Below are 112,096 nucleotides of genomic sequence, written 5' to 3' on the forward strand. Positions count from 1 at the left end.
AAATCAAGTTCAAATGGAAAAGAGTCTTAATAACTTACTTTTTAGCCTAAAAACACAGATCCCTAATATTCCTGAAACTAAATTTATTTATGAAAAAATAGATGAGATAAAGAGTTATAAGATCGTTGAAGACCAGATTGCAGCTCTTATATCATTGATTCCTTTGATTCTACAGATGTCCATAGAATCAAAATTAAATATTATTATAGAGAACCAAAACAAAACTTTTGATAAAGTAACTCAAATCGATAAAACAACAAGTGACACAAATGAAACAGTTACTCGAACCGAAAGTAAGGTTGATTCAATCCTCCAAACTGTTACTGAACTAAAAGAGATTGCATCTAAGTTAAAGGCAGAAGGAAATGAAAAAGGAAGCCAGGACGTCAATGATATAGCTGATAAAATCAAGGTTTTACTGGAAAATAAAGATCCTAAAGAGATGACCCTTTTTATCGAAAAACTCCAAAAAGAAGTACCAGATATCTTTGAGGAAATCGAAAAATCCACTGCTCCTAAAGATGTGAAAGAAAAAGCAAAAATAGGTTTGAAAGACAAAATGATGGAAACTGGAAAGAGTATTACATTTGCTGTTGCTACAAACTGGATTGCTACTTATTTACCTTCTATCATAACTGCTGGTGTCTCTGGACTTTTAGTTCCGGGTATCATACTTGCTGTTTTGGTATCAATTGTGAATTTGAGAAATCAAGATCTAAAATAAGGCGATTGATAATGATTTTTGGACAGCAGTTTTGACTGCTTCTCTATCCCTTTGTCCTAACCAACGCCCTTTAGAAAATATAAATAGGAGTTGTTTATATTTGGCTATGTTCAAAGTGATTAAACTAGTCTATTTACCCACCAGGAAAAGCAAAAAAAGTAGTAAGAAAAGAATACCTGCAATAATTCAGGTTTCTGAGACAAAGATCTCCTTGACAGGCTGCAAGGAATCAAGATCAATATCTATTCCATAGCGTTCTACAAATTCCCGGGTTCCGATACGATCCGGGGTCCAGTCCAAAAACCACATTTTAGATACAATTTTTCGAGTAAGGATTGGCTCATTGCGTTTCACAGCTTCATCTGGAGCTATATCTAAGTTCGAAATCCACCGCAGCTTGTTAATACCAGCTTCCTGCGAGCCACGTATGAAGGCGTAGAACGCACTTTCCATCCGGCTGATAGTTTCAGCTGCAGTCTTTCCAGAGGGCATTGCACGGAACCTGTAAGGGCGGAGTTTATGCTGCAGGCACCACTGCTCAAGTAAGACAGCATGTAAGGAAGGAAGCAGATAAGCATGGAGCTGATGAGGAAAATCAATGTGCAGAAGGGAATCAAGGATCCCGGGATAATAATAGCGGTATTCCTGCAGGCTGGTTCTCCGTACATGTATCCTGCCGTTTAATCCCATATCCTTGGGAGTGTGGGTATGCAGTACCCTGCGGGGAATAGGGGTATCGCTGTTGATTAGTACCATTTCGATGGTGGCTGCATTCCATTTCTTTTGGTTCGTCATATTTACACTATATTTGTTCTAATTTTATATTAGTGTATGGCATTTTGCCTATGTTTTTCTCCGACCAAGTATTCAAAAGTCTATAGGAATATGGCATATCCTACCTGCTACCTCCCCATTGAACCCAAAAAAGATATCAGAAAAACATACCTCTTTGAATCTGGACAGCAAAATGATCAAAATTACCCTTTGTTGATAAAAAAGATGCTTTTTACTACATGGGTGGTAAAAATATACTAATTTATTTTTGGTATTTTTCATACAGAAGAGGATTCTGATTAACCCTCTGTTTTTTATGTCACCATAAATTTGAAGTGGCATTTATTCTCTTTATCTCTGTTTTTGCTTCGTTTCTTTCATTTTTTCCTTGTTTTTAGGATAGCGGAAGCTATCCTAAATAATTCCTTTATGTTTGAGTGTCTTCAACTGATGTAAGTTAAAGCAAAAAGCCGTCATCAACATCTTTACATTTACTCTTTCCACAGTTGTAACAAGAACTTTTCCTGCATTAAATACTTCTTTGACCACAGAATATACTCGTTCTCCTGGAGCTCTCTGACTACTGATCTTTCGTTCCTCAGGAGATCGCTTATTTCTAATGGATGTCCTCTCACAGCTCTCTGCATTGTTGCAGCAAAACCTTTTGCAATTGCTCCGAAATACCCTCTATCTCTGTATACAACTTCATTCAATTCAGAGAGATCTATCTGAGAATCATGAACCGATGCAGTTGTTGTTTTGAATCTTCTGATCAATTCATAATCCTTATCGATGATTGTGTGGAGCTTGTAACCAAAAATGATCTACTACCTTTTTTTGTCCAGGTTCCATCTTTACTTCGTCTTGTTTTTGCTTCTTTTCCTCTAGGTTCATCTGCTTTAACATGTCCCGGATTTGAATGGATGAAAGTAGCATCCTGGATCATTCCTTTTTTGATATTCAATCCTAGAGCATCAAGCTGCTTCTGCATTTCAGTCCATATTTGCTCTTCTTTTCCATTATCGACAATCCTCTTCCGAAATGACCAGACAGTTGTACTGTCTGGTACATATTCAGGGAATGAAAGAAATTTCCGGAAGGAGATTCTATCAATGCATTGTCGCTCAAGTTCAGCATCAGAAAGATCATGCCATTGTTGTAGTACAAGTATTTTGAACATCACAATAACATCAGCTTCAGGCCTACCGCCTGAAGCTGTTGTCGAATAAGAAAGAGCGATTACTCGCTCTCCCTCTTCTAAGAACCGTACGTGCGACTTTCATCGCATACGGCTCAAGCATTCTATAACCCTTTCTGTATCGGGCAGCTGTTAGACATTCTGTGATAGTTACTCTACAACACTTGTTTCTGCTTTCTCAGATAGTTTGTTCTCCATTTGAAGTATTCTTTGTCTATATAGGGGTTCTTATCCATTTTTATACATGGATGTCTTATAATCTTCGTATCCGTGAAAGATTTAAGTTTAAGCCCCTCTGCAGAGAATACCCAGTTCCTTGACCCTATCCCATGCCAATATCGATTTACTATCCATTGGTGAGATTTGTCTGGATGGCGCCTTTTAGCCCACGTCCATAGCATATTCCATAATCTGAAATCAAGCTTACTGAACGTCTCTTTAGCAACTGCTGAGCGATGGTATTCGCTCCATCCAACAATAATAAGGTTAAGTTTCTCAATGAGAGAACTTTGGGACAAAGCCTTCCCTTTCTTAATCACGTTACTTATACTTTTTGTGATTGTCGCAATAGATTTGTTCGAGGGTTTGATTAGGAGTTTACCGTTGTATTTCCGGAAATTCCATCCCAGAAAATCAAATCCATCGTCTATATGGGAGATAAGGGTTTTCTCACGAGATAGTTCCAGTCCTCTATCCTTTAAGAATAGTCTGATAATCTCAGCAATATCTTTAGCTACTTTCTCTGAATCTGCAGTGACGATGAAATCGTCTGCATATCTCACAAAATTGACTTTATGAGGGTTATACCCATTTTTGTTGATAGTTCCCCTCTTGTTTGTATGGTACTTTGTTGCTATTGCCTTTTCCATACCATCCAATGTGATATTCGCCAAGGTTGGAGATATTAGGCCACCTTGCGCAGTGCCTGCTTTGGTAGGATTCAGATGTCTGTTGTAGACATAACCAGCTTTAAGGAATTGCTTTAAGATTGACTTATCCATAAGAATATTGTTCAGGAGCCATTCGTGATTTATATGGTCAAAACATCCTTTAATGTCACCTTCCAGAATCCATTGAGCTGAGTTCCTTTTGCTCAAACATGTGAACAATTGGGCTTTTGCATCCTGTGAACTTCGATGTTTGCGAAATCCAAAAGATGCTCTGTCTGCAGTGGTTTCTGCTATTGGGTTTAGGACAAGAGCATATAATGCCTGCATTGCTCTATCGTACATTGTAGGAATGCTTAGTGGTCGTTTTTTCTTCTTCCCAGTTTTCTCAATATAGATTCGTCTCAATGGTTTGGCTTTGTAGTTCTTACCAGATAATTCCAGAACAGCTTTTATATTGGAGGTAGATGTTGTCCACTTTTCTCCATCAATTCCAGCTGTTCTTTTACCTCTGTTCTGTGTTACCTTCTTTACTGCCAGTAATTTGGCATGAAAAGAGTTGGTAAGCAAATATTGTAGCCGTTTAACTAAATGCCACTTCTTTTGTCTAACCGCTTTTACAATTCGGGTTTGCAGCTTATTAACGTTCTTTCCGACTGTTTTCCAATCGATTTGTTCCCATTTGTTTGGGATTGAATTGTCTGCAAGCCTCTCACCTGACGGTGTCGTTGAGTGTCTTGCATTCATAAGTTTGCCTCCTTTCATGTAATAGAACACCTACGGTAAGTCTGCTCCCTTTCGGAATAAGGCAAATTTTGAACCTCTATGCATTCCATTACAGAATGCCATTCGCTTTTTACCGTTTCCTTTATCCCCTGTGCCATTGTTCATTCTCACAAATTCACTACCTTTTTTTTAGAGGAGCACATGGGACTTACCAAGTTCTACAATACGAATAATCACGGAAACCTTAGAAGCCATCTATAGGCCGGGAATCTATTGTCCATTCGCCATAATGTTAATAAAGCCATTATGACCAGATTCCTTACCTTTTGGTTAAAGCGTGTCATTCCATTTCGCTTATCTGTATTAACGACCCTTAAGATGGTTCGCATTATGCTCTTCATAATTTCCTTAACCTAGCAGTTAGTCAAGGATTGGAATTCCTTGCTTCCTACATTGTCCTATGAGCTTCATACTTTGACGTTACCACCAACGCATGTCATAGTAGGTTTATCCCGAGTGGAAGGGATAGCTATAAAGCAATTCATAATGTAGCTTCTTGTCGCACCTATTATTATACATCGATTCGAGAATAGGACGAAATGGTTTCCAGTCTATTAATGATTCTATTTCAGCAAGCTTGTCACCAACAGACTGAAGGCGTTTATATTTTTCATTAAGTGCAAAACCAATTAAATCATTCATGTTTATTAATTTACTTTGCTATTGGTTATATTTTAGTAGGATGTTATGCTGGGGAGAATAGGTTTATCGAAATTCTCCAATGTTTTGTATTAAAATAATTCCAAAAACAAATAGAAAAAATTAAATATGAACGTCTAATCAGTTTACACATAATTTGAATTCGGAAGGAACACAACAATGGAATCAAAATACGTTAACAAGATAAGGACAACATCAATATTATTATCAATCCTCTTTTTTGTGTTAATGAGTTCCCCTATAGTACATGCTGAAACTTACTCGCTTGTTAAACAATGGGGTTCTACTGGTAATAGTACTGGACAATTCAACAACCCATCAGCTGTTACAGTCGACTCATATGGAAATGTTTATGTTGCAGATGCAAACAATTACCGTATTCAGAAGTTTGATAATAATGGAGCTTTTATAAATAGTTTTGAGACTTGGTATAAATCTCAATTTCATATCCATCCTCGTGGTGTTGCGGTTGATTCTTCGGGCTATATTTATACATCGGGTTGTGGTGGAAATGGTGGTATTGCAGGTGCAGCGTATGGAATTCGTTATGGTACTGTATATCATAAATATGATAATAATGGAAATCTAGTCAGTGAAGTGTATCCAAATGGAGCTATGGGATTTTACTACTCAGTCTACTTACCCTGGGAAACTGCCGTAGATAAATTTGGTAATGTATATGTGAGTGATGTAACTAATGGTTATGTTGATAAATTTAATAATGGTATTTGTATGTCCGCATTTCAGAATCGGTCAATTTCTGGTTCCGATTCAAAGTTTAGTATAGATTCATTGGGCAATTATTATATTATATATGGAGGATTTATTAATAAGTTTGATAGTAATGGTAATTTCATTACTAAAATTGGATCATCTGGATCAGGTGACGGGCAAATAAGAGATCCAGTCGCAGTAGCTGTAGATGATTCTGGGAACATTTATGTCGTTGATTGTCAGCAAAAAGACTATACTCTAAAAGAATACTATCGAATTGAAGTATTCGATACAAATTATAAATTTATTACTCAATGGCAATTATCTTCGAATTTCTCTAATATCTACAATAGCGATATTGCTGTTGATTCTACAGGTAATGTTTTTGTTGTTGAGAGCTACAATAATCGGATTTATAAATATGCTCCAACAAATTCAGTGAATCCTGCAGCAAACTTCACTAGCAATATCACAGAAGGTTATACTCCTCTTTCTGTCAAGTTCACAGATACAAGTACGGGATCACCGACTTCCTGGCTATGGGACTTTGGAGATGGAAATACTTCTACTGAACAGAATCCTACATATACTTACTACAAGTCTGGAAACTACACCGTCACATTGACTGCAAGCAATTCAGAAGGGACAGATAGTACCAGCCAGACTATAAGTGTAAATGATATAGACTTTAAAGTCAATCCACAGAAGATTCGTATTTCTGATAAAGTGGAATTCAACGCATCCCAATATATAAGTTCAACAGGAGGAGGCATTACTTGGGACTTTGGCGATGGTAAAACAGATTTATCAAATAACCCAATCGTTTATCATAATTATTCAGAACCAGGGTCATATACTGCAAAAATAACGATTACAGACTCAAAAGGTAATGTAGCAACGAAATCTCAATTTGTCAATGTTACTATTCCTGTAGTTCTCGTACACGGATTCATGAGTTCATCAGAAACGTGGGTGGATATGTCCAGTGCACTGCAGAAAAATGGATTCGAAGTATGGAATTTTGATTATGGAATTTATAGTACTCAAAATCCGCAAGATATTGCTCCAAAGCTTTCTGACTTTATTGAGGGAAAAAGAAATGATCTAACATATAATGGGCAGAAATATAACGGAAAAATTGACATTGTCTGTCATTCGATGGGATCAATAGTCTCTCGACTGTATATGGAGCATTATCAAGGAGGCATCCATGGAAAAGATGTTCGCCAGTGGATTGGAATTGCTCCAGCTCATGGTGGTTCTGCTGGCGCAGATATATATATACCAGTCGGACAAGTTAAGTCTCAAATTCTGTTAAACTTTATGCAAGCGACTCCTCCTGAATATTATGCGTTTTATCAACAAATCGGCCTAGCTGTAAATGAACTTAAAACGGATAGTAATTCAGTAAAATCACTCGCTTCAGGATCCCTATCTCCAACTACTAAATATCGAGTTCTTGTCGGATGGAATCCAACACACTCTTCACAATTCGGAGGCAATTTATTATCAGCTACACTTGCAAAAAACACATCCCGACCTGATCCCTATTATTGGACTGACTCTGGCGACATGATTGTAGCGACAGCACAAAGTTATGATCAACGTATTAAAAATTTTGAAGCTTTTCCGATTAATGGAAATCTTGGAGATTCCCCTGCAGAAGAGTTTGACCATATACATATAATTAAATCACCAACCGTTATCCAATATGTTATTGATTGTCTGAAAGATATCAATAAACCTTCCTCGAATAAATTACCACCGGATAATGAAGTTTCATTCTTAACAGTCGTGAATAGAGACATTAAAGGTTACATAGGTACTAAAGCGCAACAAGTAACCGGTTATTTGGGTACAAAAGTGCAACAGATAAAATTCTTTGTTTCTGGTTTCTTTTCTATGGGTTCAGATTCGATTTCTAATTTGAGAGTAGAGTCCAATAGTATAACAATTGATCAAGAAACTTCTAGTTCTCAGGAAAAGGTGCTATCCATTTTGCTTGAATGGGATGAAGGTGATATTGCGGTGAATTTGATGTCTCCTAGTGGAATTGAATATTCCGCAGAATCTCATCCATATAATGTATGGTATTTAAAGGAAGGAAAGTTGCTATATTATATTATCACTGATCCAGAAAGTGGAAATTGGACTGTAAATTTGATTCCTGAAGAGTATCCTGGTCATGATATGCACTATAACCTTACCTACTGGGTTGAGGATTCCAATAGTGGTGTGTTGAATGGTTTTCCAGTAGCCAATTTTAGTACCAACATAACTACTGGCTACGTACCGCTTACAGTACAGTTTACCGACTTATCGGAAAATGCAACTTCATGGAAATGGGACTTCGGAGATGGAGCAGCTTCTACCGAACAGGATCCTCTGCATATCTATACCAAAGAAGGGAACTATACAATTGTACTTAATTCAAGCAATTCAATTGGATACAGTACAAAGCAAACAACAATTGCAGTAAAAAGCAATTCTGCGAGCACAAGTACAGCTTCATATGCACCTACATACGACAACAGGCTACGTTCAGCTTCTCCTACCAGTGTGCTTTCTACAACTACTTATCTTGATATCGGAAGAAGTTCAGCTACTGTAAGAGATGTGATGTTATTTGATCTGAGCAGCTATAAGACAACTGATACGATATCAAAAGCCACTCTTTCGTTGTATTGGTATTATCCAGCAGGAGCTACACGTACTTCTGATACTGTAGTCGAAGTTTATAGACCAGTTGAATGGGATCCAAAGTATGTTACATGGAATTCCAGAGCATCTGGTGTATCATGGACAACAGCAGGAGGAAGCTGGTATGATAAGAATGCAGTATCTCAAGGAACTACACCTTATGCATCAATTACATTCCCTGCCAGCACAGTGCCTGATAACAAATACTATGACTTTGATGTCACACAGCTTGTGCAGGAATATGTCAGTGGAAAATACAAGAACACTGGTTTCTTCCTCAAAGCAAAGACTGAAAGTGGAAATTATATTGCATTCTATAGTGCCGAGGCATCGAATACTGCAGTCAGACCAAAGCTAACTGTAACTTCAACTTCAGGATCTACTGCAGTAGATAATCTACCAGTGGCTAATGCAGGAGCTGATAAGACTGCCATGGCCGGATCTACTGTTATTTTCAATGCAAGTGCATCTACAGATGACAAAGGTATAGCATCTTATTCCTGGGACTTTGATTTATCTAATGGAATAACAGCAGAAGCAACAACAATGACAGCTTCTCATATCTACCCTGTAGCTGGTACTTATACTGCAACCTTGACTGTTATCGATACATCAGGGCAGGTATCTACAGATACAGTACAGGTAACTGTGAGTGAAATGTCAGTCGATAATCCACCAATTGCAAATGCAGGTATTGATAAGACTGTAACTGTTGGATCATCTGTGACCTTCGATGGAAGTGCATCTACTGATGACAAGGGTATTGCATCTTATTCCTGGGACTTTGACTTGTCGAATGGAATAACAACTGAAGCAACTACAATGGCAGCTTCTCATATTTACGCATCTCCAGGAACCTATACTGTAACCTTAACTGTTACTGATACTGCAGGACATGTAGCAACTGATACACTACAGGTAGTTGTCAGCAGTGCTACCAGTACAACTACAGCTTCATATTCACCAACATATGATAACAGACTGCGTTCAGCTTCTCCTACCAGTGTGCTTTCTACAACCACTTATCTTGATATTGGACGTAGTTCAGCCACTGTAAGAGATGTGATGCTGTTTGATCTAAGCAGCTATAAGACCACAGATACGATATCGAAAGCAACTCTGTCTTTGTATTGGTATTATCCAGCAGGGTCAACACGCACTTCTGATACTATAGTTGAAGTTTATAGGCCAGTTGAATGGGATCCAAAGTATGTGACCTGGAACTCAAGGACATCTGGTACCCTTTGGACTACTGTAGGTGGAAACTGGTACGATAAGAATGCAGTATCTCAGGGTACTACACCATATGCATCAGCAACATTCGCTGCTGGTACTATACCTGATAACAAGTACTATGACTTTGATGTAACTCAGCTTGTGCAGGAATATGTCAGTGGCAAATACAAGAACACTGGTTTCTTCCTGAAAGCAAAGACTGAAAGTGGAAACTATATTGCTTTCTATAGTGCTGAGGCATCGAATACTGCTGTAAGACCAAAGCTAACTATAACTTCAGCTTCAGGATCAACTACTGTAGATAATCTGCCGGTTGCAAATGCAGGAGCTGATAAAACAGCTACTGTTGGAACATCTGTGACCTTTGATGCTAGTGCTTCAACTGATGATAAGGGCATAGCTTCTTATTCCTGGGACTTTGATTTATCCAATGGAATTACAGCAGAAGCGGCTACAATGATAGCTTCCAAGACATATACTGCAACAGGTACATACACTGTAACCCTGACTGTCACAGATACAGTAGGTCAAAAGTCTACAGATACAGTGCAGGTAGTTGTCAGCAGTGCTTCCAGTCCAGTTAGTACTGTCTCATATACACCGACATACGATAATAGACTGCGTTCAGCTTCTCCTACCAGTGTGCTTTCTACAACCACTTATCTTGATATAGGAAGGAGTTCAGCTACCGTAAGAGATGTGATGCTATTCGATCTTAGTAGCTACAAGACTACAGATACGATCTCAAAAGCTACTCTGTCGCTCTATTGGTATTATCCGGTAGGAACGACACGTACTTCTGATACCGTAGTCGAAGTATACAGGCCTGTTGAATGGGATCCAAAGTATGTTACATGGAACTCAAGAATGTCCGGTGTATCATGGACTACAGCAGGTGGAAGTTGGTATGATAAGAATGCAGTATCTCAAGGTACTACGCCTTATGCATCGGTGACATTTACAGGCACTAAATTACCTGATAACAAGTATTATGACTTTGATGTCACTCAGCTTGTACAGGAGTATGTAAGCGGTAAGTACAAGAACACTGGATTCTTCCTGAAAGCAAGAACAGAAAGTGGCAATTACATTGCGTTCTACAGCTTAGAGTCTTCAAATGCTGCTGTAAGACCGAAGTTAACTATAACAAGTTAAGATATGAGCGAATGTACATTCGCTCTCCCTTTTTTTTCTTTTCATATCATCAAGTGTAAAAAATGTATGATCGACTAAATACTCATTCCTCTTACCAGGTACATTTATACTTCAGTAGCAATATATAATTATTCATTGCAAGGAGATAAATCATGAAAACTGGAGCAAGTATAGAGGCAAAAGAATATCCTGTAAGTAAAGTATTTAGTAGCGATTATTCGTTTGTTATACCAAATTATCAACGCCCATATTCATGGAAAATTGATCATGTAGAAGCACTTCTTGATGATATATCATACTTTGCTTTTCAAGATGATCAAGTTGAGGAATTGAAACCCTATTTTCTTGGAAGCATAGTTCTAATTAAAAAGACCGAGAGATCTAATTACGAAGTTATTGATGGACAGCAACGACTGACGACTCTTACTATCCTCCTATCGGTAATTAGAGAAATATTAAATGATAGTGAAGCACAGAAGGTATTAACTGATTTAATTTATGACAAAGAGAGTTTTATAACAGGCACTAAGGCTAATTATAGACTACAGCTAAGGAGAAAAGATCAAGATTTCTTTAACCAATATATCCAAAGAGAAAATGGTCTAAAAGAAATACCACAAGAAGTTATCCTTAGCGATAGTCAAACAAACATCAGAGAGAATACAGCATATTTGTTAAAGAGACTACAAGACGAATATACAGAACAAAAAATTAAAACGCTTGCTGCATATATTGTTCAAAAATGCTTTTTTGTTGTTGTATCCACTCCCGATGAAGAATCTGCCTTTAGAATTTTCTCTGTTCTGAACGATCGTGGAATGCAACTTTCAAATGCCGATATCCTGAAAGCTGAAATAATTGGAGAAATACAGGGAGCAAAAGAACAGGATGTATACTCTCAAAAATGGGAGGATCAGGAAGAAGAGATTGGACGTGAAGACTTTAATAATCTGTTTGCCTACATCAGAATGATACATCTAAAAACAAAACCAAAAGAAACGATTCTCAAAGAAATCCGTGATTATGTTAAACCTAAAGACAAACCCAAAGATTTCATTGACAATGAGCTAATTCCATATATCCAAGCATTCCAAGACATAAAGAACTCATCTTTTGAATCCTCTACACATGCTGAAACCGTAAATCAGTATCTAAACTGGTTAAATCAGTTAGATAATAATGACTGGGTTCCTCCTGCTTTAAGTTATATTGCAAAGTGGAGAAAAAAGGATACAAAAAAAATTGTTGATTTCTTAACACTACTTGAAAGATTGGCTTTTGGAATACAGGTTATGAGATTTGATATCAATCGTCGAATTGAGAAGTATGGAAAGATCCTCGATGCAATTGAAAAAGAAGATGAGAATCCTGAGATATTAAAGGTTAGTCTTTCTTTAACACCTGAAGAAAAAATAAAAATAATCAATGGTTTAGATGGCGAAGTTTACAATACTCAATTCTGTAAATATCTCCTATTGCGAATAGATGAAAACCTCTCAGATGGCAGTGCTCATTACAATTATCCTATTCTATCCATTGAACATGTATTGCCACAAAATCCAAAGCCAGATAGTGAGTGGATGAGACTTTTCCCTTCAGAAGAAGAGCGCAAATCTTTAATAAATCGTTTAGGCAATTTAGTATTGCTTTCCCGTCGAAAAAATTCAATTGCACAGAATTATGATTTTGAGAAGAAGAAAACAAGTTATTTTACAAGCGGAGGGGTGGCTCCACTTCCTTTAACAACTACAGTCATTCGTACAGAGAAATGGACCCCCGACGAAATAGTTTCAAGACAAAAGACCTATATTGAGATGTGTATTAAAATTTGGAACTTGAATACGTAAGAAGAACGATAATCTGTGAACTACCACTCAAATAAAGACTGAGTGATAGTTCACGCCATTTCTTCGAAGTATGGAACCATATCCGGGTGAAAATTCTCATCCAAGAAATACCGAGTAAATTTTCCATTTGGTTCTGTAACTAAGTATCCAAACTCTTTTAGTTTTTGAACATGTGTACTAATAGTGCTTCTTGCAAGTCCTAATTCTTCAGATATCTCTTTATTTGTTATACCCGGATTTTCGTATATTAACCAGCATATCTTTTTACAGGTAATTCCCTGTAAGTAAGGTTCGATCTCTCGAGAATAGATGTTGTTCAATACATTATGTTCTTTTGAAAATAGGTTAATGTAGTTCCCGTTTTTTAATAATACGATTTTTCCAGCTTCTTTAAGAACGCTTATATGGTATCGGACAGTTCCTCTTTTAAGTCTTAAGTCCCTTTTAACGGAATTAACAGTAATTCCGGGATTTCTTTCAATGAATTGGAGAATCTTCAGGCGATTATCATTATTTTCATCTTTTATCCTTGCGATTAATATCGCAGACAGCTTCCAACCGAGGGCTAAGACAAGTGAACTAATGGTTATTAATTGTAAAGAGAGTGGCAAATCCCAGAAAGTGATATTGGCATCTGCACCACTGTCATCATTGATCAAATTTGGATCCGGTTGGGTTAGAATTACATAATCTTTACAATAGCAAGGCGATGTGAAAAAAAAGAAAAGAATTATTGTTGCCAGAAGTATTCTTTTCATATTCTATAACCTTTAGATCGAATAGTCTTCAGTTCCACTAACCGAGTAACCGTATACTTTGTATCGCCAAGTTCCTTTTTCTATACCATTACTATTAGTAATGTATATTCTAATCCTTCCATTAATTGTTCCATCTGCAGAATCATAATAAGTTCCTATACAGTAATTACTTGGATTATATATACTAAGTCTTAGAGAATCACTTGTATCTCCCCAGTTCAAGTTAACAGTCATGCTTTGAATATTCGTGCTAACTGTCTTACTATGCCAGTTTGTTTCTCCTTGAGTTATGGTATCATATGTTGATTTGATTCCAATATCATTATCTGCTAGTTCTGCAGGAATTATCTTGTATCCGAGGTCCGATGCAGAAATCAAAGAGAATTCATCTTCTGTATCAGATGTGCTTGCTCCTGCTACCGTAATGAACAGCAAAAATACTACAAATCCCATTATTATCCTATTCAATCTTTATTCTCCTTGTTTATTGATTTTTGCAATAAGTATTGAAGTCAAACAAAGTATATAAGAATTTTAGCCATTGACCGAATTGAGAAAAAAAATAAATAGTGGGTGAATATACTATTAGAAGAGAATCAATATATTAGGAAATGGGTGATGCGCTGATCACCCATTTTTATGGATTCAACCCCCTAATCGAGGGTTTTTACTCATCCTCTACCCCATAGTTGCTGTTTCTTGTTTTAAGGTTCGTTTTTGATATTAATATCTAGGCACCCACAATATAAATAAATTATGGCCTTTACTCGAATTGAGAATCTGGGATATAGTAAGTTATATTGTTCCTGTGTTGTAGCTGGGAGTTATAGTTGTGCCCGCAATTGTATTGTGTGAACTGCCTGGAGATGCAATGTTAAATGGAAGATCAGAAAATACATTGATCTGGACAAGTGGTTTATCTGTAGCATTTGCTATTACTATTCCAACAGATAGTGTCAATACTAAAAGTACTGCAAGTGAGGATAATATTAATTTGTGGTTACTGCTCAGCATAAAAGCACCTTATAATACATCATCATACAAATTTAAATATCTGTCGCAAAGAAAAAATGAGATCAATTTTGAATTGCCTTTTAATATCTTAAGATTAGAAAACGTATCTAAAATTTGGATGAATCTAATATGAACCATGATTTATCGGGGATCCTGCTGAACTTATATTCATTTCCATTAACTCGGTATGTATAAAGTGTTTTTTTATTCTTGATAGCATCAGCAATAAGAAAATAATTAATGTTATAATAGACATTGATTATCATAGCAATTATTCCAGCAAGAGGAGACCAGTACCATAGGAATAATGCAAGAATCGTGAAGATAACCACCTTTAAAGAATGATATGCAAATGTTCTTGGATATATCCACGATATGAGTGATTTTTTCAAGTACTCTTGTTCTTTTGCAGGGGGATATTTGTCAGACAATATGTTTACTGAGAGAATATTCAAGAAATAGTAAGTAAGGTAGAGATCATCATGAGGATACCAGTCACGTTCATTCTTAGCATTCAATCGTCTTTTTTTCATGTAATCTGTTATTTCCTTTATATCAGCAGGACCCATTATTTCAATTAATTGTTCTTTATAAACATCTCTTAACAATGAGAAACCTTCTTTTTTGTCCAAATTATCAAGATCACTTTCATATTGTTCATGAATTGGATCTTTACTGGATACGTCATGAAGATGAACTGCAGTCATTCCGTCAGCTATGTAATGGCTTGCTACACCAAGTTCATAATAGGCATCAGATATCCTATTAATCAAAAACATGCTCCTTGCTTTCTGAATATGGTATCTGATCTTTTTAAGTCCATTTTTATTGAACCTGTGATCATAGTAGTCTTTGGTCACTTTATCAGGTGCAATGCTGCCTTCCCGGGCTTGATATAATAGTTGCTCATCAGAATGAAAACGACTAAGAATCCTTGAAAGTATCCTCTGGTGAGTTGACCATTTCATATAATTTTATGAATGTTTCTTTGGTATAAATATTTATTGTACATCGGAAAAACAATTGAGGATCTGAACTTAAAAAAAATAGTATAAAACCCTGTAGCATTGGCAGGGTTTCTATTCTTCACCATTTGTTGTAGTATTCTGCATGAGTATATATTGACTCATCCATTGCTAGATCTGCTGTGTTCAAGGTAAGGTTTGTAAACCAATATGGATATGGAATATCAGCACAAGTAAGTGCAGATACATCTTCTAAATGGCATTCACTTGCTGTGGTATGATTGAGCCATTGCATGTATACCCAACTATCCGTTTCTCCATAAGTAATTGTGAACTCAAATTCATCAAGTTCGATATCATCATCGTATGTTACTTCAGTTATTGCAGCCGGTTCAAGATGTTCGTTATTACACATCGTTTCTCCGTTCATTTCATATGATGTCGTGCTTAATTCGTCAAGGAGGATGTCACAAGTTCCTCTGATCTCAGCTGCAGTAAATCTTCTGTAACCTACGGTAGAATCATACTCACACCAACAGTATGTGTAAGTTCCAAGTGGAGTGACGATTGTTTCACACTGTACTTCTCCGTCAACTGGATAATATTCTCTGCATTCGTCTACAGTGACTACATATTCTGCATCCCATTCATCTGCTCTAAGAACGAGTAAAAGTCTATAAGCGATTTCATCGAACAAAGGATCTCCTTCATGCAATTCATATTCTTCATCACCGATAGCATCAACAATATACTGTGCAGTTTCTTCAATGATACTTTCTTTCGTTGGTACTTCATTCCCATAGAAATCCGGATCGTAGTTGTGTTCATATTCCAGAGGATATGGTTCATTAATAGTTTCGTATATTCCCCCTGGTTTTTCAATATCCTCAATTACAGTTACTAACTGGTCATTGCGTGCAAGATATGGGTAAGCAAATCTATAATAGCTGTTAAGAGTTTCAACTTCGATTGGGACATTGTATGTTCCATAACTATAATCAAATTCAGAATTATCATCGTCTAAATATGCATTGGTCGTAGGAATTGGCATGAGATCTGAGAGTTTGCCGTTCTGCTCGTAATAATAGGTTATGTTATAGTTTCTTGTAACAGCTAACTGTTGCCATGCTCCATCCATTACTTCAAATGACTCTTCATCTGTAGTACCAATACACAATTGTGCGTTAGGTGTCCAAAAATAGTTATAAAGCCATTCTTGTGTTGTTTCAGCAATGTTTTCAAGATCAAGTGGATTTGCCTCAGAAATTAGTCGATTATGGAATTGTTCATAGGTTATGTAAGATAATGATTCTAATGCATCGTGTTCAGCATGACGTATTGCAAACCATGCTGATTCAAGGATATAGCTTGCTTTTGTTTCCTGCCCTGGTACTACATGAGCATTAGTGAGTATCAATGCTTGTAAGGGCGTGTGAGTGTATTCTGCTGTCGTTGCTGCAAGTATCGGGATAAGGGCGAATAAGGTTAGGACCCCGACAGTTATCACTAACATATATTGACTTCTAGGGCCAAACATAAAAAAAGAAACGCTTTAAAAGTATTTAATGATATGCAAAAGAAAAAAATCAGGCATTGATCCTGATTTCACTATTGTTAAATGTATTCATTTCAATTATTTTATTCATTCCTTCTTTTCCCAGGCCATCAATTATCTCAACGGGCATACCAAGATCTATCTGTTTTATAATTTCCGTATTTTTTCCCCATAAGGTAACTTTGATCTGGCCTGTATTGTCTTTGACAACGATGTTTCCGACAGAATTAAGCTGTCCACTGTCATTTGAGAATTCTCTGATCTCACTGATATCAATTATATTACCTTTTATTGAGTATTTCTTTCCTACAGTGACTTGGTTGATGGGTACAAAGGCCTCCTTGAAGACCACATTATTATTTGTTTTCTCTATTGATGTTGAATCACCAATCTGTAATTCAACTGATTTAGAGAAGTCGTTGTATTTTGCTGTAGCATTTCTGATCAGGAGACTATCACCAACCTTAATATCCGGGGATAAATCTGCTTTATCGTTCCAAAGAGTTGCGTTCACCTTTCCACTATCATCGCCAAGAGAAATATTTCGGAGTTTACCAGTGCCATTCTTCTTATTGAATGTTTTTACATCACCGATCTTCAGAACCTTTACGATAAGATAGATATTAGACTCGTTATTTTTGATCTCGCTTATCTTTTTTTGAGGAATAGTAGCTTGAACAGATTCCTGCGAGATGCATATTGAATCTTTCGTACCTATGTTTATTTGAGTGCCTGTAGCACCATCCTTGGCTTGTCCAGTAATATCAATTGTATCGTTGACTTTTACAAAACCACCTGTTATATTTTCAACCATTTCATCCCACAACGAAGCAATAACACAGCCAGTTTCGTCTGCTATTGTTATAGATATGACTCTTCCTGTACTGTTGTCTTTCCTTGGGAATTCTCTCACTGTTCCAACATTGATGATTTTACCAATAACACGAACAGTGCTTCCATCCGGTTCTATATTTTTGATCTTGATGGGGTCCTGTGTAGGAGTAGACGTTGTCATCCCCAAATCATTGTTAACAAGCAAGGCAGCTGTTTTTGGATCACATAATCCGGCAAGGGTTTCTATCCTGGCCTGCACAAGTTCTATATATTTCTCTGGGGTAATCTGAGAATTTACTTTTTCATATTCATCTTTAATTTCACTAAAACTAACATTTTCCATGGGTACACCTCGATAATAGCATCAGCTAATCCTTTTTATCTTTGAACTTAATATGATGTAAAAGCATAAAAATGCTTCTAATGATAGTATGCGTTTTTTATTTTATTAAAATTCTTTGTTGGTCATGAGTATTAAAAATAGTGGATCTCCACAACATTGAGTGGGTAAGTTAATATGTTATTTCATCTAAACCCTTTTTAATGGAAGACAAAGACCTCATTCAACTTGCTCTGGGAATAATCCCTCCTTGGTTTGTAAAAGAACTAAATCTCGATACTTCTAAGAAAAGGATGGATATTTACCTTGATTTTATAAAAGGGAGCAAATTCCTCTGTCCTGTATGTAATGAATTGTGCCCTATTCATGATACAAAAGAAAGAATATGGAGACACCTGGATTTCTTCCATTACGAAACCTATCTTCATGCAAAGGTTCCCAGAATAAAGTGTAATGGACATGGTGTGAAGTTGATCGATCTTCCATGGACCAGACAGAACACGGGGTTTACCTTGTTCTTTGAAGCATTGATCGTTGCTATGTGCAAAGAAATGTCAGTTGCTTCTGTAGCTGATATTGTACATATTCATGAGGATTCTGTGTGGAGAATACTTAGTCATTATGTAGACAAAGCAAAAGAAGAAAGGGATATATCATATATTAAAACGATCGGAGTAGACGAGATAGCTGTTAAAAAGGGCCATAACTACGTCACTTTGTTCTATGATATGGAAGAAGCAAGAGTCATACACATCGAAAATGGAAAAGGAAAGGATGTGTTCCAAAAATTTAGAACAGAGATCGCTGGCAAGGTAGATCATGAACAGATCCAATACATATCTATGGATATGTATCCTGCATTCAAAAGTGGGGCCAGGGAATATTTCCCAAAAGCTACGATCGTTTTTGATAAGTTCCATGTGATAAAGATGATGAATGATTCAGTTGATAGAGTTAGAAGAACTGAATCAAAAGAAAACCATGTTCTTAAGAATACCAGGTTTATGTGGTTAAAGAACCCTGAGAGATTGTCAGAGAAAGAAAACGTAATCATGGAATCTATCAAGAACCTTGATACAAAAACTGCTAAAGCATACCAGTTTAGATTGGCCCTTCAAAGATTGTGGACAATAAAAGAGGTATCAGTAGCAAGGGAATATCTTGATAAATGGCATTATTGGGGAACCCATAGCAATATCCCAGAGATAATTTCAGTGTCAAAAGCCATCAAAAAACATGCGCAGGGAATTCTTGAAGCAATGAAGAATGGTATAAACAATGGAGTTGCAGAGGGAATAAACAATAAAATTAAAACTGCTTTTAAAAGATCTTATGGTCTAAAGACGGAAAAATACAGGAATAACATGATCTATCTGATGGCGGGAAAATTGACATTACCCACACGATGTTGAAGAGAGCCAAAATAGTTAAGTAAGAAATTCGTGGTTTTTCTCGTTATAATTTCTCTTAAATTCTACTACAAGAATCCCATCGTTATAAGTAACATGTTCAAATTTTGGATGGACTGAAACAGGTAAATGAATATTGTATTCATACTTCCATTGTTGGTAAGATGCAGATACTTTTACATTCCTATTAGTAGAGTCAATAATGATTTGTTGCCGAGGAACTCCAGGCGTAGGTGCATCTATAATTACACTAGTTGGAGTAATATATCTACCATAATCCAGATTTTGTCGTCTGTTTTTGGGTATCTTTGATGTTATAAATCCTACTAATTTGTTAATGGGAATGTTGTTATTCACTTCTATAAAGAAGCGTGGCCATATCCAATTATAGAAAATTCCCTTTTCAACTATTATAGCAGGAGTCCCCTTCCTCGAAGCGTAGCGACAGGTGGGGGAGGAATGCGTCACTCCAACTAACATTAAAGTATTTATAACATAAAAAACATTATACTACTAACGATTTTCTACCAAAAAAGCAAACAATATACTGAAATATTTGAAAGAAGGTTATTGCATGATCCTGACCAAAACTGTTATTCTGAAAATAGTAAATCCAGATAACGATCTGGTAGAGACCATGCAAAAGTATTCAGATGGAATGAACTATGCTTCTTCTGTTGTTTTTCAGAACGGAAAAACTATCGGTTCTTACAAATTGCAGAATATCGTTTACGGATATCTCCGAGAAGTTATTGGACTGAAATCCCAGATGAGTTGTAACATCCCAAGACAAGTATCAGGATGCTACAAAACCTTGAAAGAACAGATCAAGGAAGGAAAAGTAATCTGGAAGGAAATAACATTCAGTACGTATTCGATGACGCTTTCCTACAAAAGAGATTTTAGTATAAGTCAGAATTTAGTTTCTATTACAACCATTAATAATGGGAGGAAACCATACAAAATACAAAGTTATGATAATGCACAGCAATACTTCGATGGAACATGGAAATTCACAGCATCCAAGGTTGTAAGACATAAGGATAGTAATCATTATTTCCATCTTTCTGTTGAAAAGGAAGTTCCAGAAAAAGAACTGGAATACCCATCCAATTACATGGGTATTGACTTGGGAATGAACTACCTTGCTGTTGCATCAACCACTGAAAAGAAATGTAAGTTCTTTGCAGGAGGTCATATCAAATATATCAGAAACCAATACAAGTCAATGCGAGCACGTTTACAATCGAAGGGAACTTTGTCAGCAAAGAGGATGTTGAAACATCTCTCTGGCAAAGAACAACGTCTTATGCGAGATGTAAACCACATAATTTCTAAAGAAATCGTAAAATTCGCTATTGATAACGATGTTTCCGTAATAGGTCTTGAAGATTTGAATGGTATTAAGGAAAGTACTATACATAATGTACCTAAGAAGAAACGACATAACCACAGTAGTTGGGCGTACAGACAACTACACACATTCATTGAATACAAAGCAAGAGAGGCGGGAATAATTACTCATTTTGTAGATCCAGCTTACACTTCTCAAACATGTATACGATGCAATCACATATCTAAAAACAATAGACATCGACTTGAATTTAGATGTGAAATATGTGGTTATGAAAATAATGCAGACCTAAACGGAGCAATGAACATCGAACATCGAACACGGGATTTTAGGTATATCTTAGAATCTCAGGGGTGTGTGTCAGCCACCCATACGAATGCTTAAATGATATTCAAGCTCCTTCCTCGACTTCGTAGAAGGCAGGGAGGAGTAGTTGACACACCAAATATATCATTGCTGTTTCAATTATCTTCTGACTGAGCATCTCTACAGTTTGAACTACCATACCAACTACCTCCACAACACCATATTTTTTGTTTTTCCAGCCTTTCAGGTAAATATCATTGCTTATATTTTTCCTCCATTTTTTTTAATTATTTCTTGCAATCGTTTTTGAACAAAACCTTCTATTGATAATGTACTATATTAACGATATGATATGAACCCACGAAATCTATCTTATCTTCTATAGTGCCAGCAGTCCGAATTCAACCTTTTTCTACATCCTTTTGCATAAGCATAGAGTGTCCTGCACAGCAACTACAGTGAATATGGAGATGGAAGAGTTATATCCATAACCATGGCATATGAAACTGATTATGTTACCGTTTCATTGTGTGATGCAATGATGGAGAATGTGACTGGTAGATTTATCAAAATTAATGATCTGGGCGTACAGCGAAGGGTACAGTTGTTGTTCTTAGAAGAGAGAGGATATTTATAGGTATTAATGATACAGATTCTAAGGAAAATAGACTCTGACTCACAATATCGCCAAAAAATCGGATTGTCCTGAGTCTGTCTATTACATTCTCTTGTTCAGGAATACTCAGTACAAGTAAAAAAGTCTACAGGAGAATTTTACCAGAAAAAAAAGATGAAATCAGAGAGTGGTAAGAATGTATTTTTTAAGAAGAACTATCTTATACCTCAGTTCAAGAACACCATTGTAGTAACGCATTTTTTCAGAAAGGGGATCTATCCTGACCTTTAGGGGAATATTCTTCGTATACAATCTATCTTCGAATGCTGCTATAATACTAACCGATTTTTCTCTGGGGTCAGTATAGATGTTTTTTCGTGGTATACCTGGAATATCTAGAGTTATAATAACACATTCTTTTTCGGTAGTAATCTGGTATTGTGGCTCGTTTTTATTGCGTCCTGGTATTACAGACCTGAGTGTGTCACTAATTTCATGTACTGAGATCTTGATTCCAATATCAAGAAAGCTTGGAATCTTTCCTGAGATTCCAATTGTTAGTAGGGTTGATATAATTGATGTTTCGAGTCCTCCGGCTAATTGCTCCATGCTATGCTACCTCCCATAATACTCCACTTTTTTATCCATGTTTTTGATTCATTCAGCCTTTCAGGTAAATATCATTGCTTATATTTTTCCTCCATTTTTTTAATTCTTTGTTGCAATTGTTTTTGAACAAATACATCTATTGATAAAGTTATTTATTAATATTTACATTATTAAAATATGTGCCGTGTGTCAAAAAACAGTATCTATTGGTACTTTCTACATCTCTGGGTTTTATCGAAATCATGTTCTGCAATTAAAAGAAAGTATCTGAAGGAAGGATTAATGCAACTTGTCATTATATTATAAAAACGAAAACAGCAGAAGTATTAATTGAACACACATGTCCAAGAATATCTTAAAGTTTTCGAGTTGCCGCATGTAGATATGTGATGAGCTATACAAACGGACTTTGCAGAGTAATATATCCAATTGACCAGGAATTTGGAATAAAGGGGGTACTACTGACACTGAATATACAGACGTACCGATCAAAATAATGGACAGAAAAAAAGAAAATAGTTATTGGACTTTAATCGTTTTTTTGTTCGTTATTTGCTTCGGGCAGTTAATCTCCAAGATTCCGTTATTAAATATGTATGATATTTTATCAATGTCAATCTTACATGGTAGAGGGATGTTGTGACAAATGCTTTTTCCATTGAAACTCCCCGTTACGCTGATTGTATCATCTGTAAAATCAAGTATTATCCTATCTTTTGGAATACCGGATATATTTATAAAAATGGTAATCATAGAATCGTTATTATGAATCGAATATCCTCTCTTAATAAATATCAGAGGACAGATAAATTTTAGAATATCAATCAATGGGATTGAAAGCTTTATATCAATTGGGGGTGTACCTTCTCCAGGCATGAGAATTGTTCTTCCTAATGTTATTACAATAGCCCCTAATTTAATTAGAGCTACGGTAATTATACTTAAATGTACTACCTTATGTACCATTTAATTTCACCTACACATAGATTCGTCTATTATAGCATATTGACAAATACCATTATATTCCACCAGCACCAAAATTTGTTACCACAAATTTAATTATTTATATATTATGCGCATTATATTTATTGTGGTTACTAGACCTCCGGTTAATACTATTATCATTTGTATCTACTGCGCGGTTCTTTTTTCTGTAGATTTTTTATGTTCTACAAATCAATGTAAAAGATAGTCATATATAAGCATTTGCTTTCATTTGACAAATGATAATTTGAATATAAATATGCTATAAGGCAGTATATAACAAAACAGTCTTAGAAATTTTTTATATGTTTTTGATATATACAATAAATAATTTTGTAGAGTGTGACACTAGCTTCCGTTAGTATGTGAAAACAAAAAATTGAATTGAGTGCATTTTTGTTTTGTAAAATAATCCATGTCTGTAAATGGGACTCAATTTCATAAAAAACCTATTATATAATAATCTAGTTGCCCATAATAATAACTTTTTATCGGAATGGATAATTATCAACCATTAATTAAGCATAGTTAGGGCAAAAAAAAAGGATTTTTATATATATTGAGCAACGTACTTGACGATATTGTCATTGAAATAATAGGATGTCGTAGAGATACCAAGTATTTTGAGATCAATGGCTAATAATGGTTCATCTACGTTGCAAATATCATTTACAAGGAACATTCCGGATACCTTATTATCAAATATTTTAGCTGCAACAAGTTCTAATTGCTCATCAGTTAATGGAGGTACTTCATCAAAGCAATGTTTACTGCAAATCGTTTTCAAAGCGTTCAATATCCCTGGAGAATCTACTATGTACAGCTTACAGAAGTGTTCATGGCCTTGAAGGATAAAGTAGGATCCTCCATTGCAAAAACCTTCTTTAGAGCTAATTATCTTGTTCCCATAAGATTTCTTTTCAAAATGCAAATAAGGATTTAGTTGAGTAGAACTTGATGAGTTCAATAAATGATCTGGAACTCCGGTATAATAGGCTTTGATCACTTTACCGCATTCGGGACACACATATCCGCTTATCAATGGAAATTCATGAATTTCAGTATCAGAGGTAGCATTCTCTTTTGATGGTTTATCGGACAGATCATGGAATAAAAGAAAGAGATTTCTTTCTTTATCTATGGTTATAGTCATGTGACAACCTCCGTTATCGGTGGAATTGTTTCTGTAATTTCCAGTGGTGTTTCTGCATCATCTACATACAATGTAGCAAGATGGTCTGCGAAATATACAATGAATGCTTCAGGGCATTTATCTTTAATTGCGAATTCGTACATCCTGTATGAAGGATCATAAGGCCCCATGTGCCATCTTATGCACATCATTTCCTGCGTTGTTAAGGTTATGAATTTCTGAAGCAGAATTACGCTTTTCTCACCGTGTCCCATCGGAAAAATATCTTCTTTTTCGTATGGGTTTTGGCTCCGTGCTCCTGCTTTGGTGTACTTTTCCCTGTATAGATTTAGGGCTTTGTCAAAATCATGTAAAATACCAATAATGATGAGAGAATCACAGAATTTGATTTGGCTATACTTTTCTTCAAGATACAGTAGTGCATCGTACACATTGAGAACATGTTGAGCAAGGCCTCCTTTTTTGCACAGGTGGAATTTACTGCTTGCAGGTGCTTCAAAGAAATTGCATTCAGGACTTTGCATGAAAACAATTAGGTTATCGATACCTTCTCTTTCAGTCGATTTCAGAAGTTCTATTATTCTATTCTTGTTTTGGAGAATCGTTTCTTCAGGTAATGAATGGTCTGTAGTCATAGTACATTGTGTGTGGTTTTTTTAGTGATTTTGAATAACTAAACATCAGACACCCATTCATATTCTTCAGGAGACATTTCATTATAGTGCTTGAAAATTGTATCAATTGGAGGCTTAGCACGAAATATTCCATAATATTTCCCAAAAAGAGCATGGTTGAAAATTCCATTAATAGACCGAATTGTTAACCTTTTCTGAGGATGAAATACTGATATTTCCAAACGGTCTCCGTTATGAGCTACCATTCTTTTGAAATATTCGATTTTCGTATAACCTGCATCCAACAGATTGTCCATTTCTTTAACGAATGATTTAGAATCACCTGTCTCTGATGCGAGAATTAATCGTTCCCTGATCTGTTCGATATCAAAATCAAGCATTTTATCAACTTTTTTTAATGGTTCATTTTGAACAACTATATATTAATTATAATCTTATTTGATTAATATGAGTACGAATGAAACTCTTGATCCTGTCTCGATATGGGATGAATACACTTATCTAGAGCAGGAATTTATGAATAGTTTAAGGTATTTGCCTGCTGTCCCTGCGCATTATAATGTATGGTCTGTTCATTTTGCTGATCTTCTAATAAGGATCGGGAGTATTTTTGATTCTTTTTTAAAAAGAACTCTATTTTGCGGTTTTTTAGATAAAAATACTGTTGCAATAGCTTCTAGAGTAAAATATGAGGATAATAAAATCACAATAAAGGATTATTACCATTTGTTTGAACCATGTTACAATCTTTCCTTAAAAACAGTATTTAACTTGATCACATCTGAGCCAATTGTTCCTTTTTCTGAATGGGGAAACAATGAATATACGGCTCTTGGATGGTGGAAGGCTTATACGAAACTAAAACACGATAGATTTGTAAATAAAGAAGTAGCAACGCTTGAATCAACTCAAAATGCGTTGGCATCTCTTTTTTTGATGAACCTGCTCAATCCAGAGATTAATTCATTATTAGTTGATTATGATCTGATAAGAAGTCTGTGGTCAAAGGAATCCCTTAAGAGATTAATATCTAAACCAGAACCTATAGATGGATGTGAGGAAATCTATGCAAAAACCAAACTTTTTGGATATGTATTCGAAACACAAGTCAAATATGATAATCCGAAAAAAATAGAAATATTATCTCCATCTTATCTTCAATTCTAAAAGAACCGGTTGTTGATCGTATCTTTAGGGCAATTCACAGTAGCATGCAATGTATTTTGAATTTGTCATTAACTTCGGTATATTTTCCGTTAATCGTTATTTTACGAAGGATTGTTAAGTATTGTATCAATGTGGAAAATCAATACATGTTCAAGGATCTTATGACTTATATTTTCATCATCTACATTAATACAATCTCCACATAGATCACATACAAACGATGATATTTCTCTGACAGATGATTCCTGAACATCTCCAGCTTCGTATTGTGGAAGTTCTTCTTGTATGAAATCACTTTCACATATCAGTGAGCTGGTAGATTCACACGTTTCAGCAACTTCCTGGTTGATAGTTATATGGGAAGTAATCCAGTCATCTATTTGTTTTCGCTGCTCGCTTGTTAGTGATAGCCATTTTGTATTAATTTCGTTCTGTATATTAGACATTGTATATCTCCAATTTGTTTTTTGTCTGGATTTTTTGTTGCTTTTTATTATACAATCGAATGAACCACTAATCATGTTTTGTTTTGTCTTCTACCATGCTCATTAGATCCAGAGGAATATTTTCTTCTGATACGGGAATAATCAGTACTTTTTTACCAATGAGATATTGTGGTACAACTACAACTGGATAATATCCATTTGGAGAGCCTTCGACCTCTCGGTCTATCCTACCATCTTTCGACATCCGATCTAAATCGATATAATTTTCTTGTACTCTTCTCGTGTATCCAAATTCCATATTAATCACTTCTTACTAACAAAAAAAATCTATAGTGGATTAGTGTTTCTTAAGGAACACGAATCCACCTGCAAATAATCCCATTACCATACATGTACCGACAGCATATATTGGAAGATTTGATTTTTCGGGTTGTGTATCTGTGGTGTTGGAGCTATTTGTAGTGTTTTTATCATTCCTGGTACTTTTTGTTTTTAGTACCATTGTTTGTGCATATACATCATCCGGTTTGGATGTAGCTGTCTGCTCACCAGTGATAGCAAACGATGAGAATCCATCAGTTTGAGCTGTATATGTGTTATTTATAGAACTATTTATTGGAATAGTGGGTAGTTCTTCCCAACCATAGCCATCATATCTTTGCAGTTTAACGTCTGTTGGGCTCAAGCACATCTTTTGCATCCATGATTCATTTACATGGAATTTTACCCAACCATCTTCTATGTTATCATCAGTAGCAAATCCAGATTTACCTACCCATACATTTACATAAGTATATACATTTCCTTGAGGATCGCTGTCTACTAGCTTTGATCTATTATTCAGAATCTCTACCGTAGTAGTTATTTCTCCGGAGTTTTTGAGAGCCTTAAATCCAATTGAAGGGACGACATCAGCAGTTTTGTTGAAGTTGTATATTACATAAGTATCTGCTAATATGAACTTTCTGGCAACGTCTTTAATCAAAATTTTCCTGAAATCTTCTGCAGTAGAAGCTCCTCCTATACTACCGCCACCGCCTCCACTTTTGGATTCAATGGTATTTGATGAATTTGTCCTGACAACAATCTTAATGGTATTTCCATTAAAACCATTATTATAAGGGGTTATGTTGTAAGTATAGATAGTATTGCTCGTAAGTCCTGAGTCTACATATGACTCTTCGCTAATGTTTCCAATAATAAGTCCATTTCTTTGTATTTGGGTATTGGTAGTTTCATTAGAAGCATTCCATACTAATGTGATCGAAGTATTAGTAATTTCAGTACTGGAAACACTAGAAATGACAGGTATCTTTATTGTAGTAGCTGTATTATTGATTCCTGTGTAATCAATATTTCCTGAAGTATCAACAGTATGTATGCTGATTGTGTGAGTTGTTGCTTCACCTAGTCCAGTTGCATTATATGAATCTATAGAGCTATTGAAAATGTTAGTTACAAAGACATTGTCCAGATAAACCATTATGTATCCAAGACTTGTATTCAAGGGATTTGTCCAGGTCCATCTGATCCAACTTGGACCAATATTACTGGCACTGATATTTGATATGGAACAAGATACAGTAAGGTTATTTGATGTAATTCTTGATGTATCAAAAATAGCTTCTGCTGCAGTTAGATCTATGGTAGCCTGATCAACTTGAGATTGAGTTGTATTTTCATTACTTAGAATTGCCTGTGCATTGAGAATCGATATATTAAAAGCATCAATTGCTGATTGGGAATATTGTCCAATTTCTGTTCCTGCTATAGCAAGACTTAGTTTTGTATATGCAGTAGTAATAACAGATGCGAGGGTAGTTTTATTTACAGAAGTTATTTTGGATGCGTCAAATATTGCTTCCGCTGACTTTAGAGTTATAACAGCTTGATTTACTTCTGCCTGAGTTGCATCTGGGTCATTTAATATTGTTTGTACATTAACAATAGTTGTATTGAAAGCATTGATAATCGTTTGAGGATATTGGCCTTGGCCTGTTCCTGCAACAGCACTTCTTAGTTTTAAGGTCGCTGTTGTGATTGATGAAGATAGTGTCGTTTTATTTACTGATGTTATCATTGCCGTATCAAACAAGGCTTCTGCAGCTTCCAGATCATATATTGCCTGATCGATTTCACTTTGAGTTATTGCATTATTAGAAACGGTTTGAGCTATGGAAATCGCTTCTCTGAAAGTAGTTATTGCAGATTGGGGATACTGTCCGGGTTCAATGCCAGCGATTGCATTTCCGGCTTTCAGAGATGCTGTTGTAATGCTGGATGTTAGTTGACTTGTATCTACTGTGGCATTGTCTGCCAAACCTGTATCTATAGTCATGGATACTAAAAGTACCATTGAGATTATGTAAAATATTCCAATTCCAAGATATGTAAGTCTATTCTTAATTTGCAGTTCCATCACCTACTGAAATTTTAGTGAGGCTCTATTACCACTATGACAATAATTTCATTTAGTTGAAGATGATATAGAGTAAACTATTCCTTTCCTGATAATTCAAATACAATCTAATTTTATTTAAAATTTACCTTCTGAATCAGAAAGCCATTCTCTTGGTAGCTAGAAGAAAAAAATGTTTGTAATTTTAATTGTTTTTCATCAGCTTGAAGCAAGGAGACCACCGGTTTTAACCGGTGGTTATTGATTTACTCGGAGAATATAAAATTAAATTTCAAACAATTTTAAAAATTCTTCGGAATATCCCATACCTCCAAACATTAATGTAGCCAACGAAAATGCACCTGCTATGACTGTTGTAGATAATTCAAATATAAGATATGTATTAGGAACAGTTCCAGTTGGATAACTATCTATAATCCAAGAAACTATACAAAGTATCAAACTACTCACTATAGCAGCAAGTAAACAAAATTTAAACCAAGGCTTTGCATCTTCCATAAAATCTACCCTTCTAATCTTGATTGGAATTTTTTGATATATTCACTGTATATTGTCTACATTATAGTCATTTCCATTAATCGTCTTCATTATTTGACAGATCAATTCCTTTGTTTTTTCGGCATCTTTAATAGAAGGATTGACTTTTAGAAAATCCGCAAAGTTTAGAGAAGTATGTTCGCATTCTGGACACATGAAATACAATGTTTTACTTTCACATATTGTTGAATCAGTAAAATCAACCTTATTGTTTTCAATTTCCCAATCGTATCGCCACTTTTCAGCAGTATCTTCAATTACTTTATCAATTTGACGATTACAGTTTGGACAAAAAAATTCTATTGCAGGCATGTTACTACCTCAATCATACAAAGCATCGGGATGACCTGCAAAAGGATTGCTTCCACGTTCTGATAGTTCGATTCCTCTTTCCATTCTATCAAGAGCTCTCTGTTCTCCTCCATCTCTGGAATCTTGACGTTCTTTTTTTATCTTTTCAATGAATTCATCGACAGGAACAAGGCAATTATCACATAAGAATCGTAATTCATGTTCATAAGTAACAAACTCACCTTCAATTACATTACCATAATCAATAGCTGATACGTCATCATCTTCCTCGAATACTTTTCCACATACAATACATTTTGCCATGGTTTCACCTATTATTGATTTTATGAGTATTTGTTTGCTTTTTTTGTTTTTATGAAAACCAGTTCAAGAGCATAATGGAATCTAGTGGTACATTGTATTTTTCTTTGATTACCTTAATGGTTTCTCTGGTCTGAATTTTATTGATGTAGTCTTTGTATTCGAGTAGGTGTTCCATGATAGGAATAGCACTTAAGTCTCCGACTTGTGCAAGGGATATTAATGCAGCAGGTACTTCGAAGACTCCTCTGTGCAATGCATGTATCAAGATCCTTGTAGCTCTGTTATCTCCTAAATGACCAACGGTTTTTATGATCTCTATTCTCACATCATGATAACCCGATATTACAGTTTCATGGTATAGATCAAGCAAAATCGAAAGAAATTCAGGATTTTTTATGGTCCCAATTGCTCTCACTGCTAAGAGTTGTGTTACGTATGATGGACTGGAAAGAGCATATCGAATAGCCTGATAAGTCGCTTTTGTTGAATTTTCAGGAGTTGCTAATTTGCAGATATATACCAGAGCTGTGTCAATCGATGAAGGGAATATTTGTTGTTTGTTGTTTGAGAGTCTTTCTAGGACAAAGGATTCTAGTTTCCTTATATCATTTTCAGCGAAAGCTTTTTTCAAGATACTATTATGATATTCAGCTTCAGTAATTGATAGAGAATTACTATTGTCAGTAGCGAATAATGTCGTTTGCATTACCCTTTTCTCTCCTTGATGATTTATGTTATTTCTTCGATTCTGACTCATTTTTCTAAGATTGCTATCTTTTCATCAAGACTTTTTTCTGTTGTTTATCTGAAACTCATATTTGTTCAGGTCACTTTCTAAAACTTCATCATCGGGGATGTTATTATTGTTGTTTTTTAGTTCAATCTTCATGTATTTTAATAGTTCTTGTCGATGATTATCGATAACATGTAGGTCAAGATCATCCCATATGTAGTCTTCTTCCCAACAATCAACAAATTCATAACAATCTAGGCCTTTCTTAGTAACCAATTGAACTATAATAGAGCCCCAACCATATTTGTGTTCACATATTATACCGAAGTCTCTGGATTTGATTTCCTTTACTTCTTCTTTTGTTAGAGGAATTCCATTAATTTCAATTCCAGAGATATCATTATCGGTGATGTATAAATCGTTGTCATTGGATTCGCATTTCCATACATGCCCTGTTAATTCTTCAATGGTGTTTTTGATAGCATCTTTGAGGTCGAGGCCATCTTGTGCTTGTGTTATTTGTAACGCGAATATGAGTGATACTTCATGATTTCGGCTACCATCATCTATAATTGATGTTATTGTCATACGTTCCTCATTGCTATCTTTTTTTTAAAAAAAAAGTTATAGTAAACCTTCTTCTGTAAGCATCTTATAACTGAAATCCTTATAAGAAAGCCAATTATCCGGATTGAATTCGCTTACTTTTTTTTCATCTATTGCCTGATCGATTCCGTTGGCCTTTAGATCACATAATTGTTTCATGTATTCATCTATTGTTCCTTCTAAAAGGACAAAATGGATATTAGGCTCTTTCTTTTGTTGAGGTCTCAGTATCCTTGAGTATGCTTGTCTTGTTTTTGATGGAGTCCAGTTAACATCGACAACGATTACAGTAGACGCTTCCGGGATGTTAAGTGCAGTTTCTCCACATGTTGTAGTTGCAAGCATTACATTAATATCAGGAGATGTCTGGAATTTTTCCTTGTCTGTTATTCTCTTGTCAATTGATATTTCTCCAGTGAAGAGAATTGAATTTATTTGTTCCTGATTTAATATCCGGTGCATGTAACTAAGGAATTCTGGTCTTTCAGAGAATACGATTATTTTTTCTCCGTTATTAATAGCATTCCTAATCAGTTCAATTGTTTTTATTTGCTTTTGGGTTGAATCATGATTCCATTCAAATCCTGGAATATCAGTTTTACTGCTTTGTGGAATTGTAGATGCAAACTGGAGTTTAGTGAGATGAGAAATTACAATAGCATTGCTAATGTTATGGCTTGAATCATATTTCATTATTTCAAGCTGTTCTCTGAACCATTTTGCATAGTTTTCCAGCCATTTTTTGTAGTATAACAAGTGGTCAGTATCTGGTTTTATCAAGTGGTTATGAAATACAGGTGTTGGACATTTCATGTATGGTTTGACTTCTGGTTCGTTTGTTACCCTGCGGATCATCTTTGGTGCAAGCATTTTATACCATTCATTAATATCTTTGACCATTGGTACTTCCATGGACCTCATGCCTTTGTCGAGTGTTTGAGCAAACTGTTCAGATACCCATGTAGTCTTGATGAACGTTTCATTAAATTTGCGAGTTCCTGAAGTAAATTGATAGCCTTCATCGACAGGGTAACGATATCCGTATGGATTAAGTTCTGTGCCATCGCCCCATGCTGCTACCAGCAACGAGAAAATGTTTCTGGGATAATTATTAATTATCGTTCCAGTGGCTTCTATAATTCTCTTGCATCTTCCGAACATTTGTCTGGCTGCAAGAGAGCGATTTGAATCGGCTGCTTTGAGATTATGTGCTTCGTCAAATGCCACGAATTTGATCTTTTTCTTCAGGACTTTAATATACGGTTTTTTCAGTCCGTCGATTTTTGTCCATAATTTATTATATGAGATAATATTGAATTGTTTTAGGTTATCTAATTCTTTTCTGGAATCGATTACGTTTACGTTTTTAATTCCTAAGTTATTAAATTCGGTGAGGAATTCTTTGATGTTTCTTGATTCTACAACTATCAGAGCATGTTCATGTCCAGATAATATAATTGATGCAATTATACATCGGGTTTTTCCAACACCCATATCACCTGTATACATTACACCGGATTTCATGCACATTCTGATAACATCGTCTTTTTGATATGGCCACAACCAATCGATACCAAGCTTATCGAGTTTCTTGTGAAGCTCTTCATACTTTGCAGCATATTTGGTTCTGATACCATTTTCAGAGTATTTGTTAATCCAGATTCCTTTATCTTCATCATATACCGCTTTTTCAAAAGGAGTCATTTCGAGTTCTTTTCTTTGAGTAATTTTCTTGTACCAGTTGAATACCTGATCATCGAAAACAACATCCAATCCCTTTCTTTCAAGATGTTCTTTCATCTGCATTATGGTATCCAGACCATCGTTAACAATGTTCATTCTCCTGCAGTTCCATTGCCATATCGAGAAATTTGTTTGGTTTCCGCGATTGTATTTCTTTCCGTATGAATCAATGGCTTCCTGCAGTTTTAATGCTGACAGCATGTCTTTTGCAGAGAAAACTAGTCCAGAGCTATTTGCATTGACAGATATACGAATTTTTTTTGCATATTCAAGTGATAAAGTTGGTTTGGAAGGTACAGATATTGACTCTATTTCTGCATGTGGTTGAAGATCGAGATCATATAATGGATATTCATTTGCAGTATCTATTTTTTCCAGTAATTTTTTGTATCCCTCGGAGTTTTTCCATATCTCGATTTTTTCCGGGAGCTGTTCCATTGTTTCTACGGTGAGATGCATTGTTTCTAGTTTGTTGTACCAGTAGTCGTATGGAATATAGACTACAAGAGAACAATTCCATTCTGTTCCGTATTCTTTGAATGCTTCAGAGGGTAGATCGATTCTAAGCAATTTTTTGTGCTGGATAGATGCCCATTTTTCAAATGAATATGTACTTGAATTTGTAAAGAAAGATGTTGGAAGAATTGCTCCAACTACTGTTCTTGATGATTCAAGAGCAATTTCAAGAGCTGCAATATGAGATTCAATTGACGATCTCGGACCAAGTTTCCCCCAATTTGCGTTTATTAATGGGATATTTTTCTTTTCTATTTGTAGTGAGAAAGGGGGATTGATTATGAAAGCATCAACCATTGTTCTTTCTTTTGATGTTAGCAGGTATCTGTCGTTTTCTGGAATTGCTCCATGCTTAAAAGATGTATGATTGATAAGGTTATCATTGATTATTGTATCATTTGGCCAGATGTATTTAGCAATTGAAAATGCGTTATTATCGAGTTCAATTCCATATAATCTATTGTTATTTGGTATGAACTGGAACATGGATCCTATTCCCATGGAATTGTCCATGATAGTAAGATTCTTTGCTCTATCAAGTCCCATAGATTCAGTAAGAGCCTTTACAACAACTGCAGGAGTAAAGAACTGGCCTTTGTTAAGCTCCCTTTTCTTATGCATGTCAGGAAGCCCACGGGAACCTTCCAGTTTAACAGTAAGTCCAAGAGGTTTATACTTATGGAGTGCATATTCCCTGGTAAGTGTACGGGATTCCTGCATCTCGAAGATCCTGTAGTTTGGATCGTCTGGACTAATTGTTCTTAATATTGATTTTATTTCTTCAGTTATTGGTTCTGGAATAAGATCGGACTTTGGGAGAATAGGGTTTGAACTGATCTGATCGAGAAATTCGATTAATGTAGTTTGTAACAAGTATCACACCTCTTAGATACAAAAAATAGTGTGCTTTTTTTGGTGAAAATTTAGTTCCCAAAATTATTTATACTCATTCTGGAGTGTAATTATATATGGTGGTAGATCAGGAAGAAATCCATAGGTTGAGTTTGAGTAAAGATGTAAATGATAGACTTATAGCTTTTAGATTATTTAGGGATCACTTTGAATCATTACCCGACAAGTCATCCGCATGGATTGATTTGTATAGATTGACACAGGATAAGAATTCGATTGTAAAAAATAATGCTCCAAATGCTCTTGGTTATGCTTTCGAACATGTTCCTGACAAGTTTGTTGCATGGACTGATCTACATCATCTAACACGCAATGATGATAAGGATGTTAGAAAGAATGCTGCTTCTACCCTTGGTTATGCTTTTAAACACATTCCTTTGGAGTTCAAATCTGCTGCTTGGAATGACCTGCATAAGCTGACAAAAAATAAGCATTGGATGGTTAGAATGAATGCTGCTTTAGGTCTTGGTTATTCTTTTGAGTACATTCCTGAGGAGTTTAAGTCTGCTGCTTGGTTAGATTTACAAAGATTAACAAATGATAAAGATCTTGATGTTAGACAATATGCTGTTAATGCACTTGGTTATGCCTTTGAATATATTCCTGATAAGTCCATTGCTTGGTCTAATCTCCAGACACTAACAAGTAATGATAATTTGTATCTTAGAAGTCGGGCTACTTCTGCTCTTGGTCATGCATTTAAGTATGTTCCAAATAGGTCTGTTGCATGGTTCGAATTGCATAGGCTAGTATGTGATGATAATTCATATGTTAGAAGCGTTGCTGCTAGTAGCCTTGGTTATGTTTTTAAGTACATTCCTGAAGAATTAAAGTCCGAAGCTTGTTCTGATTTACATAAACTAACATATGATGAAGAATTAAACGTTAGAAGTAATGCCGCTTCGGTTATTGGTTCTGCTTTTTCTTATATTCCTGAAGAATACAAGTCTACAATGTGGTTTGATTTACATAGACTAACAAATGATAAATATTCAGATGCGAAAATGTATGCAAATCATTCCCTGGGTAAGATATGTATTTATAAAGCATCTAAATCAGAAATCGAATATGAGTCACGTACTTTGTTTGAAGAAGCGATTCGATATTTTGAAACTGCTACAAATGAACGTAGTTATTCAAATCCTGCAAAGTTTTGTAATCATTTCTATCGTTCTTTTGATGTAGTTTTGTTTAAAAAAAATAACTCAAAGAACAATATTGAGAAATATATTACAGCTGCAAAAAAGGAAATTGAAGGATCTAAAAGTAAAGAAAATCTCATCAAAGCAATTGAACAGTTAGCTGAGGCTCTTGAAATGGCACACCATGCTCATGAATCTGGTAATGATTGGCAAGAAACACTAAAACATTGCTCAGATATCTGTAATCGTGCTGACCAATTAATGTTAGAGAACAAAGATAATATACCTGCTATATTCGACATATACGAGAAAAACAAACCATCCTTTAGGAAAAACATCAAAGAACTCATAGATGAAGTCAAAGAGAAAGCAGAGATAACCTGCAAGGAAACACAAGGTACTCCTGCTGAAGGTGTTGCTTGTTCTATTAACAAGGAAATACAAAAATGGAAAATTGAAAGTCAGGAAGATATCGAAAAGAGTTTCTATAATCTAATCGATATGATGAAGATTATGATACCTGACATCCCTAAAAATCAGTTACTACTCTCAAAAGTTAATTCTATGGAAAATTATACAAAACCAGAGGATGTGTTTGAAGCTCTAGGTATGATATTTCCATTGATCAAAAACATGAGTCTATCTGAAGATATAAACTATATCAAATCAACAGTAGATGAAATAAAAGTTGATGTAAAACAAGTAGATACGAAAATCGATAATCTGAGTATTAATGTCGAGCAAGTGACGAAACAGATAATGGAACAGCCAAATTCACAAGAATATCTTGATCTGATCCAACAGAGATTAGAAAATATTCAAGATAAAATTCCTGAAATGAAGGATGAGATTAAAGATGTACTTGATGAATTGTATTCTCCTCTTGGAATAGAGAGAAAACTAAAAATTTCCATCCCATTAATTCCATTGTTCATGTCATATGAAGCTCAAGTAACTCCTTCTAAGTTTGTAGTTGATCGGATTTTTGAATTTAAGCAGCTTTACAGTAAATTAATAATATGAGAAATAAATGATATCGTTTTTCAAGCCATATATTTGATATTTGCATCCAATTTTTGCATGAGAAAATGAACTATTTGCTTTTATTAGCACTATTAACCACTTTTATGTTTCTGATATCATTTGGATTTACAAAGATAGGCTTATTACCAATCATCACTCTGATATGGTCACGGAAACTAGGAAGAGCTCCTATAATTTTGTCTCCATTTTTCGTTTCGATCTCAAATGTTGACTTGTGTTCAAATTTTGGATAGTTCTTTTGGGTGACAGAAAATATCATTCCAAGAAAAATCGGTGAAAGTAGTCCTAGTACAAAAACAACGAAGATACCTAATAGAGACATCTGCATATTATTTCCTCTGTATTCTATGTTACTGTATTTGGGAAATTATTCCCAATGTATAAATAACTTGTGTTTTTATTGTTCACCTAAAAAAATATATTATGTCTGTATCTGCAGAGATGGTTTCTTTTCTGGTGATTTCGTATTCTTATTCCTCAGATGTTCAGGATCATACCTTTGCCTGTCTTTAAGTTCCTGTTTCTTTGCAGCATTCCAGCCGCTAACTGCTTGAATATAACCAGTGACTCTGGAAAGGTGTTCTACATTATTGGATCCACAATTCTCGCAAGTATTGTGTAATCCTGGCATTACGTGAGAATCATTTCTGCAGATAGTCAGATCCTTTGTAAATGCAAAGTACCCGACCTGCGTGTTCTTAGCAATGTTCATAGCAAATTCTTTGAGTCCTTTTGCATCCGGAGAGCTTTCTCCAAGCCATATATGGAGAATGTTTCCTCCGTCAACTATTGGGAAGAACGTGTGCTCCGCCTTGATTCTATCTATAATTGATATGTTTGCTCCAGGTGGTACATGTGTTCCGTTTGTGTAGTATACAGGGAGATCTCTTGTCATGTTTCTTTGCCTGAGAGCTGTATCAATATCTCCTTTGATGACACGGATTGCATCTTTTCTATAAGATTCGTTCAGCAGGTCGGATACAGCAAATCTCTGACATGTTGTTTCTGCAGGTGTTCTTGCAAGAGCAATTGTCATACCGTGCTTTACAGACAGTTCTTTTGCATACATTTCCATTTCTGTCATTACCCTTATTGCAAGTTTCATGGCAATGTGTGATTCATGTAGCTGGCACCCACATTGGACCTGAACCATTTCGTTGATTCCTATAACACCGATTGTATAAACCAATGCATTCAGATCGACTGCAATGCTTCCCTTTTTATTTGTATTGGGATCTTTTGGTCTTTGAGTAATGAATGGCATTCTACCTGCAGTTATTACCTGGTTCATCCAGTTTTTCTTGATGTTGAATATTTTGACTGCATCATCCATCTGTTTCTTGAGGATTGCTATCAGGAGATTATCATTACCATTGGCTTTGTAAGCTGCTCTTGGACAATTGAGTGATACTACCTGCCATGATCCCATTGAGAAATGCTTACCCTCCTTGAATAGTACTTTTTCTTCAAATTCGTTATCATCTTCTTCATTTACGGAAAATTGATAAGCACAACATTGATAGCAAGAAATCCCGCCTTTTGAACGTCTGTATTCAGGAAGCTGGTTATCAAAGTAAGGAGTTCCGAACTTTGAAGCAAGTTCAAATGCAGTCGTGTATAATTCTTCATATGTGGGGAGTTCTGGATGGGTTTTGTTGAATAATGTGTCTTCTTGCATAAAATCGGGTTCTATAGAAATCTCAGGCTTTGGAAAACTGAATGGCTTGCCCCAATAATCACCCTGTAGCATGACATTCATTAGAGCTTTGAAGGATAACCTTACTTCTCTTTCAAACTCACCATATGTACGTTTTAATGGGCTATCGAGACCATTCCAGACCTTTCCCATATATACAGCTGGAATATCTTTCCATATACTTGGTATTCCCGGAGAAAGCTGAACTGATGAGAACACCAGCTGTCCTCCACGAGCAACCATCATCTGTGTCATTTCATAGATGAACATTTGCATTAGCTGTTCAATTTCCTTGTATTCTTTGCCTTCCAGGTAAGGAGCAAGGAACGTAAGGAAATTGTAGAATCCCTGCCCTCCGGCAAAGTTTGTCTGTGCGCTTCCAAGTGCTTTTACTGCATGAAGGATTGCAACTTCTGCTTTCATTGCAGGTCCTGCTACACTTGCTTTCGTTCCGTTTCCATCCGGCATCAAGCCATAGTAGAAGAAATATCTCAGATCCCAATCCTGACAGAATGGCCGGGTTCCAAAGTATTCAAGATCGTGGATATGAATGTCACCTTTTAGGTGCATATCAGTGATTTCCTGAGGGAATAGTAAAAGATACTGTTCCTTAGAGATCTTATCGGCTTTTTTCTTGTGAGCTGTTTCAGCATTACACTGTAAATTGGCATTTTCATTTACTTCAAAACCGTTACCTAAATCGATTTCACATGCATCAAATACAGGAGTTCCAACACGAGTAGATATTTTTCTCCATTCAGGATGACCTGACTCAAGGAGCTTAATGTTGACAATTTCTCTAATGAGAGGGCCTGAGAGAACAGAAAGATTCATTTTCAAAATACTTTTCTCAACGTCCTTTGCTATATTTTGTGCTTCTTCTCTTGTGATTGCTGTAATTCCATAGTACTTTTCACAAAGGACTGTTTCTTTGAGGAGCTGGTTCACGATAGCTTCTTTGTTCCATTCTATGAAGTGGCCATCCGTTGTCCGGACTTGAGGCATAGTAACTACAAGTGATCCATCTAATGATTGCTGTTTAGGTTGCATGTGATTACCTTGATTATTTGGTAATGAGTGTTTGTTTTTTTTTAAAAAAAAAGCAGTATTATAAATCAAATACAGGAGACATATTTAAGAGAGGTGTAACGCTGATGTCTCCTGTTTATCTTATGAATCCTGATGCAACTCAGGCATAAGCTGGAATATCTTCAAGTATTGATGTGATTTTTGTCATGCTATCGGGTTTCTCGCTCTTGAGATTAACCATAACAATATCATTTTGATGAGTAATTGTTATTGTTGTTGAAAGCATGGTAAATGAAACATCTGTAGTCAATGATTCCTGAATATTGGTCTTGTTCTTGGTAGTTCCAAGATTTACAAACTCAGGGAATACTTGTTTAGAAAAGACTTCTTTATCGAATTTAAATGTCTTTTCTTTTCTCTCATTATATTTTTTTAGAAGGGTTTCTATGGATTCCCTGTTGGAGAGAATCTTTTCGTAATTTCTCATCGGTACCATTGTCGAAAGTGTATCACATATTACTTGAATATCCGGTTTTTTATCTGTTGGCATGGCAAAGGTTTGAGAGGACTTGATCCTCTGTTCTAATAACTGGAAATCATCGTCTTTTGGTTGTGTTTCCAGTATACTCATAACATCTTCAAGATCTCTTGTACTGGTGTTTGCATATATTCTTAGAATATCGATAAGTGTGTTCAGGTACAGCATGTTTTGTCTTGAGTACTTGAACATTTCTTCGATTATACTTGATGCAGGTTTTGCTATTGCCTGCTGATATTTACTAAGAATATCCAGGCAATGTTGTTTTTGCTGTTCTACTTTGGGTATTGCATATTCTACTATCCATGTGTGTGCATCAACATACTTGGACATTGTTTCTGGTTGCAATGTAATACGATGGTTCAATGCATAAGGCATTATGAACATTATATCGTCTATAGATACTGTATCTCTCTTCTCAAGCCATGCTTTGGTTTTCGAGAATTTGAGGATTGATTCAATGAACCTCTGCCCTATGGGGTATTTGACATGAGCACAAAGTCCATTATCAAAACTGCATGCCTTACAGTTTATATTTTCATTGTAGATTTCATTTGCAATGTCTCTGCGATGTTTACATGCAAAGAACAACTGAGTAATTGCTGACAACAGATAAATGTCCTCGGACTTGATATGTACTTTTCTTATATCTTCATATATCTCTGTCATTTGCACGTATGACAGCAGAGAAGGTAATTCTGCAGCTGTCTTATCAGACGTTTTTATAGTCTGGGTAGCAATTATCGTAAACAATGAAGGAGCACACATTGGGATCTTAACATCTATTCTATCCTCCAGTGCAGGTTCCAGCCTGCGACCATCGTTCTGCATGTGTACAGGATTCTGGTCGAATATAGTGATTGATGGATTTGGAGACCTGAATATTTTACCCTTATATTCGAGCTCTTGCTCTTGGAATAGTCGTAAGAGTGTATCCTGAAGTGATTTACTTGCTCTGTTGGCCTCATTTACGAACTTAATTGGCTGAGTTACGAAATCCATTGCTCTTGGATCAAAATCATATTCCTGCTGTGTATTTGTCAGCTGGCCAGATTTATCGTAATTATAATGTGTATTTGATGTTACTGCAGTTTCATACAGGGATTCTTCCTGTCTTTTGTCAGGATCGCATTGAAGCAATCCTATTTTCTGGTCCTTGAAGAAAACCTTTTGGATTGCTCTTGTTGATACTCCTTTTCCTATACCCATTATTCCTTCGAGTAAAGTAATACCGTTTTCTGTTAATGGAATCAGGCACAGCATTGTTTTGATGGATGGATCAAATATCGTAACGCTTTCCTTTGTTTTTCCATTAAATATTTCCTTGAGACCTGCAAGGACAGTTTCATGATGAATAAATGAAGGTTCCATTATTTTACCTCAGATAAATTATTGGGAAATCATAGACAATCTAATATTGCATCTCCCAGAGATAAGTCTTCTTTCTTTTCTTGAGTTTTTATGTCCATTTTATCAGTTGTTTTTGGAGATGATCTCTTTGATGGTATGGATTTCTTACTCTTTGTTGTCCTTACTGTCTGTTTCGGCTGTTCGAGCAAGGATCTCATTAGCAGACCTTCTGAAGCGTCTAAGAGAGCATCGATTTCCGGAGTTCTGTTCTGATGCAAGGAACGAATGTTCTCGATTTCTCTTTTAATTGCATTAATTGATTTCCCATTGATTTTTCCATCTTTGTCATGTGATTTTTTCACTGTGTTGCTTAATGATGATACAATCTTTTCAAGTTGAGCTTTCAAATTCTCGTTTAGCTGAGATACTATCTGTTCGGTCTTTGTTTGTATCACCTGATCTACGATTTCAGGTGATAGTTTAGATTCTCCTAGTGATGTATCAATGAAGAAAGTTAGAATTTCTATCTTGTTTTGGAGAGAATCATAGTTATTTATTGGCTGAAACTTGCTTATACCAAGTCTTGCTGCATTTGAATTGATTTTATCCTTATGTTCCCATATTGTATCAATTACATTCTTTACAGAATACTTGTTGTCCCTTCCAATACCTTCTTCTTTGACATTTTCAAATACCTTCATTACAGCTACCAGATTATGTTCTGGAATGAATCTGATGTTGGCGAATATTTTAACACCGAGTTTATCCAATTCTCGATCTATTGCATTTCTCAGTCTCCCTGGAAGTCCTCTTATTTCTTTTGGTAAAGCAATTGTAATTCTCTCTACGAAATCATTTTCATTTTCTCTGATGGTACCGAAAGTAGAACCACTGATAGAGTAACTTAAAAGGAGACCTGCAGGAACACTGACAATTCCCATGTTACGGGTATCTTTTATTTCTTTCATTGTGTCCAGTCTTTCAATAATTGCCTGGATAGCTTCGTCGTTTGTTTTTCCATCAATTAATTCATGGTTAGCTTTTATTGAATCGATTGCATTTTTCCTTTTGGATGGCGCATTGTTTTCAGGTACTGGATCTTCATCTTGAATTGTTGGAGTCTCCGGTACTTCATTGGATATGTCTTCTGAATCATTGGTTTCAGTTACTGTGGTAGATTCGGCTGTAAGAGAATTCTCATTATTAATCGGATTTCCAATGATCATCTTAATGTCTGTACTAATATTGTTTTCAGGAACCAATGGCATATCCACCGTTTGGGGAAATACATTTGTTTGGTCTCCTGACTCGAAGAAATCTAAAACTAATTGTTGCATAATTACACCTCTAAATAATTCATTTTATGTTTGTTTTTTTTGTTGGTGTATTTTAGAAGCAGGTGTTTCTAGAAGATGAAAAAAAGAAGATAAAAGAAGAATGGTCAGGATGTATTCGTGTAAAGATGCAGATATTATAGCAAAAAAAAGATTAAGAAATGTATTTTTGATGGGATCTCAGAATCTTGATGTCGATAAACTCGACAATCCCAAAAAGCATCATAATAGCAGCAATTATCAATGAAAATATCCCACTCCATCCTATTAGAATATCAGATAATGTAGGGAGGGGTTCAAGTGTAGTTGCTTGTACTGTGTCAGTTATGTAATTCCACTCAATAGTTGAATAACTGAGAAGAATTATACTTATCAGAAGGTCGATGTGATATGGTTCTCTTCTCATGTGATCACCTGTATTTCAATTTCCTGTGGCATGCGGATATATATTTCACCATAAAGTTCTGTTTGAGTTAAATGCACTTTCTTATCGTTAGCAAGGAACAACAATGCTAAGTATATCAGTAATGGACTTTCTGTTCCTGAATTTATTATTTCAGATAATGTTATAAACTCATTCTCAAGAAATATTTGGTCTAATCTTTCTTTTAGTCTTTCAGAATGACCAAGTATATCTTCTTCGTGAGCAATTTCAAGAACAGAATCCGTTGTTATTAATATAGGATCATCAAATCCTGGTTTCAGGTATTCATCTGCAGGTGTGTCTGGTTCCGTTGTTTCGATTAATAATTCATCAAGCAAGTCGTCAAGTGATATGTATACTTTCTTGCGTGATGTAGAAGGCAGAGAATACTCATGTTCGAGGTCCTGATCAATAAGTGCCTGCTGGTCTGCAGGATCAGCCGGAAGTTCAAAATCTATTTCATCGTCCAGGGAAATTGAAGACGATTTTATTCGTAGAAGTATGGATGCCTGCATTAATGTCCGGGCAGATATCCTGATATCCATTTTTTCCATGGATTTCAGCATTGAAAAGAACCAATCGGTTATGGTAATGATATCAACGTTCCATGGATCTATTTTTTCATTCTTTGCGAGGTATAGCAATATCTCAATGGGTTCGTTCAGGATATCTTCCGGCAGGTCAATTTTTGAAGTGTCTACTTTTAACTTCTCTAGATTTAATTTGATTTCCTGTGCGATTTCACATAGCTGCGAGGAGTTATCATCTGAGATTTCTATTGGATTTTGGGTTTCTTTGATACTCATTGATTTTCCTCGGGTAATATAATAAGAAGTATTTTATAATATATAAAATTGCCACTATTCAAAATACAGACATTTTCTGTCCTCAAGACATTGCTCAATTTCTTCTTCGATATTTCCTTCAAGTATGATGTTTTCATTTTTTGCTTCTCTAAGTAATATGTCTACTACATCTTGTATTGTATATTCGCCAGTTTCTATTCCTACAATGTAATTGCCTGAATTAAGCCAATCGGTTACATTCCATACATCTCTGGGATCGTAGTACTGATACACAATAATATCTCTTCCGGTGTCTGGATCAGTCACTGTCATATCTTTTCTATCTGAGAAATTCACAGGAATCTCACCGAAAGCTGATTCAAACGAACCAAATTCTCCAAGTGCATATTCGGAACTATTGTTAAGTGTTCCAAGCCAGCCTTTTTTTGTTTTTTTCTCGCTCAGAGTCCATGGAACAATGGAACTGATAGCATAGGTTATATTTTTTGGATATACAGGTGCTTTTTGTCCTACATCTATTACTTTCATCAGATAATACTTTTTATCACTGGATTGGTTCATTTGTTCCTCTTTGTTTTTTTCAGCTGATACTTTTCTGATTGTATATGCAATTCAAGATTATGAACTATCCTATATTTCATTGTTTATTTTTTGACCACACTATGTATATGCTTTTTTATATGAGTGTAGTCAAAGTAGACAATCATAAATTATTTGTATTTGATGTGGGTTATAATCTACATGATAGTTAATCCGGAGGAAATTCACAGACTAAGTCTGAGTGAAAATACAGACGATAAGTTTGCAGCTCTAGAATTGCTCCGAGAACAATTTGAATTCTTAGCAGATAAGTCGTCTGCTTGGGAAGATTTACACCGGCTAGTAAATGATAAGAATCTACGAGTTAAAGTTAGTGCTACTTTTGTCCTTGGTTCTGTTTTTAAATATGCTCCTAATAAGTTAAAAGCATGGGATGATCTACATAGTCTCACCTTTAATGAATATTCAGATATTAGAGAGAATGTCACTTATGCCCTTGGTTCTGTTTTTCAGTATAGTCCATATCGTTCTGCTGCTTGGGATGATTTGCACAGGCTAACAAATGATGAATCCTTGTGTGTTAGAGAAAAAGCTGCTGATGTCTTTGGTCATGTTTATCCTTTCATTGCTGATAAGTATGAAGCTTTGGATGTTTTCCATAGACTAACAAATGATAGTAGTTGGATAATTCGACATCAAGTTGCTCGTTCCCTTGGGTTTACTTTTTCTTTTCTTCCTGAAGAATACATGCCAATTGTGTTAGCTGATTTACAGCGGCTAACAGATGATAGTAATCTGTATGTTAGACCATGTGCATATTACTCTCTAGGTAGAATTTGCATATATAAAGCATCAAAATCCAAAGATGAAGCTGATGCTCAGAAAATATTGGAGGATGCGATAAATTATTTTGATAATGCTGTTCTTGAGGGAAATTATATTGATATCGTGGTAGGCAATTATAACAATCCTGCTAAGTTTTGTCGTTTTTTTTATCGTTCCTTTGATGCTGTTCTGTTCAAAAAAGCAAGTTCAAGGAAAGAAATTGGATATTATATCACAGCTGCAAAAAATGAAATTAGAGATTCGAAAAGTAAAACGAAGCTTCTTCAAGCTGTTGAACAATTGGCTGAAGTTCTTGAAACTGCACAAAAAGCAAAGAAGCTTGGTATTAGGCATCAGGAATTATTTGAACATTGCTCAAGTATCTGCACTCATATTGATCGATTAATGGATGAAAATAAAAATAAAACACCTGCTATAAATGATTTGTACAATATTGCTAGACCATCATTTAAGAAAAATATTAAAGTGCTCATTGATGAAGTTAAGGAAAAGATAGATATAGCTTGCAAAGAAGCAAAAGGAACTCCTGCCGAAGCTATTGTTTACCCAGTGAAGAAGGAAATCCAAGAATGGGAAGTTGAAGATCAAGAACTTATGGCAATGAATCTTGATCTTGTAGTTCTTTTTCTGAAAAGCAAGATTCCAAAGATTGCCGACAACACAGAAATTATTGATAAAATCGATCAGATCAAGAGTTACTTAAGAGTTGAGATTCAAATGGGGCTTCTTGCATCTATAATTTCATTTCTCCCACACGTAAATATCCCAGAGCAAATAAATGAATTTAAAGAAGAAATGAATAATAGACTTGATAAAATCGAAGAATCTCAACATCTGATGGGTTTATCATTAGAGAAAATAAATAAAAGATTAGACAACAATTACGACAAATTGCGTACTCTTTCTTTTGACTTCAAAAGGATTGATAAAGAAATTGAAAGTGATCATGTTGATACATTTGAAAAAGAAATTCGATCTCTCATTGCTGAAAGGGATTATGAAACATTAGAGTTTTTTGCTAAAAAACTCGTTGAAGATCGTCCATTGCTTTTTGAGGCAAACGATGAATCAGATGCAAGTGATGAAGAAAAAATCAATGGAGAAAAGAGTATATTTGAATTAAGGAGTCTACCTCATAAAATAAAAGAAATAATGATATCTTCTACCACAGCTGTTTCTAAAGAAGTAGTTGTTTCATTAATTGCTAATTTAATAATTGAATATGTATTTCCGATATTAGGACCAGCTTCTTTTCAGGTTGTCAAGATACTAGTATCTGCAATAAAATCAAGAAAAAACTTAACAAATTCTACTAAAATGGCTTAGTTGAATTGTATTTTGAGCCAATTAATTGATGCAATACCAAGTCTTATTCACATAGCCGGTTGCGCTTTTCTTAAAGCATAACAAAAAAAGGTCTATAGGAATTTTAAAATAAAAGCAGAGAAAGAATCCTATATTAATTACTATAGATAACGTTAATATGGTAGAGCGGAGAAAATGACTATGGTGATAGTGTGAGATATTGGTTACAGGCAGAGAAAGATTTGAGTTACAGAGTAAAACAGGAGATGCATTGGAAAAACATAACAGAAGAAGAAGCAAGGAAAATATTAGAGCCGGAAATCAGGATTAGTGCTTTTTTCCTTTACAATGCCGCAAAAAATAATCCAATAGATTACTGGCTGAAAGCAAAAGAAGAATATTACAAGCAAAACGACTTTTATCCTGATACTGAAAATTATGCTGATACTCTGCTCCCATTTATGCCCAAAATCGCAAGACAGAAATATGCACAATTAATATTCATTAGTGATAGAGCTTATTTTGATTGGCTAAACGATTTCAATACTTCATTTGACCAAAGTGAATATGAAAAACGAATTCTGGATAAAATCGGGTATAGAGCATCAGAGATCTTAAAGAAACAACCATATTTATCTGTAGAAGAAGCTTTTAATTGCGCTCGTGATCAGTTTTATTATGATATCCAAAATGGAGCTGCTGAAAAGAGAAAATGGGTATCCGAAAGAGCATATCAAATCGGAGAAGATAATCCAAATAATTCGAGTGAAGAAAATTGGTATATTGCAGAGCAGGAATTTGATGATCAGTTTCTATCTGATTGAGAAAGAAACTATCCAAAAAATGAAGATGAATTCAATATGTATTCTTCTAAGGAAATGATACTGGTATGGAATTCATCTTCTGACATTGTTATTTTTGGAAGGGTGAAAGTACCTTTGATATTATGGATATCTATGAATTGTCCTCCAGTGAAGAAAGAAGGTTCTGAATTGTTTAATGTAAGACTGTCTTCAGTAGAAGGTACAATATCGCCTATTATATCAAAGTAAAGTTCATCATGAGTTCTTATTATTTTTTCTATCAGAAAGTTATCTGATACAAGGTTTGTACCATGTTGATTTATGTGTGTAACCAGTTCTCTAAAAGACTTGCTGAACTCGGAATCTGGTTTGAAGTGAAGTAATGCTATAGCTATTGTAATCACTGAATGATAACAAAGATTGTGACCTGAAAATCCAGGGCATTTGTGTATCAATTCTGCAGTGTGTGAATAGTCTGCGTACTCATATTGTGTACAGTAAGAAGTATTTATTGAGGATGATGAAAAGAATATTATTTGTAAAGTTGATGCATCTGGCTTGGTATCTACAGTTATATTTAGAATATTTGATTTTGATCCGGGGAGAAGGTGATATATTGCTTTTAGCAGACTCTTGCTAGGATTTGCTTGTTTAATGGTATTCCTGTTGGAATAAGTACCTGTTTTGCCTGAAGCATCGAATGCTTGTCTTAATGCAGATGTGTCTAGCTCATCGGGATATTTATTCCACGCAAGTGTGTGTTTAAAGCTCATTGGGATCTCCTTATGATAGCATGTAGTCCAGTACAACATCATCTAGATTACTGATTTTGCCTGTATTATTTTTTGTCTGCTTTTTTTGTGGTATTATTGGTATTTTTCGAACTGGTGTATCCGTAAGGAAGATTATATCTTCTGTTATGTTTAGCATATCTTCCGGATCAGGTACAGGAGTGAATCTATTAATAGTACTGGTTTTAATCAGTTCATTAAGTTTTTCTTCAAACCTTCCTAGCATTTCATAATATTCATTTGGATGGTTTGGAATTAAATAAGGATTCATAAATTCCTGTGCGAAACTATCAGTTCTGTTTATGTAAATTTCGTATATCAGCAAGGAAAAGTCAATGTGCTTGCAGTTATGAGTTCCATCATATTCTGAACAGGTGTGATTGACAATTATCTTTGTTTTTCCAGAGGGAGTTATATATGCTCCTATCTGACAGATGTGCTCATCTACATAATCAATCTGAATGCATGCCGTAAATGTTCCATTTACGTTTACAAAGATTGATGATGGAGTTGTGCATATGGTTTTTATTTCTGAAATTATGTTTCGGAATTCACTTAAACGGTTATCATTTTGGGAACTGGAAGGGATGTTTGGCATTTTGAAGAAACCTCGTTTTTTAGATTATATCTTTGTCTTAAGATATCTTTCTTATGGTAATAATTTTCAGGGAAGTCTAGTGCTTTTATCCAACACTGAGGACACATAGAGTAGCCAATACAATATTTTCCAAATCCACGGGTTCCGTAGATATATTTTGGAGTATTGTCTGTGTCAATCAATGATTTTATTTGTTTTTCTGCTATTTCCGGGTTGTATTTTTTGTCATTAATTTGTGATTTTAGTATTTGATGGCATTCTGCTTTTGAGAAGAACCACAAGAGGGTTGAGAAAAAAGCAGTTCTTATATCATGTGGTATCTCAGAAGATTCGATCAATTTTGCCATGCAAGGAAATTGTTTTAGTTTATGTATATCTTCTATTGTTTTGAGGGTTATTTTTGTGCTGTTCTGAATAGTTAGAGCAAAGGGATCTACTATTCTTAGTTCGGGAAATTTTCTTGAGCTTTGAGCTTTTTTGTATACTTGCATTAAGTTTCTATCATCTAATTTCAAGAGGTTGTTTTTAAATTTTTGTTCCCATACACGCTTACAGTTATATTGTTCGATTGCATCGCGTATGTCAACTATGCTAAGTGTTTTTTGAGTCAATGTATCTTTCAGGAGAATGTCTACAGCGAATTTCAAATAGGGGTCTGCATTGTATTCATATAGTAGCCATGGTCCTTTGATATTTCCTGTTTCCAGAAGCTGATCAATAATATCCTGGAAGATAGTTTTTATTTCATTTTTGATGCTCTGATCAATTGTTTTTTCAAAAAAAGATATCATAGTATCGAATGATAATTCAAAGTATGATGGAATTTTATCCATGTAAACATGGGGGGGAACTACAACATGGTAGTCTATTATAGCATTATCTCTTGAAAATGGAATGTTTTCGTTTATTTCTGATAATGGAATTATAAGATTACCTTTTTCAATTGCATTTTTTCCGAATATTGCCTGGATAACCTGTTTTTTTATCGGTTTATTTTCAAGATATTCCAGAATGCTCCATGTGAATAGATTTCTGCAGTTCTTTTCGATTTGTGTCATGGATGCATTATGGAGTAACCAACCGGTGATTGAGAATAAGACATATGCATGGTCAAGTGATAAGAAATCCGTAATCGATAGGTCAGTTATATTGCCCATAAATGACATCGAGATAATCTTGTTTACAAGTGGTTTTTCGTTAAAAATATTCAAAGGTTTCAATGCACTAAACGGCTGGATGAGTTCATCACCTGTGCTTTTTTGTGCATTAAATATAGGATGAGGTTGCAATCCTGGGTTCTGCATTTTCTAACACTCTATAGAATGCTTTTATTGGTTCTTCTTCGGTTATTAAGGAAACTGGTTTTGTTACTGAGGCATTTAAGCTTCCTGGATATCTAAGTACTCGATTGGCATCGTTTGTTACTGTTGGATCAAGAGGTATCTGGTATTTTTGAATAAGAGTAGTTTTTATGTATTCTCTTGATGTTGTTCCAAGGTTCCAGCTGATTGGATCAGTTACATGAATATGCGTTCCCTGTCCAGAATAAAGAATATGGATACTATTTTTATTGAATCCCCATTCTATGAGGATATTTTTAAGATCAAATGCATATTGGATTGATAATAGCAGACAATTGAAACAATACAAGTATTGGTATGGCGGTAATGATTGTATCAGAGATATTTCTGAATCAGTAGAATTCTCATATCCGGAATGAAAAGGACATAATCCGCTTTTTGCAATATTCTTTGCATCGATATCAAATGCAAGGAGCCAACCGTGGTTCTTTATGTTATTTAGTTTGAAGTATATCCCTTTGAACTGTACATTTTCAAGTACACTTTTTATAGGGTCTTTTTCTTTTATGTTCAGGCATATTGCCTGAAGGTCTTTTATGTTACTGATTGATGTATTGGTTCTTCTCAAGAAATCTCTTGTTCCTCTGTTTGTTGAAATTGGTCTAAGCGGAGCAAATCCGAATTCTGAAATGTTCTTAGGATTAAGGTATTCGGGATTTTTATTTGCAATTTGCGGGAAAATATGCTGATAAAAATATTTAATTTCTTTTTCAGATGAGGGATTCCATGTTGATTTAATTGTTTCTGGATTGATTTGACATGTCATATTACTCAGAAAAAGTGTGCTTTTTTTTGAAAATGGATAGGTATATATAATAACCATTTGATAGCTAATTTTATGAGATTTAGTTGGGAATTCCTTCTGAATACATTTTACAATTATCCTCATGTAAGTATGATTAATGTAAAATTTAATACCCCTCTGCAATTTATGAATATATGTATTAGCGGGATATTATTATGTGAGAATATAGAACTTCAGGATAGTCCAACCTTATCCGGTACGATAGATATAGGTCAGATATCTGAATCGGGTAGCATATGTAAGATACTTGTTTCAGAATACAGTAATCACTACCGTTCAGGGACTTATGTACATGATGAAAATGGTTTGTTATATTCATTGGACTTGAAAAAGATCTCTTTTTTCCGGAAATCTCTTAGTTCTCTGGATGTTGAAAATATTAGAATCCTTATAGATAGAACAATGTATGAATATGATTCATGTGAAAGATTAATGCTCTGTCTGGCTACACATGTTGTTCATAATATGCATCTTGAATCAGAGGGTGGGCAGATAAAAGAGTTTTTCTTTAATGAGGTTCTTGATGAAATTCGGCTTGATAATGAGATGAATTCCCGAAATGAACTTGAAGAAAAGATTCTAAAAGCTCGGCCATTGCTTTCGGAAAATGTTGTTCAGGACTTGATTGATTATATTATTTCAATAGGTGCTTTTGTGCCTATAGATCCTGTAATTTGATTTCAGGACAGGCTCATTATATTGCTAATAACCAGATCTGAATAGTTTTGGTCTGTTGGAATAGAATAAGCTTTTGTGATTACTGGTTTTATAGCTTTTTTAAATTCACTTGTAAATTCCTTCCCTATGCAATAAAGAAAGATATTATTTTTATTGTTCTTGATCTCAGATAATAGTCTGTATGTTTCTTTCTGAATAAGTGAATTGTTGGATTCATCTGTTAGAATGAAGATAGCATTTCCTGATCCTAGTTTACTGATATATTTAATCGTAGAATGTATATTTGTTCCATATCCGGTTGCTTCCATTTTTGACATTATCTCTTCGTTTTGATAATAATCTCTGCTTTTTGCTATGTGCAGAGTAATGCTATCATTAAATTCAATCAATGAAACAGGCCATTCTTTTCTTTTTGATGCTGCATTTATAGCTATGATAGCATCGATCATCCTTTCTGTTGGTACTCCTGACATACTGCCACTTGTATCAGCAACTATTACAATATGGGGTTTGTTCTTCAGTGATGATTGTTTAGGTACCTTAATTTCTGATATTCTCTTAGTAGTTATATCAGGAATTAGTATCCCAAATGTGTTTAGTGTTCCTATCAAATCGAGTTCCTGGAATGAATGATTCGAATTCCATGTTCCTGTAGATTTTAGTTGTTTTTGATAATTAGATTGTGATGCCGATATTAGAGGTAGAGCTATTTTTTTAGCTCTTCTTTTACGGAACTCTTGTTTTAGATCTTTACCGAGATTTTTATTGGGATTTAAGTCATCGTATATATCTGATAATTTATCTGCTACTTTTTCTATGTCTTCCTTTGTCAGTTTTCTTTCAAGTGGTAGTGATGGATTAAGGATTTTTTTATTATTTTTACCGTTTCCATTTTGAGTATTATTGCCATGTTCTTTGTTTTCAGAGTCCGTTTCTTGTTCATCTAACCCGGATGACTGTTCTTCATTCCCTCTTGGTGTTGATTTTGGAATTGATGAATCGTACCAGTTTTTGAATATCCTAGCAAGTTCAATGAGTCTTTTTTCAAATGCCCTTTGATCAGTGTATAACAGATCAAATATATTTTGTTCTGTAATTCCTAATTGGTAGCTATGTCCGTAATAATCGTATACCATAGCAACATTCAGGTTTTGAAAAATAGTATCGGGGGAAATGTCTTCATCTGAGAATTTCCATGGCCTTAATTCCTCAAGTCCATAAATATACGTATCTTGCCATTCCATTTCCAGAAGGTTTATGCGATCAATTAGTAGATCGTATATTATATTCAAGAATTCAGGAACATGTTTTTTTTCAATTCCTTCGTTTTTTGAAATTGCAATATGTAGTTCTTGTTCTACAGTTGTTCCTGGGAAAAGAGTACGATGAGATGTTTCATGAGCAAGAACAGTTTTGATAGTATTCTGACTAAAGTTCTGTACTAATCCATTTGAAAGATAGATTATGGAATAGCCCTGACAAGCAATAGTATCTCCAATATCAGCAATTTCACAGTTTATATGAGGGAGTTTGTAGTGATCCAGTACATATCTTAAAAATAAATTATACTCTGGCAGGAGGGTTGTTCTTACTGGAGTAGATGAATTATTATGAGACATATTAGGAGATCCTATTTGTGGTGCTTTTGTTAGTTCTCAATACGGGGTGCAAGTCAGAAAGATTCTGTTGCTGAAGCAGTCAGTTTTACAGTCAACTACCCCACCCTGCCAGCCTTCGGCTGTCGATGATGGGACTTGAATGTCAATTATGCATTCGTCTGGGTGGCTGACAGACACCCCTGAGATAACGAGATATACCCGAAATCCCTTGTTCTTCTTTCGATATTCATCGAAGCATTCAGATCTGCATTGTTCTCATATCCGCATTTTTTACATATGAATTTCAACCGATTCCTGTTGGTATTGGAAATATGATTACATCGGTTGCATTCCTGTGAAGTATGAGCAGGGTCCACAAAGTGGACTTTTATTCCTGCTTCTTTTGCTTTGTATGTAATGAAATCCTGCAGTTGTCTGTATGTCCAGCTACTTTGATGATAGCGTTTGTCTTTACGAACTTTCCTTACTTTGTTCTCACGAATACCTTTTAGGTCCTCTAATCCTATCAAAAAAACCTTGTTCTCAATGGCGAATTTAATAATTTGTTTTGATATCATATGGTTTACATGTCGCATAAGACGTTTCTCTTTATCAGAAAGATGTTTGATCATTTTTCTTGCTGACAAAGTTCCCTTCGATTGTAACCTTTTTCGCATTGACATGTATTGGTTTCTGATATCTTTGATATGACCTCCTGCAAAGAACCTGCAGTTCTTTTCAGTGGTTGATGCAACAGCAAGGTAGTTCATTCCCAAGTCAATACCCATGTAATTGGATGAGTATTCCAGTTCTTTTTCTGGAACTTCCTTTTCAATGGACAGATGGAAAGAATGATTACTATCCTTATGTCTTACAACTTTGGATGCTGTGAATTTCCATGTACCATCGAAGTATTGCTGTGCATTATCATAACTTTGTATCTTATATGGTTTCCTCCCATTATTAATGGTTGTAATAGCAACTAAATCCTGACTTATACTAAAATCTCTTTTGTAGGAAAGCGTCATCGAATACGGACTGAATGTTATTTCCTTCCAGATCACTTTTCTTTCCTTAATCTGTTCTTTCAAGGTTTTGTAGCATCCTGATACTTGTCTTGGGATATTACAACTCATCTGGGATTTCAGTCCGATAACTTCCCGAAGATATCCGTAAACGATTTTCTGCAACTTATAAGAACCAATTGTTTTTCCGTTCTGAAAAACAACAGAAGAAGCATAGTTCATTCCATCCGAATACTTTTGCATGGTCTCTACCAGATCGTTATCTGGATTTACTATTTTCAGAATAACAGTTTTAGTCAGGATCATGCAATAACCTTCTTTCAGAGATTTCAGTATATTGTTTGCATTTTTGTTAGAAAATCGTTAGTAGTATAATGGTTTTTATGTTATAAATACCTTAATGTTAGTTGGAGTGACGCATTCCTGCTCTAATAGTTGAAATCAAAGATAATAAGATCTGGTTAATATCATTTGGTGATACCTGAATTTTTCTGGCATTCGAAAAATTTTTTGCAATTATGGAATCATCCATTACTGCAATGTATCTTGGATACGAATAATTAACAATAACCATGGTTATCTCAGCCTGAACCTATTTGTTGACTTATCATAATATTCATTTTCTCGAGGAATTGATCCATTGTTCCGTATGGAATTGTTGCTCCTGCGGCAATATCGTGTCCTCCTCCAGCTCCTCCGAGTTCTTTGCATACTACCTCGAGTGCTTCAGAAAGATTCAGGCCTTTGTTAACAAGTATCTGTGTTCCTCTTGATGATACTTTGTGACCGTCTTCCTTATTTGAAAATGCAAAGATTGGCAGATTCCGGTTGTAAGATGAATGAATCATTCCTGCAACTATGCCTACTATAGTTTCAGGGATCTTATCCTTGGCATCAAAGTACTGAATATGTGATAATTCAATTACACCATTTGTATTTTTAACATAATTGATTCCATCTACCAGGTTCTTCCTGTGTTCCTGCAGAAGAGTAGAAGCACGGCTATAATATTCCCCACGATCTCCAAGACAAACTGCAAAACCAATTTCAGCTTGCATATATCTTCCAGTTGCATTCAGAAGTGTACTAAATTCCATTGCATCTCTGGTTTCAGTTCCTTCTCTTTCCTGGACGAGTTCATAGCATTCTGTGATTATTCTGTCCATATTTGCTTTTGGAACATTATGCCCAATTGAATATTCAATAATAGCAGAAATGACTTTTCTTTTATCTGCTATTTCGAGATCAATCCATCTTTTCCATCTTTCATCTTTTGCAAGCGGAAAATGAAGACTACCCAAGAATTCAATGCAGCCATCTTCGTTTCCAGTGAGCCCCGGTAGATAAGGATCCGTTGAGAACTGGATCATTTTGTGTATGGGTCGTGTCTGCTTTCCATATAAAGAAAGATCCATTTTTGCCATTACGTGCTCAGGATTTGCTTTAAGGATTTCTTCGTTCAAACTTACAAGTTTTCCGTATTTTCTGTATTGTAGGTCTCCGATACATCCTACAATAGCAAGGCTTGCAAGGTCTCGGTTATCACCAAGTTCATTTGCAAGAATATATGTTGTCCCTGAACCACTTAGTTCATAGGAACCATTTGCACCAACAAGATGTGGATTTAGGTGGTGGGAATGTTGTCCTTGGGGCCTGTGATGATCGGATATTACTGCGTTTAGTCCATAGTTAATAATATGTTCTATTTGACCACTGCCAAGATCGGTGAATATAACAAGATCATGGTTTTCTTCTGATAATTCTTTTACTATCTTTTCATCAAGTTGTTTTACGAATTGCATTTCATAATCTATTCCAGCTCTTTCAAGAGCTCTTGCTATTATAGCTGCTGATGTAATTCCATCGGCATCAATGTGTGATACACAATGGACGTGCGAATAGTTTCTTATTTCTTTGGCACACTCGATTGCGATTTTTTGTAGAGCAAGATATTTTTCTGATGACATATGTATCACGAATTTCTTTTTTTTGAGTTATATGTTTTACTACTGCATCATATTCGGATAAGACAATTCCGGTGTAGGGATTTGTGATATTAGTTCACTTAAGAATGCTAAAATAATGTTAGTTGTATGTTTTTTTTTAAGTATTTGGTTTTAGTGATGAATTTTCTTGTATGGGAAGTGTTTCTGCCATTATTTTTTTCGTGTATGTATTTGTCCAAAAAGTATGTTCAATCGATCTGTTGTTAACAGTTTGAGTGTATGTATCCAGTGATTCGAAACTATGTTGTTGAAGGAATTTTTTAATCCTTTTTTCAATACTGTCTTTGTTTGGTGTAGAGAAAATATCAATGGTTTTTCCATCATGATACTCTACGAAAACAAATACATTATCTTCCATTATACATTCCTCTTGTTTTGAGTAACTTAGAAGCAGAATAGTGTCGTCTGATGCATATTTGTATTTTGATATTTGTGATTAAAAATTGTAGTAGGTATGGATTGTTCTGGATCAGGAAATTCTGTGTCTATTACTTCAGTTTCGTCATCCATGAAACCCTGATTAATCAAATTAATAGCAAACATTCTCTGGAAGGAATCAAAACTATCTTTGTTGTATGGACTGACACGCCTCTTTCCATTTTCATCTATTTTGCTGACAATGGTTATTCCTGAGATATAGGGGCCATTAATGAAATGTAGAGGGCGTTGTTCAATTAATTCTGGATACCAGAAACCATTGTTATAATCAAATACTAAAATTGGATCGCTAATTGAATCTTCGTTTTGTCTGTTATAGTGTCCTGAAAATATCTGTGATCCACATTTCTCCATCACAAGGTCAAGATATGGTTTGTTTCCAATTTTTAGGTACCATTCTTTTCCCAGTTCCTTTTCTTGAACTCCGTGTTTTAGAAGGATTGTCTCAATGACATTCTGGAAAAGATATTTTCCATTTTTTCCTATTTTAGAACGGGTATCGAGTTTGGACATATCGTATCACTTATTACACAGTTTGCTTTTTTGTAGTGGTAATTAAATTACATAACAATTAAATAAATAATGTGTTGTGTGGGTGTGTTTTTTTATGCCCTCTCTTGGAATAACTTTTATTTGTGTAAACCAACGCGTATTGCTTATATATAGGCTGTTAAATAATAGAGACTGTTTTAACTTATATTAAGGTTCTATTAAGCTATTAACTGATATGGGTAAAAAAATCGATATGTTTATATATGAGTCAAACACTTTATATTGATGATCATGAATAATACTTCAAATATTAATGTTGGTTGTATTGAGACATTTATATTTGTAATTTACTTATACACGGTGGTTTTATAAATGCCGGATAAAAAACTTTTCCAAATTGTAACACGTTCTGGTGTCCGAACTGAAACTCTTTTAATGCTAAAAGATGGATGCAAGTCTGCTGGTGAACTTTGTTCTCATTTTAAGATTGCACCTCAAGAATTAGCACCACGTACCCGGGAGCTAGTTGAAAGTGATTTAATTATCAAGAAAGACAAAAATTATTATCTAACTGACCTTGGAAAGATAATTACAGAAAAATATTCTGAATTTAAAAATTTGTTGTATTTTATAGGCGATAAGCAAGATTTTCTAAAAGAACATGATTTGACAGACATACCTTTTGAGCTCCAGCTAAGATTTGAAATGATGAGTCAATCTAAAGTTGTTTGTCCAGAGAATCATTCGATTTTTGATACTCATGATGGGTTTATGGATAATGTAGTTAAGTCAAAGTATCTAAAAGGACTAGCGTCTATAATGTTCCCTTCTTATCCTTCTTTCTTTAATCAGCTTGCTGAGAGTGGCACAAACGTTGAGATCATTGTAACTGAATCCATATATTCCATATTAAAGACTAAATATAAGGATCAGTTAATTGAGTACCTGAATTACGAGGATGCTCAGCTGTATATATGTGATAACAATAAACTTGCTTTTGTTGTTACTGACTCGTTTTTCTCGATTTCATTATTCTTTAAAAACGGTATTTTTGATCATGTAAGCGACATTGTTGGTTTTGATCCAGATTCAATTGGGTGGGGAGAGTTGTTATTTGATCATTATGTCAAGCAGTCTGTCCCAGTTAAAATCGAAGATTTAATGTCGTCCTAAAAATCAAATAGATTTTTCTGCTGGTTTATTTCTTTTTTATTGTTTTCGGGGACTTCTGGAGAAGTATCTATTTCATCTGATGGAATTGGGAGCTCAAGTTCATGGAATATTTTAATTGTGATCTTGTTCCCGAATAGTTTTGATACTTCACTGAAGGGCGTAGACTTTATTTTATCAACCGAACCAATACCATTATCGTATAATTTACGAGCTCTTTTTCTACCAATGTTCTTTATGGACAGGAGGCTGACCAGTTCTTTGCTTGCTCCATATTTGAGTCTTTGTTCCAGGAAGATATTTTGTATATCGAATCCCTTAAGTTTTGATATCCTTTGAACTGCATGAGAAATCCATGATGCAGATTCTGATAATGAATGGAGATCTCCTTCGCCTATAACATAATTTTCAACGATTTCTTTTGTTTCGCATTCTTCTATCCAGTCAAGTAAGATTCTTGCATTTTTTATTGATTCAATGAATGATTCTGCTGATATTTCACTGATTTCGTCAAGATCTGGAAAATTAATTATTTCGTTTTTATGATCATCTGCATATATCAAATTTTCAAAGTATTCATTGCCCTTAAGATATAATGTACGAATATCCGGGGTTTTACATATAACCTGCAGCAAGGAAAATGCAGTTATTTCCATGTTTGATTGAGATGCTTTTTTGAGGTCCTCTACTATGACGACAGCTGTAAGAGGATCGATATAGATTCTAGATACGAGTTGACCAAGTGGTGTGGCTTGAAGGTAATTGTTGTCAGTTACGATTAGATCATTTTCCTCAAGGAAATATAAGCACTCATTTATGGTTTCTATGAAATAAGATAGATCAGACGTATGAGCATAAAATGTCTCAGACAGGAAATCTATAACACCTTTTTGAGATGTCGCAATCCCACTGCTTATTATTGCAAGTATATGACTTCTAAGGGCTTTTTCGGATCCAAGTTTTGAAGATATATCTTCAGCTTTTGCATGGATATATTTGGTTTCTAGAAAATCTATTTTATCCGATGACTTTGCAATTAACAAAGATTGGCCATATGGATCAAGATGTGGTCTTCCTGCTCTTCCGACCATTTGCTTGTAATCAAGCACAGGTATTGGGATATTGCCTTCATTTGCATCATATCTAAGGAAGCTTCGGATTACTACTCTCCTTGCTGGTAAGTTAAGTCCTGCTGCAAGTGTTGGAGTACATGATATTACCTTGATTTTGTTTTCTTTGAAACCATCTTCTACTAATCTTCGCTGTGCAGCATTAAGGCCTGCGTGGTGGAATGCAACACCATTACGAATGCATTCTGCAAGATTATTTGATTCAGTGGTATCGCTGGAGTATTCGATTTCTTCTGATATTTCTGCAAGCTTATTCTTTTCGTCTTGGCTTAGAAGGATATTTATTTGTTTATGTTCTCTATTCTTTGGATTTGAAAAACGCTTGGCAAACGCCATACAGGTTCTTCTTGAACTTTCGAATACGAGACATTGACCTCCTTCTTTGATGGTATCTAGTGCAACATCTGCTGCTGGTTCTTTTGTATCGTGTACTATTTCTTTTTGAATAACAGGATCTTCAGATAAGAAATTCATTGATTTCCCAAATACAACTCCTTCTTGTAGTTTAGTTGGTCTCCAATCACTTACTGTAAGTTCAGCTTTGAGCCAATCTGCAAGTACCTGGGTATTTCCTATTGTTGCTGAGAGAGCTACGATCTGCAGGTTAGGTATTTTTCTAAGTTTGGTCATTACTATTTCAAGTGTAGGTCCTCTGCTCTTTTCGTCTAGCAGATGTACTTCATCTACTACAACTATTGATAATGTCTGTAGCCATTGAGTTCCATTACGTAGCATGGAATCTGTTTTCTCGGATGTACAGACAACGATATCATTCTTTCCAAGGCCTTCACTTTTTGATTCCAATTCACCTGTTGAAATGCCTGTAAGGATACCAAATTTTTCAAATTCTTTGAAACGCTGATATTTTTCGTTTGCAAGAGCTATCAGAGGAACAATATACAATGCTTTTCCACCATCAATTATATGTTTAAGCATTGCAAGTTCTGCAAGCAAGGTTTTTCCGCTGGCTGTTGGAATAGCAGCAAGTGTGTTCTTTCCTTCAAGTAATCCTTTTTGAACGACTTCTCCCTGAGGCGGATATAGCTGTTTTATACCAGAATCAATATAGAACTGCTGTATTTTCTCTGGTAAAGGCAGGGATTTTATGTAACAGGGTGATTCGTTCATATTTTCACTTTTATTGTTTTTATCAATTTGATGATGTCTAAGTATATTGACCTATCTATTTTTTCGTCGTTAGGATTCAACTGGTGTGCTGAACATTTCTAATGTTGTTATTTTTGATTTTGATGCAGTTTGTTCATTTTGTTTATTGATTGGGTTATTGATTATAGGAGATTCATCTATAGTGCATTCTGTTGTTTTGGGAATTGCGGATTCTAAAGGCACAAAACCAAATGAATAAGATGAACCTATATTTTTGTATGATCCTTCGGGATAATTAATAATATCTGGTTTTTTTTCATGATATATTTCAAGCAGTAATTCGTAAAGGTTTTCTATTTCTTTTTGTTCATTTGCTTTACATCCTTCTTTTGCCCATTTTAGTAGAGCTTCTTTGTATGCCTTTATTTTTTTCTGATCTCTTGTTCTCTCTGGGATTGGTCTATTTGGCCACTTATCAAAAGGTAACGATTCGCATGAAATAGATGATAACTGGAGAATTGTTTCTTTATTCTTTACTTTTTCTTCTCCAAAACAGGTAACTAAAATTTTATATGAAATTGTAATTCCCTTATAGCATGTACCCTGTGAGAAAGGTATAGCTACATTTCCATCAGCGGTTATTTTGATTGGTCGTGATTCGATTTCATAGTACGATGATATGATTGATGCTGCAGCTCGATATAAGAATAGTTCAATCGGAGAAAGATGAGATATTTTAGGAACATTTAACTTCTTTATTACAAGGTTTCCGTTATTATCGGCAACCAGGTCATTTCCTTCAATATCGATGTTGTGTGATTCTTTTCCATGTTCTTTTTTGATATTAAGATAGGTAGAATAATGCTCAGTTGGAATTGACATATCAACAAGGAATTGAGGTGCTGACATAAAATCATAGAATTGATTGTGTGTTGAAAAAATCCTGCCTTCACTTATGGCATAGAATTGTTCTATAAGGTTTTTGAGTTCTTCTGCTGACTGGCAATTCCAATCATGTATTTTATCTATGATACTCTGAATTTCATTTTGTTTCGTTGTTTTTACTATTGGGTTGAAGGATATTTCTTCATTATCCATCCAGAAATACATAGTCCTGGTACCATATAAATGGATTTTAACTGGTGTTCCAGTTGATATTTTAGGATCCCATGAGTAGATTCTCTTGGTTCCTTCTGGATCAGTGTTCCTTCTAAAAGTAAAGTGTTTTGTTTCAATTTTTCTACTATAATAAAATCCGGTTTCCTGACTTACTATTTGTGTAATTGTAGGTGTTATTAGTGGAACAAAATCTTTTTCAAACATTTCATGTCCTCGGTGTGTGATTTTTGATTGAAAAATAACTAATCTTACTAATCTGAGTAAGTTATTTGATTGCTGTTGCTGTTAGAGAGGATTCTTTGATTTCATGAATCAAGAATTGCAACAATTCTGTGCTTGGATTTTCATATTCACTGAATGATTGGATTATTGACTCATCGTTTTCTCCGTCAATAATTTTTGTGCGAATTTTATTTATGATAAGTTTGCTGATAGTATATTCTGAGTTTTTATTTTCTACAATTCTGATTATATTCCCTTTTATAAGCGTTATGCCGACTATTTTTAGATAGTAAGATGCTGATATTGATAGGGTATTGAAATGTGAAGGGGGAAGCTGGATTGCTTTTAGTTTTGGACACGCTTTGTGGATTGCTAAAATATCATCCCTAGAAGGACGAAAGGATATGTGAACAATAGATGCTCCTTTCAAAGTATTTATTTCTTCAAGCGACTTAATTACCTTTATTCTCAAGGTATCACCGAGAATCTTTTGTCGATTAATTATCTGATATCAATGGTTCTATTATATCATCGGGAATGAGATACATCAGATCCAAGCATGAGTTAAGAAGCAATGATAAATCTAATGCTATTTTATCTAGGTTATCGTTAATGTATTTTGATATATAATGTTCTGTTTTTTCAACGTCATCTAGATTAGTTGCTTGGTATGTTTCTATTGTTCTATTAAGGATAAAGAGGATAGCACTTTCGTGGATGTTCGTTATGCAAATTGGAATTCGAAGATCTCCTTTTTTTGCATAGAAATTACAGAGATCTAAAGCATCTATATCATTGTCTTTTTCGATTATTTCGAATTGCTGAGATTCCGGAAATTCGGATTTGAAAACTATTTTTGCAATATCCTTAGGATCAAGGTGTATATGTGGTATATAGCAGTGGATTTCTTGCTTTATATGACGACTGTTTATTTCAATAGCATGATTGATAGCATTTAGTAATGCTGCCTGGGTTGGAAATTTGTTTTTTCGAAGAAAAGAAGACAGCTGTTTCTTTATAGCTCTAGATATAATAAATCGATGTATGTCATTTACAGGTATTGTATTTGTTTTTTTTGATGCATGATTAATACTTGAATCTAGAGTTAATACTTCCATAAAATTACTTCCTTGCTTGGTTAATGCATATATTTTGCATTATGCTGTTTGTTTTTTTGTAGGAATAGTTATTGAGTTGATAAGCTGTTGTGCGTCATTTATAACTTGGATGGACTCTTCCTTTGAAATAAAGGGATTACAATGCCTTAAGATATCTGATTTTGATTTTCTAAATTGAATAGGTGATTTACATACATAGATTGCAGATGTCAGGTGCTCAAGGGATGAAGGTGGGTATTGACACATAATCTTTATAACTACATTTATTTCACTTTCTGGTTTTTCTTTGAGTTTAGAGATTACTTGTGTTCCGTTTATTCCAATGATTAAATTACCCGGTTTGAGGTGATTTGATTCCTGCTTAAGAATTTCATCAATTCGCATTTCAAGAATAATATCTTGTAACTCATCCGAAAAAGGAGCATGTTTGTTTATGTAAAAGTTAAATCCTAGCTGTATTTTACACAGTTCCTGCAACAGAAAAACTGCTTTTTGAAGAAAGAAAGGAGATGCCCATAGATTATTATTGTTTATCCTTTCAACTAGCAATGCTATGATTGCTTTTTGTTTGATTTTATCCAGCATATTGCTTCCTGCTATGAAATTTGTTTGGATTTTTTACACTATGAAGTAGAGCTATAGCTATTCTTTTTTTGATCGTTTTTGTATTAATAGGAAAGAGAAATCAGTATTCAAATAATGATTTCTGACGTTTTGTTCCTTTATCGTTGTTATCTGTTGAGGGTTGTTTATCTATTGGAGCTGGTTCAGAGTTTTTCTTTTTGGGAGATTGTTCTTCCTTTTCTTGTTTTCCAAAGTCAAATAACCCTTTTTGGTTCTGATTGATCTCAAGAGTTGTTCTCTTCACTCCAAACGTTTCAAGTAATCTCAATGCCGGAGGGATGATTTGTTTTTGAATGTAGTAATTGGTATCTATTGGGATGTTATGTTCAATTACATAAGCTGGATCTTCGGCTTGTTCGACATAACCTGATCCCACAGTTGTAATCAGGAATGGAATTCTTTCTCCAGTAATTGGAACCTGACCGCCTCTTTCTCTGATCTTTTCAACTACAGTAAGATGTGGTTGTTTGTTCTTGTATGAAGATGGTGGCCTTGATAGTGTTTTACTTAAAGTAAGTTCTGCAATAAATGCTTCATCTCTGGTATCATTTATTTTCCTTATTTTGGCGATGACATCTTGTACGTATGTAATACACTTATCAACATCTCCTTCCTTAAGTATAGCTTCAAGAATAATATTTAGTGTCTTGGAAGTAAGATTACACCAATCCCTTCTTACTGTTTCAAGGCCCTTAACTTTGATTTTCTGAATCCACCCGTCTTTTGCCTGTTCGAACTGCCACATAGCATATCTTTTCTTGGCAACCAGAAGGATCCTCTTAGCTGTTGCTTCGTACTGAAGTTCCATTGGTTCCGGTAGTTTACTGGTAACTACTTCTGCTATCTTTTTTCCTACAAGTGCTGACATATCTAATGTGAATTCTTCTTCTTCGAATTCATTTCCATTAATGTCAGTGCAATGGATAAAGATAGAATCTGTATCGCCATAGATAGGTGTAAGAAGGACTATTATATCGTTAGGTTGTGTTCCATCCGATTCATTAGGAGTTAGAGCTTGATTATCTCTTATAGTGAGGGTTACGATCTCATTGTTTATTGTATTTTGAGTATTGCGGATGTTTTCTCTTCCGTAGCTTGTAACAGAGTTTGCAACTTCAAGACTGAATAATCTTGCCCGTATATAGCCTGAGTAACCATAAAAGCTGTTAAGTAATATTTTCAGAGCAAGCTGAGTAGCATCAAGAACACGCTTTTCGTTTTCATCTCTTGCGTTTTTCATCATCTTTTTAGTTGCTACTCTTTTATCAAGGAGACCTTCAAGTATACTGGGAATTATTCCTTTGAATATTTCCGGTTTAATGAAATGACCATCGGAAGGCGATATTATCATTGATTCTTTTGGTGTTGTTTTATCTATTATAACGGTTGTATAGCAAAGGTTCCTTGCCATCATTATAGTTGGATAGAGAGATTTATAGTCTTCTACAACTGTGTTACAATGCAGGCCTTTTTTAGGATCAAGTACATCAGCTCCAACTACATTGCTTTCTCTTTCTCTTTCTTCAACAATTTCATCGTTTGGCTTCATAGCCATTAATCGATCTATTTCCCTGAATCTAGACATCAATAGCTGTTCTACCAGGTTTGTCTGGCCACCATTAATTACGTCCTGTAGTGGTCTGCCGCTAACCTGTGCTAATGCTAGATATTTATCAAGCAACTGGAGTTTCAGAAGGAGCTCAAGTGCAAGCTCAGAGTCTCTCCTGGAATATTCGATGAATGTATGAATCTTGCTAGGATCGTTCCAGTATGCTTCCATTTCCTGTGGTGGAACATCAAGTTTCTCTTTACCAATGAGTTCTTTGGCTACGTTTTCGAGCTTGTATCTTTTTAGCTTGAATCCTTCTCTTATGAGTGGTAGTACATCTGCAACTATTCTTCCAGATATTGAAACAGATGTAGTTGCTCCAAATACTCGGAAATTTAAATCTCTATTATCTCTTCCAATCTTGAAATTGATTACAGGAGTTCCGGATTCAGTATTTATCTTTTTACATCTATCAACAACGTATTTTGTATCGAACCCATCAGTATTAAATCCAGTTAAAACATCAGGATCGTATTCTCGGACGGTGCTGAAAAATGCATTTATCATGTCATTTTCATTATCATAACATTCCGTTTCTTTGTCAACGCCATCGATCTTTTTCGATGCAAGGACCAATGTGTTCATTCCCTTGTATTCTGGAGAGAATGCTATGCTCATTAGAATGATTGGAGATTTGTCTGGAGTTGGAAGAGCTCCATTATCAGGCAAACATTCAATATCCCATGCAAGATATTTGAAAGGAGCATGTGCGATTTTATCAATTTCTTCTACTTTTTCTGCAGTGATAATTTCTTCACATATGATGTTCGTTGGGTGAAGTTCTTTTTCTGCAGGAGCTGGAGTTATAGTTATCCATTTCAAAGGATGTAGATTCTTATCAATGAGGAAACGATTGTGGAAGAGAACATCAGCTTCAAATATTTCATTTACACCTGGAAGATCACGTATCTGATCTCTGATATCCCTTACATCAGTCGGGAGCGTGACAGTGATTTTTACAATTGGTACTTTTTTAGTTTGATAGCCAATTGGAAGAAATTTTTCTACAATATCAGCTTTTTGAATACAGTCGAATGCGTCTGTAAGATAGTTGCATAGTTCGGCTGGATTATCTGCCTGTGCAAAGAAATACGGCTCGAACCCTGGAACCAGACAGCATATGCTCTTTCCGGCATCATCTTTTCCATAGATGCGAATTATAGGCCGGTTACTGTCAATGTAGTAATCGATATCGATTATCTGTATATTTTGGCTATTATTTTGCATGTGTCTACTTGTTTGCTTTTTTAATTCTACATGAGCTTCATATTAATAAATGATTTGGGTTTACCTACAAAAAAAAGATGAGCCAATAAATGGCTCAATATGTTTCAGTATTTGAATCCATTAAATTGCTAATAGCTTCGGAGGATTCTGGTATTTTGAGAGAGCTGCTTAGTCTGGCTGTTCCAATACATTCACACGATTTCACAGGATAATTATCTGTGTTCGTGGCATCGAGAACATAAGGTTCATCACAGATTGAATCCTGATTTGCATCTGGAGTGATTTGACTGAATCCGGTACCTGTTGGGTTTAGCCATATATTTCCATATCTATACTTGTCCCAAGTATTAGAGGGACTATTATCTAGTATGACATCTACTGTGTTATTGAAGTAGTTGTAGAAGAAACTATTTCCGGTTGAATCTTCAAGTGAAATAGCTGCTTCATTTAACTCATTCAAATTATTGAAGAAAACACACCCTGTACTTCCAGTTATGAGTAGGCCGGATGAATCTGAGTTAGAAATGTAATTAGATGTCATTTCTGCATTGTTTGACTTAAAGATGCTAAGGCCTTCTTCTTTATTATCCTCGATCCAGTTACATATTATTTGTGGATCAGTCGATTTTGAAATGAGTATTCCACTATCTTTGTTCTTGATGACCTTGTTTCTGATAACAACTGCATTTGGAGAGGATTCAATGGCTATACCCTGTTTATCATTGTTATAACATTCACTGCCTAATACGGTATTACCGGAACCTCCTGTTACATGGATCCCGACTTTGTCATTTAGTGAAGCATTGTTTGCCCGGATTATTGCATTTGAACATTTCTCAATAAGAATACCATCATCATTATTGACAGCTTTGTTCATGAGCAAATCTACATCTGTAGAACTTACTATACGAATACCGGCACCATCATTAGAAGTTGCTGTATTGGAGTGTAAGAAGATTTCTGATGACCCGCTTATATAGATTCCGCCGTCTTCTGCAGATTCAATAATAGAGTTTCCGATATGGGGTTTGGTACATTTATCGAAATAGTAATTGTACGTTTCTGAGTTTGTTACTTTAGATGCATATATTGAAAAATCATTACATGATAGAGCATATACTCCAGTTTCACATGAGTCTATCGCAATTGTTTGAATAATTACTGAATTACAATTGATCAGACAAATGCCATACTTACTATTTGAAAGTGATTTTGCATCAATGATAGTTATTTTACTGCTATTGATACACCAGATTGATCCGGCATTTGCAAAACTACTTTGACCTTCTTTGTTACAAAGATAATAAATCTTATTCCCACCAACAGTATTCGTTGAATCAATATCATTGACCATTGTTGATGGATTTGTCTTATCTATGTAAACATTGAAATCATATTCTTTATTGCCACTCATTTGATTTCCTGATAGCTGGTTAGCATAGGACTTCTCAAGATATATGCCTGTTCCATCGTTTTCCTGGATAATGTTATTGGTAATGGTATTCTTAGTTGATCTGACCAGTTGGATACCATTATCATCGTTGTTAGTAATCGTTTGTCCGTTGATAGTATTCGATGTTGATGCAGTCAGTAATATAGCTTCTTTTCCGGATCCTGTTATCTGGTTGTTGTTAATTGTATTTCCAGAACAGGTTGCCAGGGAGATAGCTTGATAGTTGTTGTCAATTAACTGATTGTTCTGAATAGTGTTTCCTGTAGAACTTGAAGATAGTTCAATACCCTTCTTGTTTTTACTAATTGTAGAATCAGTTATCTGACCATTTGTTGATGTGACCAAGCTGATACCATTCGCATCATTGTTCTCTGATTTACTGCCTTCTAAAAGATACCCAGATGCTTTTTTTAGGTAAATACCATCTTTTGTATTGTTGTGAATGTTGCTTGAGACAATTTCACTGCCAGAACAGGATTCAACATAGATTCCGTATTGGAATTTCGAAATGTCTACATTTTGGAGAAGGACATTATTTGCTGTTATTTTAACACCTATATTTTCTCCTCCGGTTGCTTTGACAGTGTTTATTGTAACATCCGGTGATTTAACCCATACAGCTGGTAAAGCTATATTTAGTGGTTTGATACAAGCAGGAGCTGTACCAGTTGACTGTATTGTGATAGTCTTGTTTACTACAACATTTTCAGTGAATGTACCTGAAATAATTAGAGTATCTCCGGCTGCTGCGTTGTTGATAGCTGTCTGAAGAGAGCCACCGTTGACATTAATTGTTGCAGCCAGTGCTGGACTTGTTGCTACTAAAATTAGTAGCATCGCTATACATATCTGTATGATTACTGTTTGTTTCATACTAAACCTCTTTTATACAATTGCACGTAAAACATCTGGTTTTTTCAGTTTGTTGTATTGTCTGAGATAACCTGGAGTCTTGCCTGTGCTTGCTAAAATGGTAGGGAATTATATGAGATGTTTTTCTATATTAACTATACGAAGATAGTTAATAGAAAAAAAGAGGAAAATATCCTCTACCTAAAAGAATTACTTTCTGCAATGTTTCCTGGCAACAATAACTATGGATAATCCTGCAAGGGTCACACTAAAGCCAGGAGCAGAACTTGCTTCTTGTGCAGGTGGTTCGGATGTTTGAGATGAATTAATATTTGAATTGATATCTTCGATTTCTACTGAGGATGGACCGCTATATACTGTTTCATTAGACATAGTTTCGTTATGTGAAAGTGCTGAATAATCAATATCACATTTTATGTATGATAGTTCTGCCGCAGGATCATATTCCACAGCATATTCCTTGTGAACATAATCTGCTATAATGGATGATCCATCTGCTGACCAGTACAATTGTACTAAATTATTTTTGTACATTTCCTGGGGATAAACTCCTTCAGTATACAGGTCGAAGAAGAATTCGTTTATTCTTTTTCCGGTTTCTGATGATCTGACCTCAAATCCAATTAATTTTCTTCCAGTACCGTTGTTATCCACGACGTTTTTCTCTTCTGGAATAACAAACATACTGCTGTCCGGGGAAAAAGCTACTCTGAATGGAAGCATTCCAGATGCATGTATCTCGTATAGGATATTTGCACTTTTGTACATTTCAAATTTCGTTGCCAGATATTCTCCGTTGGGACTCGTTACGTTTCTGTAACACCCTGTTGTAGATATTGGAAAGTTTTCCAGTGAATCTATTCCTTTTTCTTCCATTACAATTTGTCTGACATTTCTGCTTTCAGGATTTGTAACAGCGGTATTGAGAAAAGTTCCTTCACTTAAGTCATATGTTATATCAGTAACGAAGTTTTCAGATGCACTGGCATTTAAGATCAGCAATGAAATTTCAAAAAGTATAAAAAATATTTTTTTAATCATTAGATTACCTCTTATGAGATGAGATTAGTATCAAAAAGAATATGGATTTTTCTAATTGGTTACTTCAATTAGAAATGGTATTAGACTAGGAGGAAATTCTGTTTCTTCTTCTAGAATACTATGGACTTGTTCTGATGTCATGTTTTCCTGGGATTGTATTCTTTCAATTATAACTTCTGGCACTTCAAAATAATGACAGGCTGATGATGAAGTGGTACTGATCGGTGGAATCTGAATTATGTTTAATTTTGCTATGCTGACAATTACATCTACTGCTCTTGATCTCCTATTCCAATGACTCTCTGCTACAATCAATGCTTTTATGTTTGGGGATTTTTTTAAAATTGTTTCGATAGTGGTATAATTTGGGCAGAAAGTGAGATGAATTATCTTGTCTTTTGGTGATATTGTTTTTAACTGTTCCTTTGTTGTCACTAATCGTACTCTATTTGTATTTAGTTCCATAAAACCATCTCTATAAGAGTCGTATTTTATAGAACGTTTGGTTTAGATAAAAACATTTTCATTGTTTTGACCAGGCCGCCCTGAATCCAGGGCGGTGGTCTCCTGTCTATTCTTCGGATCATGTTCTTCTCCGGAAATGTAACCAGAGCGCAACCAGTGAGCAAAGTAAAAATATTCCGAAATATTCTGGCTTCAAATTACTTGCCAATTCTTTAAATACATCGATGTTATCGATAATTGGTTGTATTCTGATCGGATAGATTTTTGGAATCTCATCAAGATCCATTCTTTTTCTCCTGATGATCCGATTTTTCAGTTTTCTGTCTTTTGGACATCGAATATTGTATGTTTTTTTAGTGATAAGGAATAAACTTATAAACTTTTAGAACATAGTTGATCATGTACATCTTGAACTAGTGGATCTTTTTTATAAAAAGAAACGATGGTTCATCTATAGGCAATAGTAGTCAATCACTGCACAGAGGCAGCATGCGAATAGGACAATGTATAGTTAATCGTAAACTAATAAAAAATGTTATTTCATATTTTCATTTTGTTGAAATAACTGTTTTGTTATATGCTATATATTTTGCTATGTTAATCGTCAATAAATGTGCGGAGGAAATATGCAGACGGGACATCTAATTAATGGTAAGGTAATCAGTAATTTAGTTTTGTGTGGAGCTTTGATATTAACAATTGTTTTTTGTTATGCTCTTTTTTCAGCTGTAGTTTTTCAACATTACGTAACATTTCCTCTAATAGGGGTTCTATCACCGATAAAGCTCTCTGGAATTGGTATATTCCTTGCTGTACTCTCACCAATGGTTATGGTCATTATAAAATCAGGCAATCGTTTCTAAAGGGATGTGTTATTATTTCAGGTATAGGTAAACCACAAACAACATGTAATGTCCGTGGAATATTAAGTTTTAGTATTGGTAGAAAGTTAGCAGCATTAAAGAAAGCAGCTCATTCAAGAAATAATCTACTTAAGAATGATACTAATGGAGATTTCTATGAAGTATCAACAGAGAATCCTGCTGGTCAAAGAACGTACTTGGGCGAGCAATTGGGAATCGGAAATGCAAAAAAATTTAAATTGGCTGCACCGGGAATGAATTATAATCCTGATCCTGAAATATATGCAATGGATGATACCCTTAAAAATTAGCTTGTGTTTAAAACCATATGGGATGAAATTTGAATTCAAATTTGATGATGGATTTTATCAGGTTGGAGTAAGAAGACCACCCAGTGAACTACTCCTATCTGTCGCTGCGCTCCGAGGAAGGGGACTTCTCGCCTCTAAAGTTAAAAGAGGTGGTGGTTGGCTTTCCTTTTAGTATCTATTTTTTTTGCGTCTTTTTGTAGATGAACAACACGAAAATGCTTGTAATAAATGAAAATCCAGGAGCTGAACGTGCAGCACTGGTCTGGTTTGTGTCATTATAATTAATTGTTTTTTCTGATATGTTACTTTGACTTAAATTGTTGTATGTAGTTATTGTTGGTTCTTGGAAAGTTACTTTACTTTCATAAGGCAGCTCAGATAATAATTCGTCGTAATCTATATCATACTTAAAATATGACAATGAAGTAAGTATTTCTCCATCTGGTTGTTTTTCGGCATGTAATACATCTGCTATTATCGACCTGCCATCCTGAATCCAATATAATTGTATTATCCGATTAGTTGAGTTTGTTTCATCTATATCGGTATAAGGAATACCAAGACCAAATTCTTTGATTTGCTCTTGTTCTGGTGTATATACGATTATATTAGCTATAAAGGTTGGATTGCGTACAGTTGTATTGGGATCTCTGAAGGCCATTGAAGCAAGAACCATTTTGCTATCTGGTGAAAATGGAGAAGGGTAGGGTGTTGATGGTATCAAGTATGTAGCAATTTGTTTTCCATTTTTGTACATTTTAGTCCATTTCAGAGTATATTCTCCGTTTGGACTGGTTATTGTTGCATTGAAAAAGGGTCTGAAGCTTAATGGGAAATGAGATAAATCCTTTACGTTTTCTTGTTCCATTATTAATTGTCTAGCGTTTTTAGTTTCTTCGTTTGTAACTGGTGTGTCGATGAATTCTTTTTCAGTTATTACTGTGTATTTCAGATGAGTTATATCTGATTTCGCTGTTACTATAGTCGAAGAAACTGATATTAACAGAAATAAAACAAAGAGTACTGATGCCATTCTAAATGATTTCATAATTCGAATTCCTTTATTTATTGCTGTGTACGTATGTATTTTTGTATTCTGTTAATAAGTTTTCTATTGTTTTTTTGGTGAGAGGAGAAATAGCAAGTTGGGTGGTAGATAGGGGAAAAAACGGCTGTACTTTTGCTATCTCTCAAAAAGTGTATGCTTTTTTTATTTTTATTCGATAACTTTAGTTGCTTCATATACACAATTGTTTGAAGATTTGTTAAATAAATCAATTCTGAAACTGCCTACTATATTATTTTTTTCTTCGATAGCTTTTAGAAGATTCACTGATAAAGACCATCTTTGAGTTCGTATCTTTGTAGAAAGTGGCTTGCTTTTTTCTTTTGGAAAGATATCCTTCGGTGTGAAAAATATCTTTTTTGAATGTGCTCTCGCTTTGAAGTAATCCAGTAGTGCATCTTCAATTATTTTGTCCTGAAATACTGGTTGCATCTGTAATCCCCTGTTGTCAATTTATTTTATATGTAATAAGTGTTTCTGGTAAATCTCCTTGAATTCCTTAGTTACTTTCAGTGAACTACCTATATGTGTGAACTACCACCGGATAAATCCGGTGGCTTCCTGCTCAATAGTAGTATTCTAATAAGTTTCAACAGGCTCTTCCTGCAGTTCCTGCAGTGCTTAAGTTATTCAATGCAATTTTCTTGATGTTGATACTTGCATTTATGTCTCTGTCATGTAATGTCTTGCATGAAGGACATTCCCATTCTCTTATGTCAAGAGTAAGGTCATCCTTCTTGTATCCACAAACATTACACAACTTGGATGATGCTTCAAACCTACCAATTTGTAGAATTGTTTTTCCATACCATTCTGCTTTGTAGGTAAGTTTTCTGATGAACTCAGACCATCCAACATCACTGATGCTCTGAGCAAGACAATGATTCCTGACCATTCCTTTGACATTCAAGTCCTCAATACAAGTGGCTTGGCTTTCGCTAATTATCTTCATTGAGAGCTTATGTTGGAAATCATTTCTCTGGTTTTGAATCAACTGATGATGTTTTGCTAATTTCAATACTGCTTTTTTTCTATTCCTTGAACCTTTTTTCATCCTGCTTACATCTCTTTGTAGTTTTTTCAGTCTGTCAAGAGAAGTATTCAGGAACCTTGGATTATCAATTATTTCACCGGTTGAAAGAGCAGCAAACGATTTGAGACCTACATCAATACCAACCGTTGTCTTCTCATCAAATTCAACGGGTTCTGGTTCAGGAACATGGTTATCTATCAGGATGCTTACATGATACCTTCCAGCTGATGTTCTGGAAACAGTTAATGTCTTGAAGATATCGAATTTCCGATTCAATTTCTGGTCAAGGATAATTTCTCCATTGACTTCTTTTGTGACAAGCTCATTCTCAATGAATTCTTTGTCTAAGAAATCCCTATGAAGAACTATCTTCATCCAACCGATTTTAGGCAGATATATCTTTGATGTAGTTAGATTGATCTGGTAGTTTTGAGGAACCTGAAAAGAGAAGTTCTGGTCTTTCTTATTCTTCCTGGTAGGATATGCTCCATTCCCTTCAAAGAAGTTCTTGAATCCGGTTAATAGGTTCTTGTTAGCTTGTTGTAAGGATTGTGAGTTCTGGTCCTTCAACCATGGATGGAGTTCCTTGAGTAATTTCAGGTTGTTGTTCAGGTCAATTTCAGTAACGTTAATTTTGAACTTAGAATACATAAGGTTCTTAATGAAAAGTGATCGGTTGTAGATGAATCGGGTTCCTCCAAAGTGTTGTTCTAACAAAGTCTTTTGTTCTTTGTTAGGATAGATTCGATATCTATAACTTTTTTTCATTGTAATCACTATTCAAAATAGTTAGTTTGATAGAATGTTGTATGTTTGCATAGAATATATGCCTTTTTTGTTGTGGACGCAATTCATCCACCGGTTAAAACCGGTGGTCTTCTTGCTCCTTAATGATAAAGTAAGAAGGTTCTACTTCACCTCCAACGATGAATATTTGCTCGGTCATAATTAGTAGTTGTTTTTAACGATATTCAATATTAACTATTGTTATAATCGTTAAATTCAAATATAGTTGGATTTGACGAAAGGGTATTTGTCTTGTTGGTAGAGCTCGCCATCAGATTTAGCGAGCTTTTTTTACTACCTTCATTTCTGACGTTTTTAGCGCAAAATTAAGAATTCAGTCTGATCGTTATGCTATCGATTATTTTGGGATTGCACCTCCTATATGATGATCTTTAGGATGTATGCGTTTTTTTGTATTGATTATTGTGTGGAATATCCTAAGTGAACCTCTCCGGCCTGAAGACCGGGGACTGCGTATCGTGATTTAGTTCAATTTAGTGTCCGAAATGCTCAAGAAGTCCACTAAAACTGTTTACTGACATTTTGTTCACCTGTCTATGTTTCTTTACACTGGAACTTGACTGAAATTAGTAACTGGCTCAACAAATGCAGGCATTTTTCTGGTGATTAGTTTTTTTACTTGAAGTGAATGAAGGATTGCTTCAATCTCAGTTTGCCCAATTTCCATTTCTTTCATTATTGAAGCTACACTTACGATTTTACCATTTCCTTTTTCACAAATGAGTTCGAGAGCATAGTTTTCCTGTTCTGTCAGGCCATTATCAAGAACTGCTAGTTTTGATGAACTATGAATTGATTCAGGGTTTTGTGAGCTGGTACTCTGTGTCTGTTCCTGCTGTGAAGCTGTGATTGGTATTTTGGGTGGTATGGTTTCTGATGATTTTGAAGATGGTAAAGAATTTTCCATAAGGAAATTCTTTACAGTTTCTATTTTTGTAGTGTAGTATGAATCTTCAATACCCTTTGTTTTTATATTCTGTTCTAATTTTGTAATTGCTTCCTGTATCCAATAATTACGGGTATCCTTGTCGGATAGGGTAATGAATTCTGGCCGAATGATGGGGATTTTCGTGTTTGGATCATCAGCTGGGGTGTAGATGTTTACTTTTCCTATGACAGCAACAATTATGTTGTTATTCATATTTGCCTGCAGGAAAGCGGCGGCTTCTGGCTGGTATTGTCCAGCATGAACAATGAAATTACCAGTCATATCATTTATCCTTGCTTTCATTGTTATCGCATTGTCTTTTTTACTACTTTCGACTTCGGTGAGGATACCCACTATGAAAACCCTGTTCAGTTGAGTTCCTGCTTCAGTTTCAATTAAATTCTTTGTTTTTCCGTCTTCAAGTTCTATTATTGAAGATTCTTTTATCCTTGATAGTTCGACTGCAAGAACTCTTTTCGCTGGTTCTCTTGCGAATTTCTGTATTGATGACATGTGAATTACTTCCTTTATACTTTAAGTGGATTGATCATTTGTCCTGTAAGTGAGTCGATTCCCTTGACGATCATTAGTTCAGATACTGGAGTTACTTCTACCCTGTAGTATCTTCCAATAATCATTTTTTCAATTTCTTCCATTACAACTTTCTGGTCTAAGGCATCTGCGGCCATTGCAATTGCTCTATTGAGGTCAATTCCGGTCAGAGTTTCTGTTAGCTCTTTCTGGAGTAGAATGGTGTATGTGTTTTCTCCATCATCTAATGTAGCCTTAATTCTTAGATCATAGGTTCCGTCTATTTTTCCATGTTCTGAACAGGCACCTTTACTAAGAACTTTTTTGCATGTTGGGCATCTTTTAATCAGACCACTACCTGAAGATACTGAGACAATTGCACCTTCAATAGATTTAGTAAACGCCTTGGTCTCAATTATTTCATTGAGAATAGTTGCTTTACTGGATTTATTGAGACTGATTTGTGGCTGGTTGTAGAAAGTTCCTGTGATTACATTTTCAAGCAGATATGATTTTCCTACTTCAAGTGTAAAAGGAACATTGTTGCTTGAAATGAAGTTGATAGTTCCCGTTTCGTCGCCAATTACACCTCTTTGTTTGTACTTTTCACCATCAGCACCAAGGTTTGTTACTGCTATTCTTACATTTACCCATTTTTTGGGTGGAATTGAATATATTTCACCAATACTGACATTGTTGGAGCTGGGTGCAGATAGTTCTACATTTTTTTCTGAAGCTATCTTTTTTATTACTGATTTTTTTGCATCTTCTACTGGTACACCAAGATTGATCAATTTATTCAAGTTTGTTTCAATTTGATTGATATCAGTTTCAATACCCTTTTCGGTAAAAATTTTCTGAATATCCATGGCTGTTGCTGTTATCATAGTTATCACTTTTATTTTTAGTATAGAATGTTTGTTTTTTTTGTTGTATCTATTTAGAAAAAAAGGGTAAGAGGTCGGAACCTCTAACTATGCAGTAGCTTTGACTTTCCTTTGATTAAGAGGATAGTCAAGATGAACATATGGAGAGATTATTGCACCTTGACATTGCCATTGGTGGTGGCACTTGGTACAAACAACAGGCGTATCGTGTACATGTATATTACCGTACAGATTCTTTCCTGCAGGTGCTCTCCAACGAACGTTTGTCATCAAGTAGTATCTCTTCAAGTAGAATTTTGCTACTACTTGGATGTGGCGTTCGATATATTGTAGTTGCTTGCTAGACAACTCCTTACCAGCTTTTGCGTAAATCCTCTTTGCAGAAGCTATGCACTTCTCAACCAATACTTTGGTGGTTGGGATATTCATAGCCCTGTGAAGTAAATGCTCCTGGAATCTGCTAAACTCGGACTGTCCGGAAGCATTTTTGGACATATCAATACTTCCGATAGTATTGACATCTTCCTGAAGTGATGAAATCCTTTTCTGAATCGATTCCCATTCTATTTTGAACGGAATTTCATTCAGAATTCTACCAACTTTGAACTCTCGTTCAAAGATAGTAGCAATTTCTTCAAGAATTGCAGATCGCTGAATGAACTTACAGGAAGAAACAACGTTTCCTAGAACTGCAAGTTCTTTATCGGGATCAACATGCATAATGCTTGCGTTAATCACTTGCTTGTTTTCTCGGGAACCAGTGGCCTGAAACATCTGCATTCCTAAAGCTGCTACCTTTTGACAAAGGTGACATCTTTCAAGTTTGTCTTTTAGCTCTGGGAATTTTCTCTTCATGTATTCGGAACATACATGAAATTTAACAGATTCCTTTGCATTAGATTGGGCCTGTTCAAGCTTCTTGAGAATTATCTCTGAGGGAGCTATTATTCTTTGGTCTGTTGGAACAGATGAACCTGTACGATATTTTAGTTCGTACAAGGACATGTGCTCAAGATCAGTAGATCTTTTTTGAGCCTCAAAGAAAGCACCCATTTCCTCGAATGAAGAAAAAGATACGTTCTCTCGTTCCCAATCAGCACTTATTGCAGATGTATCATCTTCTCGATTTGACTCATCATCGAAGAATGAATCTGTTCCAGATAGCTTGAATGAACCTAATCCACGGGGAATAGATTCTTCCGTCCCTGCAATCTTGTCACAATGGGTTTGTGGAACAAGATTAAACATTGGATCTGCCTGAAGTCTATCTGTCGAGGAAAGCTTTGACATTGGGCATCCGCCCTGCAGAACAAATGCTCTCTCGAAATCATTCAGCTTGCCGGATGCAAGAAGTTGTTCAACTACGTTTCCACTTACAAATTTTGCAAAAATGTCGCTCATATAGATTTCTCCTTAGAAGCGACAAACCACTTACCCAAAGGGAAGTGATTCATCGCTGAACTGCACTTCCCGTTAGGGGTAGTCTAATTTACTATATGTTACAAAGTTACTTATATACATATCGAAAGGAAGTATGTTTTTTTGTGGGGAAGGAGATGGGAAAATTTGTGCCAAAAATTAGAAAAAAATATGACCGAGAACAGAGAGACGTGAAAACCTCTTTCATTATATTTTATTCGAAATATTTATATTGCGACCGGGTTAGTTATAACATAAAAAATATAAGAGGATGATTACCATGTCTCAGACAGAAAACGGTACCAGAAAAAGAGGAATTTACATAAAAGAAGCAATCGAGACACTTTTCGAAAAAGACCAGGTTGTAGAGATCAGGGGCCTGTATAATAATAATCGGTGTCCTACAAAAAACGGTTTCTATAAAGATTTTGATGCTCTGATAAAAGTTGCTGATGCAATGGATACTGATCCTGATGTGAAAGGGATATATGTAGTATTGAATCGGATCGATCCTGCTTTGTTTGCAAGAAAAGCTAATCGTATAGATTGTGCAAAGAGTGGTGCGGGTACAGGGGATCAGAACGTTATCAAAAGACGCTGGCTACCAATTGATATAGATCCAGAACGACCATCTGAGATTTCATCTTCAAATGAAGAGCATGAATTGGCCCTTAAAAAAGCTAGTAGAATTGCAGATTGGTTGGCAGAAATGGGATTCCCCGAACCAATAAAGGCTGATAGTGGCAATGGGGCTCATCTTCTCTATAGAATTGATCTGGATAACACTGCTGAAAATACATATCTTTTAAAGAAGTGCATTGCAGCAATTGCTTTGTTCCATACGAATGAAGAATCTAAAGTTGATACTACTGTTTATAATGCTTCAAGGATCTGGAAACTATACGGAACTGTATCCCGTAAAGGAGATAGTATTCCAGCAAGACCTCATCGAAGATCAAAAATAATCTCTAAACCAGCAGAGATTAAAATCATAGACATTTCTTTACTTGAAAAACTTGCGAATATCGTGTCAACTGAAGAAGAATCAGTTGATGATGGTTCCAAGTATGTTAATTATGGAAATAGGTATAATCAAAATTATCCTACGTTTGTGCTCGGGAAATGGTTAGAAGAACATAATATTGAGGCTAGGCATCAGAAATGGGTTGAAAATTCTGACATATATGTACTTCGAAAATGTCCATTTTCAGATGCCCATGTAGATGGAGCTTATGCAATACAATTTACTAACGGTAAGGTTATTGCAGCATGTCACCATGAATCCTGTGGGGGAAGGAAAAATAGATGGAAAGAGTTTAGGTCTAAATTTGAGCCTGATTATTCAACTAAATCCATGTCCAGGACTGAACAGTATAGTTATAGAGATAGAAAAGACAATGAGTTCAATAATTCTAAAGTTCGTCCCGTCGAAGGCAACTATTCAGTTCCTTCAGAGAATGCAGATTCGATGATAGAAAAGGATATTATCAGAATAAACTTATTTAGATGTGTTAATCTTCTTCAAAATCCTCCATTTGGAAGACAGCAGATCAAGAATATTCTACAAGGCCGTAAAATGAAAAAGATTGAGCAATATGGACATCAAAAACTGTTTGTTTACGGTTCCTTAAAGGGAGTATCTGATGAGATGATAATGGGGACTATTGATGAGATGATGCAAGAAGGATATTTGGTAAATAGTGGTGGCTTTCATCCTACTGTGAGAATCACAGAAAAAGGAAAAAGAACTCTTGGAGAATATGAAGAATTCGGAGATACTCAGATATGTGCACACTACCAGGACGAAGAGCTTGTCGAAACCTTTGATTTTATTCCTTCCCTTGACAGTCTATTAGGAAAACTCATATCTTCTTCTGCTACAGATCGAAGAAAAGCTATAGAAGAGATTGCATTACTTGGAGATGAAAATGCTGTTCCTTTGTTAATAGATATGCTTGAAGATAACAATGGAAATGTTAGAGCTACTGCTATTAAATGTCTTGGTGAATTCAAGGATCCGGATCTATTCGAGCCTATATACAAAAAGATTAAAGATCCATCAGCAATAGTTCGCTGTCATGTTATAATGGCTCTTGCGGAACTTGGTACACCAGCTGCATTACGTGCCTTGCTTTTTTGTCTTGAAAATAGAGATGATCAAATTAGAAAAGATGCTGTATATGTTTTGGGTGAACTGCGTTGTTACGATGCTGTAAATCCGTTAATTTCTGTTTTAAAAAGGGATAAAGATGAAAGGGTAAAGGAAGAAGCTTTGATATCTTTGGGTAAGATAAGAGATCCAACCACTTTAAAGATCATCCAACAAGAGCTGAGTCGAAACAGTTTAGTTAATAAAGAAGCTGCTTGTATATCCCTTGGTCATTTTAAAGATTTTAGTTCAATTGATACTCTGATAGGTTATACTAAACATCCTTATGAAGGAGTTAGGATGGCTGCAATCCAAGGATTGGGTCTTATGGGAAATCCAGAAGTAATTGATTCTATAGTACCTGCTCTAAAGGATTTACATGGTGATGTGCGTTATGCTGCAGTTATAGCACTTGATCAAATTGGTAGCATCAAAGGAATACATGCTTTGGTAAAATCTCTTGATGATCCTGAAAATTGGGTTATCATGCGTGTAATGGATGCTCTTGCACATATTGGTTATGTGCAATCATTAAACCATTTAGAAACGTATCTTGATTGTCCTGATCAAGACATGCAGGATTGTGCAAGGAAAGCAATAAAGGAAATCAGATCAAAATGGAATATTGAAAAATGGGATATTGAGGACTAGATCTTCTTTTTTTTTGATTCAAAAAACATGTTGTAGTGATATATTGCCAATTGTTGATTTCTTCAATATATCATTTAGTAGATAATGTAAATAGGAGTTGTTTATATTTGTTCATATCATCGATATGAATCCAATGTACCATGAAGATGGTTTAGAAAATCCATAAGCATCTGGATTTAGTAGTTCTTATTTATCCAAGGCTATGTAATTATTTATTTTTTACTGACAAACCAAAACAAACAGGCTCCCACTATAGCTCCGGCTAAAACATAATTAAAAGATGTCTCAGCATATGGTATTAGCATAGTCTCAAATCCTCTTAGTTCAGACCCTCTTGTGAGTACTGTTTCAAGTGGCAGTTGTCCTACTACTGGAACACTTGGTCTTAACAAAAATCCTGTGACACTACCAAGAAGAAAACCAAAAACTACATTTCCTTTAGACTTTGTCATACGATATAATTATTTATTATTTTATATAAAATTGTCTATAACTCAATTCGTGTAAAAATGAAAGTACAATTCTAAAACTAATAGGACAAAAGATGTTAAAGTTGATAGATTTGTAAATTTGTAGGTTTCTAAACTCGAGTCATCGTAGATTTTAAGAGTTCTGCAATGGAAGTGCTGATACCACCACATTCTCCTCAGTTTTATTCTCACTTTGGTTCTTCTTTTACATCACCGATTATCATTTCACCTTCTTCATAGGCCTTTATAACATTTTCTATCCCTTGACCTGGAATTCCTTCATATCGAAGCACAGCAGCATTTAGTTTACGCCATGCTCTTCTCATTCTATTTGCTTTCGACCCAATATCAAAACCATTCAATACACCGACTGAAACAGCTGCTAGAAATGCCAGCCATTCAATTTGTTCAGATTCAAAAGAATTAATTTTAGCTGCCACAAGTAATGAAGAAACAATTGCCGCAATTCCAAGTAGGGCATGAATTGTCCTCAGTAAAGAACCTTCAATTTTCCATGCGTGACATTATTTTTTCAAATCATTAAAAGTTTCACTTTCTTCCATCGTAAAATACACCCCACAACCATAGAAGATACTTACAATTTTGTTGGTTATATTATATTAATTTGTCAGTTGAGGAGATACTTACTAGAAAATATAGCAGAAATTATGTTGAAACTTTAAATTTATAAATTTGTGAATTTTTAAAATTATGGGTTTGTAATGATACTGCGAGTGATAGACTGATGATATTTGATAGATCTAGCAGGATATTTAGGTGAAGTATTGGCAGATTAGGCTATGATTTTACTGCTATAAGAAAATGATAGATTATTGGAGTCTAAAAGCATTCATTTTAAAAACATCTATATCTTTAAACATTTAGATTTATAAACGTACACATTTAAAAATATAATAGGTAGATAAATCTAGAAGTTTATAGATTTGTAAATTTATGATTTTATAAACTTATACTATTATATATTTAAATGAGAACAATAGTGCCATTCAACAAAAGAGTGACAATAATACCAAAGTTGGGTGAAATACTCCTCCCTAATCACCGAAGGTGATTTGAGGAAGGAGCTTCCTAAGAGTGCTTGTCTCATCTCGAAATCGCTACGCTTCGAGAAAGGGGACTTCTGCTTAAAATGTTAAATTTTTTCTTTGTTATATTCAGGCAAACAGAAAAGACAACCATTATATCCATGTTTCAATGCTTGCTCAAGTTCTTGATATGCTCTCTTATTACGCTTGCTGATCTTGGCTGCCCAATCACAGTTCGCTACGTGAACTTCATGTGTCCGTTGGTTACCCATATAAGGATATTGTCCAACAGCCAGCATTCGTGTAACCCGTCCCATTTCTTTTCCATCAATTAGCTCTGCAATTGACAAACGATAGTTACCATCAGCAATCTGCTGCGGAGCGATAATCTCAAGTGTGGCTTGGCACTTGTCGGATGCCTTCAGATTCATCTTGCGAAGGAAAGCCTGCTTGCCTGCAACTAACTGGTATTTTTGATGTGTTGCAGATTCTTGTATCAGTTGTGCATTTTCAAGCGAAGCAGAGGAACTCAGACGTTTTAGGATTCGAAGTGTTACCTGTATATCATGTGGTAGTTGGGAAAGATCAATCATCAGATCTGCAGAAAGCGTGGTTTTGGGCCATCCTTGGATTGCAAAACTCATATTTGTTATCGAATCCTTGAATATATTAGTTACATCGAAGTTTTTCCATGTAGCATTATTGCATAGGCAAATGAAGTTGTAGTATTCATCATAGGTATGGATTGTTGTTTTCGGGTCAGGAGCAGGATCATTACCGCTATTGATTAGGCCAATAAAACAATAATGTGCTATTTGACCTGGAGCAACATGAGGAATATCTTGATTCTTCCATACTACTGGACCAACAACTTTCATCTCCTGCGGATTAATATCCGGGATAGTAATTGGATTTACAGGATCGGTGATTTCTTTCCAGAGTAAGGGTGTTGGGAACGATGATGAATCTGTCCAGAACACCCTTGCTGTCCCACCTGTGGGTTGAGTACCGCGATTTTGAACTCTCAGGTAGATGAAATTGTCCTGTCCAGATTCTACTGGTTCTCCAAGAGTATCGCTCTGCTGTGCTGCTGGATTACATAGTTCTGCCTCTGGATCGAGAAGTTCATTCTGGAAGATAATTATGTCTGGACTACATGAAATTGATCCACTTATAAGAGGCTCACGTCCATGATCCTCCAGATTGTCGCGCAGGAATAGATCGTGAGCGGGGAATCCAAGAAAAATGTATGCTCCGTAGCCGCTAGGAGAATCGGATGATGTCGGGGTGTCACCATCCCTTAATGGAGTTCCATTGGGTGGGGGACAAAATCTTTCTACGAAGCCATTATAAGTATGAACAGCATCCGCATAATGAAAGGCTTCGGTTGCTGAGATACGCCCATCGCTGTTTGTGTCAACGGTTTGATTGAGTCCATTGCCATTTGGATACTGCCCATGGATTCCAGCGATCCAGTCCTCAGCGAATGGATCAAAAAGATCGCCTCCTAATGAATAATCGTTTTCTGTGACAGCGGTTGTGATATGGGTCCATTTTGCAGGACTGTTGTTGATAACAGTATTGATGAAACCACCAGATCTGCATTGTTCCATCATCACTAGCAATACCTCGAACTGAGGCAAAGTTCCCAGATCAGTGATGAAATCATTTACATAATAGGGATTCCAACTAACATTTGCATCATACTCAAACATACAGTAGTCATTTACACCATCACAGGGTCCCCCACCATGATTATTTGTATGAATGAAAAGAAAGTCTTCCGGTTGGATCTGGTTGCTGATGGCATTTAAGGCAGCTTGGAATCCGGCCCTCGTTCCTGGATGGTTAACAACCATCCTGTATGGTGTATTATACGGTTCATTATTATCTGGCCAATTTCCCAGATTAGTACCTATTGGTGTCGTCGTGATTTGGCCGGTGGTGGCATTATTCAGGAAGTAATTCAAGGTACCATCATGGTTACATACATGGATATTAGCTGGATTATATCCGTAATCATCGATGAGTGTCCGGTAAAGGAACTCTAAATCATTCGTGTGACGGTTCTGGGCGAGACCAGCGAACAGTATTGCATAGCGTTCACCGGGAGCTGTACTCATGGCATTTGTAATTGGCGAAATACACTTCCAAGAAATATGTCTTTTCTGAGTTGCGATCATCTTCACTGGCATATGGAATGAAGTCATTATCTTCTTATCATGGAGAAGATTAGAAGGTGGTAGGGATGCATGGACCTTCTTATACAACGTTCCATTCGTAGCGTCGTATAGATGATACTCACAGGGGTGTGCCCAGTTGCATGTGGGAGCAAGGTCAACGAAGACAAAAGCAGTCTTACGCTCGATAGACACCTCTAAAGAGGCTGCTTTGAGTTTCTCTCCGGCTGCTAATATCTCATCGTGTATATGAAGATTAGTTGTTTTGTCAATTTTCAGTTTTTTAATGGCTTTTATAGCATCTTTTTCAATTTGCGATTTGACATTTTCATCCAATTTCATGTTAATCTCCTCTCGTATATGGTTTACTTATCAAATATGTTGAAATAGCGTTAATTCGATAGTATCTGCCCGAAGCGAAGAATTATAGTATAGTTATCATCAGATTGTTCGATACTGAGTGGAAAAGATGCTTCAATGATTTTTACATCAAGAGATCTGATATTGATGAGTAGGTATAAGCATGGATGCGCCCAATTCGCATGAGGGGCAAGATCAACGAAAACAATCATCCCTTCAAATGGCATCGTAATGATTTGCGGCCCTATTCTGATGTCTTCACCCTGCCTAATTATCTTCTTATACCAGTAGATGAAGGAATGCTTTATATCATTAGGAAGGACATTGCTATTGATTAATTCAATTATTTGACTACTGGTTAATTCCATACTACGACGACTTCGATTGATTATTTTCGATAAAAACAATCTTTTGAGGGGAATAATATTGATCTCAATAGGATCTCGACAAAGCCTAAATTGATACAGTTAATACTATTTCAAGGAGTTACTATTGCCCAATGCTAAACCCTTGTATCAACTAACCAATCCCACTTATCTACAATATATTTAACATGATACATAAACAGTTTGGTTATACTAGAAATTATTACAATCGTTTGCATAACTAACAACTTGCTAAATAATCATGTTGGGTGTGGACTGGTAGTGTATAAAGTTACGTGCTGTTTTTGAAGGATTTTATCCAAAATGAAGCTATTTGAAAGCACTAGCGAAGACATGAGAATAATTAATGAATTGCTTTAATTTAGTATTCAAATTATATGTTTACATATCAAGGGATTTAATAGTATAAATATTGTTAAATTTTTAAATTTGCAAACGTTAAGATTGTCATGTATAGAGAACAGAGGATGAAAAAACAAACGCAAGTACTTGAGTAACATAAAATATAGAAACATGTAAATGATTAAGTTTTAAAATACACAAACAAATAAACGTTTAAACTTATAAATACGCAAACAAAAAGCATCACCTACAAAAACAAGAACAATCGGACGATAATTGAAATTCAATTTAAGTAAACACGTTTATGTATTTAAAAATGAAGATACTTTTAAATTTAAAAACATATAAATTTTTAAATATACAAACTTAAAAAAAAATAAGTAATATTGGAAGATAGTAAAACAAGAAAATAGTAGAATTACCAGAACATAAAACTTGAATGTTTGTAAGTTTGTAAATTTAGTGATTGGAAAATTACTCTAATTAGGCAGTAGAAATATATACTAAACTCTCATAATAACCCATTACAAAATATCCAGGGTGAACTGATGACAAAAAAAGTGACGGTAATTAATCGAAAAGGAGGAGCATGTAAGACAACAACTGCAGTAAATATAGCAGCTGCTCTAGGATTAAAAGGATATAAGGTATTAGCAATTGATCTTGATCCACAAGCTGATCTTACTGCATATTTGCTCCCGAATGAACTGTCTGAATTCAAAACACTTACAGATGGATTTGACAAGCAGGATTTGTCTATATGTACATATCCGTCTACTGCAGAAAATGTTGATGTGATCCCTGCTGATGAGAAATTGGATCGAATTGATAACCAGCTGCGTCAAGATGAACTTGGAATTCTACAATTATCTGATCTTTTCGGGAAGTTAGACTCAAGTAAATATGATTATGTGATTTTGGATTCTGCTCCGGAAAGAACCCGATTATCTTCAGGTGCTCTTGTATTGTCTGATACACTCATTATGCCTATTGAATCGTATGCAAGTTACAAGAAGATAGCTACGATGTTCAAAGAGTTTAAAAGAATCAAAGAGACAGTCAATCCAAAACTTCATTTTGGGCATATTCTAATAACCGTTGCAGAACCTCAAACCAATTTCTTTAAGGAACTTGAAACAATCAAAGAACACGAAGCAATAAAAGGAATGGTTCTTGATACAGTAATTCCAAAAAATATAACATTTAAAGAATGCATGCCTGCCAATAAATCAATTTTCTCACATAATCCTCATAGCTCTGGTGCCGAAGCATATATGAAAGTCACTGAAGAACTAATCAAAAAGTGGGAGGGAAGCAATGACTGATAATAAGAAAAAACAATCATCATCTTTTAAAAATGGATTTAATCGCACTGGTGATGAGTTGGACGACTTACTTGGACTCTCGCGTGAAGCTATTGAAAAAAGACAACAAAAACAATGTGAAGAAACAGAATCTTCAATTGTTGAAGAGCAAGAATACACAGCAATCGAAGAAGATGACATTGGGTCTCATACTGATGAGCTTATGCCCGAAAACGAAATCTCTGTAAAGGAAGAAACAACAGCTGAGCCTATACCATCCAATAAAATTGATACATCATCATCAACCACACCAGCTTCTCAAATTCATAATCCAAAGAAAAACATATCTTTTTCTATATCTGATATCCCCAGACGTAGTGAAAAAGGAATAACAATTAGCTACAAACTAAAAGAGCATGAAATTGAGCCAGTTGAGAATTTAATGATGCTCTTGGAAACACAAGTAACTGCTGTTGCTTTAAAATACATTATAATCAGAGTATTCGAAGATTATGGTAATCTTATTAGAGAAGAAGCTGAGTGGAGACAAAAGATACTTGCTCTTGATGTTGATGAGATAAACAAATTAATTAATTACGAAAATAAAGAAGTACGCAATCAAAGATTGGCCAGAATGGGATTTTTCATTGCTCCAGCAATAACAAGAGGACTAAATGTTGGGAAATTCGCGGGTTGTACATTAGGTCCAGAATATGCAGAAATGCTTAAGCTTCTGATGATAGCTTTGCAGACAAAACAACAACCAGTAGCCTATAGATGGATAATGAATGTTTTTATTGCTGATTATGGATCTGTTCTCAGTGAGAAAACAAAAGAAATAAAACAGAAACAGGCACTTTTGTCAGGTAAACTTTAAAGGATCTGAAATATGATCCTTCTTTTTCTGAATTTATGAATTTATACGTTTAGAAATGTATAAACTTAGAGATTTTTACATTTTGTTTGTGCTTATGAAAGCAAGTAGAAGAGAAGAAAGTAACTAGCAACCTGAATATAATTGCAGCAACCGGATAATTTGGAGGAAGTACAATAATTACACCAAAAACTGCAGCTCCAATACCAATTGAATTTATCATTGAGGATTTCGGAAAACCCCGGTATTTGAAAAATATCGTATATACCATTTATAAACGATCGGTTAAAAATGGAGGTTTATCGAAATCCTGTTTATTTAAGCAACAAAATTCGGGCTCTGTAGAAAACCTACTTTAGATTTTATTTTCACCTAATAATTTAAAAAGGATAAGTCCCCTGAGTATTACTTCCTACAGAAAACACAAAGGGGATGATTGTGTTTTGTCTAATAAGTACTTAAAGTTTGTTGATACAGCTCTAGCTGTATCGGGTAAATCTCACCTTAAGATCTATAGTTGCAAGTATTCCAAAAGAAAGTACACACAACACCAGCTATTGACATTGGTTTTGTTGAAAGAATATCTAAATGAGGATTACAGAGATATTGTTGAACTTGTTGAATTAATGGACAAATTGAAGTTGAGAATAGGACTAAAACAAGTTCCACATTTTACGACACTTCACAAGTTCACTACAAGACTCAAATCAGTTTACTTCAAATCATTGTTACAACAAACACTGAAACTTTTCTATTCTCATGGTGAAAAGATAGAAATTACTGCTATTGATTCAAGTGGATTTACCAGTGGCCATTGTAGTTACTATTACTCATTTAGAACAGGAAAGAAACGGAGTTCTTTCCTGAAAGTTAGTATTTCTGTTGATACTGATAAGTTCATTATCACTGGTTTTAAGATATCAGGCAAACCTGTGCATGATGCAAAGCATGCGATTACATTGCTGAAGCAATGTGACAAAAATCGTAAGTCAATTTACTACGTAATGGATAAAGGCTATGATTCTGAGGAAATACATTCTCTAGTAAGAGAAGAACTAGATTCAATAGCCATGATTCCTCTAAGACAGAGGAAACGGAAGAAGATCAAGGGTAAGTATCGTAGAAAAATGATCGATGAGTTTGAGAAATTATTGTACCATTGCAGAAACCTTGTAGAAACGATGTTCTCTGTTCTGAAAAGGAAATATGGGGAAGAAGTAAAGGCAAAGAAGTATTGGAATCAAGCAAAAGAAGTTAAATTGAAACTATTAGTGCATAACCTTGACAGGTATGTCAAGGTTACATATATTGTTCAAATGAGCATTTCTACAAAGCCGTAAATTCGTAAGTTTATTAATGTGATGTGATTATCGAACACGTTGTGCAATATCAAGAAATTGTAATGGATCTATGCTAAATTTAAAAATTTGTAAGTTTACAAACTTATGGAGTTTTATGTTTAGTTGTACTTGAGAGAATAAGTGGTAAAAAAGAAGGAAGAATTATATAATCTCAGAATTTATTTCTTATTATTCTTTGTATGAGTGGTAGTCGATGCCATTGAGGCACCGAGGTTACTGACCATATACTCGAAGAACCCATCACCACATTGTGTTTTATTCATGAATTTTATAGATGCATCATTATTACCGTCAAATGACATAATATATATAAACCCAGAGTTTGATGGCTGTGAAAAATCAAATTGAACAACCTGATTAGCATTGACCTTCATTTAAGTCCAGGTGCTGTGATTATTACTTTCTCCGGTCTTATAAGACCTAGATCATCTTCTGATATCCAATTACGTTCTGTAACAGTGACATTATCACCTGCATAGTCTGCAAGAATTCTACCTGTACGCTTATCGAGAAGGATTATGTGCTTATAATAGTAGCTATCATAGCCATCCTCAAGACTTCGAACACCATAGAATATTCCCTGATAATTTTTTGTTGTGACTTCGATCCATTCCCATCCGTGGGAATCCATTGACCAACCATATCCATCGGTCATGGGCATCATATGGTCAATATAAGCATCACTACAGATGATTGTGTATGTAGTGCTATTAATGGTAATTGTTCCAGTTAGCTTACCATACGCCTGCTCAAGTGAGATGAATCTAAGGGGAGTTTGTGCATCGTCAATTGTTACTGGTACTTTGGGTATAAAAGTAAGATTCATCTTAATTTCACCATTGTCATAGATTAGCTTATATCCATTTTCTGCGGATCCAGAATAAGTTGCTTGTATGTCTCCTGAGCTGTATTCTGTTGGGAATTCATAGTCTACGTAAGATGTATCGATAGCTATAAAATCTTCAAGCATAGAACGTGGTATGAACGCTTCATCGTAATGATGTGATATAGAACCATTTTCGTAGTAGAATCCATCAAAAGCCATAGTTGCAGAAATTTTTATTCCATCCTGATAGAAACTTCGATTATCTTCCTGGTGAGCTAAAGTCGTATAAAAAGCAAGATCCTCTTCAGTACCATTTTCGGAAACCATTTTTACGTTTCCGTTAAGATACCACCATTCACCGAGAATGGTTTTGTTGAACATATCTTCAGTATGGCCACCTTCTGAGTTTGAAAGAAGTATTGCAGATGCAGAACTGATAACCAATGTGATTAGAGCAATTGCTATAGTTGTGGTTTTTGTATATTTCATATCGAATATCTCCGCTATTTATAGAATTGAATCTTTTGTTCTTGTTTACGTATGCTATGAGCTAGTGCAGAGATTTGATGCTCTATCTAGCTTATAACATGACTCTATATCGCATTTACTATTTGTTCTTTCTTTTTATCATATATAGATATATAAAAAATCCAAACAGGAGTTGGATTTCTATATCTATATGTAGACAGATCATGATACTGATAATAGTTATCACCCCTGTCTACTATATAAATTGCCACAACAAACCTAATATATAAATTTTTTTATAGGGTTGGTTAATTTATTTTTGTTCTACTGATTATCTTTTTCATAACGTCTCTTATCAGAACAGGAGGCACAGCATTACCAAGACATTGGTATCGTGCTGTATCAGAAATTCCTTTTGTCCAATTATCAGGAAATCCCTGAAGGCGTTCGCACTCGAGTGGTGTCAATCGCCTTAAGAATATATGTTCATGGTCTCCAGTGTCGAATATAGAGGATATACCAAGGCATTTACAGGCATCTGAACCAAACTCTACACCACAGTAAGGACAGATTACTATCCTTTCATCATCTTTGTTCCTGGGATCTGTATTTGTTCCATTATAGGCTTCGCCAGTATTCGAATCGATGTAAAAAAGAATGTAATCTTCCGGCAAAACTACATTTCCATGGAGTACATAAGTTTCGCCTCCGCAATGGACGCCTTTGGAATAGTTCTTGGTGAGGGTAGAGCAATAATCTTCACCCCAAAACCATTCCCCTTTTTCTGAGCCGCCCCAATCCGGTTTAGAATATACTCTTTCGCTTGATAGGATAGGAAGTATTTCTGATCCGGAGCTTCCTCTAAGATATCCTGTAATGATAGTTCTTTCTCTATTTTGGGGGATTCCAAAGTCCCTCGTATTAAGTACCTGGAACTCAAAACTGTACCCCAGTTCCCCGATGATCTGAGCAATTCTTTCAATGGTTCGCCCTTCGTTGTGATTGACCAGGTTCTTGACATTTTCAAGCAGGTAATATTCAGGTTTTTTATCCCGTAAGATTCTGCAAACCTCAAAGAATAATTGCCCTCTGCAGTCATCAAAACCTTTTCTATTTCCTGCCTGAGAGAAAGAGGGACAGGGGAATCCTGCACAGAGGATGTTGTGGTCGGGTATTCTTGAAGAAGAGATAGTTGTAATGTCACCATGTAAATGCGCACTCCCGAAATGGTTCTTGTATATTTTACATGCATTTTTTTCAATCTCAGATGCAAAAATAAGTTCAATTGAAATATCAAACTCGTTGGCTGCATCAAATATTCCTTTTTCAAAGCCTCCTATTCCAGAAAATAAAGATGCTACTTTAAGAGATTGCATATGGATCAATATTGCTCTGGTATTTTTTTAATATGAAAATATTAAATGAATAAAATAAGAAAGTAAACAGTTAAGGCGGAGATCGTTGTGTTATTGGCTCTCTCCGCCATTTTTAGGAATACAATTGTATTCCTTCTCTAGTTTACTGCTTTTTTATTTGGAATGGTACTATCCATAGCATATTGATTGTCTATTTTGGACCATACATAATCCCAGAAGAGCAAGTTTCGTCTGGAAGTTTGTTTCTCGCCATAAACGATTAAATGTAATTTTTTCCTTTATGTCAAAAAAATGATGATTTAAAAAAATCTTAGCCAACAGGATTGCTGCCACCACAAAGATAACAAAAAGCAGAAGATCATTCACCAAATAGTTAAGACCAGAGGAAGAGTCGAGTAAAGATGTCAAGATCGATATCAATAGGAAATACATTATTTCAATTTTTAGCCGTGCCGTGAAGTTCATATTACTCCCCATGATATTTTATTGGTACATACTAAAATATAAAACCATCGAAAATGTCTCTATCTGCACCCGTCTTACATTCCCTTTAAAAAACATATTAGTTCCATGAAACGATCGAAACTATACGAAAATCAAAACAAAAAGAAGAGACAGAATGATATTCTGAAAATAAAAAAAAGTCTATAGGGAATTCAACTTAAGAATCCGGAGTTGCCTTCTTCGAATGCCAGAGGTAGATGGAGTAAGATAGTTGATGTATATGAATTGCAATAGAATTATTCAATTTCAGCTGTGGTACGATACAAAAACGATCCATTTTGTTCCAATGAATTGTTTTGATACTGGTTGATTCTCTACATCAGCAAAAAAACCTTCTTCTTCAAATGTATTTTCCAGGTGCTTTAAGATTGAATCATATATAGCTTCATTAACAATTACTGGACATGGAGTATTCTCTGGCCAGCATGATCCCCATGGTTTTTGGTAGACATCAAAATAATCTCCAGGCCCATCGATGAATCTACCTGAACCACAAAATCCTTCTTGCGTGAGATATGCTTCTGCAAATGCTTTAGCTTCTTGTGGTGTTGTTGCTTTTTCTGACGAAAATATCAAGTAAAATGGATAATAGCCTATGGTATCACCTTCGTATTTAGAAACGGAAGCAATTTTAAGAGGTGTTTTTAAGTCTCTTGAGTTGAAATCTTTGGACAATTTCCCATACAACAATAACTTATCTTATTTGGATGGTTGCAAGCATCCTGTGATAAACCATACTGGCGTTGAGGACAATGTAACCAGATTGTTTCTTTCCATTTTAAGAAATCCACTAAAATCCCCCCTTTTGTTGTTGCCCATGAGTTTGCTATTTTTTTCAAAATAGCATTCTTGCTGAAGATATAAGCATATCGTTTTGTTCTTCTGACAAAAATTGATGAACTTCTTCTAATGGCAATGGAATGTCATTAATGATTATCTGAATTATGTTTTTCTGTGAAAGAGCTTCCGGATCGATAATATCATCACTAAAATCATTTAAAGCATCAGCTATGGCATCTTTAAGGGATAATCCGGTTTGTGCATAGTTCCATTGCTGTACGAATTTGATTATTATTTCATGTTCAGTAGAATCATTATCAATTATATTTTTCAGTGGCATTTTTTTCTCCTGTACTGTTAGATGGTGGGAAGTCATTCCCACCTATACCTGCGAGTTTATCCGAGATATGTCATTTATTTTTTTTTACCTCTTTCTTTTCTTCTGCATCAGACTCACCTCTCTTGATGCTCAAAATGATCTGCTCCTGTTTGTGCAATTGTAATTCGAGTTTCTTTTCTGTACTAGAATTACATTTATATGTATGCTTTTTTTTAAGTATAGTTTAGCCTATATATAGGCTAGGCTATATTAGTTGAAAACTAGGTCTTAAGAAGATAGAGGTTACGTCTTCTGATTTGGTTTTAGTTTATACATAACATTCCAGATAATCAGCAATAATCTGATATATGGCATATATCATTTGACCTCAGATGATCGCATATCGTTCCTAAAAGATGATGTAATCCTGTTTTCGAATCTTCAGGGATGTCAGATTCCAAAAGAGCGATAATTTGATTTTCAAGAAGATTACAATCAATGGTTATACCAAACCTTCCATTCAAAACTGCTTTCAGATAAGTTATATTGTCTTCAGACAGATACTTGATGATACGGTATCTAAGTGTCAACTGATTGATACATGCAAGAGTATTCTTGAGTTCTTGTTGTATCTGCTCTTGGGACATGAATTGTATATCCATATTTGTGAGTGGCGGAACAAAAGGTATTGTCCCTAGAGTTATTTCAGATTTGTTGAATAATTCATCCCTTTCATCATATATACCATTTTCAGGTTTTCTAAGTTTGATAAATCCTATTTGTTCTTCAGGTGTTCCAAAGCGGGTTTTCAGATAATCTACCATTTCATCTTCGATCCCGTAGTATGCTGCACCATACAGAGCAGCTTCTGAATCATCTCCTGTTCTATCAGAATCAGGTACTTTTATATTGAAATTAGATAATGTGTCTTCTACTGGCTCGATCATAGATATAGCCAGTTCTCTGAAAAATGTTTCTTTGGGATCTACTTCAATGTTATTCATGTTATACATCTCTGGATTATTGGTTCGATTTTTTCTATGCTTTTTTTTGATTCCAGCAATTCATGCACTGTTTTTGATTGGATTCGGGATCAATAACAAAATCATTATCCTCAGGATTTAGTGATATTACTCTTTTACAGGAAGAGCACTGACAGAAATCTTCTGCATATCCCCAATTGTATATCTCAATCGTATCAAAAAGAATATCAAGAGAATTAAATCTGTTTCCGGGAAATCTTCGTTTAGCTGCTTCAAGGATCTTTTGTTCATTTAGAACAATAGCGAATGGTATATGCTCCCAGGAAGATTGGATCCAGTAACCTTCCAGTTTCATAATGTTCATCATTGTTACAATCATATTCCTGACAGATGGGAACATATACATTTAGGATCACCTGATGGTATTTTCTGTTTATTCTAAGTTTATGCAAAAACAAGAAGGCTTTCCTGGTGTTGATTATGTGGATGGATTTCATTAAAGGAATTCAGAAAAGCCTGTATCATGGTGTTCAAGTCGCCTGATAGTCCTTGAAGAAATACCTTTGTTGGAACTGAACCGATAAGAGTTGAACCTAAAATTATAACTCCGGAGTTTAGAGAGGAAGAAGCACTATCTTTTCTGAACCATGTTATCGATCCTGATTTGATTATATTGTTACCGTACAAGGACACGAATTCTCCAATACCAGGATCTGACCACATTCCAGATGGGTTTTTTAATTCAGTTGCAAATGACCTGCAGATACTAATGATATACTTTTCAACATCCCCTCCGACTTTTCTGAATGCTCTTTCGTAGATTTGCTGAGCCATTTTTCTTGCTTCTTCTTCGCTGTTGCCATGTGGAACTTCGGTACAGTGAAGAATATACTCTGCACCCGGGCCCGTGAGCATATAGCCATTGTTATCAATTGCCCATACTTTTATCCTGGGATCAATGACCATTTCTCCGTATTTGTCATTGTCACATATCATTTTTCCATAGATTTTTCTGAATTCTTCTTCTGATATTTCCTTAAGCGCATCTATAACAGCAAGGTGGACTTCGTGTACAGAGTATCTATCCCATTTATCAACCGTATCCTGCAGTTGTTCAATTGGGTTGGGTGGTTTCATATTTATACCTCGATGGTTTGCTTTTTGTTCATGTATTTTATGATATGTATGGATTTTTGTTAGGTACAAGTGCTTATACTCTTGTTGGTTCCTAGATTGATAACATTAAATTTTCTGTATTCAATGGCTTTCTTTATCATTTCCTGATCTTTTTCAAAGGTAATGCTGTGTCTCCTCATCTCTAAACATGCCTCTGCGAAGCTCAGGCTGCCTCCGTAGAGATCCATGCCGATGTCTCCTTTTTTACTACATACTTTGATGAGGTCCTTGAGCAATTCAACGGGTTTTGCGGTTTCGTTGACTTCTCTAAGGGGATGTTGGTTGTGTATCTTAGGATGAGATAGAACATTGGTTACTGTGTTATCATAGCTGATACACTTCTTTCCGTTGATGAAGAAAGCTATTTGCTCGTATGCACTGGCATATGGATAGCCCATTGTTCTTCCTTTATTCCATATCAACCGTTTCCTGAAAGTGAAACCAACTTCCTGGCACATGTCTATGAATCTGTTGTTATAATCTAATGTGTTGGCATATTCGCTTATGCTATCTGCTGGTAGGAAGCTGTAAAAATGGCCTGATGGTTTCAGTACCCGGTGAATTTCTGATAGCATTTCTTTACTCATTTCTTCAGTATCGAATTGCCATTTTCCTGATTTTTTTCGGGTAGTACCTACTGAAAGATGTCCATCAAGACTAGGATAATTGCTGTCAATGATTACAAAATCAATGACATTATCATTGATTTCCTTGATCCCTGAAAGATTGTCACCTGCAATGATAAGGGCCTGCGTTTCTCCGTTGACGGCAATATATAAACCTCGACTTATTCTTTTAAAACATTTACCAACGTTTTCATTCAAACGAGCACGAATTGTGTGTTTCTTAAGATCTGGATGGGCTTCGTATATTTCTTCTAGTGTATGTTTCTCGTCCTTGAGGAAATCCTGAAGTCTTGTTAGTACTGTTTGCATACTATTACCTGGATGATATTAATTGATTTTGATATCATGATGTATGCGTTTTTCCTGAAATTATGTTTCAATATTATTCAATAGAATTTCAATGAATTTTCGGGACATAGTTAAGTAGGTAGGAATATCAGTTATGTTTCCAACGTAATTTGTACTATGAAGTACAAGGCCATTGTTCTCGATTTGAAAGGGAATTCCGTCTATTTCATAGTTTGGAGTTGCACGGATTATGTAGATGGGATTATTCCATACTATCCATTTTCCTCCAAGATCATTTTCTACATCGAGAGTAAATATTTTACCATTGATCATAATGGAAATGCCTTTGTATGGTTCTATGGAAGATGCATCTAGTTTTTGTCCTGTTTTTTCACATTGAGATTCTGTTGGGTAGTTTTTGACATACTGATTTCTGAGGCTTTCGATTAGTTTATCAATCTCTTCAATGTGTCCTTCACATAAGTATTGAGGTTCTTCGCAACTGGATTCGAACTTTCCATTTATTATTCTGCCATAATCTATGCTAAATATAAGTTCATCTTTATCGAATGAATGATCACAAATATGGCAGATATTCGTAAAGATCTGGTCATAATGCTTGCAAAAAACATGGTTTAATATTGCGATTGAAAGTGTATTTTGTTCTCCATTTAGATGAAATTGCGTATTACAGCATGTGCATTTAAATGATATTTCTTTTTCTGAGTTTTCCCGGATAACATTTCCTTTTTTATAATCTGGAAATGCATTGAATAAGTGTAGATTCTGAATTGAGTTTGTTGTATTGTTGCTATGTTCTATCTGTATATGCTTACGGATCCATGTATCTATGATACTACGTTCTCTTGAACTAAGTAATAACCACTGATCTTCGATATTAAGTTCTGACATATTATTCCTCTTGTTCTTTTTTGATATTTTTGTCGTTCGTTAGAAAATGTGTGTATTTTTGCTTTAAAAACCTCGTTGGTTGTAAAAGTAATGCCTATTATTTGGATAAAAAAGCATGAGAAAAAAAGTCTATAGGAAAATTATATAGAAAACTATGATCAGTGCTCCGAGTAAGGGAACTTATTGATATACAAATTAAATGTATTATAGAAAGATGCAAGGTGGCGGAGTTGAACCGCCCAACACTCTTAGAACTGGTAATTTTCATACATATCATTTACGTTAGACGTAAGCACAGCATCCCTTGCCCTTAGTAGAGTGCTTGCGAATTTCGTTGCGTTAATAACTGCTGTTGTAGTTGTTATGGTTGTCATGATGTCTCCTAGTATGAAAGATGTAAGTATGTCAAGAGATACTGACATTACGCCTGATATGATTACGAGTACCAGCAAGGGCATTATTGCACAATGATTTATAGCATATAGGGATTCATCATATAAATAATTATGGTGTTAACCAGAAAATATGTTTTTTAAGTCGGATCTTGGTCTTTCTTGCTATCAAATGAATATGAGTCGCCTGTTGGCATATATTCTGTTGCGTATATGCTATAATCCGTTATTCCATGATCTTTCATTGAGCTGTGTATAGTGTCAATGATACCTTGTTTTTCTCTTTCAGATGTATCATGTGTTTTAAATTCAATAGTTGTATCATCAGTTGTAATCTCAGATCCATAATATGAAATCTCGATCTCAAGATTAGTTGGGATTTGTTTTGCACGTATATGCCAGACAAAAAAGTATCTTCCATTATGCATTCCTCATGTTTCTGTGATTGAGCTCAAGGTTCAAAATCTTCGAGTTCATCAAATTTTTCAGCATCACAGTCCAGTGATATGAATCTACAATTAAGAGATTGAGCTTTTTCTATTAACTTTGCTATTGCAGGACTGAATCCGGCTTCTCTAAGTCTATATTTTTTATCTGGCCAGATTTCTTTATCAGGAACATGTATCCACCAGCCATATTCAAATGGATACACCGTTAGTGGGCAATGTCTTTCTGTTATATCATCTGGAAGTAGGATCCTGTCAGATTCTGGGAGATGAGCTGTCGAAGTGTCCATGTATCTGAATACTCCTTCTGGATCTTCTTGTATAATAGATTTTATGACTTCTTCCTTATTGGATACATTGCACTGAAGAACCTTCTCTCGATATGTTTTATACATATTATTAAGATTGTTGACCATCTCTGGAATAGTATCCATTGGTATCAAAATTTCGCATCTTGCAACGTTTCCTTTTGAATTGATCGGTGCTATCCAAAAATTTTTTTCGTCGAGGGATGGGAGTATATTCACTCCAGTGCATTTTCCGGTTCCATTCCTTCCGAGGTAGGTAGTAATAGTTCCAAAACGGATATCGTGTTCTCTTGATGACATATTTATCATTCCTTTTTGTGCTCTCCGGGCTTATTTTGAATCATGTCAATGTTTTGATAATTGTGTTTGTATGTTGCTGAGTTTGGGAATTTGGACTATTACATAGAACAGCTAACAAAGACTGCATATTTGTTCCCGATGAATTCTCTGGTGCATTCTTCGCCATCAATATCTGTAAATACAGTACAGCTTAATACGAATCCAATGAGTTCTATGCCATCACATTCTCCTTCATATTCTGAAAGTTCACTATCGTAAAGTTCTTCGGTTATTATCGTTGTTTTACCGGTTTCTATCGTAAAACCATCATATGGAGATGAAGTGTACCTGCTAGATGATGCAAAATTGTTATTTTCAAGGTATCTATTTACCCTGGATTCAATTTCTTCTATTGATTCGCCTTCAAGAGGAGTTATAGTAGCAATGCAATACATGGATGACATTTTGGTGACTCCGGTTTGTTCGTTAAGTAGATCTTTATAATAGAGGCACGATCCCGTTGATTGTCAATGCCCTGAGGGTGAGGATGGGGGTCCGGGGGAAGGAGAGGGAGAAATAGTTAATGGAATGGGAAGGAGTAGGAGAGCCCTTCCCGTTTGCGGCTGTGCTTTCGTTTTTCCACTCTATGTTGTCTCTGGGGATGTCAGCTATTTCTGACATTAAGTGTATGTTTTTTTTCATTTTTTCAAATTGCAATAAGATTGTTATTTTCATTGGAATCTTCAGACATTATTTTGTACAATATTTTTTTGTAGATATTCCCCTAGAGTAAAAATATATATTTGTTGTGTGCAAAATATCTATGTGATAAGTATGGGAAAAGAAATGATTATTGAAGAGGTAAAAAATCCATGGCGATTAAGGAATGGGGTTGTTGTATTTGATATCGAGACAGAATATATTCATGATTTTTCTATCGAAGCGAAGAAGATGCTTAATTTCAAATGTGGAGTGGCTTTTGTATATAATGATGGAGAATGGTATCGTTTTTACAAGCCCGAAGAGCTTGTGAAACTGCTGAAAAAAGCAAAGACAATTGTTTCTTACAATGGAGAAGGATTTGATTTTCTTGTTCTTGAGAAACACGGGCTGAAAATTATTGAGTGTGGGACTGATCGATGGAAACCAACTAAATGTGATTCTTTTGATATAATGCATACCATACAGAATTTACGAGAAGATTCTAACAAGAAGTATCCAAGTCTTGAGGAAATGATGAAAAGTCATTACGGTATTTCAAAAACACCTCATGATCCTGATAACATTGAAGATCTTATGAAACACTGCTTAGAAGATGTAAAATATACCAAAAAGCTATATGAAGAAAAGACGTGGTTAGTTCCTGTCAAAGAAAGGCCTGAAAAAAGAGAGTGGGAAGCTGATTATGACAATGATCTATATGCTGTGGTTGATGATGGGGAGAACTGTACACGTATAATAGATTTTGGAATGCCAATTGCATATACAAAACAGAGAATTAATGATCTTCCTGGAGAAATTCGGTGTCCTCTATGTGGAAAGGGCATCCTGCAGATGTATTCTGTCTACAGAGCAATTGAAAATGAAATAGAGTGTCCAGAGTGCCATGGTTTAATTGGATTTGTTGCAGGAACAAATGAAATAATGTACAAGAGGACTAAAGAAGAACTTGAATCCAATGTATGTCCGAATTGTAAAAAATACTTGGGCTCAAGTGGATATGAACACCATGGATATGGTGCAGGATCTGGTTACATTAGTTCTGGCAGGAGAATATGCTCAAATTGTAGTAAAGGATGCTATGAGTGGGAAAAAGATGATACTCCCGGTTTTCGTGATAGTTATCAAGGAAAATGCTGCAATTGCGGAGAATAAGAGATAATATTTCTTTTTTTCAATCATTTTTTTCTCTAATCTCAATGTTGATAATTATTTCCTGGTTGTTTTTGTGTTGAGTGATGATTACATGGTTTTCATTTATTTTCTTTATTTTGAAATCCATGTCGTTTAAACGATAGATTGATACATTTTCGTTTTCAGAGAGGTCATTCCAATCTTCTGTTATTCTGGGGTCTCCAGTTATGTATGCACATATTTTTCCTATATCCGGAATCTTACTCCTATATGCAATAACATAGTCATAAAATAGTTTTATTGCTGAACGAAGTCCATCAGTTCTGTTTCTGATTAATCCTCTTTCTTTAAGATCATCGAGTTTTTCCAAATATCCTTCAGGAACTATAAGCCCGGTTATTTTTCCTTGTTGTGCCATTTTCAATCCTCAAAAAACTATTTTTTCATAATTTATTTTTCTCTGCTCTCAATGTCGATAATAATTTCTTTATTCTTTTTATATTGGGTAATGATGCCATGACGATTATTTATTTTCTTTAATCTAAAGCCGATGTCATTTAAGAGATAGATTGATACATTTTCATTTTCAGATAATCTATCCCAATCTTCTACAATTCTCGAATCTCCAGTTGTAGAAGCAAACATGTTTCCCAAATTCAATTCATTCCTAAAAGCAATAGCATGCTGATAGAAAACTTCTATTGCTAAAAGAACTCCTTCGGTTCTGTGTTTGATTAGTCCTTTTTCTTTTAGATCATCGAGCTTTTTTAAACATTCTTCAGGAAGCCTAAATCCTGTGACTTTTCCTTGTTGTGGCATATTCATTCCTCAAAATGGTATTTTTTAATATTCTGTTTCATTCAACATTGTGAGATCCCAATGTGATATCCAATTATATATAGGATAGATTTGCTGTGGAACTATGCTATTTCCTATTACTTCAAGGCGGTCCAGTTGGTTGGTAATCCCATGAGCCACTCTGTCCACACGGGGTTCAGAGTTCCAGCATGTCCCTGTTCTTTCAGAGTTCCATAAGTGGGACGTTTGCTGTTGTTTCCAGCGAATCTGGCTTGCATTAAGTCTGTTATAGTAATCATAGAATGAGTAGGAGTTGGGATCAGCTTTTGGTTTCCAGTGATATCCGATAACAAAGATCCTTTCGCGATGATGGGGAGCTCCGGCATGGGCAGCTTTCCAGCATCCCCATCCGACAAGATACCCCATTTTGGCCATGTCACTAAGAACTCCTCGAAAGAACCTTCCAGAGTCGATTGAAAGGATCCCTGGGACGTTCTCAAGCACGATCCATCTTGGAAGAATGCTGCGAATGGTCTTTCGCATGTTTCCCCAGAGATTACGCTCATCATAAGTACCCATACGTTTTCCATTAATACTGAATGGCTGGCAGGGTATGCCTCCAGATATGATATCGACTTGGTCAATGCCTGCTTTTCTGATAGTACTCCGATTGACATTTTTTACATTTCTCCATTTTGGAATATCTGGCCAGTGTCTGCATAGAATATTGTAAGGAAAATCATTTATTTCGGCCATTCCAATAGTTTCAATACCAGCCCATTCTGCAGCGATAGATGAGCTGCCTATACCTGTACATAGATCTAAATGGGTTAGCATATGGTATGTTTGTTATTATTTAGATGATAAAAAAATGAATCAGCCGTTTTTTGATTATCTGAAGGAAATATATTGATTAAAAAGGAATCTAATACTACTTAATACAAAAACAATGTATACAAATAAAACTGTTACGAATAAATGTAGTTCTTGCTTGTTTTTTTCAGTATTTTTCATATAACGGAGTCCCATCGAGCTTATGTGAATGGGAATTATAAAAGCACTTGATATGAGAACAATTGAACACAAAAAAAAGAGGGTTTTGATAAGTGGTGTTATATTGCTCAAAGGATGTTCGTTTTGAAAGTATATTGTAGCTAAGGACACCCCTAAAAAGATTCCGGAGTCGATTAATTTGATTGTTTTGGGATACACTATGATTTGCTCCTTACCTATAAATTTCAATTGTTCTAATGATATATAAATATGATATGTTTTAATTTGATCTGAGTAGTAGTTCACTGTAGAAATAACTCAACACAATAGAAGAACAGTACTATTCCTGGTATAACTCCTATTATTGTTGGTAAAATGAAACCATCTGAGTCGGCTCTGATATAAATTCTTTGTATAAATAATGATATGCCACATACAAAACATACTATACTCGGTAATAATATAGCAATATCAGTGAGGTATAACCGGTATGCTAGTTGATATGACGATATCCAAAACAAGAAGGATATAATAAGGTATAATGAAGATAAAACTGCAGGTAATGATATAAATTCATCTATGGTTGCAGATGAAGAAGCAGTTGAAAAAGATGATTTAATTATTATTAGATTAGCAATGATTATGAGAGTTACAAATGTTTTGGAAAATGCTTGGTGGAAATATATTAGAATTAGAATTTCGATTATTAGAATTAATCCTGCAATGATAGACCAATTCTCAGTATGGCAGTTGTTATTATCTAAAGACATTGGTGTACTTCCTTTAGCAGTTGAAAAATATATACAAGTGTATATTATTATCTGCAGTTGTTGATTTCATAAAGGTTGCATTCCTTGATAGCTTCTGAGAAGGTAGTAAATTTCTTTATTACTTCACCACTTTTGATATCGAATATTTCGAATGTGTTTTCTTTCAGGTTCTTTCGCAGAGATAGACCAAGCCTTGCAGCTAGATCATACTCTACAAGGGAATAATCTGTATTTCGACTAGCTGGTTTGTTGAACTCATTTTCAGTAAGCATCATAATATTCTATTATTTGGGATATGATATATTTGATTGTTGGGTTTTAGAAAAGTGTCATTTGTACAGTGGATTTGCGAGATGTTATCATCTCAACTACGGGGGAAGTAACGGTTTCGACTATTTCTACTTTAGCTATTCCTCTTCTCTTAAATATAAGATTGATCTCGGATCCTTCAGGATATTCTACTTTTTTCTGAATATCCAGAGTTCCTTTTACATAATCTCGGCCATATATTTTTGATGAATAACTCTCGGCAAATTGTAGATTCATAGAAATAATCCCAGTAAAACCAGATTCAACGTACATGAATCCTATTCTAGTTGTGTCTATTTTAAATCCTCTTCCTGCCCTAGATACTGCGAACTCTCCTTCCTCTTGTGAATAAGTTGGTATTATTGAGATATAGCAAATAGCAAAACCATCTGTTATTTTAAATGTCTGAATAGAATTTTCCGTTGTTTCGTTTTTCTTATATATCAACGGTATAAGTCGTTGCCATATTGACCCTTCAAAAACATGACAGGGATCTCCTATCAAAGTCAGATGGTCTTGTATAGTGAATTTGTGTTCTTTTTCAGGAATTATCTCAATCTGCATAGTATTTACTCCATGAATTAAGTAGCTCCGACCGGATTCGAACCAGTGTTACAGGATTCAAAGTCCTATATGATTGACCACTACACTACGGAGCTGCAATATGTTTTGTTATTTGTATGTTTTTTTATGAGTAGTTATATGATATAAATATTATATTTTTGTGGCCAGAAAGGATTAATAGTTACAGGCACATTAAAAACATCGTAATAAAAATTTGGTGAAAACCATGAAACGAGGACAAATAATGATTTATGGAGTCGTAGCTGTGCTTCTTATTTGTGTTACAGGAGCTATTGCTGTGGCTGTAGATATACCTGAAACAGATACTGTTTCAGAGGATAGCATGATTGGTGTCGGTATTAGTAATGCTGAAATGACTGATAGATTAGTTCCTGATCCGTATTATGGAAGCATGATGATAAAGGAAGGAGAAACTGATAGTTTTGAATTTGTTCTGAAAAATCCAGGAGAAACAACAGCAAATGTTAATTTTTCTGTATATAATCCAGGATATTCTCAGTATCCTATTGATCCAAGCTGGATTACTATTACTCCTTCGTCTGTATCCATCGAAGCAGGAAAGAGTATCAATGTCAAGGTTGATGTGGCCATACCTGAAGGAACAAAAGTCGCAACTTATGACTGCATGTTGAATATTTCAGATGCACAGGGCATTGCGAGTGCAGTTATGGTGATGGTTGATGTATATGCTGATACTAGTATACAGTTCACCCCATATTCAATATATGATTGGGTAGAAGCTGGAAAAGAATACACATATAATATTACCATAAACAATACAGGAACAAAAGAAGTTTCAATCGATCCAAAATTGAGTAATGAAATTGGTTATTCTTATCCGGGAGCCGTGTCTGCGTTTGGAAATGATGATATTGAAATAACCAGTCCTTCAAGTGTTCTCCCTGGGGAGAGTGCAATCGTAAAATTGAAACTGACAGTACCAGAAGGATCTAAAGGTGAATTTTATGGTAGTGTTGATTTGAATATTAATGATTCGAGTATATATGAGGACAGTGATCAGGTTTCACTTAATTTCCATGTACCTGTAGCACCTTCAGAACCATACCAGATTCCATTCAAAGTTAAAGAAAATGGAACTGCTACTATAGAGCTAAAGTCAACAAGACCTCAATTTTACTCAATGAAAAGCTATGCTGATCCATCTTTTACTGTAAAGATATATGATCCTCAGGGCAAGGAAGTTAGTCCTACTTTGATGAGCAATATGTATGGAGGATCTGTGAGTTTAGCAAGTAATCCATACTTAATGATTGCTAATCTTGCCAGCAGTATTTCTGGATATCAGGACAATGTACAGCAATACATAGATACTTATGATGTAAATGTTACTCCAGGCACATGGACATTATCTGTACTGCCTTCTGCAACTGAGAGCTTCGATTATTCTATTGAGATTAAACCATCTCAGTAATATTGAATATCAAAATATCCGTCATATAAGGTGATGGATATCTTTTTTTTGATCAGAAAAAACGTGGTTAAAAAATAATGATGAATTTCAACCATAAGGAATTAAAAACTAGTTCTGAATTGCTATAATGGATTCTTTAGTTGCGTTAAGCTCACTTCTTTCTCCAAGTTCTATTATATTTGTAGAACTGCAGAAGGGACATTTCTTTCCTGGATGTAGTTCATCCCGATCAAATTTTGCATGGCAATGTTTACATTTTATTATTATATGCATAAAATATCACCTGAAAAATGTATGTTTTTTTGTTAGACGAAAAAATAGAAAACATGAGCGAAAGGTTGTTTCGCTCTTAACTTGTTATAGTTAACTTTGGTCTCTGAGAAGTGTTTGACCATTCTGAACTATAGAAAGCTATGTAATTGTTGCTTTCTGTCTTGGCTTTTAGGTAGAAACCAGTATTGTTGTAGTTGCCTTGTATGTATTCCTGTACAAGTTCTGTGACATCAAATTGATAATATTTGTTGTCAGGTATAGTACTTGCAGGGAATTTGATTGAAGCATAAGGTGTGCTTCCCTGAGCAATTCCATTATTATCATACCAGTTTCCTCCGGCTGTGGTCCAGGCAGTACCAGAAATACGGTTATTCCAGCTCACATAGTTTGGATCCCATTCTTTTGGTCTATATACTTCAACGACAGTATCTGCTGAACGAGTTGTACTTTCTGGATAATACCAATACAAATCCAAAGTTGCTTCTGATATTGTATCTGTTGGTTCAAATGCACTTAGATCGAATAATAGCAAATCTCTGCATCCACTTGTACTCTTTCCAACATCAAGATAAGTAATTGTTGAAAATATCGTACTTGGAGATGATTCACGTAATCTGTTATCATTAGATGCTGCAAGTGTTACTGTACTGGTTGAATTTGTGTTGACAATAACTTGTACAGTATCAGTAGACTTCTGTCCTGCTGTATCAGTAACGGTTAGTGTTACTGTATATGTTCCTGCAGTTGAATAGGTCTTGGCTGTAGTCTTTCCTGTAGCTTCAGAAGTAATGCCATTTGATGCATCAAAATCCCATGAGTAAGATATTATGCCTTTATCGTCTGTCGATAAGCTTGCATCGAAACTGACAGATGAACCAAGTGTAACTGCTTTATCAGTACCTGCATTGGCTACTGGTAGATTATCTGTTTCGTTTGGCACTGAAGAACCGCTTTTAGATGCCTGTGCTGTATTACCATACCTACCAATATTGATCCTACCTCCGTTTGGTGAGGGTTCATTGCTGTAGGATGAGCTTGAATATCCGGTATCTATTAATGTACTGGATACTGAATCTGCTATCCATGTTCCACTTGAATAGTGCCCTGCTTTGCTCTTGAGATGATAGTCACGGGAAGCTACATTTGAATTTGTTGAGTCAATACATTGTGGGTTGACATTCAGGTTATTGGTTAGTGTAAAGCTACTACCATATGTCTGCCCATTCTTATTATTGTAGATATCATTATTCTGGACTACAAATTTGCAATGGGTAGAATCTGTATTCCATATCCCAACACCTGATCCAGTAACTGATGAAACACCATCTGAGTTCATAATAATGTTGTTCCGTATAGTAGTTGTATATGTCACATCCTGGATTGGTCTTCCACTCCGGGTAAACCATTTGATTCCTGCATGACCTCCATCATCAAAAACATTGTTTTCGATTATTGTGTTATCAAAGCTGCATAGGACAATAGCAGCATTGCTGTATCCGGTATTGGATCCATACTGCCCGACCTTAGAAAAGGTATTATGGTATATATGTACATTCTTTGCATGGATTATGTCATCGGGATATGAGGCTGACATCCAGATTGCAGCACCAAGGACATTATAGATTTTGTTGTTGTATATTTCAATGTTCTCGAATTTGTTCGTGCCTTCTTCAGTGGATTTGTCGAGCTGAATAGCTGGTCCTGTTGAACCTCCTCCAGTCAAAGATGAATAGAATATGTTATCATGTATTTTTACATTATATGCTCCTGTTGAAAGTCTACAAGCACTGTTTGTTCGGGTAAATACAATGTTATTAGAAACATCGATATCATGGGATGTTATTGCATATAGTGCATCATGTCCCATCTTATAAATATCATTCCCGGTGAATTTTATGACGTTACAGTTTCTTGTCTTTAGTCCGTCACTGCATCCCCATTCAAGGCGCATATCAGAAACTTCAATATTATCTGCCCCATCAAAATACATGAGAATATAATAAGAGTTTCCAAGGGATACACCTTGATTATCACTGTTCCCATCAATAGTGAATCCTTTGATAGTAATATGATCGTCTTCTCCAGTGTTTGCTATCAAGGGAACATTCTCTGCCCATCCGGCATTTTTGATGAGCTTTATTCGAGCAGTAGAATCGCCTGTTAGTATTGTATTAGCACCGACGTTAAGAGTACTGTCTATCCAGTATGTATTAGGACCTCGTAAGTAAACAGTGCCTCCGCCCTGGCCTTTTATATATGTAAGAGCTTGGTTAATTTCAATGTGATCATTTGAACCGTCACATTTATAGTTCACAGTTCCGCTTGTGGTGCTTGTTCCGACATATACGGTAGCAGCTGCGGATAAACCAACGCTAAGAAAAGAAGTACATAGAAGACATAACAATACTAGTAAGATATGACGGGATTTTGCCCATCTTACGCCTTTGACTATATTTTCTTCATAACTTCGTTTATTCAACTATTCACTCTCCTTTTTCTTTTTATGTTTGATTTTACACTCTAGTATCTTGACTTATCAGTTAACTAGAGATAGAGTATATCCACTATAGGACTATGATATTTGATGTAGTGACAACAGATAGATAATAACATATAAAGATTTGTACACAATTATATTTAAAAATATTAATGTTTGAATGTTAGTGCAAATGTATGTTTGTAATTTTTTAAAAAAAGAGGAGTTAGGTTTCCATTACAATCCGGAAACCAATGTTAGTGTCTTCTTCGGTTGGATATTTGCTTGTTCTTTCTGCAGACATGCAGTTTCCGGCTGAAGATCCCCAAAAACCTCCTCTCAGTACCTTTGGGTTTGATCCAGGTTCATCCCATGCGCTTCCGTCTGTAGGTGCTTCTTTGTAATTTTGGTGCCAATCGTCCTGCACCCATTCAAATACATTACCATACATATCATAAAGTCCCCATGGATTTGATTGTTTTTGGCCTACAGAATAAGTTTCATCTTCAGAATTATCAATATACCATGCATAATCTCCAAGTTCGGTTTCATCATCTCCAAAGAAGTACGATGATTTTGTACCTGCTTTGCAGGCATATTCCCATTCAGCTTCTGTCGGAAGGCGATATTTAGTAGTATTTTCGAGTTTGTTTAGTTTGGAGATAAATTCCTGCGCTTCTTTCCATGATACCTGATCAACTGGCTGGTTTCTTCCTTTAGATGTAGAAGGGTTCTCGTCCATTATTTCGTTCCATTGCCTCTGTGTAACTTCATACTTTCCAATATAAAAGTCATTTTTTATTTCAACTGTATGAGTAGGTTGCATTATCTGAGAGTTTGAATATTCTCCTGCACCCATCTCAAATTCTCCGGCTGAAATTAGAACAAGATCTATTCCAATTGAATTGGTTTTAGTTGGCTCTGATTCTGTTTTTTCAGTTGAAGTTGTAGTTGATGCTGTCGAATTTATTGTATTATTTGTCGTTTCATTTACTATTTCTGTATTTGAAGTACTTTTAGTTGACTTTTTGTTAATATGAGTTTCATTATTAGCTCGAACAGTCATTTTGTCTAGAGTGGTGTTTTCGGTTAAATTCTGGGTTGTGTTTTTCGCGAGTGATACTTCCATAGTGGCAGTATTTACAAAACTGGTTGGTTCTTTATTGACATATCCAGCAAGAGCCGCTACGGCAATAACACCTAGTAGTAATATTAATAGAATCTTCATTTTCAATAAGATCACCATTGTACTAAAAAACATAATGATATAAAATTATTTGCTTTGTTTATATCGACTATTTGCTTTTTTTTGTTTTTGGATTAATCCATTAGCTTCAAACTTCGATACTTTTATTCTGGTGGGTGTTTCGTGGAAGTATTACTTAGAAAAAGAATACTTTTATGGAAACCGACTTTCGTAATCAAGAGACTTCAAAAGCATAGTAAACCATAAAGTCCATATTTTGTAAAATCGGTATCTATAGATAATTTGACCAATATTGATATATTTAATACTTCTATCGTGGGGTGTCTTGATAATCGTAATTTATATCCAAATCGTCACTGAATAGTGATTATGTTTTAGGATACCCACCCACCCCTTGATGGAAGTAATAACGGAAAATGCACATAAACTGCAGAGCAGTGTATGTTTCTTTTAAAAATGCACGGTTGTATGGTTTTGTAATTTTTTCTATAAATAGTTTATTACATATAATGTGATCATTTTTTTGTTTGTAAAAATGAAAAATACCTTCTTTACTTTTACTGAGGGGTGGGTGTTAGAAAACTAATGGAAATACTTTTATAACGGGATATCCCTATAAAACTAATGCAATAACGAGTATCAGAGATTATCTATCCCTAAAAAAGTGTATCACCATGAAGAGGAGAGACTATGGACGAATCAATTGAAAATATATTCAGCAATATGACTTCAAGTATCTTCAAAGATAGACATGTGTTGTCGAATACATTCATACCATCTAAACTGGTTGCAAGGGATGAACAGATCAGGACAATTGCTGAGAAAATGTATCCTGTACTTGAAGGTGGATCTCCTCAAAATGCAGTAATTCACGGTAATCCGGGTTCAGGGAAAACCGTTGTAATGAAATTTGTTTCACAACTATTGATGAAGGAAATGGAAACAAGAAGGATTGTCAATAAGGTGAAAACTATTTTTATTCGTTGTGAGGAAACGAATACTCCTACTAGAATCTTATATAAGATCCTTCAGGCTATTAATCCATTATCGACATTGCCTCCTATTGGTCTTGGAACTGAGCATTATTACAATGCTATCTGGAAAGAGCTTCGAGATACAAAGTTATCATTGATTATTGTCTTTGATGAAATTGATAAGATCAAAGAAGATAGTTTGTTGAACAATCTTTGTCGTTATGATGAAGATGAGAAAGCAGATTCCAGGCAATTCATTAGTGTGTTTGGTTTAACTAATGATTTGGGATGGTTGGATAATCTTGATGCACGTTTACGTTCTGTCCTTCGTGCGACTAAGATTGTGTTCTCTCCTTATAATGCTGATCACTTATGTGAGATCCTGTCGGATAGAGTTCCACTAGCATTCCAAGAAAATGCTATTCATGAAGATGTTATTGGATTCTGTGCTGCATATTCAGCAAGGGATGACGGAGATGCACGTAGAGCTTTGCTGTTACTGCAGACATCCGGAATGATAGCACAGCAACGAAACGAAAAAATGATAACGAAAAGCCACGTTGATGATGCTTTAAGTGAAGTGGATAAAAGTCATTACTCCAAACTTCTGAATGAAAGTACAAGTAGCCAAAAATTAATTCTTCTGAGTTTGATTTGCCTTACGAGATATACAACAGAGAAAATATCCACCGGATTGTTATATTCAGAATATTCTCATTTTGTAAAACTAGTGGGAATGGATCAGCTTAGTATCCAGAGAGTATCAGGCCTGATCAGCCAGTTGGAGACAGCGGGTTTCCTTGTTACAACAACCCGTAAAGGTAGGAAAGGGAATTCCCGTATATTGACTATAGATTCAGCAATGTTATCATTAGATGCTTTGATCCTTAGTGATCCTTTGTTAAATGGTCTTTCGGAAGCATACTACAATATAGGTGGAGGCAGCCAAAAACAGGCACAGGGTAGGTTTACGTGTATGGTGAGTTCTTCGCATTTATAAAAAGTAAGATAAGGTTAAATATTAGTTTACTAATCTAGTATATTTTATTTTAAATTTAAT

100 protein-coding genes, 1 tRNA gene and 2 pseudogenes (1 of these 103 cut by a window edge) are annotated in these 112,096 nt (G+C 35.2%); 20 read left to right on the top strand and 83 right to left on the bottom strand.

Annotated features, from left to right (window positions below):
- Window positions 1–724: the 3' portion of a HEAT repeat domain-containing protein gene (locus METHO_RS12540; RefSeq protein ID WP_015313883.1), read on the top strand. Its footprint begins 1,658 nt before the window's first position; only the last 724 of its 2,382 coding nucleotides appear in the window; its start codon lies beyond the left edge, outside the window; it ends in the stop codon at window positions 722–724.
- 186 nt (window positions 725–910) lie between these two features.
- Here the strand turns inward: METHO_RS12540 and METHO_RS12545 are convergent, their stop codons facing one another.
- The 4 genes and pseudogenes from METHO_RS12545 to METHO_RS13470 all read right to left on the bottom strand — a co-directional run.
- Window positions 911–1,519, bottom strand: coding sequence for a hypothetical protein (locus METHO_RS12545; protein ID WP_015313884.1), 609 nt, complete (start codon window positions 1,517–1,519; stop codon window positions 911–913).
- Window positions 1,520–1,912: 393 nt separating this feature from the next.
- Window positions 1,913–2,717: pseudogene (locus tag METHO_RS12555) on the bottom strand (IS5 family transposase); the annotation flags it as partial.
- Window positions 2,718–2,851: 134 nt separating this feature from the next.
- A complete protein-coding gene (gene ltrA / locus METHO_RS12560; RefSeq protein WP_015313885.1) occupies window positions 2,852–4,330 on the bottom strand; it encodes a group II intron reverse transcriptase/maturase in 1,479 nt (492 codons plus the stop codon).
- Between the two features lie 537 nt (window positions 4,331–4,867).
- Window positions 4,868–5,011 (bottom strand): annotated as a pseudogene (locus METHO_RS13470) (IS5/IS1182 family transposase); the annotation flags it as partial.
- 177 nt (window positions 5,012–5,188) lie between these two features.
- Here METHO_RS13470 and METHO_RS12565 point away from each other — a divergent pair.
- Both METHO_RS12565 and METHO_RS12570 read left to right on the top strand, forming a co-directional pair.
- Complete coding sequence (locus tag METHO_RS12565; protein WP_015313887.1) at window positions 5,189–10,834, top strand: alpha/beta fold hydrolase; 5,646 nt, start codon at window positions 5,189–5,191, stop codon at window positions 10,832–10,834.
- Window positions 10,835–10,986: 152 nt separating this feature from the next.
- Entirely contained in the window at window positions 10,987–12,681 is a 1,695-nt protein-coding gene (locus tag METHO_RS12570) for a DUF262 domain-containing protein (RefSeq protein ID WP_015313888.1), read from the top strand.
- Window positions 12,682–12,731: 50 nt separating this feature from the next.
- Here METHO_RS12570 and METHO_RS12575 read toward each other — a convergent pair whose 3' ends face one another.
- From METHO_RS12575 to METHO_RS12600, 6 genes are all read right to left on the bottom strand, one after another.
- Entirely contained in the window at window positions 12,732–13,439 is a 708-nt protein-coding gene (locus METHO_RS12575) for a winged helix-turn-helix transcriptional regulator (RefSeq protein ID WP_015313889.1), read from the bottom strand.
- Between the two features lie 12 nt (window positions 13,440–13,451).
- A complete protein-coding gene (locus METHO_RS12580; protein ID WP_015313890.1) occupies window positions 13,452–13,892 on the bottom strand; it encodes a hypothetical protein in 441 nt (146 codons plus the stop codon).
- 342 nt (window positions 13,893–14,234) lie between these two features.
- Complete coding sequence (locus METHO_RS12585; protein ID WP_015313891.1) at window positions 14,235–14,453, bottom strand: hypothetical protein; 219 nt, start codon at window positions 14,451–14,453, stop codon at window positions 14,235–14,237.
- Between the two features lie 107 nt (window positions 14,454–14,560).
- Window positions 14,561–15,421: a zinc dependent phospholipase C family protein gene (locus tag METHO_RS12590; RefSeq protein ID WP_015313892.1), complete on the bottom strand. Its 861-nt coding sequence runs from the start codon at window positions 15,419–15,421 to the stop codon at window positions 14,561–14,563.
- Window positions 15,422–15,539: 118 nt separating this feature from the next.
- Window positions 15,540–16,931 carry a hypothetical protein gene (locus tag METHO_RS12595; RefSeq protein ID WP_156811310.1) on the bottom strand — a complete coding sequence of 464 codons (1,392 nt, stop codon included), beginning with the start codon at window positions 16,929–16,931 and terminating at the stop codon, window positions 15,540–15,542.
- A gap of 73 nt (window positions 16,932–17,004) precedes the next feature.
- A complete protein-coding gene (locus METHO_RS12600; protein WP_015313894.1) occupies window positions 17,005–18,150 on the bottom strand; it encodes an OB-fold nucleic acid binding domain-containing protein in 1,146 nt (381 codons plus the stop codon).
- A 200-nt stretch (window positions 18,151–18,350) separates the two neighbouring features.
- Here METHO_RS12600 and METHO_RS12605 point away from each other — a divergent pair, with 200 nt between their 5' ends.
- Window positions 18,351–19,559 (top strand): ISL3 family transposase, encoded by a 1,209-nt coding sequence (locus METHO_RS12605; RefSeq protein ID WP_015313895.1) that lies wholly within the window; start codon window positions 18,351–18,353, stop codon window positions 19,557–19,559.
- A 15-nt stretch (window positions 19,560–19,574) separates the two neighbouring features.
- Here the strand turns inward: METHO_RS12605 and METHO_RS12610 are convergent, their stop codons facing one another.
- The gene (locus METHO_RS12610; RefSeq protein WP_015313896.1) at window positions 19,575–20,036 is read right to left on the bottom strand and encodes an Hsp20/alpha crystallin family protein; all 462 of its coding nucleotides are present in this window, start codon (window positions 20,034–20,036) and stop codon (window positions 19,575–19,577) included.
- Window positions 20,037–20,130: 94 nt separating this feature from the next.
- On the opposite strand from METHO_RS12610, the gene METHO_RS12615 reads away from it, so the two are divergent.
- The gene (locus METHO_RS12615) at window positions 20,131–21,294 is read left to right on the top strand and encodes an RNA-guided endonuclease InsQ/TnpB family protein (protein WP_015313897.1); all 1,164 of its coding nucleotides are present in this window, start codon (window positions 20,131–20,133) and stop codon (window positions 21,292–21,294) included.
- Window positions 21,295–22,012: 718 nt separating this feature from the next.
- On the opposite strand, the gene METHO_RS12620 is transcribed toward METHO_RS12615, so the two are convergent.
- The 5 genes from METHO_RS12620 to METHO_RS12640 all read right to left on the bottom strand — a co-directional run bounded on the left by METHO_RS12620 (window position 22,013) and on the right by METHO_RS12640 (window position 25,593).
- On the bottom strand, window positions 22,013–22,441 hold the full coding sequence (locus METHO_RS12620; RefSeq protein WP_015313899.1) for a hypothetical protein: 429 nt from the start codon (window positions 22,439–22,441) through the stop codon (window positions 22,013–22,015).
- A gap of 519 nt (window positions 22,442–22,960) precedes the next feature.
- The gene (locus METHO_RS12625; RefSeq protein ID WP_015313900.1) at window positions 22,961–23,407 is read right to left on the bottom strand and encodes an Hsp20/alpha crystallin family protein; all 447 of its coding nucleotides are present in this window, start codon (window positions 23,405–23,407) and stop codon (window positions 22,961–22,963) included.
- A gap of 568 nt (window positions 23,408–23,975) precedes the next feature.
- Window positions 23,976–24,578, bottom strand: a complete 603-nt coding sequence (locus METHO_RS12630) for a hypothetical protein (RefSeq protein WP_015313901.1) — start codon at window positions 24,576–24,578, stop codon at window positions 23,976–23,978.
- On the bottom strand, window positions 24,575–25,213 hold the full coding sequence (locus METHO_RS12635; protein ID WP_015313902.1) for an HD domain-containing protein: 639 nt from the start codon (window positions 25,211–25,213) through the stop codon (window positions 24,575–24,577). The genes METHO_RS12630 and METHO_RS12635 overlap by 4 nt, the downstream gene beginning before the upstream one ends.
- 38 nt (window positions 25,214–25,251) lie before the next feature.
- On the bottom strand, window positions 25,252–25,593 hold the full coding sequence (locus METHO_RS12640; RefSeq protein ID WP_015313903.1) for a hypothetical protein: 342 nt from the start codon (window positions 25,591–25,593) through the stop codon (window positions 25,252–25,254).
- Window positions 25,594–25,660: 67 nt separating this feature from the next.
- Here METHO_RS12640 and METHO_RS12645 point away from each other — a divergent pair, with 67 nt between their 5' ends.
- The gene (locus tag METHO_RS12645) at window positions 25,661–26,380 is read left to right on the top strand and encodes a hypothetical protein (protein ID WP_015313904.1); all 720 of its coding nucleotides are present in this window, start codon (window positions 25,661–25,663) and stop codon (window positions 26,378–26,380) included.
- Window positions 26,381–26,481: 101 nt separating this feature from the next.
- Here METHO_RS12645 and METHO_RS12650 read toward each other — a convergent pair whose 3' ends face one another.
- The 9 genes from METHO_RS12650 to METHO_RS12690 form a co-directional block, all read right to left on the bottom strand.
- A complete protein-coding gene (locus METHO_RS12650) occupies window positions 26,482–26,826 on the bottom strand; it encodes a hypothetical protein (protein ID WP_015313905.1) in 345 nt (114 codons plus the stop codon).
- Between the two features lie 67 nt (window positions 26,827–26,893).
- Complete coding sequence (locus METHO_RS12655) at window positions 26,894–27,124, bottom strand: hypothetical protein (RefSeq protein ID WP_015313906.1); 231 nt, start codon at window positions 27,122–27,124, stop codon at window positions 26,894–26,896.
- Window positions 27,125–27,163: 39 nt separating this feature from the next.
- Entirely contained in the window at window positions 27,164–29,245 is a 2,082-nt protein-coding gene (locus METHO_RS12660; protein ID WP_015313907.1) for a PGF-pre-PGF domain-containing protein, read from the bottom strand.
- A 264-nt stretch (window positions 29,246–29,509) separates the two neighbouring features.
- Entirely contained in the window at window positions 29,510–29,743 is a 234-nt protein-coding gene (locus METHO_RS12665) for a hypothetical protein (protein WP_015313908.1), read from the bottom strand.
- A 42-nt stretch (window positions 29,744–29,785) separates the two neighbouring features.
- Complete coding sequence (locus METHO_RS12670; RefSeq protein WP_015313909.1) at window positions 29,786–30,094, bottom strand: hypothetical protein; 309 nt, start codon at window positions 30,092–30,094, stop codon at window positions 29,786–29,788.
- Between the two features lie 9 nt (window positions 30,095–30,103).
- On the bottom strand, window positions 30,104–30,397 hold the full coding sequence (locus METHO_RS12675; protein ID WP_015313910.1) for a hypothetical protein: 294 nt from the start codon (window positions 30,395–30,397) through the stop codon (window positions 30,104–30,106).
- Between the two features lie 49 nt (window positions 30,398–30,446).
- Entirely contained in the window at window positions 30,447–31,103 is a 657-nt protein-coding gene (locus METHO_RS12680) for a HEAT repeat domain-containing protein (RefSeq protein ID WP_015313911.1), read from the bottom strand.
- Between the two features lie 75 nt (window positions 31,104–31,178).
- The gene (locus METHO_RS12685) at window positions 31,179–31,718 is read right to left on the bottom strand and encodes a hypothetical protein (RefSeq protein ID WP_015313912.1); all 540 of its coding nucleotides are present in this window, start codon (window positions 31,716–31,718) and stop codon (window positions 31,179–31,181) included.
- 36 nt (window positions 31,719–31,754) lie between these two features.
- Window positions 31,755–34,868, bottom strand: coding sequence for a helicase-related protein (locus METHO_RS12690; protein WP_015313913.1), 3,114 nt, complete (start codon window positions 34,866–34,868; stop codon window positions 31,755–31,757).
- Between the two features lie 95 nt (window positions 34,869–34,963).
- On the opposite strand from METHO_RS12690, the gene METHO_RS12695 reads away from it, so the two are divergent.
- The gene (locus METHO_RS12695) at window positions 34,964–37,072 is read left to right on the top strand and encodes a HEAT repeat domain-containing protein (protein ID WP_015313914.1); all 2,109 of its coding nucleotides are present in this window, start codon (window positions 34,964–34,966) and stop codon (window positions 37,070–37,072) included.
- Between the two features lie 70 nt (window positions 37,073–37,142).
- Here METHO_RS12695 and METHO_RS12700 read toward each other — a convergent pair whose 3' ends face one another.
- The 7 genes from METHO_RS12700 to METHO_RS12730 all read right to left on the bottom strand — a co-directional run bounded on the left by METHO_RS12700 (window position 37,143) and on the right by METHO_RS12730 (window position 44,798).
- Window positions 37,143–37,421, bottom strand: coding sequence for a hypothetical protein (locus METHO_RS12700; protein ID WP_015313915.1), 279 nt, complete (start codon window positions 37,419–37,421; stop codon window positions 37,143–37,145).
- 93 nt (window positions 37,422–37,514) lie between these two features.
- Entirely contained in the window at window positions 37,515–39,839 is a 2,325-nt protein-coding gene (nrdD, locus tag METHO_RS12705) for an anaerobic ribonucleoside-triphosphate reductase (protein ID WP_015313916.1), read from the bottom strand.
- A gap of 139 nt (window positions 39,840–39,978) precedes the next feature.
- Window positions 39,979–41,727: an AAA family ATPase gene (locus tag METHO_RS12710; protein WP_015313917.1), complete on the bottom strand. Its 1,749-nt coding sequence runs from the start codon at window positions 41,725–41,727 to the stop codon at window positions 39,979–39,981.
- Window positions 41,728–41,756: 29 nt separating this feature from the next.
- On the bottom strand, window positions 41,757–43,043 hold the full coding sequence (locus METHO_RS12715; RefSeq protein ID WP_015313918.1) for a hypothetical protein: 1,287 nt from the start codon (window positions 43,041–43,043) through the stop codon (window positions 41,757–41,759).
- Window positions 43,044–43,194: 151 nt separating this feature from the next.
- The gene (locus METHO_RS12720; RefSeq protein ID WP_015313919.1) at window positions 43,195–43,446 is read right to left on the bottom strand and encodes a hypothetical protein; all 252 of its coding nucleotides are present in this window, start codon (window positions 43,444–43,446) and stop codon (window positions 43,195–43,197) included.
- A complete protein-coding gene (locus tag METHO_RS12725; RefSeq protein ID WP_015313920.1) occupies window positions 43,443–44,270 on the bottom strand; it encodes a segregation/condensation protein A in 828 nt (275 codons plus the stop codon). The genes METHO_RS12720 and METHO_RS12725 overlap by 4 nt, the downstream gene beginning before the upstream one ends.
- A 54-nt stretch (window positions 44,271–44,324) precedes the next feature.
- Complete coding sequence (locus METHO_RS12730; RefSeq protein WP_156811313.1) at window positions 44,325–44,798, bottom strand: hypothetical protein; 474 nt, start codon at window positions 44,796–44,798, stop codon at window positions 44,325–44,327.
- Between the two features lie 213 nt (window positions 44,799–45,011).
- On the opposite strand from METHO_RS12730, the gene METHO_RS12735 reads away from it, so the two are divergent.
- The gene (locus METHO_RS12735) at window positions 45,012–46,982 is read left to right on the top strand and encodes a hypothetical protein (RefSeq protein WP_015313922.1); all 1,971 of its coding nucleotides are present in this window, start codon (window positions 45,012–45,014) and stop codon (window positions 46,980–46,982) included.
- A gap of 191 nt (window positions 46,983–47,173) precedes the next feature.
- The gene (locus METHO_RS12740; protein WP_048831376.1) at window positions 47,174–47,785 is read left to right on the top strand and encodes a hypothetical protein; all 612 of its coding nucleotides are present in this window, start codon (window positions 47,174–47,176) and stop codon (window positions 47,783–47,785) included.
- Between the two features lie 8 nt (window positions 47,786–47,793).
- On the opposite strand, the gene METHO_RS12745 is transcribed toward METHO_RS12740, so the two are convergent.
- Genes METHO_RS12745 through METHO_RS12760 form a run of 4 tightly spaced genes read right to left on the bottom strand, consistent with a single transcriptional unit; the run spans window position 47,794 to window position 51,403 of the window.
- Entirely contained in the window at window positions 47,794–48,537 is a 744-nt protein-coding gene (locus METHO_RS12745) for a hypothetical protein (RefSeq protein WP_015313924.1), read from the bottom strand.
- Between the two features lie 10 nt (window positions 48,538–48,547).
- Window positions 48,548–49,153 (bottom strand): hypothetical protein, encoded by a 606-nt coding sequence (locus METHO_RS12750; RefSeq protein WP_015313925.1) that lies wholly within the window; start codon window positions 49,151–49,153, stop codon window positions 48,548–48,550.
- Entirely contained in the window at window positions 49,111–50,457 is a 1,347-nt protein-coding gene (locus METHO_RS12755; protein WP_015313926.1) for a hypothetical protein, read from the bottom strand. The genes METHO_RS12750 and METHO_RS12755 overlap by 43 nt, the downstream gene beginning before the upstream one ends.
- On the bottom strand, window positions 50,420–51,403 hold the full coding sequence (locus METHO_RS12760; RefSeq protein ID WP_015313927.1) for a hypothetical protein: 984 nt from the start codon (window positions 51,401–51,403) through the stop codon (window positions 50,420–50,422). The genes METHO_RS12755 and METHO_RS12760 overlap by 38 nt, the downstream gene beginning before the upstream one ends.
- 6 nt (window positions 51,404–51,409) lie before the next feature.
- Here METHO_RS12760 and METHO_RS12765 point away from each other — a divergent pair, with 6 nt between their 5' ends.
- Window positions 51,410–51,997: a hypothetical protein gene (locus tag METHO_RS12765; protein WP_048831380.1), complete on the top strand. Its 588-nt coding sequence runs from the start codon at window positions 51,410–51,412 to the stop codon at window positions 51,995–51,997.
- A 2-nt stretch (window positions 51,998–51,999) separates the two neighbouring features.
- Here the strand turns inward: METHO_RS12765 and METHO_RS12770 are convergent, their stop codons facing one another.
- The 5 genes from METHO_RS12770 to METHO_RS12790 form a co-directional block, all read right to left on the bottom strand.
- Entirely contained in the window at window positions 52,000–53,616 is a 1,617-nt protein-coding gene (locus tag METHO_RS12770; protein ID WP_015313929.1) for a vWA domain-containing protein, read from the bottom strand.
- Between the two features lie 146 nt (window positions 53,617–53,762).
- Entirely contained in the window at window positions 53,763–54,926 is a 1,164-nt protein-coding gene (locus tag METHO_RS12775) for an RNA-guided endonuclease InsQ/TnpB family protein (RefSeq protein WP_015313930.1), read from the bottom strand.
- A 275-nt stretch (window positions 54,927–55,201) separates the two neighbouring features.
- Window positions 55,202–56,587 (bottom strand): DHHA1 domain-containing protein, encoded by a 1,386-nt coding sequence (locus tag METHO_RS12780; protein WP_015313932.1) that lies wholly within the window; start codon window positions 56,585–56,587, stop codon window positions 55,202–55,204.
- Window positions 56,588–56,723: 136 nt separating this feature from the next.
- Entirely contained in the window at window positions 56,724–56,984 is a 261-nt protein-coding gene (locus tag METHO_RS12785; RefSeq protein ID WP_015313933.1) for a hypothetical protein, read from the bottom strand.
- A 26-nt stretch (window positions 56,985–57,010) separates the two neighbouring features.
- Window positions 57,011–57,577: a DUF6908 domain-containing protein gene (locus METHO_RS12790; protein ID WP_015313934.1), complete on the bottom strand. Its 567-nt coding sequence runs from the start codon at window positions 57,575–57,577 to the stop codon at window positions 57,011–57,013.
- A 351-nt stretch (window positions 57,578–57,928) separates the two neighbouring features.
- On the opposite strand from METHO_RS12790, the gene METHO_RS12795 reads away from it, so the two are divergent.
- Window positions 57,929–58,729 (top strand): helix-turn-helix transcriptional regulator, encoded by an 801-nt coding sequence (locus METHO_RS12795; RefSeq protein WP_015313935.1) that lies wholly within the window; start codon window positions 57,929–57,931, stop codon window positions 58,727–58,729.
- Here METHO_RS12795 and METHO_RS12800 read toward each other — a convergent pair.
- The 10 genes from METHO_RS12800 to METHO_RS13825 form a co-directional block, all read right to left on the bottom strand.
- A complete protein-coding gene (locus METHO_RS12800; protein ID WP_015313936.1) occupies window positions 58,726–60,984 on the bottom strand; it encodes an ATP-dependent DNA helicase in 2,259 nt (752 codons plus the stop codon). The genes METHO_RS12795 and METHO_RS12800 overlap by 4 nt on opposite strands.
- A 69-nt stretch (window positions 60,985–61,053) precedes the next feature.
- Window positions 61,054–62,286, bottom strand: a complete 1,233-nt coding sequence (locus METHO_RS12805) for a hypothetical protein (protein WP_015313937.1) — start codon at window positions 62,284–62,286, stop codon at window positions 61,054–61,056.
- A gap of 61 nt (window positions 62,287–62,347) precedes the next feature.
- Entirely contained in the window at window positions 62,348–62,776 is a 429-nt protein-coding gene (locus METHO_RS12810) for a DUF1699 family protein (protein ID WP_015313938.1), read from the bottom strand.
- A gap of 25 nt (window positions 62,777–62,801) precedes the next feature.
- Complete coding sequence (locus METHO_RS12815) at window positions 62,802–63,422, bottom strand: hypothetical protein (RefSeq protein ID WP_015313939.1); 621 nt, start codon at window positions 63,420–63,422, stop codon at window positions 62,802–62,804.
- Window positions 63,423–63,461: 39 nt separating this feature from the next.
- The gene (locus METHO_RS12820) at window positions 63,462–64,007 is read right to left on the bottom strand and encodes a hypothetical protein (protein WP_015313940.1); all 546 of its coding nucleotides are present in this window, start codon (window positions 64,005–64,007) and stop codon (window positions 63,462–63,464) included.
- Between the two features lie 100 nt (window positions 64,008–64,107).
- Window positions 64,108–66,882 carry a DNA-directed DNA polymerase gene (locus METHO_RS12825; protein ID WP_015313941.1) on the bottom strand — a complete coding sequence of 925 codons (2,775 nt, stop codon included), beginning with the start codon at window positions 66,880–66,882 and terminating at the stop codon, window positions 64,108–64,110.
- A 94-nt stretch (window positions 66,883–66,976) separates the two neighbouring features.
- Entirely contained in the window at window positions 66,977–69,208 is a 2,232-nt protein-coding gene (locus METHO_RS12830) for a right-handed parallel beta-helix repeat-containing protein (RefSeq protein ID WP_015313942.1), read from the bottom strand.
- Between the two features lie 189 nt (window positions 69,209–69,397).
- Window positions 69,398–70,249, bottom strand: a complete 852-nt coding sequence (locus METHO_RS12835; protein ID WP_015313943.1) for a hypothetical protein — start codon at window positions 70,247–70,249, stop codon at window positions 69,398–69,400.
- 51 nt (window positions 70,250–70,300) lie between these two features.
- On the bottom strand, window positions 70,301–70,714 hold the full coding sequence (locus METHO_RS12840) for a DUF1699 family protein (protein ID WP_015313944.1): 414 nt from the start codon (window positions 70,712–70,714) through the stop codon (window positions 70,301–70,303).
- Window positions 70,715–70,832: 118 nt separating this feature from the next.
- Window positions 70,833–71,000: a hypothetical protein gene (locus METHO_RS13825; protein ID WP_015313945.1), complete on the bottom strand. Its 168-nt coding sequence runs from the start codon at window positions 70,998–71,000 to the stop codon at window positions 70,833–70,835.
- A gap of 390 nt (window positions 71,001–71,390) precedes the next feature.
- On the opposite strand from METHO_RS13825, the gene METHO_RS13830 reads away from it, so the two are divergent.
- Complete coding sequence (locus METHO_RS13830) at window positions 71,391–71,888, top strand: hypothetical protein (RefSeq protein WP_156811317.1); 498 nt, start codon at window positions 71,391–71,393, stop codon at window positions 71,886–71,888.
- A 175-nt stretch (window positions 71,889–72,063) separates the two neighbouring features.
- Here the strand turns inward: METHO_RS13830 and METHO_RS12850 are convergent, their stop codons facing one another.
- The 6 genes from METHO_RS12850 to METHO_RS12875 form a co-directional block, all read right to left on the bottom strand.
- Complete coding sequence (locus METHO_RS12850; protein ID WP_015313948.1) at window positions 72,064–72,936, bottom strand: hypothetical protein; 873 nt, start codon at window positions 72,934–72,936, stop codon at window positions 72,064–72,066.
- 168 nt (window positions 72,937–73,104) lie between these two features.
- The gene (locus tag METHO_RS12855) at window positions 73,105–73,386 is read right to left on the bottom strand and encodes a hypothetical protein (RefSeq protein WP_015313949.1); all 282 of its coding nucleotides are present in this window, start codon (window positions 73,384–73,386) and stop codon (window positions 73,105–73,107) included.
- Window positions 73,387–73,543: 157 nt separating this feature from the next.
- Window positions 73,544–74,755 carry an RNA-guided endonuclease TnpB family protein gene (locus METHO_RS12860; protein ID WP_015313950.1) on the bottom strand — a complete coding sequence of 404 codons (1,212 nt, stop codon included), beginning with the start codon at window positions 74,753–74,755 and terminating at the stop codon, window positions 73,544–73,546.
- Window positions 74,756–75,338: 583 nt separating this feature from the next.
- A complete protein-coding gene (locus tag METHO_RS12865) occupies window positions 75,339–76,235 on the bottom strand; it encodes a hypothetical protein (protein WP_015313951.1) in 897 nt (298 codons plus the stop codon).
- Between the two features lie 14 nt (window positions 76,236–76,249).
- Window positions 76,250–77,140 carry a hypothetical protein gene (locus METHO_RS12870; RefSeq protein ID WP_015313952.1) on the bottom strand — a complete coding sequence of 297 codons (891 nt, stop codon included), beginning with the start codon at window positions 77,138–77,140 and terminating at the stop codon, window positions 76,250–76,252.
- A gap of 87 nt (window positions 77,141–77,227) precedes the next feature.
- The gene (locus METHO_RS12875) at window positions 77,228–78,541 is read right to left on the bottom strand and encodes a hypothetical protein (RefSeq protein ID WP_015313953.1); all 1,314 of its coding nucleotides are present in this window, start codon (window positions 78,539–78,541) and stop codon (window positions 77,228–77,230) included.
- A 298-nt stretch (window positions 78,542–78,839) separates the two neighbouring features.
- On the opposite strand from METHO_RS12875, the gene METHO_RS12880 reads away from it, so the two are divergent.
- The gene (locus METHO_RS12880; RefSeq protein ID WP_015313954.1) at window positions 78,840–81,359 is read left to right on the top strand and encodes a HEAT repeat domain-containing protein; all 2,520 of its coding nucleotides are present in this window, start codon (window positions 78,840–78,842) and stop codon (window positions 81,357–81,359) included.
- A gap of 212 nt (window positions 81,360–81,571) precedes the next feature.
- Here METHO_RS12880 and METHO_RS12885 read toward each other — a convergent pair whose 3' ends face one another.
- From METHO_RS12885 to METHO_RS12895, 3 genes are all read right to left on the bottom strand, one after another.
- On the bottom strand, window positions 81,572–81,811 hold the full coding sequence (locus tag METHO_RS12885) for a hypothetical protein (protein WP_015313955.1): 240 nt from the start codon (window positions 81,809–81,811) through the stop codon (window positions 81,572–81,574).
- A gap of 206 nt (window positions 81,812–82,017) precedes the next feature.
- Complete coding sequence (locus tag METHO_RS12890; RefSeq protein WP_015313956.1) at window positions 82,018–82,269, bottom strand: hypothetical protein; 252 nt, start codon at window positions 82,267–82,269, stop codon at window positions 82,018–82,020.
- Window positions 82,270–82,982: 713 nt separating this feature from the next.
- Entirely contained in the window at window positions 82,983–85,397 is a 2,415-nt protein-coding gene (locus tag METHO_RS12895) for a C13 family peptidase (protein ID WP_015313957.1), read from the bottom strand.
- A gap of 1,294 nt (window positions 85,398–86,691) precedes the next feature.
- Between METHO_RS12895 and METHO_RS12905 the strand changes: the two genes are divergently transcribed.
- The 3 genes from METHO_RS12905 to METHO_RS12915 all read left to right on the top strand — a co-directional run bounded on the left by METHO_RS12905 (window position 86,692) and on the right by METHO_RS12915 (window position 89,661).
- Window positions 86,692–87,468, top strand: a complete 777-nt coding sequence (locus METHO_RS12905) for a ParA family protein (protein WP_015313959.1) — start codon at window positions 86,692–86,694, stop codon at window positions 87,466–87,468.
- On the top strand, window positions 87,461–88,324 hold the full coding sequence (locus METHO_RS12910; protein ID WP_015313960.1) for a hypothetical protein: 864 nt from the start codon (window positions 87,461–87,463) through the stop codon (window positions 88,322–88,324). The genes METHO_RS12905 and METHO_RS12910 overlap by 8 nt, the downstream gene beginning before the upstream one ends.
- Window positions 88,325–88,764: 440 nt before the next feature.
- Window positions 88,765–89,661: an IS5 family transposase gene (locus METHO_RS12915; RefSeq protein ID WP_015313961.1), complete on the top strand. Its 897-nt coding sequence runs from the start codon at window positions 88,765–88,767 to the stop codon at window positions 89,659–89,661.
- A gap of 391 nt (window positions 89,662–90,052) precedes the next feature.
- On the opposite strand, the gene METHO_RS12925 is transcribed toward METHO_RS12915, so the two are convergent.
- From METHO_RS12925 to METHO_RS13475, 14 genes are all read right to left on the bottom strand, one after another.
- Window positions 90,053–90,997, bottom strand: a complete 945-nt coding sequence (locus tag METHO_RS12925) for a hypothetical protein (RefSeq protein WP_048831382.1) — start codon at window positions 90,995–90,997, stop codon at window positions 90,053–90,055.
- Window positions 90,998–91,284: 287 nt separating this feature from the next.
- Window positions 91,285–92,352, bottom strand: a complete 1,068-nt coding sequence (gene dcm / locus METHO_RS13175) for a DNA (cytosine-5-)-methyltransferase (RefSeq protein WP_015313962.1) — start codon at window positions 92,350–92,352, stop codon at window positions 91,285–91,287.
- Between the two features lie 750 nt (window positions 92,353–93,102).
- The gene (locus tag METHO_RS12940) at window positions 93,103–93,531 is read right to left on the bottom strand and encodes a hypothetical protein (RefSeq protein WP_015313964.1); all 429 of its coding nucleotides are present in this window, start codon (window positions 93,529–93,531) and stop codon (window positions 93,103–93,105) included.
- A gap of 160 nt (window positions 93,532–93,691) precedes the next feature.
- Window positions 93,692–93,976 (bottom strand): hypothetical protein, encoded by a 285-nt coding sequence (locus METHO_RS12945; protein WP_015313965.1) that lies wholly within the window; start codon window positions 93,974–93,976, stop codon window positions 93,692–93,694.
- Between the two features lie 329 nt (window positions 93,977–94,305).
- Window positions 94,306–94,959 (bottom strand): hypothetical protein, encoded by a 654-nt coding sequence (locus METHO_RS12950; protein ID WP_015313966.1) that lies wholly within the window; start codon window positions 94,957–94,959, stop codon window positions 94,306–94,308.
- 34 nt (window positions 94,960–94,993) lie between these two features.
- A complete protein-coding gene (locus METHO_RS12955) occupies window positions 94,994–95,293 on the bottom strand; it encodes a hypothetical protein (protein ID WP_156811321.1) in 300 nt (99 codons plus the stop codon).
- An 89-nt stretch (window positions 95,294–95,382) separates the two neighbouring features.
- Window positions 95,383–96,075 (bottom strand): hypothetical protein, encoded by a 693-nt coding sequence (locus tag METHO_RS12960; protein ID WP_015313968.1) that lies wholly within the window; start codon window positions 96,073–96,075, stop codon window positions 95,383–95,385.
- 59 nt (window positions 96,076–96,134) lie between these two features.
- A complete protein-coding gene (locus METHO_RS12965) occupies window positions 96,135–97,049 on the bottom strand; it encodes a DNA-methyltransferase (protein WP_015313969.1) in 915 nt (304 codons plus the stop codon).
- 60 nt (window positions 97,050–97,109) lie between these two features.
- Window positions 97,110–97,940: a hypothetical protein gene (locus tag METHO_RS12970; protein ID WP_015313970.1), complete on the bottom strand. Its 831-nt coding sequence runs from the start codon at window positions 97,938–97,940 to the stop codon at window positions 97,110–97,112.
- A gap of 248 nt (window positions 97,941–98,188) precedes the next feature.
- A complete protein-coding gene (locus tag METHO_RS14340) occupies window positions 98,189–98,314 on the bottom strand; it encodes a hypothetical protein (protein ID WP_281162811.1) in 126 nt (41 codons plus the stop codon).
- A 158-nt stretch (window positions 98,315–98,472) separates the two neighbouring features.
- The gene (locus tag METHO_RS12980) at window positions 98,473–98,760 is read right to left on the bottom strand and encodes a hypothetical protein (RefSeq protein ID WP_015313972.1); all 288 of its coding nucleotides are present in this window, start codon (window positions 98,758–98,760) and stop codon (window positions 98,473–98,475) included.
- Window positions 98,761–98,783: 23 nt separating this feature from the next.
- On the bottom strand, window positions 98,784–99,386 hold the full coding sequence (locus METHO_RS12985; protein WP_048831387.1) for a DUF5983 family protein: 603 nt from the start codon (window positions 99,384–99,386) through the stop codon (window positions 98,784–98,786).
- A 98-nt stretch (window positions 99,387–99,484) separates the two neighbouring features.
- Entirely contained in the window at window positions 99,485–99,829 is a 345-nt protein-coding gene (locus METHO_RS12990) for a hypothetical protein (protein WP_015313973.1), read from the bottom strand.
- A gap of 34 nt (window positions 99,830–99,863) precedes the next feature.
- Complete coding sequence (locus METHO_RS13475; RefSeq protein WP_015313974.1) at window positions 99,864–100,100, bottom strand: hypothetical protein; 237 nt, start codon at window positions 100,098–100,100, stop codon at window positions 99,864–99,866.
- A 99-nt stretch (window positions 100,101–100,199) separates the two neighbouring features.
- On the opposite strand from METHO_RS13475, the gene METHO_RS13000 reads away from it, so the two are divergent.
- Window positions 100,200–101,240 (top strand): hypothetical protein, encoded by a 1,041-nt coding sequence (locus METHO_RS13000; protein ID WP_048831390.1) that lies wholly within the window; start codon window positions 100,200–100,202, stop codon window positions 101,238–101,240.
- A 19-nt stretch (window positions 101,241–101,259) separates the two neighbouring features.
- On the opposite strand, the gene METHO_RS13005 is transcribed toward METHO_RS13000, so the two are convergent.
- From METHO_RS13005 to METHO_RS13015, 3 genes are read right to left on the bottom strand one after another with little or no spacing between them, the layout of a single operon-like run.
- Window positions 101,260–101,637, bottom strand: coding sequence for a hypothetical protein (locus METHO_RS13005; protein ID WP_015313976.1), 378 nt, complete (start codon window positions 101,635–101,637; stop codon window positions 101,260–101,262).
- 32 nt (window positions 101,638–101,669) lie between these two features.
- A complete protein-coding gene (locus METHO_RS13010; RefSeq protein ID WP_015313977.1) occupies window positions 101,670–102,038 on the bottom strand; it encodes a hypothetical protein in 369 nt (122 codons plus the stop codon).
- A gap of 24 nt (window positions 102,039–102,062) precedes the next feature.
- A complete protein-coding gene (locus METHO_RS13015; protein ID WP_015313978.1) occupies window positions 102,063–102,854 on the bottom strand; it encodes a DNA cytosine methyltransferase in 792 nt (263 codons plus the stop codon).
- Between the two features lie 735 nt (window positions 102,855–103,589).
- Here METHO_RS13015 and METHO_RS13835 point away from each other — a divergent pair.
- Window positions 103,590–103,844, top strand: coding sequence for a hypothetical protein (locus METHO_RS13835; protein ID WP_048831391.1), 255 nt, complete (start codon window positions 103,590–103,592; stop codon window positions 103,842–103,844).
- Here the strand turns inward: METHO_RS13835 and METHO_RS13025 are convergent.
- The 3 genes from METHO_RS13025 to METHO_RS13035 all read right to left on the bottom strand — a co-directional run bounded on the left by METHO_RS13025 (window position 103,828) and on the right by METHO_RS13035 (window position 104,748).
- Window positions 103,828–104,055 (bottom strand): hypothetical protein, encoded by a 228-nt coding sequence (locus tag METHO_RS13025; protein WP_015313980.1) that lies wholly within the window; start codon window positions 104,053–104,055, stop codon window positions 103,828–103,830. The genes METHO_RS13835 and METHO_RS13025 overlap by 17 nt on opposite strands.
- Before the next feature lie 43 nt (window positions 104,056–104,098).
- Entirely contained in the window at window positions 104,099–104,653 is a 555-nt protein-coding gene (locus METHO_RS13030) for a hypothetical protein (protein WP_015313981.1), read from the bottom strand.
- Between the two features lie 22 nt (window positions 104,654–104,675).
- A tRNA-Gln gene (locus METHO_RS13035) sits at window positions 104,676–104,748 on the bottom strand.
- Between the two features lie 131 nt (window positions 104,749–104,879).
- Here METHO_RS13035 and METHO_RS13040 point away from each other — a divergent pair.
- The gene (locus tag METHO_RS13040; RefSeq protein WP_156811325.1) at window positions 104,880–106,106 is read left to right on the top strand and encodes a COG1470 family protein; all 1,227 of its coding nucleotides are present in this window, start codon (window positions 104,880–104,882) and stop codon (window positions 106,104–106,106) included.
- 108 nt (window positions 106,107–106,214) lie between these two features.
- Here METHO_RS13040 and METHO_RS13840 read toward each other — a convergent pair whose 3' ends face one another.
- The 3 genes from METHO_RS13840 to METHO_RS13050 all read right to left on the bottom strand — a co-directional run bounded on the left by METHO_RS13840 (window position 106,215) and on the right by METHO_RS13050 (window position 110,083).
- Entirely contained in the window at window positions 106,215–106,379 is a 165-nt protein-coding gene (locus METHO_RS13840) for a hypothetical protein (RefSeq protein ID WP_015313983.1), read from the bottom strand.
- A 76-nt stretch (window positions 106,380–106,455) separates the two neighbouring features.
- Window positions 106,456–108,858, bottom strand: coding sequence for a disaggregatase related repeat-containing protein (locus METHO_RS13045; protein WP_015313984.1), 2,403 nt, complete (start codon window positions 108,856–108,858; stop codon window positions 106,456–106,458).
- Window positions 108,859–109,081: 223 nt separating this feature from the next.
- Window positions 109,082–110,083: a formylglycine-generating enzyme family protein gene (locus METHO_RS13050; protein ID WP_172635216.1), complete on the bottom strand. Its 1,002-nt coding sequence runs from the start codon at window positions 110,081–110,083 to the stop codon at window positions 109,082–109,084.
- 669 nt (window positions 110,084–110,752) lie between these two features.
- On the opposite strand from METHO_RS13050, the gene METHO_RS13055 reads away from it, so the two are divergent.
- Window positions 110,753–112,036, top strand: a complete 1,284-nt coding sequence (locus METHO_RS13055) for a Cdc6/Cdc18 family protein (RefSeq protein WP_015313986.1) — start codon at window positions 110,753–110,755, stop codon at window positions 112,034–112,036.
- Window positions 112,037–112,096: the final 60 nt, after the last annotated feature.

Source organism: Methanomethylovorans hollandica DSM 15978 (genome assembly GCF_000328665.1).
Lineage (GTDB): Archaea > Halobacteriota > Methanosarcinia > Methanosarcinales > Methanosarcinaceae > Methanomethylovorans > Methanomethylovorans hollandica.

Coding starts and splice junctions, on each gene's coding strand:
- METHO_RS12545 (WP_015313884.1), bottom strand. CDS start 1,519: ATGACGAACCAAAAGAAATGGAATGCAGCCACCATCGAAATGGTACTA.
- ltrA (WP_015313885.1), bottom strand. CDS start 4,330: ATGAATGCAAGACACTCAACGACACCGTCAGGTGAGAGGCTTGCAGAC.
- METHO_RS12565 (WP_015313887.1), top strand. CDS start 5,189: ATGGAATCAAAATACGTTAACAAGATAAGGACAACATCAATATTATTA.
- METHO_RS12570 (WP_015313888.1), top strand. CDS start 10,987: ATGAAAACTGGAGCAAGTATAGAGGCAAAAGAATATCCTGTAAGTAAA.
- METHO_RS12575 (WP_015313889.1), bottom strand. CDS start 13,439: ATGAAAAGAATACTTCTGGCAACAATAATTCTTTTCTTTTTTTTCACA.
- METHO_RS12580 (WP_015313890.1), bottom strand. CDS start 13,892: ATGGGATTTGTAGTATTTTTGCTGTTCATTACGGTAGCAGGAGCAAGC.
- METHO_RS12585 (WP_015313891.1), bottom strand. CDS start 14,453: ATGCTGAGCAGTAACCACAAATTAATATTATCCTCACTTGCAGTACTT.
- METHO_RS12590 (WP_015313892.1), bottom strand. CDS start 15,421: ATGAAATGGTCAACTCACCAGAGGATACTTTCAAGGATTCTTAGTCGT.
- METHO_RS12595 (WP_156811310.1), bottom strand. CDS start 16,931: ATGTTAGTGATAACTGTCGGGGTCCTAACCTTATTCGCCCTTATCCCG.
- METHO_RS12600 (WP_015313894.1), bottom strand. CDS start 18,150: ATGGAAAATGTTAGTTTTAGTGAAATTAAAGATGAATATGAAAAAGTA.
- METHO_RS12605 (WP_015313895.1), top strand. CDS start 18,351: ATGGAAGACAAAGACCTCATTCAACTTGCTCTGGGAATAATCCCTCCT.
- METHO_RS12610 (WP_015313896.1), bottom strand. CDS start 20,036: ATGTTAGTTGGAGTGACGCATTCCTCCCCCACCTGTCGCTACGCTTCG.
- METHO_RS12615 (WP_015313897.1), top strand. CDS start 20,131: ATGATCCTGACCAAAACTGTTATTCTGAAAATAGTAAATCCAGATAAC.
- METHO_RS12620 (WP_015313899.1), bottom strand. CDS start 22,441: ATGGAGCAATTAGCCGGAGGACTCGAAACATCAATTATATCAACCCTA.
- METHO_RS12625 (WP_015313900.1), bottom strand. CDS start 23,407: ATGGTACATAAGGTAGTACATTTAAGTATAATTACCGTAGCTCTAATT.
- METHO_RS12630 (WP_015313901.1), bottom strand. CDS start 24,578: ATGACTATAACCATAGATAAAGAAAGAAATCTCTTTCTTTTATTCCAT.
- METHO_RS12635 (WP_015313902.1), bottom strand. CDS start 25,213: ATGACTACAGACCATTCATTACCTGAAGAAACGATTCTCCAAAACAAG.
- METHO_RS12640 (WP_015313903.1), bottom strand. CDS start 25,593: ATGCTTGATTTTGATATCGAACAGATCAGGGAACGATTAATTCTCGCA.
- METHO_RS12645 (WP_015313904.1), top strand. CDS start 25,661: ATGAGTACGAATGAAACTCTTGATCCTGTCTCGATATGGGATGAATAC.
- METHO_RS12650 (WP_015313905.1), bottom strand. CDS start 26,826: ATGTCTAATATACAGAACGAAATTAATACAAAATGGCTATCACTAACA.
- METHO_RS12655 (WP_015313906.1), bottom strand. CDS start 27,124: ATGGAATTTGGATACACGAGAAGAGTACAAGAAAATTATATCGATTTA.
- METHO_RS12660 (WP_015313907.1), bottom strand. CDS start 29,245: ATGGAACTGCAAATTAAGAATAGACTTACATATCTTGGAATTGGAATA.
- METHO_RS12665 (WP_015313908.1), bottom strand. CDS start 29,743: ATGGAAGATGCAAAGCCTTGGTTTAAATTTTGTTTACTTGCTGCTATA.
- METHO_RS12670 (WP_015313909.1), bottom strand. CDS start 30,094: ATGCCTGCAATAGAATTTTTTTGTCCAAACTGTAATCGTCAAATTGAT.
- METHO_RS12675 (WP_015313910.1), bottom strand. CDS start 30,397: ATGGCAAAATGTATTGTATGTGGAAAAGTATTCGAGGAAGATGATGAC.
- METHO_RS12680 (WP_015313911.1), bottom strand. CDS start 31,103: ATGCAAACGACATTATTCGCTACTGACAATAGTAATTCTCTATCAATT.
- METHO_RS12685 (WP_015313912.1), bottom strand. CDS start 31,718: ATGACAATAACATCAATTATAGATGATGGTAGCCGAAATCATGAAGTA.
- METHO_RS12695 (WP_015313914.1), top strand. CDS start 34,964: ATGGTGGTAGATCAGGAAGAAATCCATAGGTTGAGTTTGAGTAAAGAT.
- METHO_RS12700 (WP_015313915.1), bottom strand. CDS start 37,421: ATGCAGATGTCTCTATTAGGTATCTTCGTTGTTTTTGTACTAGGACTA.
- nrdD (WP_015313916.1), bottom strand. CDS start 39,839: ATGCAACCTAAACAGCAATCATTAGATGGATCACTTGTAGTTACTATG.
- METHO_RS12710 (WP_015313917.1), bottom strand. CDS start 41,727: ATGGAACCTTCATTTATTCATCATGAAACTGTCCTTGCAGGTCTCAAG.
- METHO_RS12715 (WP_015313918.1), bottom strand. CDS start 43,043: ATGCAACAATTAGTTTTAGATTTCTTCGAGTCAGGAGACCAAACAAAT.
- METHO_RS12720 (WP_015313919.1), bottom strand. CDS start 43,446: ATGAGAAGAGAACCATATCACATCGACCTTCTGATAAGTATAATTCTT.
- METHO_RS12725 (WP_015313920.1), bottom strand. CDS start 44,270: ATGAGTATCAAAGAAACCCAAAATCCAATAGAAATCTCAGATGATAAC.
- METHO_RS12730 (WP_156811313.1), bottom strand. CDS start 44,798: ATGAAAGTAATAGATGTAGGACAAAAAGCACCTGTATATCCAAAAAAT.
- METHO_RS12735 (WP_015313922.1), top strand. CDS start 45,012: ATGATAGTTAATCCGGAGGAAATTCACAGACTAAGTCTGAGTGAAAAT.
- METHO_RS12745 (WP_015313924.1), bottom strand. CDS start 48,537: ATGAGCTTTAAACACACACTTGCGTGGAATAAATATCCCGATGAGCTA.
- METHO_RS12750 (WP_015313925.1), bottom strand. CDS start 49,153: ATGCCAAACATCCCTTCCAGTTCCCAAAATGATAACCGTTTAAGTGAA.
- METHO_RS12755 (WP_015313926.1), bottom strand. CDS start 50,457: ATGCAGAACCCAGGATTGCAACCTCATCCTATATTTAATGCACAAAAA.
- METHO_RS12760 (WP_015313927.1), bottom strand. CDS start 51,403: ATGAGGATAATTGTAAAATGTATTCAGAAGGAATTCCCAACTAAATCT.
- METHO_RS12765 (WP_048831380.1), top strand. CDS start 51,410: ATGATTAATGTAAAATTTAATACCCCTCTGCAATTTATGAATATATGT.
- METHO_RS12770 (WP_015313929.1), bottom strand. CDS start 53,616: ATGTCTCATAATAATTCATCTACTCCAGTAAGAACAACCCTCCTGCCA.
- METHO_RS12775 (WP_015313930.1), bottom strand. CDS start 54,926: ATGATCCTGACTAAAACTGTTATTCTGAAAATAGTAAATCCAGATAAC.
- METHO_RS12780 (WP_015313932.1), bottom strand. CDS start 56,587: ATGTCATCAGAAAAATATCTTGCTCTACAAAAAATCGCAATCGAGTGT.
- METHO_RS12785 (WP_015313933.1), bottom strand. CDS start 56,984: ATGGAAGATAATGTATTTGTTTTCGTAGAGTATCATGATGGAAAAACC.
- METHO_RS12790 (WP_015313934.1), bottom strand. CDS start 57,577: ATGTCCAAACTCGATACCCGTTCTAAAATAGGAAAAAATGGAAAATAT.
- METHO_RS12795 (WP_015313935.1), top strand. CDS start 57,929: ATGCCGGATAAAAAACTTTTCCAAATTGTAACACGTTCTGGTGTCCGA.
- METHO_RS12800 (WP_015313936.1), bottom strand. CDS start 60,984: ATGAACGAATCACCCTGTTACATAAAATCCCTGCCTTTACCAGAGAAA.
- METHO_RS12805 (WP_015313937.1), bottom strand. CDS start 62,286: ATGTTTGAAAAAGATTTTGTTCCACTAATAACACCTACAATTACACAA.
- METHO_RS12815 (WP_015313939.1), bottom strand. CDS start 63,422: ATGGAAGTATTAACTCTAGATTCAAGTATTAATCATGCATCAAAAAAA.
- METHO_RS12820 (WP_015313940.1), bottom strand. CDS start 64,007: ATGCTGGATAAAATCAAACAAAAAGCAATCATAGCATTGCTAGTTGAA.
- METHO_RS12825 (WP_015313941.1), bottom strand. CDS start 66,882: ATGCAAAATAATAGCCAAAATATACAGATAATCGATATCGATTACTAC.
- METHO_RS12830 (WP_015313942.1), bottom strand. CDS start 69,208: ATGAAACAAACAGTAATCATACAGATATGTATAGCGATGCTACTAATT.
- METHO_RS12835 (WP_015313943.1), bottom strand. CDS start 70,249: ATGATTAAAAAAATATTTTTTATACTTTTTGAAATTTCATTGCTGATC.
- METHO_RS12840 (WP_015313944.1), bottom strand. CDS start 70,714: ATGGAACTAAATACAAATAGAGTACGATTAGTGACAACAAAGGAACAG.
- METHO_RS13825 (WP_015313945.1), bottom strand. CDS start 71,000: ATGGATCTTGATGAGATTCCAAAAATCTATCCGATCAGAATACAACCA.
- METHO_RS12850 (WP_015313948.1), bottom strand. CDS start 72,936: ATGAAATCATTTAGAATGGCATCAGTACTCTTTGTTTTATTTCTGTTA.
- METHO_RS12855 (WP_015313949.1), bottom strand. CDS start 73,386: ATGCAACCAGTATTTCAGGACAAAATAATTGAAGATGCACTACTGGAT.
- METHO_RS12860 (WP_015313950.1), bottom strand. CDS start 74,755: ATGAAAAAAAGTTATAGATATCGAATCTATCCTAACAAAGAACAAAAG.
- METHO_RS12865 (WP_015313951.1), bottom strand. CDS start 76,235: ATGTCATCAATACAGAAATTCGCAAGAGAACCAGCGAAAAGAGTTCTT.
- METHO_RS12870 (WP_015313952.1), bottom strand. CDS start 77,140: ATGATAACAGCAACAGCCATGGATATTCAGAAAATTTTTACCGAAAAG.
- METHO_RS12875 (WP_015313953.1), bottom strand. CDS start 78,541: ATGAGCGACATTTTTGCAAAATTTGTAAGTGGAAACGTAGTTGAACAA.
- METHO_RS12880 (WP_015313954.1), top strand. CDS start 78,840: ATGTCTCAGACAGAAAACGGTACCAGAAAAAGAGGAATTTACATAAAA.
- METHO_RS12885 (WP_015313955.1), bottom strand. CDS start 81,811: ATGACAAAGTCTAAAGGAAATGTAGTTTTTGGTTTTCTTCTTGGTAGT.
- METHO_RS12895 (WP_015313957.1), bottom strand. CDS start 85,397: ATGAAATTGGATGAAAATGTCAAATCGCAAATTGAAAAAGATGCTATA.
- METHO_RS12905 (WP_015313959.1), top strand. CDS start 86,692: ATGACAAAAAAAGTGACGGTAATTAATCGAAAAGGAGGAGCATGTAAG.
- METHO_RS12910 (WP_015313960.1), top strand. CDS start 87,461: ATGACTGATAATAAGAAAAAACAATCATCATCTTTTAAAAATGGATTT.
- METHO_RS12925 (WP_048831382.1), bottom strand. CDS start 90,997: ATGAAATATACAAAAACCACAACTATAGCAATTGCTCTAATCACATTG.
- dcm (WP_015313962.1), bottom strand. CDS start 92,352: ATGCAATCTCTTAAAGTAGCATCTTTATTTTCTGGAATAGGAGGCTTT.
- METHO_RS12945 (WP_015313965.1), bottom strand. CDS start 93,976: ATGCCACTGAAAAATATAATTGATAATGATTCTACTGAACATGAAATA.
- METHO_RS12950 (WP_015313966.1), bottom strand. CDS start 94,959: ATGAATAACATTGAAGTAGATCCCAAAGAAACATTTTTCAGAGAACTG.
- METHO_RS12955 (WP_156811321.1), bottom strand. CDS start 95,293: ATGAAACTGGAAGGTTACTGGATCCAATCTTCCTGGGAGCATATACCA.
- METHO_RS12960 (WP_015313968.1), bottom strand. CDS start 96,075: ATGAAACCACCCAACCCAATTGAACAACTGCAGGATACGGTTGATAAA.
- METHO_RS12965 (WP_015313969.1), bottom strand. CDS start 97,049: ATGCAAACAGTACTAACAAGACTTCAGGATTTCCTCAAGGACGAGAAA.
- METHO_RS12970 (WP_015313970.1), bottom strand. CDS start 97,940: ATGTCAGAACTTAATATCGAAGATCAGTGGTTATTACTTAGTTCAAGA.
- METHO_RS14340 (WP_281162811.1), bottom strand. CDS start 98,314: ATGACAACCATAACAACTACAACAGCAGTTATTAACGCAACGAAATTC.
- METHO_RS12980 (WP_015313972.1), bottom strand. CDS start 98,760: ATGCATAATGGAAGATACTTTTTTGTCTGGCATATACGTGCAAAACAA.
- METHO_RS12985 (WP_048831387.1), bottom strand. CDS start 99,386: ATGTCATCAAGAGAACACGATATCCGTTTTGGAACTATTACTACCTAC.
- METHO_RS12990 (WP_015313973.1), bottom strand. CDS start 99,829: ATGTCATCCATGTATTGCATTGCTACTATAACTCCTCTTGAAGGCGAA.
- METHO_RS13475 (WP_015313974.1), bottom strand. CDS start 100,100: ATGAAAATAACAATCTTATTGCAATTTGAAAAAATGAAAAAAAACATA.
- METHO_RS13000 (WP_048831390.1), top strand. CDS start 100,200: ATGGGAAAAGAAATGATTATTGAAGAGGTAAAAAATCCATGGCGATTA.
- METHO_RS13005 (WP_015313976.1), bottom strand. CDS start 101,637: ATGGCACAACAAGGAAAAATAACCGGGCTTATAGTTCCTGAAGGATAT.
- METHO_RS13010 (WP_015313977.1), bottom strand. CDS start 102,038: ATGCCACAACAAGGAAAAGTCACAGGATTTAGGCTTCCTGAAGAATGT.
- METHO_RS13015 (WP_015313978.1), bottom strand. CDS start 102,854: ATGCTAACCCATTTAGATCTATGTACAGGTATAGGCAGCTCATCTATC.
- METHO_RS13835 (WP_048831391.1), top strand. CDS start 103,590: ATGGTTGCAGATGAAGAAGCAGTTGAAAAAGATGATTTAATTATTATT.
- METHO_RS13025 (WP_015313980.1), bottom strand. CDS start 104,055: ATGATGCTTACTGAAAATGAGTTCAACAAACCAGCTAGTCGAAATACA.
- METHO_RS13030 (WP_015313981.1), bottom strand. CDS start 104,653: ATGCAGATTGAGATAATTCCTGAAAAAGAACACAAATTCACTATACAA.
- METHO_RS13040 (WP_156811325.1), top strand. CDS start 104,880: ATGAAACGAGGACAAATAATGATTTATGGAGTCGTAGCTGTGCTTCTT.
- METHO_RS13840 (WP_015313983.1), bottom strand. CDS start 106,379: ATGCATATAATAATAAAATGTAAACATTGCCATGCAAAATTTGATCGG.
- METHO_RS13050 (WP_172635216.1), bottom strand. CDS start 110,083: ATGAAGATTCTATTAATATTACTACTAGGTGTTATTGCCGTAGCGGCT.
- METHO_RS13055 (WP_015313986.1), top strand. CDS start 110,753: ATGGACGAATCAATTGAAAATATATTCAGCAATATGACTTCAAGTATC.